This is a genomic window from Mesorhizobium sp. M1217, assembly GCF_040318275.1.
GTDB lineage: Bacteria > Pseudomonadota > Alphaproteobacteria > Rhizobiales > Rhizobiaceae > Mesorhizobium.
Map to the genome: position 1 here is coordinate 1 of NZ_JAMYMA010000023.1, position 114,021 is coordinate 114,021.

The 114,021-nt window shown below is 62.6% G+C and carries 104 protein-coding genes, 4 tRNA genes and 1 riboswitch (1 of these 109 only partly in view); of the genes, 54 read left to right on the top strand and 54 right to left on the bottom strand.

Annotated elements, in window-relative coordinates; all coding sequences use genetic code 11:
• From NKH37_RS29220 to NKH37_RS29230, 3 genes are all read left to right on the top strand, one after another.
• The coding region (locus NKH37_RS29220) for a transposase (RefSeq protein WP_352596339.1) at positions 1-437 on the top strand (437 nt) is incomplete at its 5' end.
• Positions 438-591: 154 nt separating this feature from the next.
• The gene (locus tag NKH37_RS29225; RefSeq protein WP_353042154.1) at positions 592-1,878 is read left to right on the top strand and encodes an NAD(P)/FAD-dependent oxidoreductase; all 1,287 of its coding nucleotides are present in this window, start codon (positions 592-594) and stop codon (positions 1,876-1,878) included.
• 258 nt (positions 1,879-2,136) lie between these two features.
• Positions 2,137-2,937, top strand: coding sequence for an SH3 domain-containing protein (locus NKH37_RS29230; RefSeq protein ID WP_245278604.1), 801 nt, complete (start codon positions 2,137-2,139; stop codon positions 2,935-2,937).
• 67 nt (positions 2,938-3,004) lie between these two features.
• On the opposite strand, the gene NKH37_RS29235 is transcribed toward NKH37_RS29230, so the two are convergent.
• The gene (locus NKH37_RS29235) at positions 3,005-3,751 is read right to left on the bottom strand and encodes an SDR family oxidoreductase (RefSeq protein ID WP_023719410.1); all 747 of its coding nucleotides are present in this window, start codon (positions 3,749-3,751) and stop codon (positions 3,005-3,007) included.
• A 274-nt stretch (positions 3,752-4,025) separates the two neighbouring features.
• Here NKH37_RS29235 and zwf point away from each other — a divergent pair, with 274 nt between their 5' ends.
• The 3 genes from zwf (at position 4,026) to edd (ending at position 8,087) form a co-directional block, all read left to right on the top strand.
• On the top strand, positions 4,026-5,495 hold the full coding sequence (gene zwf / locus NKH37_RS29240) for a glucose-6-phosphate dehydrogenase (RefSeq protein WP_352482393.1): 1,470 nt from the start codon (positions 4,026-4,028) through the stop codon (positions 5,493-5,495).
• A complete protein-coding gene (pgl, locus tag NKH37_RS29245; protein WP_352482394.1) occupies positions 5,477-6,190 on the top strand; it encodes a 6-phosphogluconolactonase in 714 nt (237 codons plus the stop codon). The genes zwf and pgl overlap by 19 nt, the downstream gene beginning before the upstream one ends.
• Before the next feature lie 73 nt (positions 6,191-6,263).
• Entirely contained in the window at positions 6,264-8,087 is a 1,824-nt protein-coding gene (gene edd, locus NKH37_RS29250) for a phosphogluconate dehydratase (protein ID WP_352482395.1), read from the top strand.
• 48 nt (positions 8,088-8,135) lie between these two features.
• Here the strand turns inward: edd and NKH37_RS29255 are convergent, their stop codons facing one another.
• The 4 genes from NKH37_RS29255 to NKH37_RS29270 form a co-directional block, all read right to left on the bottom strand.
• Positions 8,136-9,803 (bottom strand): vWA domain-containing protein, encoded by a 1,668-nt coding sequence (locus NKH37_RS29255; protein ID WP_352962411.1) that lies wholly within the window; start codon positions 9,801-9,803, stop codon positions 8,136-8,138.
• Positions 9,804-9,915: 112 nt separating this feature from the next.
• Positions 9,916-10,914, bottom strand: coding sequence for a GlxA family transcriptional regulator (locus NKH37_RS29260; RefSeq protein ID WP_352962414.1), 999 nt, complete (start codon positions 10,912-10,914; stop codon positions 9,916-9,918).
• A 16-nt stretch (positions 10,915-10,930) separates the two neighbouring features.
• The gene (gene folD / locus NKH37_RS29265) at positions 10,931-11,830 is read right to left on the bottom strand and encodes a bifunctional methylenetetrahydrofolate dehydrogenase/methenyltetrahydrofolate cyclohydrolase FolD (RefSeq protein ID WP_352817603.1); all 900 of its coding nucleotides are present in this window, start codon (positions 11,828-11,830) and stop codon (positions 10,931-10,933) included.
• Between the two features lie 209 nt (positions 11,831-12,039).
• Positions 12,040-12,690, bottom strand: a complete 651-nt coding sequence (locus NKH37_RS29270; protein ID WP_352547856.1) for a hypothetical protein — start codon at positions 12,688-12,690, stop codon at positions 12,040-12,042.
• Positions 12,691-13,432: 742 nt separating this feature from the next.
• Between NKH37_RS29270 and proC the strand changes: the two genes are divergently transcribed.
• Positions 13,433-14,248, top strand: a complete 816-nt coding sequence (gene proC, locus NKH37_RS29275; protein WP_352493824.1) for a pyrroline-5-carboxylate reductase — start codon at positions 13,433-13,435, stop codon at positions 14,246-14,248.
• Positions 14,249-14,509: 261 nt separating this feature from the next.
• Here the strand turns inward: proC and NKH37_RS29280 are convergent, their stop codons facing one another.
• Entirely contained in the window at positions 14,510-15,826 is a 1,317-nt protein-coding gene (locus NKH37_RS29280) for an NAD(P)H-dependent oxidoreductase (RefSeq protein WP_352493823.1), read from the bottom strand.
• A 99-nt stretch (positions 15,827-15,925) separates the two neighbouring features.
• A complete protein-coding gene (locus NKH37_RS29285) occupies positions 15,926-19,630 on the bottom strand; it encodes a caspase family protein (RefSeq protein ID WP_353007133.1) in 3,705 nt (1,234 codons plus the stop codon).
• Between the two features lie 222 nt (positions 19,631-19,852).
• Between NKH37_RS29285 and NKH37_RS29290 the strand changes: the two genes are divergently transcribed.
• Positions 19,853-20,734 carry a YihY/virulence factor BrkB family protein gene (locus NKH37_RS29290; protein WP_352493821.1) on the top strand — a complete coding sequence of 294 codons (882 nt, stop codon included), beginning with the start codon at positions 19,853-19,855 and terminating at the stop codon, positions 20,732-20,734.
• A gap of 114 nt (positions 20,735-20,848) precedes the next feature.
• On the opposite strand, the gene NKH37_RS29295 is transcribed toward NKH37_RS29290, so the two are convergent.
• From NKH37_RS29295 to NKH37_RS29310, 4 genes are all read right to left on the bottom strand, one after another.
• Complete coding sequence (locus NKH37_RS29295) at positions 20,849-21,610, bottom strand: glutamine amidotransferase (RefSeq protein ID WP_352547861.1); 762 nt, start codon at positions 21,608-21,610, stop codon at positions 20,849-20,851.
• 85 nt (positions 21,611-21,695) lie between these two features.
• Positions 21,696-22,697 (bottom strand): rhamnose ABC transporter substrate-binding protein, encoded by a 1,002-nt coding sequence (locus NKH37_RS29300; protein WP_352547863.1) that lies wholly within the window; start codon positions 22,695-22,697, stop codon positions 21,696-21,698.
• 46 nt (positions 22,698-22,743) lie between these two features.
• Positions 22,744-23,733 (bottom strand): ABC transporter permease, encoded by a 990-nt coding sequence (locus NKH37_RS29305; RefSeq protein WP_352716916.1) that lies wholly within the window; start codon positions 23,731-23,733, stop codon positions 22,744-22,746.
• Positions 23,730-26,288 carry an ATP-binding cassette domain-containing protein gene (locus NKH37_RS29310; protein ID WP_502895976.1) on the bottom strand — a complete coding sequence of 853 codons (2,559 nt, stop codon included), beginning with the start codon at positions 26,286-26,288 and terminating at the stop codon, positions 23,730-23,732. The genes NKH37_RS29305 and NKH37_RS29310 overlap by 4 nt, the downstream gene beginning before the upstream one ends.
• A gap of 192 nt (positions 26,289-26,480) precedes the next feature.
• On the opposite strand from NKH37_RS29310, the gene NKH37_RS29315 reads away from it, so the two are divergent.
• From NKH37_RS29315 to NKH37_RS29345, 7 genes are all read left to right on the top strand, one after another.
• Complete coding sequence (locus NKH37_RS29315) at positions 26,481-27,764, top strand: ROK family transcriptional regulator (protein WP_353007139.1); 1,284 nt, start codon at positions 26,481-26,483, stop codon at positions 27,762-27,764.
• Between the two features lie 203 nt (positions 27,765-27,967).
• Positions 27,968-28,168: a CsbD family protein gene (locus NKH37_RS29320; protein WP_352962436.1), complete on the top strand. Its 201-nt coding sequence runs from the start codon at positions 27,968-27,970 to the stop codon at positions 28,166-28,168.
• A gap of 673 nt (positions 28,169-28,841) precedes the next feature.
• On the top strand, positions 28,842-29,225 hold the full coding sequence (locus NKH37_RS29325; protein WP_353007142.1) for a hypothetical protein: 384 nt from the start codon (positions 28,842-28,844) through the stop codon (positions 29,223-29,225).
• 277 nt (positions 29,226-29,502) lie between these two features.
• The gene (locus tag NKH37_RS29330) at positions 29,503-29,760 is read left to right on the top strand and encodes a hypothetical protein (protein WP_023719431.1); all 258 of its coding nucleotides are present in this window, start codon (positions 29,503-29,505) and stop codon (positions 29,758-29,760) included.
• Positions 29,761-29,839: 79 nt separating this feature from the next.
• Positions 29,840-30,433, top strand: a complete 594-nt coding sequence (locus NKH37_RS29335) for an SOS response-associated peptidase (RefSeq protein WP_352852428.1) — start codon at positions 29,840-29,842, stop codon at positions 30,431-30,433.
• Between the two features lie 73 nt (positions 30,434-30,506).
• Positions 30,507-31,388: a transglutaminase family protein gene (locus NKH37_RS29340; RefSeq protein ID WP_352817581.1), complete on the top strand. Its 882-nt coding sequence runs from the start codon at positions 30,507-30,509 to the stop codon at positions 31,386-31,388.
• 88 nt (positions 31,389-31,476) lie between these two features.
• Positions 31,477-32,328 (top strand): transglutaminase-like domain-containing protein, encoded by an 852-nt coding sequence (locus NKH37_RS29345; protein WP_352547875.1) that lies wholly within the window; start codon positions 31,477-31,479, stop codon positions 32,326-32,328.
• A 127-nt stretch (positions 32,329-32,455) separates the two neighbouring features.
• Here the strand turns inward: NKH37_RS29345 and NKH37_RS29350 are convergent, their stop codons facing one another.
• Positions 32,456-33,007 carry a group I truncated hemoglobin gene (locus NKH37_RS29350; RefSeq protein WP_353007144.1) on the bottom strand — a complete coding sequence of 184 codons (552 nt, stop codon included), beginning with the start codon at positions 33,005-33,007 and terminating at the stop codon, positions 32,456-32,458.
• A gap of 134 nt (positions 33,008-33,141) precedes the next feature.
• Between NKH37_RS29350 and NKH37_RS29355 the strand changes: the two genes are divergently transcribed.
• Both NKH37_RS29355 and NKH37_RS29360 read left to right on the top strand, forming a co-directional pair.
• Complete coding sequence (locus tag NKH37_RS29355; protein ID WP_352482421.1) at positions 33,142-33,327, top strand: hypothetical protein; 186 nt, start codon at positions 33,142-33,144, stop codon at positions 33,325-33,327.
• A gap of 1,102 nt (positions 33,328-34,429) precedes the next feature.
• Entirely contained in the window at positions 34,430-35,047 is a 618-nt protein-coding gene (locus NKH37_RS29360) for a cupin domain-containing protein (RefSeq protein WP_353007146.1), read from the top strand.
• Between the two features lie 1,371 nt (positions 35,048-36,418).
• Here NKH37_RS29360 and NKH37_RS29365 read toward each other — a convergent pair.
• Complete coding sequence (locus NKH37_RS29365; RefSeq protein WP_023719439.1) at positions 36,419-36,682, bottom strand: hypothetical protein; 264 nt, start codon at positions 36,680-36,682, stop codon at positions 36,419-36,421.
• A 203-nt stretch (positions 36,683-36,885) separates the two neighbouring features.
• Positions 36,886-36,960, bottom strand: a tRNA-Thr gene (locus tag NKH37_RS29370).
• 160 nt (positions 36,961-37,120) lie between these two features.
• On the opposite strand from NKH37_RS29370, the gene NKH37_RS29375 reads away from it, so the two are divergent.
• From NKH37_RS29375 to NKH37_RS29420, 10 genes are all read left to right on the top strand, one after another.
• A complete protein-coding gene (locus tag NKH37_RS29375) occupies positions 37,121-37,303 on the top strand; it encodes a hypothetical protein (RefSeq protein WP_353006208.1) in 183 nt (60 codons plus the stop codon).
• 159 nt (positions 37,304-37,462) lie between these two features.
• Positions 37,463-38,755 (top strand): UDP-N-acetylglucosamine 1-carboxyvinyltransferase, encoded by a 1,293-nt coding sequence (gene murA / locus NKH37_RS29380; RefSeq protein ID WP_352848025.1) that lies wholly within the window; start codon positions 37,463-37,465, stop codon positions 38,753-38,755.
• 93 nt (positions 38,756-38,848) lie between these two features.
• Positions 38,849-39,283, top strand: coding sequence for a DUF2948 family protein (locus NKH37_RS29385; protein WP_352482425.1), 435 nt, complete (start codon positions 38,849-38,851; stop codon positions 39,281-39,283).
• Positions 39,284-39,287: 4 nt separating this feature from the next.
• Entirely contained in the window at positions 39,288-40,580 is a 1,293-nt protein-coding gene (gene hisD / locus NKH37_RS29390; protein WP_353042157.1) for a histidinol dehydrogenase, read from the top strand.
• 2 nt (positions 40,581-40,582) lie between these two features.
• A complete protein-coding gene (locus NKH37_RS29395) occupies positions 40,583-41,068 on the top strand; it encodes a UPF0262 family protein (RefSeq protein WP_023719444.1) in 486 nt (161 codons plus the stop codon).
• 58 nt (positions 41,069-41,126) lie between these two features.
• Complete coding sequence (locus tag NKH37_RS29400) at positions 41,127-41,537, top strand: arsenate-mycothiol transferase ArsC (protein WP_353006212.1); 411 nt, start codon at positions 41,127-41,129, stop codon at positions 41,535-41,537.
• A gap of 89 nt (positions 41,538-41,626) precedes the next feature.
• Positions 41,627-41,845 (top strand): translation initiation factor IF-1, encoded by a 219-nt coding sequence (gene infA, locus NKH37_RS29405; protein ID WP_006200926.1) that lies wholly within the window; start codon positions 41,627-41,629, stop codon positions 41,843-41,845.
• A 25-nt stretch (positions 41,846-41,870) separates the two neighbouring features.
• The gene (locus NKH37_RS29410; protein WP_353006214.1) at positions 41,871-42,500 is read left to right on the top strand and encodes a Maf-like protein; all 630 of its coding nucleotides are present in this window, start codon (positions 41,871-41,873) and stop codon (positions 42,498-42,500) included.
• Positions 42,497-42,688: a DNA gyrase inhibitor YacG gene (gene yacG, locus NKH37_RS29415; RefSeq protein ID WP_352488273.1), complete on the top strand. Its 192-nt coding sequence runs from the start codon at positions 42,497-42,499 to the stop codon at positions 42,686-42,688. Before NKH37_RS29410 ends, yacG begins: the two co-directional genes overlap by 4 nt.
• Before the next feature lie 319 nt (positions 42,689-43,007).
• Positions 43,008-43,083: transfer RNA gene (locus NKH37_RS29420), tRNA-Phe, on the top strand.
• A 213-nt stretch (positions 43,084-43,296) separates the two neighbouring features.
• Here NKH37_RS29420 and NKH37_RS29425 read toward each other — a convergent pair.
• The 3 genes from NKH37_RS29425 to NKH37_RS29435 all read right to left on the bottom strand — a co-directional run bounded on the left by NKH37_RS29425 (position 43,297) and on the right by NKH37_RS29435 (position 45,336).
• A complete protein-coding gene (locus NKH37_RS29425) occupies positions 43,297-43,908 on the bottom strand; it encodes a class I SAM-dependent DNA methyltransferase (RefSeq protein ID WP_353006215.1) in 612 nt (203 codons plus the stop codon).
• A 220-nt stretch (positions 43,909-44,128) separates the two neighbouring features.
• Positions 44,129-44,884 (bottom strand): AAA family ATPase, encoded by a 756-nt coding sequence (locus NKH37_RS29430; protein ID WP_352482431.1) that lies wholly within the window; start codon positions 44,882-44,884, stop codon positions 44,129-44,131.
• Positions 44,881-45,336 carry a hypothetical protein gene (locus NKH37_RS29435; RefSeq protein ID WP_352791676.1) on the bottom strand — a complete coding sequence of 152 codons (456 nt, stop codon included), beginning with the start codon at positions 45,334-45,336 and terminating at the stop codon, positions 44,881-44,883. The genes NKH37_RS29430 and NKH37_RS29435 overlap by 4 nt, the downstream gene beginning before the upstream one ends.
• Positions 45,337-45,478: 142 nt before the next feature.
• On the opposite strand from NKH37_RS29435, the gene NKH37_RS29440 reads away from it, so the two are divergent.
• Positions 45,479-45,606 (top strand) — tRNA-Ser (locus NKH37_RS29440).
• A gap of 192 nt (positions 45,607-45,798) precedes the next feature.
• Here the strand turns inward: NKH37_RS29440 and ggt (NKH37_RS29445) are convergent.
• From ggt (NKH37_RS29445) to NKH37_RS29480, 8 genes are all read right to left on the bottom strand, one after another.
• Positions 45,799-47,391, bottom strand: a complete 1,593-nt coding sequence (ggt, locus tag NKH37_RS29445; RefSeq protein WP_353042159.1) for a gamma-glutamyltransferase — start codon at positions 47,389-47,391, stop codon at positions 45,799-45,801.
• Positions 47,392-47,412: 21 nt separating this feature from the next.
• A complete protein-coding gene (locus tag NKH37_RS29450; protein WP_352919246.1) occupies positions 47,413-48,132 on the bottom strand; it encodes an ABC transporter permease in 720 nt (239 codons plus the stop codon).
• On the bottom strand, positions 48,129-48,842 hold the full coding sequence (locus NKH37_RS29455) for an ABC transporter permease (protein ID WP_023719453.1): 714 nt from the start codon (positions 48,840-48,842) through the stop codon (positions 48,129-48,131). Before NKH37_RS29455 ends, NKH37_RS29450 begins: the two co-directional genes overlap by 4 nt.
• A gap of 69 nt (positions 48,843-48,911) precedes the next feature.
• A complete protein-coding gene (locus NKH37_RS29460) occupies positions 48,912-49,757 on the bottom strand; it encodes a transporter substrate-binding domain-containing protein (RefSeq protein ID WP_353006219.1) in 846 nt (281 codons plus the stop codon).
• An 86-nt stretch (positions 49,758-49,843) separates the two neighbouring features.
• Complete coding sequence (locus tag NKH37_RS29465; protein WP_352482437.1) at positions 49,844-50,515, bottom strand: GntR family transcriptional regulator; 672 nt, start codon at positions 50,513-50,515, stop codon at positions 49,844-49,846.
• 511 nt (positions 50,516-51,026) lie between these two features.
• The gene (locus NKH37_RS29470) at positions 51,027-51,377 is read right to left on the bottom strand and encodes a VanZ family protein (protein WP_031194161.1); all 351 of its coding nucleotides are present in this window, start codon (positions 51,375-51,377) and stop codon (positions 51,027-51,029) included.
• Between the two features lie 797 nt (positions 51,378-52,174).
• A complete protein-coding gene (locus tag NKH37_RS29475) occupies positions 52,175-52,441 on the bottom strand; it encodes a DUF6894 family protein (protein ID WP_352493800.1) in 267 nt (88 codons plus the stop codon).
• Positions 52,442-52,545: 104 nt separating this feature from the next.
• Positions 52,546-52,737, bottom strand: a complete 192-nt coding sequence (locus tag NKH37_RS29480; RefSeq protein WP_023719459.1) for a DUF3606 domain-containing protein — start codon at positions 52,735-52,737, stop codon at positions 52,546-52,548.
• Positions 52,738-53,161: 424 nt separating this feature from the next.
• Here NKH37_RS29480 and NKH37_RS29485 point away from each other — a divergent pair, with 424 nt between their 5' ends.
• The 3 genes from NKH37_RS29485 to NKH37_RS29495 all read left to right on the top strand — a co-directional run bounded on the left by NKH37_RS29485 (position 53,162) and on the right by NKH37_RS29495 (position 54,564).
• The gene (locus NKH37_RS29485) at positions 53,162-53,461 is read left to right on the top strand and encodes a DUF1236 domain-containing protein (RefSeq protein WP_023719460.1); all 300 of its coding nucleotides are present in this window, start codon (positions 53,162-53,164) and stop codon (positions 53,459-53,461) included.
• A 133-nt stretch (positions 53,462-53,594) separates the two neighbouring features.
• A complete protein-coding gene (locus NKH37_RS29490; protein WP_352493799.1) occupies positions 53,595-54,044 on the top strand; it encodes a hypothetical protein in 450 nt (149 codons plus the stop codon).
• Positions 54,045-54,219: 175 nt separating this feature from the next.
• On the top strand, positions 54,220-54,564 hold the full coding sequence (locus NKH37_RS29495) for a hypothetical protein (RefSeq protein ID WP_198030499.1): 345 nt from the start codon (positions 54,220-54,222) through the stop codon (positions 54,562-54,564).
• A 68-nt stretch (positions 54,565-54,632) separates the two neighbouring features.
• On the opposite strand, the gene ggt (NKH37_RS29500) is transcribed toward NKH37_RS29495, so the two are convergent.
• From ggt (NKH37_RS29500) to NKH37_RS29510, 3 genes are all read right to left on the bottom strand, one after another.
• Positions 54,633-56,363: a gamma-glutamyltransferase gene (gene ggt / locus NKH37_RS29500; protein ID WP_353006223.1), complete on the bottom strand. Its 1,731-nt coding sequence runs from the start codon at positions 56,361-56,363 to the stop codon at positions 54,633-54,635.
• A gap of 360 nt (positions 56,364-56,723) precedes the next feature.
• Positions 56,724-58,016 carry an L-rhamnose catabolism isomerase gene (gene rhaI / locus NKH37_RS29505; protein WP_023719463.1) on the bottom strand — a complete coding sequence of 431 codons (1,293 nt, stop codon included), beginning with the start codon at positions 58,014-58,016 and terminating at the stop codon, positions 56,724-56,726.
• A gap of 121 nt (positions 58,017-58,137) precedes the next feature.
• Positions 58,138-60,240 carry a bifunctional rhamnulose-1-phosphate aldolase/short-chain dehydrogenase gene (locus NKH37_RS29510; protein WP_353006225.1) on the bottom strand — a complete coding sequence of 701 codons (2,103 nt, stop codon included), beginning with the start codon at positions 60,238-60,240 and terminating at the stop codon, positions 58,138-58,140.
• Between the two features lie 188 nt (positions 60,241-60,428).
• Here NKH37_RS29510 and NKH37_RS29515 point away from each other — a divergent pair, with 188 nt between their 5' ends.
• The 7 genes from NKH37_RS29515 (at position 60,429) to NKH37_RS29545 (ending at position 67,569) form a co-directional block, all read left to right on the top strand.
• On the top strand, positions 60,429-61,238 hold the full coding sequence (locus NKH37_RS29515) for a DeoR/GlpR family DNA-binding transcription regulator (protein ID WP_353006227.1): 810 nt from the start codon (positions 60,429-60,431) through the stop codon (positions 61,236-61,238).
• 54 nt (positions 61,239-61,292) lie between these two features.
• On the top strand, positions 61,293-62,288 hold the full coding sequence (gene rhaS, locus NKH37_RS29520) for a rhamnose ABC transporter substrate-binding protein (protein WP_023719466.1): 996 nt from the start codon (positions 61,293-61,295) through the stop codon (positions 62,286-62,288).
• A gap of 83 nt (positions 62,289-62,371) precedes the next feature.
• Positions 62,372-63,913 carry a sugar ABC transporter ATP-binding protein gene (locus NKH37_RS29525; protein ID WP_352716949.1) on the top strand — a complete coding sequence of 514 codons (1,542 nt, stop codon included), beginning with the start codon at positions 62,372-62,374 and terminating at the stop codon, positions 63,911-63,913.
• Entirely contained in the window at positions 63,910-64,887 is a 978-nt protein-coding gene (locus tag NKH37_RS29530) for an ABC transporter permease (protein ID WP_352493795.1), read from the top strand. Before NKH37_RS29525 ends, NKH37_RS29530 begins: the two co-directional genes overlap by 4 nt.
• Positions 64,884-65,885 (top strand): ABC transporter permease, encoded by a 1,002-nt coding sequence (locus NKH37_RS29535; RefSeq protein WP_352482463.1) that lies wholly within the window; start codon positions 64,884-64,886, stop codon positions 65,883-65,885. The genes NKH37_RS29530 and NKH37_RS29535 overlap by 4 nt, the downstream gene beginning before the upstream one ends.
• Positions 65,885-66,202 (top strand): L-rhamnose mutarotase, encoded by a 318-nt coding sequence (gene rhaM, locus NKH37_RS29540; protein WP_352482465.1) that lies wholly within the window; start codon positions 65,885-65,887, stop codon positions 66,200-66,202. Before NKH37_RS29535 ends, rhaM begins: the two co-directional genes overlap by 1 nt.
• Positions 66,199-67,569, top strand: a complete 1,371-nt coding sequence (locus NKH37_RS29545) for an FGGY-family carbohydrate kinase (protein WP_353006229.1) — start codon at positions 66,199-66,201, stop codon at positions 67,567-67,569. Before rhaM ends, NKH37_RS29545 begins: the two co-directional genes overlap by 4 nt.
• A gap of 36 nt (positions 67,570-67,605) precedes the next feature.
• Here NKH37_RS29545 and NKH37_RS29550 read toward each other — a convergent pair whose 3' ends face one another.
• A complete protein-coding gene (locus tag NKH37_RS29550) occupies positions 67,606-68,856 on the bottom strand; it encodes a D-amino acid dehydrogenase (RefSeq protein WP_353006231.1) in 1,251 nt (416 codons plus the stop codon).
• Between the two features lie 104 nt (positions 68,857-68,960).
• Positions 68,961-69,956 carry a UDP-glucose 4-epimerase GalE gene (gene galE, locus NKH37_RS29555; protein WP_353006233.1) on the bottom strand — a complete coding sequence of 332 codons (996 nt, stop codon included), beginning with the start codon at positions 69,954-69,956 and terminating at the stop codon, positions 68,961-68,963.
• A 265-nt stretch (positions 69,957-70,221) separates the two neighbouring features.
• Between galE and hemA the strand changes: the two genes are divergently transcribed.
• Positions 70,222-71,499, top strand: coding sequence for a 5-aminolevulinate synthase (gene hemA / locus NKH37_RS29560; protein ID WP_023719474.1), 1,278 nt, complete (start codon positions 70,222-70,224; stop codon positions 71,497-71,499).
• 92 nt (positions 71,500-71,591) lie between these two features.
• Here hemA and NKH37_RS29565 read toward each other — a convergent pair whose 3' ends face one another.
• Positions 71,592-72,758, bottom strand: coding sequence for a pyridoxal phosphate-dependent aminotransferase (locus tag NKH37_RS29565; RefSeq protein ID WP_352547899.1), 1,167 nt, complete (start codon positions 72,756-72,758; stop codon positions 71,592-71,594).
• A gap of 111 nt (positions 72,759-72,869) precedes the next feature.
• Entirely contained in the window at positions 72,870-73,292 is a 423-nt protein-coding gene (gene mscL, locus NKH37_RS29570; RefSeq protein ID WP_023719476.1) for a large conductance mechanosensitive channel protein MscL, read from the bottom strand.
• 233 nt (positions 73,293-73,525) lie between these two features.
• Between mscL and NKH37_RS29575 the strand changes: the two genes are divergently transcribed.
• The gene (locus tag NKH37_RS29575; RefSeq protein ID WP_352482470.1) at positions 73,526-77,014 is read left to right on the top strand and encodes a PAS domain-containing hybrid sensor histidine kinase/response regulator; all 3,489 of its coding nucleotides are present in this window, start codon (positions 73,526-73,528) and stop codon (positions 77,012-77,014) included.
• Positions 77,015-77,017: 3 nt separating this feature from the next.
• Here NKH37_RS29575 and NKH37_RS29580 read toward each other — a convergent pair whose 3' ends face one another.
• Together NKH37_RS29580 and NKH37_RS29585 are read right to left on the bottom strand one after the other, a co-directional pair.
• Positions 77,018-77,680 (bottom strand): response regulator transcription factor, encoded by a 663-nt coding sequence (locus NKH37_RS29580; RefSeq protein WP_502895951.1) that lies wholly within the window; start codon positions 77,678-77,680, stop codon positions 77,018-77,020.
• A gap of 118 nt (positions 77,681-77,798) precedes the next feature.
• Positions 77,799-78,230 (bottom strand): hypothetical protein, encoded by a 432-nt coding sequence (locus NKH37_RS29585; protein ID WP_352493790.1) that lies wholly within the window; start codon positions 78,228-78,230, stop codon positions 77,799-77,801.
• Between the two features lie 126 nt (positions 78,231-78,356).
• Between NKH37_RS29585 and NKH37_RS29590 the strand changes: the two genes are divergently transcribed.
• Complete coding sequence (locus NKH37_RS29590; protein ID WP_353006254.1) at positions 78,357-78,707, top strand: DUF952 domain-containing protein; 351 nt, start codon at positions 78,357-78,359, stop codon at positions 78,705-78,707.
• The gene (locus NKH37_RS29595) at positions 78,704-79,780 is read left to right on the top strand and encodes a quinone-dependent dihydroorotate dehydrogenase (RefSeq protein WP_352860761.1); all 1,077 of its coding nucleotides are present in this window, start codon (positions 78,704-78,706) and stop codon (positions 79,778-79,780) included. Before NKH37_RS29590 ends, NKH37_RS29595 begins: the two co-directional genes overlap by 4 nt.
• Before the next feature lie 3 nt (positions 79,781-79,783).
• Here NKH37_RS29595 and NKH37_RS29600 read toward each other — a convergent pair whose 3' ends face one another.
• Positions 79,784-81,208: an MATE family efflux transporter gene (locus tag NKH37_RS29600; protein ID WP_352860760.1), complete on the bottom strand. Its 1,425-nt coding sequence runs from the start codon at positions 81,206-81,208 to the stop codon at positions 79,784-79,786.
• A gap of 50 nt (positions 81,209-81,258) precedes the next feature.
• Between NKH37_RS29600 and NKH37_RS29605 the strand changes: the two genes are divergently transcribed.
• Complete coding sequence (locus tag NKH37_RS29605; protein WP_352493789.1) at positions 81,259-82,161, top strand: histone deacetylase family protein; 903 nt, start codon at positions 81,259-81,261, stop codon at positions 82,159-82,161.
• Between the two features lie 62 nt (positions 82,162-82,223).
• Here the strand turns inward: NKH37_RS29605 and NKH37_RS29610 are convergent, their stop codons facing one another.
• Positions 82,224-82,487 carry a DUF6460 domain-containing protein gene (locus NKH37_RS29610; RefSeq protein ID WP_353006237.1) on the bottom strand — a complete coding sequence of 88 codons (264 nt, stop codon included), beginning with the start codon at positions 82,485-82,487 and terminating at the stop codon, positions 82,224-82,226.
• A 132-nt stretch (positions 82,488-82,619) separates the two neighbouring features.
• Between NKH37_RS29610 and NKH37_RS29615 the strand changes: the two genes are divergently transcribed.
• Positions 82,620-82,693: transfer RNA gene (locus tag NKH37_RS29615), tRNA-Gly, on the top strand.
• A 315-nt stretch (positions 82,694-83,008) separates the two neighbouring features.
• On the opposite strand, the gene NKH37_RS29620 is transcribed toward NKH37_RS29615, so the two are convergent.
• A complete protein-coding gene (locus NKH37_RS29620) occupies positions 83,009-83,998 on the bottom strand; it encodes a LysR family transcriptional regulator (RefSeq protein ID WP_352482475.1) in 990 nt (329 codons plus the stop codon).
• A 316-nt stretch (positions 83,999-84,314) separates the two neighbouring features.
• Between NKH37_RS29620 and chvE the strand changes: the two genes are divergently transcribed.
• The 4 genes from chvE (at position 84,315) to araD1 (ending at position 89,476) form a co-directional block, all read left to right on the top strand.
• Complete coding sequence (chvE, locus tag NKH37_RS29625; RefSeq protein WP_023719486.1) at positions 84,315-85,379, top strand: multiple monosaccharide ABC transporter substrate-binding protein; 1,065 nt, start codon at positions 84,315-84,317, stop codon at positions 85,377-85,379.
• Between the two features lie 99 nt (positions 85,380-85,478).
• Entirely contained in the window at positions 85,479-87,011 is a 1,533-nt protein-coding gene (gene mmsA / locus NKH37_RS29630; protein WP_023719487.1) for a multiple monosaccharide ABC transporter ATP-binding protein, read from the top strand.
• Positions 87,008-88,300: a multiple monosaccharide ABC transporter permease gene (mmsB, locus tag NKH37_RS29635; protein ID WP_023719488.1), complete on the top strand. Its 1,293-nt coding sequence runs from the start codon at positions 87,008-87,010 to the stop codon at positions 88,298-88,300. The genes mmsA and mmsB overlap by 4 nt, the downstream gene beginning before the upstream one ends.
• Before the next feature lie 183 nt (positions 88,301-88,483).
• A complete protein-coding gene (gene araD1 / locus NKH37_RS29640) occupies positions 88,484-89,476 on the top strand; it encodes an AraD1 family protein (RefSeq protein WP_352493788.1) in 993 nt (330 codons plus the stop codon).
• A gap of 30 nt (positions 89,477-89,506) precedes the next feature.
• Here the strand turns inward: araD1 and NKH37_RS29645 are convergent, their stop codons facing one another.
• Positions 89,507-90,601, bottom strand: coding sequence for a 2'-deoxycytidine 5'-triphosphate deaminase (locus tag NKH37_RS29645; protein WP_353006240.1), 1,095 nt, complete (start codon positions 90,599-90,601; stop codon positions 89,507-89,509).
• A gap of 135 nt (positions 90,602-90,736) precedes the next feature.
• Positions 90,737-90,814: riboswitch (SAM riboswitch) on the top strand.
• Between the two features lie 70 nt (positions 90,815-90,884).
• Here NKH37_RS29645 and NKH37_RS29650 point away from each other — a divergent pair.
• Complete coding sequence (locus tag NKH37_RS29650; RefSeq protein WP_352790956.1) at positions 90,885-92,075, top strand: O-succinylhomoserine sulfhydrylase; 1,191 nt, start codon at positions 90,885-90,887, stop codon at positions 92,073-92,075.
• Positions 92,076-92,110: 35 nt separating this feature from the next.
• On the opposite strand, the gene NKH37_RS29655 is transcribed toward NKH37_RS29650, so the two are convergent.
• Positions 92,111-93,265, bottom strand: a complete 1,155-nt coding sequence (locus NKH37_RS29655; RefSeq protein WP_353006242.1) for a ceramide glucosyltransferase — start codon at positions 93,263-93,265, stop codon at positions 92,111-92,113.
• Between the two features lie 227 nt (positions 93,266-93,492).
• On the opposite strand from NKH37_RS29655, the gene apaG reads away from it, so the two are divergent.
• Entirely contained in the window at positions 93,493-93,885 is a 393-nt protein-coding gene (apaG, locus tag NKH37_RS29660) for a Co2+/Mg2+ efflux facilitator ApaG/CorD (RefSeq protein WP_254816331.1), read from the top strand.
• A gap of 76 nt (positions 93,886-93,961) precedes the next feature.
• Here the strand turns inward: apaG and NKH37_RS29665 are convergent, their stop codons facing one another.
• From NKH37_RS29665 to NKH37_RS29675, 3 genes are all read right to left on the bottom strand, one after another.
• Positions 93,962-94,972, bottom strand: coding sequence for an Hsp33 family molecular chaperone (locus NKH37_RS29665; protein WP_353006244.1), 1,011 nt, complete (start codon positions 94,970-94,972; stop codon positions 93,962-93,964).
• A gap of 117 nt (positions 94,973-95,089) precedes the next feature.
• The gene (argF, locus tag NKH37_RS29670) at positions 95,090-96,001 is read right to left on the bottom strand and encodes an ornithine carbamoyltransferase (protein ID WP_031194171.1); all 912 of its coding nucleotides are present in this window, start codon (positions 95,999-96,001) and stop codon (positions 95,090-95,092) included.
• Positions 96,002-96,015: 14 nt separating this feature from the next.
• Complete coding sequence (locus NKH37_RS29675; protein ID WP_023719496.1) at positions 96,016-97,215, bottom strand: aspartate aminotransferase family protein; 1,200 nt, start codon at positions 97,213-97,215, stop codon at positions 96,016-96,018.
• Between the two features lie 354 nt (positions 97,216-97,569).
• Between NKH37_RS29675 and NKH37_RS29680 the strand changes: the two genes are divergently transcribed.
• On the top strand, positions 97,570-98,094 hold the full coding sequence (locus tag NKH37_RS29680) for a GcrA family cell cycle regulator (protein ID WP_023719497.1): 525 nt from the start codon (positions 97,570-97,572) through the stop codon (positions 98,092-98,094).
• 69 nt (positions 98,095-98,163) lie between these two features.
• Here NKH37_RS29680 and NKH37_RS29685 read toward each other — a convergent pair whose 3' ends face one another.
• From NKH37_RS29685 to NKH37_RS29695, 3 genes are all read right to left on the bottom strand, one after another.
• Positions 98,164-99,171 carry a magnesium and cobalt transport protein CorA gene (locus NKH37_RS29685; RefSeq protein ID WP_023677347.1) on the bottom strand — a complete coding sequence of 336 codons (1,008 nt, stop codon included), beginning with the start codon at positions 99,169-99,171 and terminating at the stop codon, positions 98,164-98,166.
• 191 nt (positions 99,172-99,362) lie between these two features.
• Positions 99,363-100,088, bottom strand: coding sequence for a phosphate signaling complex protein PhoU (gene phoU / locus NKH37_RS29690; RefSeq protein WP_023719498.1), 726 nt, complete (start codon positions 100,086-100,088; stop codon positions 99,363-99,365).
• Between the two features lie 113 nt (positions 100,089-100,201).
• Entirely contained in the window at positions 100,202-101,467 is a 1,266-nt protein-coding gene (locus NKH37_RS29695; RefSeq protein WP_352493784.1) for an ATP-binding protein, read from the bottom strand.
• Positions 101,468-101,576: 109 nt separating this feature from the next.
• Between NKH37_RS29695 and ppk2 the strand changes: the two genes are divergently transcribed.
• A complete protein-coding gene (ppk2, locus tag NKH37_RS29700) occupies positions 101,577-102,479 on the top strand; it encodes a polyphosphate kinase 2 (protein ID WP_352482484.1) in 903 nt (300 codons plus the stop codon).
• A 24-nt stretch (positions 102,480-102,503) separates the two neighbouring features.
• Here ppk2 and NKH37_RS29705 read toward each other — a convergent pair whose 3' ends face one another.
• From NKH37_RS29705 to NKH37_RS29715, 3 genes are all read right to left on the bottom strand, one after another.
• Positions 102,504-103,253, bottom strand: a complete 750-nt coding sequence (locus NKH37_RS29705; protein ID WP_023719501.1) for an enoyl-CoA hydratase-related protein — start codon at positions 103,251-103,253, stop codon at positions 102,504-102,506.
• A gap of 14 nt (positions 103,254-103,267) precedes the next feature.
• Entirely contained in the window at positions 103,268-103,906 is a 639-nt protein-coding gene (locus tag NKH37_RS29710) for an acyl-homoserine-lactone synthase (RefSeq protein WP_023719502.1), read from the bottom strand.
• A gap of 97 nt (positions 103,907-104,003) precedes the next feature.
• Positions 104,004-104,735 carry a helix-turn-helix transcriptional regulator gene (locus NKH37_RS29715; RefSeq protein ID WP_352482485.1) on the bottom strand — a complete coding sequence of 244 codons (732 nt, stop codon included), beginning with the start codon at positions 104,733-104,735 and terminating at the stop codon, positions 104,004-104,006.
• Positions 104,736-105,042: 307 nt separating this feature from the next.
• Here NKH37_RS29715 and NKH37_RS29720 point away from each other — a divergent pair, with 307 nt between their 5' ends.
• On the top strand, positions 105,043-105,858 hold the full coding sequence (locus tag NKH37_RS29720; protein ID WP_502895952.1) for an ABC transporter substrate-binding protein: 816 nt from the start codon (positions 105,043-105,045) through the stop codon (positions 105,856-105,858).
• Positions 105,859-105,872: 14 nt separating this feature from the next.
• Here NKH37_RS29720 and NKH37_RS29725 read toward each other — a convergent pair whose 3' ends face one another.
• Entirely contained in the window at positions 105,873-106,283 is a 411-nt protein-coding gene (locus NKH37_RS29725) for a tellurite resistance TerB family protein (protein ID WP_023719505.1), read from the bottom strand.
• Positions 106,284-106,530: 247 nt separating this feature from the next.
• Between NKH37_RS29725 and NKH37_RS29730 the strand changes: the two genes are divergently transcribed.
• Complete coding sequence (locus NKH37_RS29730; RefSeq protein WP_352482488.1) at positions 106,531-108,186, top strand: lysine--tRNA ligase; 1,656 nt, start codon at positions 106,531-106,533, stop codon at positions 108,184-108,186.
• On the opposite strand, the gene NKH37_RS29735 is transcribed toward NKH37_RS29730, so the two are convergent.
• The 5 genes from NKH37_RS29735 to NKH37_RS29755 form a co-directional block, all read right to left on the bottom strand.
• Complete coding sequence (locus tag NKH37_RS29735) at positions 108,149-108,985, bottom strand: thermonuclease family protein (RefSeq protein WP_352493783.1); 837 nt, start codon at positions 108,983-108,985, stop codon at positions 108,149-108,151. The genes NKH37_RS29730 and NKH37_RS29735 overlap by 38 nt on opposite strands.
• A gap of 11 nt (positions 108,986-108,996) precedes the next feature.
• Positions 108,997-109,641 carry a S24 family peptidase gene (locus tag NKH37_RS29740; RefSeq protein ID WP_023719508.1) on the bottom strand — a complete coding sequence of 215 codons (645 nt, stop codon included), beginning with the start codon at positions 109,639-109,641 and terminating at the stop codon, positions 108,997-108,999.
• Positions 109,642-109,722: 81 nt separating this feature from the next.
• Positions 109,723-111,942 carry a 3-hydroxyacyl-CoA dehydrogenase NAD-binding domain-containing protein gene (locus tag NKH37_RS29745; protein WP_352640403.1) on the bottom strand — a complete coding sequence of 740 codons (2,220 nt, stop codon included), beginning with the start codon at positions 111,940-111,942 and terminating at the stop codon, positions 109,723-109,725.
• Between the two features lie 12 nt (positions 111,943-111,954).
• Positions 111,955-113,163 carry an acetyl-CoA C-acetyltransferase gene (locus NKH37_RS29750; RefSeq protein WP_352547915.1) on the bottom strand — a complete coding sequence of 403 codons (1,209 nt, stop codon included), beginning with the start codon at positions 113,161-113,163 and terminating at the stop codon, positions 111,955-111,957.
• A 31-nt stretch (positions 113,164-113,194) separates the two neighbouring features.
• Positions 113,195-114,021, bottom strand: the 3' portion of a protein-coding gene (locus NKH37_RS29755) for an acyl-CoA dehydrogenase family protein (protein ID WP_023719511.1). 343 nt of this gene lie beyond the right edge of the window; 827 of the gene's 1,170 nt are visible here — the last part of the coding sequence; its start codon lies beyond the right edge, outside the window; its stop codon occupies positions 113,195-113,197.

Below are 114,021 nucleotides of genomic sequence, written 5' to 3' on the forward strand. Positions count from 1 at the left end.
TCCGTCATTCCCTGGAGTTCGTGTCCTGGAAGGACCGCAAGTCCGTCGTGCCGGCGCTGCGCGCGATCTACCGGGCCAAGGACGCCGAAGCCGGCATGAAGGCCCTTGAGGACTTCGAAGCCAGCTACTGGGGGCAGCGGTATCCGGCGATCACCCAAAGCTGGCGGCGCAATTGGCAGCACGTCGTCCCATTCTTTGCCTATCCCGAAAGCGTGCGGCGGATCATCTACACCACGAACGCCATAGAGGCGCTGAACTCCAAGCTGCGCCGCGCCGTCCGCACCCGGGGACACTTCCCCAGTGACGATGCGGCCATGAAGCTGCTATATTTGGTGCTGAACCACGCGGCCGAGGAATGGAAACGACCGCCGCGCGAATGGTTCGAGGCCAAGACCCAGTTCGCCGTCGTCTTCGGCGAAAGGTTCGTCAGCCAATGACGAAACCGGCCTCGCGCACAGAATTCCTGACAGTTCCTCTCATCCGCAAGCTGTCGGCTGAATAGACACCTACTGCCCTACTGCCCTACTGCCCTACTGCCCTACTGCCCTACTGCCCTACTGCCCTACTGCCCTACTCCCCTAGCCGAGCATCATGACTTACCAATCCCCAATCTCCCCCGGCCGCTCCTGGTACGAGGACACGGCCGGACCAAGGCCCGAATATCCGGCGCTCGACGGCGACCGGACATGCGACGTAGTGATCGTCGGCGGCGGCTTTACCGGCCTGTCGGCTGCGGCTCATCTCGCCAAGTCAGGCGCGGATGTCGTGCTTATCGAAACGCATCGTTTCGGTGACGGCGCATCGGGCCGCAATGGCGGCCAGCTCGGCACCGGACAGCGGGCCTGGGCAGAGGAGCTGGAAGCGGAATACGGCTTTTCCCGCGCCAAGGCGCTGTTCGACCTCGCCGAAGAAGCCAAGGCGCATCTCCTCGACTTCGCCGCGATGCACCAGATCGAGATCGACTATATGCCCGGCCAAATGTCGGTGGCGCACAAAAAGCGCTATGTCGACGACTACAAGGCGCATGCCGAGATCATGGCAAGCCGGTTCGGCTATCCGCACATCTCATTCATGGATGCCGCGGAGACAGCCGAGCGGCTCGGCTCGACGCATTATTTCGGCGGCACCCGCGACACGGGCACCGGCCACATCCATCCGCTGAAGCTGGTGATCGGCACCGCAAAAGTCGCGGCACAGGCCGGCGCAAAGCTTTTCGAGCAGACACCGTCGACCGGCATCACCTCCGGCGGCGGCAAAGTGAGGGTGACGACGCCGAAGGGCACGATCATCGCCGGGAAGTGCTTGATCGGGGTCAACGCCTATGGCGGCACGCTCGAGCCGGTGAGTGCTTCGCATATCATGCCGATCGGCTCATTCATCGGCGCAACGGTACCGCTGGGCGCCGATTCCAAAGTGTTGCCGGGTGGCGAGGCGGTCGACGATTCGCGCTTCGTCGTGCGCTATTTCCGCAAATCGAAGGATGGGCGGCTGATGTTTGGCGGGCGCGAGATCTACGCAGTCAACGATCCCAAGGACATTCACATCCACATCCGCCGGCAGATCGCCGAGATCTATCCGGCACTGAAGGACATTGAGATCACCCATGGCTGGGGCGGCTATGTCGGCATCACCGTACCGAGAAAGCCGTTCGTGCGCGAAGTCATGCCCAATGTGATCTCGGTCGGTGGTTATTCCGGCCACGGCGTCATGCTGGCCAATTTTTTCGGCAAGCTTTATGCCGAGACGGTCGCCGGCAACCGCGACCGGCTGAAGCTGATCGAGGATTTGAAGATTCCGCCTTTCCCCGGCGGCCGGCGTTTCCGCGCGCCACTGCTCTTTCTTGCGCTCAACTGGTACGCGTTGCGGGACAGGATTTAACCAGGCGTTGCAGAATCCTTAACCAGGGCGCAGAATCCCCGCCAAGGGCGCAGTGATGCCACAATCGCGGGCGAAAGATGATGCTCGTGGGCAGCTGAACGGGGAATTTTTGCGGGCCTGCCCGCTTTGGTTTGGGAACGATGCCGATCGAAATGCCGGCTCTCCGGCATCGGTCGTGAGAACATCGGCCCGCAAATGGAGGTGGCAAGTGTGAGAGAGCCCTTCAGTTTCGGTGCGCCGGAACGACGGCGCGTTGCGATGCAATTCGGTTACGATATGCGGCCGACGTTCTGGCACGGGGTCCGGTCGAACGCGCATCTCGTGATCGCTGCGCTTGGCACGGCAGCACTGCTCGGCGTTGCCGCAGTGGCGCTGTGGCTGGCCTTGCCGGCCAATGAACGACAGGCGGCGGCGAGCCCTGAGCAGACCGTTCCGACCATTCCGGTCAAGACGACGAAGATCATGCCTTCCAAGGTCGCTGCTGCGCCGCGGACGACGGGCAAGGCCGACGCGGTTTCCCCGGCGGTGGCCGCGGCGGAAGCCGACATACCGGCGCTGGCTCCCAACGATCCCCGCTGGACGGGACCAAAGACGGCATCGGCCGCCGCCACAGCAGCATCCGACCAACTGGCAAGCCAGACCGATCAGGCGGCCGATAAATCGTCTGCTTCGGTGGCATTCGCCGATCCGGCAGCGAAACCCGACGCTGCGGCATTGTTTGCCAAGGTGGCGGCTCCCGGCAGCTCGACGAAAAACACAGGGCCCGACGGTGCGCAGACCGCTGCCATCCCCACACCCAAGCCGCAACTGCCGACGCAGTCCGCGAGCGAAGACGACAACAGCACCAAGGCAAAATCCGGAAAAACCAATACTGCCGGTACCGGACGCATCCTGAGATCCGTCACCATGCGCACCGGCCCAAAGAAGAATGCGGCCGCCATTCTCACCGTGCCGGCCAAGACCTCGGTGCAAGTGATGAGTTGCAAGCAGTGGTGCCAGATCGTCTACAACGGCAAGCGCGGCTGGGTCTACAAGAGCTACGTCAAAACCGGGGCGTAGGACAGACAGAGCGATCGCGGCTCGGATCGCTCGCCATCAGCCGCCTGTCGCCGGATGGCCTAGGGGTTCAAATGCAACGGCCGCCGTCGACTTCCAGCGCCACGCCGGTGATGAAAGCTGCTTCATCCGATGCGAGCCAAAGCGCGGCATTGGCCACGTCAAGCGGCGTCGAAAGCCGGCCGAGCGGGATCGATGCGCGGAACTTCTCGCGGATCTCGGGTGTGTCGGCGCCCATGAATTTCTCAAGCATGCCGGTCTCGCCGGCGACCGGGCACAGGCAGTTGACACGGATGTTCTTTGGCGCGAGTTCCACCGCCATCGATTTGGTCGCGGTGATCGCCCAGCCCTTCGATGCGTTGTACCAGGTGAGACCAGGCCGCGGCCTGATACCGGCCGTGGAAGCCGTCGTCAGGATGACGCCGCCGCCTTGCCGCTCCATGGCCGGCACCACGGCAAGTGCTGCGTTGTAGATTGCCTTCATGTTGACTGACGTGATCAGGTCGAAGGTCGCTTCGTCGACTTCCAGCATGTCACCGTTGCGATGGGTGTAACCGGCATTGTTGACCATGATGTCGATGCGACCGAAGGCGCTCATTGCAGCATGGACCATGTCGTCGAATTCGGACCGCAGCGAGACGTCGGTCTGGGTCCAGATCGCCTTTTCGCCGATCTCGCCGGCGACGCGCTCTGCGTCCTTGGCGTTCAGATCGGCGACAACGACCCGCGCGCCCTCCTCGGCAAAGCGCCTGGCCATGCCCTCGCCAAAGCCCGAGGCAGCGCCGGTGATGATGGCGACCTTGTTTTGGAGGCGCATGCCTTTCTCACTCATCGTTGAAGACGATCGACGACGCGTTTGGCCATGGCCATCGAAAGATGTGTGTCCATTGCCGATTTCTCCTTTGGCTTTCGCCTTGATCCCGCTCTATGCTGCACCTGCGAACGCTCCCGGAAGCATCGCTTGCCGACAAGCCTCCGGCCAGAGCCGGTGTCAAGAGCACACGCGGATGTGACGCAATGACACTGGCAAGTTTAAATCGATTAGATTATATCAGCCGCGTTATCGCGACCGGCGTCAGAGCGGACAGACCATGACCAGCCAGATCATCCCCGTCGACCCTTTCGACTTTATCATTTTCGGCGGCACCGGCGATCTGTCGGAACGCAAGCTTCTGCCGTCACTGTACCACCGGCAGCGCGACCACCAGTTTTCCGAGCCGACGCGCATAATCGGCACATCACGTTCGAAGATGACCGATGAGGAATTCCAGTCTTTCGCCAGGCAGGCGATTGCCGATCATGTGAAACCGGAAGATATCGACGCCACGGAACTGAAAACGTTCCTCGCACGGCTCTCCTATGTCCCGGCCGACGCAACCACAGGTGCCGGCTTCGACAGGCTGAAGAAGGCGATCGGCGACAGCGAACACATCCGCGCTTTCTATCTGGCGGTGGCGCCGGCGCTGTTCGGCGACATCTCGCACAAGCTGAAGGAGCACGGGCTGATCACGCCGAATTCGCGGATCGTGCTGGAAAAGCCGATCGGCCGCGATCTCGCTTCGGCGCGCGCGCTCAACGACCTGGTCGGCGACGATTTCCATGAAAGCCAGATTTTCCGCATCGATCACTATCTCGGCAAGGAGACGGTGCAGAATTTGATGGCGCTGCGCTTTGCCAATGCGCTCTACGAGCCGCTGTGGAATTCCGCCAATGTCGATCATGTGCAGATCACCGTGGCCGAGACGGTCGGCCTGGAAGACCGCGTCACCTATTACGACAAGGCTGGCGCGTTGCGCGACATGGTACAGAACCACATGCTGCAGCTGCTCTGCCTCGTCGCCATGGAGGCGCCGTCGTCGATGGACGCCGATGCCGTCCGTGACGAAAAACTGAAAGTGCTGCGGGCGCTGAAACGCATCAACGGCAACGAAGCGCCCAAGCACACGGTGCGTGGGCAATACCGTGCCGGCGCCTCGGCCGGCGGGCCGGTGAAGGGCTATGTCGAGGAACTCGGCAAGAACAGCAACACCGAGACCTTCGTTGCGCTCAAGGCCGAGATCGGCAACTGGCGCTGGGCCAGCGTGCCGTTCTACCTCCGCACCGGCAAGCGGCTGGCGACCCGCGTTTCGGAGATCGTTATCGAATTCAAGCCAATCCCGCATTCGATCTTCGGCGAGAGCGCCGGGCCGATCTCCGCCAACCAACTGGTCATCAGGCTGCAGCCCGACGAAGGCGTCAAGCAGTTCATCATGATCAAGGATCCGGGCCCGGGCGGCATGCGGCTGCGCCAGATCCCGCTCGACATGAGTTTTGCGCAATCCTTCGACGGCCGCGCGCCCGATGCCTATGAGCGGCTGATCATGGACGTCATCCGTGGCAACCAGACGCTGTTCATGCGCCGCGACGAGGTCGAGGCTGCGTGGAAATGGATCGACCCGATCCAGGACGCCTGGGAAAGCGGAAGGCAAGAGGCGCAAGGCTACACCGCAGGCACATGGGGCCCCTCGGCCTCGATTGCGCTGATCGAACGCGATGGGCGGACATGGCACGAGAGCAATTAGGCGGCGCCTACAACTGGCACGAATTTGCCGGACGCCAGGAGTTGGCGACAGCGCTTGCCGGCCACGTCGCCGGCCGCCTGTCAAAGGCGATCGCCGAGCGCGGCACGGCACTGCTTGCAGTCTCGGGCGGCACGACGCCGGCGAAATTCTTCGCGGCGCTTTCGACCGTTCCTATCGCCTGGGAAAAGGTGACGATAACATTGGTCGACGAGCGCTTCGTGCCGCCCTCGTCGCCGCGCTCCAATGCCGGTCTGGTTGCCGCCAACCTGCTGCAGAACGCGGCCGCCGCCGCGAATTTCGTGCCGCTCTACCACGCTGCGGCAACTATCGCGGGCGCAGCGGTCTCCGACAGTGAGGCGCTGCAAGTGCTGCCCTGGCCCCTCGATGTTGTTGTGCTCGGCATGGGAACTGATGGCCACACCGCCTCGTTCTTTCCGGATGCCGACAACCTGGCAAGATTGCTCGATCCGTCGTCGCAAAGGATCGTGCTTCCGGTTCACGCGGCAAGCGCCGGCGAGCCGCGGCTGACGCTGTCACTGGCGCGGATCATCAATGCCGGCTTCATCGCGCTGCATATCGAGGGCGCGGAAAAACGCACCGCATTCGAGGCCGCGCTTGGAGTTGGAACACGAAAGCCCATTCGCGCCGTGCTCGATGCAACTCAAAAGCCCGTAGAGGTTTTCTGGGCACCTTGATCTCAACTTGGCTGCAGGTCCCGGCAACAGCCGGAAGGTGTTTGCGGGACCTCGCCTGAAAGGACCGACCGCCATGACCGCAAGACGCGACATCGAAGCCATCACCCAGCGCATCCGTGAGCGCTCCAGGCCCGGTCGCGAGGCTTATCTCGGCCGCATCGCCGAAGCCTCGAACCGCACCGCCAACCGGGCCGTGCTGTCCTGCGGCAACCTGGCCCATGGCTTTGCTGTGTGCAGTCCTTCCGAAAAGGTGGCGCTTGGCGGCGACCGGGTGCCGAACCTCGGCATTATCACCTCCTATAACGACATGCTGTCGGCGCATCAGCCTTTCGAGACGTTTCCGGCACTGATCAAGGACGCGGCCCGCGAGGCCGGCGGCATCGCCCAGGTGGCCGGCGGCGTGCCCGCGATGTGCGACGGCGTAACCCAGGGCCAGCCCGGAATGGAGCTGTCGCTGTTCTCGCGCGACGTGATCGCCATGGCCGCGGCGATCGGCCTGTCGCACAACATGTTCGATGCCGCCGTCTATCTCGGCGTCTGCGACAAGATCGTGCCGGGGCTGGTGATCGCGGCGCTGACCTTCGGTCATCTGCCGGCGGTCTTCATCCCGGCCGGGCCGATGACGACCGGCATTCCGAACGACGAAAAGGCCAAGATCCGCCAGCTCTATGCCGAGGGCAAGGCGGGGCGGGCCGAACTGCTCGAAGCCGAATCCAAATCCTATCACGGGCCGGGAACCTGCACTTTCTACGGCACCGCCAATTCCAACCAGATGCTGATGGAGATCATGGGCCTGCACACGCCTGGCGCCTCGTTCGTCAATCCGGGCACGCCGCTGCGCGACGCGCTGACCAGGGAAGCGACCAAGCGGGCGCTGGCGATCACAGCGCTCGGCAACGCCTACACGCCAGCCGGGCGGATGATCGATGAGCGCTCGATCGTCAACGGTATCGTCGGCCTGCACGCCACCGGCGGTTCGACCAACCACACCATCCATTTGATCGCCATGGCGGCGGCGGCCGGCATCGCCATTACCTGGCAGGATATTTCCGACATCTCGGAAGCCGTGCCGCTGCTGGCGCGGGTCTATCCGAACGGCCTTGCCGACGTGAACCACTTCCACGCCGCCGGCGGGCTCGGCTTCCTGATCCGCGAACTGCTCGACGCAGGCATTTTACATGAGGATGTGCAGACGGTGTGGGGCGAAGGGCTGCGCCCCTACGCGGTCGAGGCCAAGCTCGGCGCCGATGGCGGCGTCGTGCGCGAGGCCTCGCCGCGCCAGAGCGGCGACGAGAAGGTGCTGGCGCCGTTCAAGAAGGCGTTCCAGCCGAGCGGCGGGCTGAAAGTGCTTTCAGGCAATCTCGGCCACGCCGTCATCAAGACATCGGCGGTCAAGCCGGAGCGGCGCATCATCGAGGCACCGGCCAAGGTGTTCGACAGCCAGCAAGGGCTGAACGAGGCGTTCAAGGCGGGGTCGCTGACCGGCGACTTCATCGCCGTCATTCGGTTCCAGGGCCCGAAGGCCAACGGCATGCCGGAATTGCACCGGCTGACCACCGTGCTCGGCATCCTGCAGGACCGCGGCCAGCATGTGGCGCTGGTTACCGACGGGCGCATGTCGGGTGCCTCCGGCAAGGTGCCGGCGGCGATCCACGTGACGCCGGAAGCGGCGGAGGACGGGCCGATCGCCAGGATTCATGACGGCGATATTATCAGGCTCGACGCCGAGGCCGGAACGCTCGAGGTGCTGGTGCCGGCCGGCGATTTCGCACTGCGCCGGCCCGCGGACAGCGACCTCATAGGCAATGAATTCGGCTTCGGCCGGGAGCTCTTCGCCGGGTTCCGGCAGATGGTGGGCCGCGCCGACCATGGCGCGAGCGCCTTCGGCGTGGCGTGACTTTTTCGGCCATGAGGAAGAGCGGCTGGTGGCCGCTCTCCCTTGGATCTATTGAACCGTCAGCTCGGCTCGCGCGCCGGCCCTGACCGTTACCGCGCCTTCCTTCGAGCTGCTGTCCGACTTCTCCGAAACCACCGCGTAGTCGCCAACCGACAAGGTGGCCTGATACTTCTGGTCATAGGCGTAGCCGACCGACTTGCGGGTTCCATCGATGTTCTTCTTGGCCTCGAATATCTCGATCTTCGAGGCCCCTGGCGCGGTGATCGCCAGCACGCCGGCGTTCATGGCGATCTTCAGATCCTGATGTTCGCCAATTTTGACACTGAACGGCTGCTCGGCCACCGCGAGATCGACGGTCGCGACCATTACATAATCGTCGGGCGGCAGATCGAACTTGCTGTCGGGGCCGTAGGCATAGGTCACCTCCTGCCTGGTCCCGCCGATGTCCTTTTTCGCCTGGAACACCTTGAAGCCGACGCCAGAACCCTCGGCCTTGTCGCCACCGGCAGCATAGTAGGCGTTGGCGACGACATGCCCGACGCCGACGATGATATCCTTGTCGATGACCCTGCCGGCGGCAAGCTGGACCGTCTCGGTAACCACGCCCTGGCCGATCGTGACGGTCACCTTCTCGTCGCCGGCCGGCAGCACGACTTTCGTGTCGCCATAGTAGGTCGGCAGGGTGTCGACGCCTGGATAGGCGATCACGACCGCCGCGCCGCCGTCAACGTCCGCCCCTTCGCTTGGCCGCGGGTGGATAACCAGCGTGCCGGCATTCAACGTGAAGAGCGGTTTGGCGACCTGGCCAGGCTCGATCTTGATCTTCTGTTCGGCCTTGGCCTCGCCGGCGCGCGCGACGACGATATAGTCGCCCGCCTCCAGATTGCCCTTGTAGGCGCCGTATTCGGTGGCGACGGGATCGCCGCGCGTGCCGTCGGAATTCGCCTTATAGATCTCCCAGGCATTGCCGTCGGTGACGGGATCGCCACCTTCGGCAAGCACGACGGTGGGCACGAAATTGGACTCCGCCGGCTGGGCAGGCCCCGGCTGGGGAGCAGGCTGCGGGGCGGCAGCCGGTTCAGGAGCGGATGGCGGCGGCGCAACGGTCTCGACGAGGGCGTCCTGCAATGCCTTTTCATCCGATGCTTCGATATATTTGCCGCCGGTGTTATCGGCCAGGCAGGCGACCTGCTTGCCTTCGGCAGCCGTCAGGCCAAAGCCGACGACATCGACGGTGAAGTCGATGCCGGCAGCCTCAAGCTCCTTGCCGAGCGCACAGGGATCGCCGCTGCATGTCTCGATGCCATCGGTGATGAGAACGACCGTCGCCTTGTCCTCGGTGTATTTCAATGCTTCCGCCGCTTGCTTGACAGCGGCGGTCAGCGGCGTCTTGCCCTGAAATTTCAAGCTGTCGGCCGCGGCTGAGATCGCACTTGCCGAGCCTGCCTGCGGCGGCACGATGAGTTCGATGTCGTCGCAACTGGCCTTCTCGCGATGGCCATAGGCCATGAGGCCGATTTCCTCATCGGCCGGGACCGATTGCAGCACGTTCCGCAGCGATTGACGGGCGATTTCGAGCTTGGGCTTGCCGTCGATCTGCGCCCACATCGAGCCGGAGGCATCGAGAATGACGATGACGCGATCGGCGGCGAAACCGAACCCCGTCGTCCAGAGCAACAGGGCCGCCGCAGCGACGCTCCGCACAAATCCCGCCATCAAAAATCTCCCCCGTCAGTCGCCGCCGCTCGGCGCCGGAACGCTATTTGACGCCGCGTCGCGACACAAGCCCGGACGGAGTACGAAGCTGCGTCGCCTCTCTGCCAAACCCTCAATAGGTCGTGCGGCGTTCCTCGGAAGGCGGCCGGCCGAATTGCAGCCGGTAGCTCTGGGCAAAATAGGAATGCGAGGTGAAGCCGGTGGCGATTGCCACGTCGAGGATCGGCATGTTGGTCTGGCGCAGCAATTCGCGCGCCCGCTCGAGCCTGAGCCGCATGTAATAGCGCCCGGGCGTCACACTGAGATGGCGCAGGAACAGGCGCTCGACCTGGCGCACCGACAGGCCCGCCGACTTGGCGAGCTGCACCGCCGACAGCGGCTCGTCGAGATGATCGGCCATCAGCTCGACGATGCGGCGAAGCTTCTCCGACTTGCCGGTCAGGTCGCGTTCCGGGCCGACGCGCTGGCGGTCCCCGGCCGAGCGAATGCGCTCATGCTGGAACTGGTTGGCGACGCCGTTGGCGAGGCTCGAGCCGAAATCACCGCGCACGATCTCCAGCATCAGGTCGATCGAGGTGGTGCCGCCGGCGCAGGTGTAGCGCTTGCGGTCGATCTCGAAGACGTTGCCGGTGCAGTTGATGTCCGGAAAGCGTTCGAGGAACCCGGCGCGGTTTTCCCAATGGATAGTGCAGCGATAGCCATCGAGCTGGCCTGCCTCGGCAAGCAGATAGGAGCCGACCGAAAGCGCGCCGAGCGCATTGCCGCGCCGACCCCAGCTGCGCAGCGCAGCCAGCACCTTGCTCTTGCCGGGAAATTCCGTCGTCAGCCCGACCGAGACGAAAAGGATATCGACCGGCGGCAGATCGACAACGGCGTAGTCGATCTTGAGCGGCAGGCCGTTGGAAGCCATGACGGCATCGCCGTCGGCCGACACCGTCGTCCAGCCATAGAAATCGCGGCCGAGCAGCCGGTTCGCCGACCGGAACGTGTCGATTGCCGCGGCCAGCGAGAACATGGAGAACTTGTCGACCAGCAGAAACCCGAACTGCCGGCCGCCCTGAACGGGATCATTGGTGACCGGCCGTTCTAAGGGAACAATGAGGTTCGGCAAGGACGCTGCTCTCTGGTCAGAAGGAAGGCCGTTTCAACCCGGCTGCGAGGTAGGCGGAAGCTAGCGTGTTGGCCATCAGCATGGCAATGGTCATCGGCCCGACGCCGCCAGGCACCGGCGTGATGGCGCCGGCCGCCTTCGCTGCCTCGGCAAACTCGACATCGCCGACGAGGCGGGCCTTGCCTTCACTCTTTTCAGGTGCGGCGATGCGGTTAATGCCGACGTCGATGACGGTGGCGCCAGGCTTGACCCAGTCGCCGCGGACCATTTCAGGCCGGCCGACGGCTGCGACCAGAATATCGGCGGTGCGGGCAAGCGCCGGCAGGTCCCTGGTGCGGCTGTGTGCGATGGTGACCGTGCAGTTGGCGGCAAGCAGTAGATTCGCCATCGGTTTGCCGACGATGTTCGAGCGCCCGACGACGACCGCATTGAGGCCGGACAGATCCTTGCCGCGCACCCGTTCGATCAGCAGCATCGAGCCGGCCGGCGTGCAAGGCACGAAGGCGGTCTCGAGCTCGCCGGTGCCGAGCTTGCCGACATTGATGAAGTGGAAGCCGTCGACATCCTTCTCCGGCGCGATGGTCTGGATGACTTTGCCGGCATCGATATGGCCGGGAAGCGGAAGCTGCACCAGGATGCCGTTGATGGCCGGATCGGCGTTGAGCTGGCCGATGATCTTCAACAGGTCCGGCTCGGAGGTCTCGGCCGGCAGCGTGTGCTGAACCGAATGGAAGCCGCATTCCTTGGCGGTGCGGGATTTGGAGGCGACATAGACCTGGCTCGCCGGATCCTCGCCGACGATGACCACCGCGAGGCCGGGCTGCCGTCCGCCCTTTTCCGCCAGTTCGGCGACCAGGGCCTTGACCCGCCGCACCACGTCTTCGGCGACGCTTTTTCCGTCAATCAACTCAGCCATGAACCACCCTCGACGCCGATCGCCTAAGCCTGCCGCGTTAAAGCATCCCCGCGGCGTACTCCAGATACCTTTTATGCATGTCGTTGCCCAGAACCATGCGCAGCCGGGCGGACATGCAGCGCGGCATTTTCACGAAAATCGAGCCGGGCAATCCCGTCAATGCGCCGTCCCATGCCGCTAACTCGAAACCGGCATGTTTTATTCGACGCTTAGAAATAGCGGCGCGTGCGGTTTTCGGTGAGCTCGCGAACCGCTTCGCGGAATTCACGCAGGCTGGCACGGATTTCCTCGATCTGGCTTTGCTGATCGGCGGCTTCCGAAACCTGATTTGCCTCCTTCGACCAGGCCTGAGTATAGGCCGAATGCTGCGGCGTGGGTTGCTGCGGATAAGGTGGCTGTCCGGCATAGAGCGGCTGTAGATCGAAGGCAGGCGGCATCGCTGCGCCGGAATTTGTCGCGGCGGAAGTCTCGCCGGACGCCATCTCCTCCGGCGCTCTGCCGGGCATGAGCCTGCGCAGCGCCGACAACACGGTACCGATCGGACGCCGACGCGCTGCCCGGTACGCTTTGTCCTCAGCGGGACCGGCATCGCGGCCGCCAAGGGAGCCAGCGGGGTCGAACAATACATCGGCAGCTGCAGGCTCTTCCGTCAGTATGGTGCCGGCCTCCGGCCCATCAGGACGGAGCTGGCTTGTACCGGCGGCTGCCAACAGGATCGGACTGGCACGCGCCTCGCGGCGCGACCGGGCGAGACGATGGCGTGTGGCGGCATCCTCGCGCCATGACGGGCCTGCACGGTCCTCTAGCGAAACCAGCGATGCTTCGTCCTCGTCGCGCACTGCCTCGACGAGCGACAGCAAAGACCGCTCGTTCCTCCAGTGTTGACGATTATCCCTGTAAGCCATGGTTCCTGGAGCTTTCCCCTAGGGCTGGGACGTAGCGACCGTCCACTGGTTAAGCGATGCTAAACAGGCATAGGAAATAAAAGGTTAATTTGGTCGGCTGAGAGACCTCGTTTCCCGCCTTAAGACAATGCCATCGAGTTCGTCGCCCACGATTGGTCGATCACTCGAAAAATGGCGGGATGTCGGTTAAGGGTTCATGAAGTCGCCCTCTTGAACACCGTCAGAATTCGGGGGAGGCTATCCGTATGATAACGCCAGACACTCCGTTTGCGCTGATGCTGGAGATGCACGCTGTGCTCTTCGGAGTTCCGGTGCTTAGTCTGCTGGCAGGGACCGCAATCCTTGCTTTGATACGCCGATGGCGCTTTTCTTCAGGGGCCGTGGCGGCTTGCAAGATGGCTATGGGAGTCGGCGTCGTGGCCGTGGCAGTTGTGCTTGGTTGGGGAGGATTTCTTGTCGGCTTTGGTGCGCTGTTGGAGAATCCAGGCTATCGCTCCCACCTCGTCTGCAATCCCTGTTTTTAGTCTGGGATGGGCCGAACCTGGCCGTCCAGAGTGATCGGGTCAGGACTGACCGAGCCCGATCAGGCGGCGAAAGCGGCGACATAACCCGGCCCCTGATCAAGGTCCGAGAGGGGCTTCCCCGTCCGTCCACGAACGTCTATGGCAAAGCCAACCATTTCGAATGGAGAGCTTCGATGACGATCAGGCTTGTTCTCGCCGGTTGCGGCAATATGGGCTACGCCATGCTCTCCGGCTGGCTGAAAGCCGGCAAGCTCGCTCCGGCTGCGGTGTTCGTGGTCGAGCCCAATGCCGAGTTGCGCAAGCGTGCCGAAGCACTGGGCTGCGGTGCTGCCGCGGATGTCGGCGCCATACCGGCCAACGCCGTGCCGGCCCTCGTCGTCATGGCGGTCAAGCCGCAGGTGATCCGCGACGTGACGGCTGGCTACATCCGCTTCAACGATGGCCGAACCACTTTCCTCAGCATCGCCGCCGGGACACCGGTCGCCACGTTCGAAGGCATTCTCGGCGACCGCGCGCCGATCGTGCGCTGCATGCCCAACACGCCGGCGGCAATCGGCAAGGGCATGATGGTGGTGTTTTCCAACAGGCTGGTTTCCGAGGACACCAAACACCTTGTCGCCGATCTGCTTTCGGCGAGCGGGCAAGTGGCCGACATTGACGACGAGGGCCTGATGGACGCGGTGACGGCAGTCTCCGGATCCGGTCCAGCTTATATCTTCCATTTCATCGAAGCGCTGACGGTGGCCGCCGAGAAGGCTGGCCTGCCGGCCGGGACTGCCAAGCTCTTGGCAATGCAGACGGTCTACGGCGCCGCATCGCTGGCCGCCGAAAGCGGCGAGGAGCCCGGCGTGCTCAGGCAGCAGGTGACCAGCCCCAACGGCACCACGGCTGCGGCCCTTGCAGTACTGATGGGCGAGGACCGGCTGACACGCCTGCTCACCGAGGCGGTGGAAGCGGCGCGGCTGCGGTCGGTAGAGCTGGGGAAGTAACAGCTGTCGAGGCGTGGGTCGGCCGTGCGTTTCAGGGGCAATAGCAAACGCTCTGTAGCGATCCTTCGCGCCCCCCTCTGTCCTGCCGGACATCTCCCCCACAAGGGGGGAGATTGGCAGTTTGGGCGCTCCGCTCACGAACTGCGATGTTGGAGATTGGCGAAAGCCGGCGTGACGTCCGATCTCCCCCCATGTGGGGGAGATGTCCGGCAGGACAGAGAGGGGCGCTGTCCCGCCGACGTCAAAGTTTCTGCACCGCACCTAACCCGCCCCATACAGCATCTCGTCCTGCAGCCGGCGCAAGGCGAATAGCCTGGTCGTCGGGTCGGGCGCGGCATTGTCGGCGGTGAGCAATTCGCCTTTCCTCACCGGTTTCAGCACCTTGCCGCCTTCGAGCAGGCCGACGGGCACGGCGTGGTGGGCGCGAGCCTCCTCGACGGTCATGGTCCAGGAGCGGTAGCAGGTCTCGCCGATCGCGTCGAACGTCTCGCCTGCCGCCAGATCGCGCTTGGCCACGGCGCAGACCTCGGCCACCGGCCTCGGCAGCGGCACCATGTCGGGCTTGCCGTAAAGCGCGATACGGGCGGCCGTCAGCGGCACTTCCAGCGAGGTCAGATGGTAGGGCCTGAAGAAGCTGTAATAGGGGCCGTGGCCGATATGCAGATCGTCCATGCGCTCGATGATCCGCGGATGAGTCGCCTCGACGATGACGAAGACACCGGGCGCCACGCCCTTGCCGACGGTATAGTCGACAACGCCCTTCTTCGACAGGATGCCGCCCTGCTCGCGCGGGATCAGCACCTTGACCAACTCGTCACGGTCGGCCTTGGGGCCGTGCATGCCGGGAACGTCGGGTACCAGCCCAGTGGCGTTGGCGATGGCGCACATCTCGACCATGGTTTTCGAGCCGTCGACGAACTCGACCAGCATGCGCGGATTCATGTTGCGGCGCAGCGCTTCCTCCCGGTAGTCGTCGGGAACGGCGTCGTGGTTGAGAGGGTTGTTCTTGCCCTTGCCGGCGGAGACGATGGTGTAGCCGAGCGCCGAGGCGAACTCGATCAGCTCCATGCAGCTCGACGGTTCGTCGCCGGCACCGACCGAATAGACGACGCCGAGCCGGTCGGCCTGCTGCTTGAGGTAGCAGCCAATAGTGACGTCGGCCTCGACATTCATCATCACCAGATGCTTGCCGTGCTGCATCGCCATCAGGTCGAAATCGGCGGCGACGCCGGGCTTGCCGGTGGCATCGATGACAACATCGATGAGCGGATTGGTGACCAGCATCTCGTTCGAGGTGATTGCGATCTTGCCGCTCTCGATCGCTTGGCTGACCTTCGAAGCGCTGTCCGCTTCGGCTGCCATTGCCTCGTCGCCATAGGCGATGCGGATGGCGTCACGCGCTGTATGCGGCCGGCGGGTCGAAATCGCGCAAACCGAAATGCCCGGCATCAGCATGCCTTGTGTCACCAGGTCGGTGCCCATCTCGCCCGACCCGATGACACCGATGCGCACCGGGCGGCCTTCCGCCGCGCGCTTGGCAAGATCCCGGGCAAGCCCGGTCAAGGCGACATTGGTCATGCTGGAAACGTCCACTGCTTTTTTGATTTGAAGCGGGAATAGCAGGGAACGGCAACCCTTTGCCAATCGAAACCGGCCGCGGCCACCTTTTCCTGTGCGCTATTGCAATTCGGCCAGCAAGGCTTGTGCCTCGGCAAGGTTCTTTGCGGAGCCGGCGGCAAGGTCGTCCATCTTGCCATCCCGAAAGATGACGAGCGCATGCTGGCAGGCGGCTATCGCTTCCTCGGCCATTGCCTTCTGCTTGCGAGCAGCACCCAGATCGGTAAGCACGTCGCACAGGCTGTCCTCGGTGAAAGCGATGCCCGGCACCGAACCGATCTTCTTCTGCACGGCGATGGCCTCGCGCAGGATCGGCACCGCCTCCTCGAATTTGGCGACGTTGTTTCCGGCGCGGCCGGCGAGCGTCAGCTGATAGCCGATCTCGTTTTGCATGCTCGCCCAGCGCTCGGGGTCGCGGTCGCGCGAGCGCACGCTCTGGATCGAACGATAGATGCCGGCCGAACGCTTCAGCAGGGCAACGTCGTCGCGCCAGTAGCCCAGCGTCGAAAGCGCGCTGGCCAGATTGGTCTGGTTGCGCAGCCATTCGTCGGCATCCCTGTCGCGGCTTATCACCGTCAGTGCCGCCTCATAGGCCTGGACAGACTTGGCCATGGCGTCCGGGTCGGAACTGGCGTTTGCCTGCATCATGCGGGCATTGCCGAGGTCGCCTTCGACCGAAGCCCAGAGCGAGCGGTCGGGCAGCGTGGCATAGACGGCCAGTGCCTTTTCATGCGCGGCCGCCGCCTTCTGGTAGAGCGACGGGTCATTGGCGCTGCCGGCAAGGTAGTAATAGGCGCTGCCGAGTTCGTTCTGCAGCTGGGCGTGATCTTCCGGCACCGTGGCGAGGTCGTAGAAGGGCAGCGCCGCTTCAAGCGCCGTCGCCGACTGGTTGAACGCTTCGCCGTCCTGCGTGCGGTCGCCCAGAACCAGGAGCACATGGCCGAGACCCCATTGCGTTGCCGCCCAAGCGTCGGGGTCGCTGTCACGGCTCTGCACTTCGAGCGCCGCGCGATAGGCCACCGCCGAGCGCTGGAGCGCCTCGTCCGAACCGCCATCGGCCTTGCCGAGCATGGAAAGTGCTGCGCCCAGCCGGTACTGCGTCTTCGCCCAGTCCTTCGGGGCACTCTCCTTGGTTCGCACGGTGAGCGCTGCATCATAGGCGGCGACCGCTTCTTCAAGGATCGCTTTGTCGCGAGCACGGTCGCCCCAGGTCGACAGCGTGTTGCCGAGACTGTGCTCTATTGAGGCGAATTCGAGCGGCGCGGCGGCGACGGTATAGACCTGCGAGGCCTCGCGATAGGCGGACGCCGACTTCCGGAGATAGTCGATGCCGGTGTCCCGATCACCAAGCGTCGCATAGACCGAGCCCAGATTCTGGTTCAACGAAGCCCAGTCGAGCGGCAGCTTTTCGCGCGGATATTCAGAAAGTGCGGCCTCATAGGCAGCGACCGCCTTGAGCAGCGCGTCATTGCCGGCCTGCCTGGCGCCGAGACGCTGCAAGGCATTGCCAAGCGTCAACTGGCCGTTTGCCCAGCTGGCCGGCGCATGGTCGCGCGTCCACACCGTCAGTGCGGCCTCTGCCGCCTCCCGAGCACGCTGAAGCGTAGCAATGTCGCCATTGATCTGGCCGATCGATTCCAGCGCCGAACTCAAATTGTTCTGGATCGTCGCCCATTGCGCCGGCGCGCGCTCGCGCGTCATTTCCTCCGTCGCCGCCTGATAGGCGGCAACGGCCTGCTCAAGCGTCGGTACGTCTTGTTCACGCTCCCCGAGGAGGAACAAGGCCGCGCCGAGATTGACCTGGCTCAACGCCCAGTCGAGCGGCACGCGCTCCCTGCGGTATTCGGTCAGCGCGGCGCGATGCGCTTCGATGGCGGCGCGAAAGCTGTCGCTGGTGGCTTGGCGCTCACCCAGTTCGGAGAGCACGATGCCGAGATTATTCTCAGTCGCCGCCCATTCGAGCGGCAGCTTTTTCGACACTTGCACCTCGAGCGCCGCGCGGAACGAGGCAACGGCATTGTCGAGCAACGTCGTGCCGTTCTCGCGCTGGCCGAGCCGCCAATAGACGGTGCCGAGATTGCCTAGCGTCGAGGCCCAGTCGTCCGGATTGGCGTCGCGCGTGTAGACGCTCAGCGCCTGATCGAAGGCGGCTGCCGCTTTGTCGAGGTCTTCGCGACCGGCCTCGCGCTCGCCCAGCGTCGACAGTGTGGTGGCGAGATTGTTTTGCGTGGCCGCCCATTGCCGCGGGCTGTTTTCGCGCGACACATAGGTCAGCGCCTTTTCATAGGCAGCGACCGCCTGCACCAGAAAGGCGTTGTCGCCCGAGAAAGAACCATGCGCGGAGAGCGCCTGGGCCTCGGCTGCCTTGTAGAACCAGGCTTCATGGTCGTCCCATTTCTCGACCTGCTCATAGGCCTTGGCATAGTCCTGGGCTGCCGCCTGATAGCTGAAGGAGATTTCGTAGGTTTTGGCGCTGTCGCCGAAAACCTCGGCAAACTCGAAACGACGCGCCTTGAGGTCGGCTTCAGCCCGGTCGACGGTCTTCGACAGTTCGCCAACGCGGGCCTTGGCCTGTTCATGGATTTTCTGCGCTGCTTCCAGCGCGCCTTCCTGCACCGCTTGTTCGGCCAGTTTTGAAAGCCGGACGATTTCCGGATCCTGGCTCTTCAGCGTCGCCTGCTCGGCCAGTACCTGTTTCAGCCGCTCGGTCTGGCCGCGCAGCAATGTGTCGAGTTCGGCTGCATCCCTGGGTGTCTCGGTGCCCAGCGTCTTCAGCATGGCGTAGAGCGCGTCCATCGGTACGCCGCCGTCGCGGGCGATCGTCTCGATCTGGCGGCGTTGCGGGTCGGGCAGCGTCGAGATCGTCAGCAGCAGCCGGCGGCGCTCTGTGAGGATCTCGCCCTCCTCGCCTTTCGGCACCTCGGCGGGCGTGCCGAAATAGAGCAGCCGGCGCAGGCTCTCATTGACCCAGGGCCGCTGCCGGCCGCCGGTCTTGAGATAGACCTCCTCGCCGACCATGCGCAGCACAGTGCCGAATTCCTCGCCGCCCATCGTGTCGATGTGACGCAATATGGCTGCCGCGTAGGGGCTGTTGCCGTCGGCGGGACCGTCGAGCGCCACCTTGCCGGGCTCGGCGGCAAAGCCGATGACTTGGCCCAAGCTGTCGTTGCCAGAACCGCTGTCGTCGGCCGAACCCTTGGCCGGCGCGCTGTCTTTTAACGCCACGACGCTGCGGGTTTCGCCGAGGCCGCCGGCGCCGATCGGCTTGCCGGCTTCACCCGGCTTGAGTTTCAAAAGCGTGCCCGGCGGAAACGGGTCGTTGCGGCAGGCATCGAGCAGCACGATGGTGACCGGCACCTTGGCCTTCAGTTCGGCCACGATCGACGACAGCGGGACCAGCTTCTCGCCGGCATCCTCGAGCGCCGCAATGTCGGCATCGACGGGCACCAGGAAATTCTCGCCACCGGCTTCGATGCCATGGCCGGAATAGTAGATAATGGCGACGTCGGCACCCTCGGCATCGTCGACGAAGCCTTCGAGGTCGCGCCGCAATTTGCGTGCGTCGCGATTGGTCGCGACATCGGTTTCGAAGCCGAGCCTGTCGAACATCTCCTCGATGGCGCGGGCGTCGTTTTCCGGATTGGGCAGCTTGCCGACATGCTCATAGTCGGACTGCCCGATGACGAGCGCGACGCCTTTTAGCGCCTTCGGCTCCTCGCCCCGAGCAGGAACCAGCGCGCACAAAAGCAGCGCGGCAAACGCCACGCCTATGCGCCCTGTTGCACCTGGAAACAACATCGCCCACCCCAACCCAGCGTGCAATCTTCCACAGCGCCATGGCATCATGATGGCCGGCGCTTGGCAAGTGTTCGGGCAAGAGGTGTTCTTGTCGTGGCCTGTCGTGCCGCTCCGTTGCGATCTTCGCGCCCCTCCCTCGCCCAGCGCTGCGCCGCCGCTACTTGTTTGTTGACAGCATGCGAGGCCCACATGTGGAATTTGGCAGCAGAGAGCTGGAGGCTCCTCAAGCAGAGCGTCCTCGGCTTCATCGATGACAATGCGCTGAGCCATGGGGCGGCGATAGCTTTTTATGCCACGACCTCGCTTGCGCCGATCCTGCTGATCGTCGTCGCTATCGCCGGCATGGCCTTCGGGCACGAGGCGGCACAACTCGCCCTTTCGGCACAGATCGCCGGCCTGATGGGACCGCAAAGTGCCGAGCTGCTGCAGGCGACGATCGAAAACGCTTCGCAGAAGGAAGCGGGAACCCTTGCCAGCATTCTGGGGCTGGTCACGCTGTTCGTCGCCGCATCCGGCGTGTTCGGCGAAATGCAGTTGGCGCTGAACGAAATCTGGAAAGTCAAACCGAGGGCAGCAACGATCTCACGGCTGGTGCGGGCACGCATTGCAAGCCTGGGCCTGGTCGCCGCTCTCGGTTTCCTGCTCCTGGTGTCCTTGGTTGTAAGCGCCGCGATTTCGGCGCTCGGAGACGTCATCAACGCCTATCTGCCGTTCGGCACCATCATCCTGAGCGCGGTCAACGGGATTGTCTCGTTTGCCCTGATCGCGCTGCTGTTTGCCGCGATCTACAAGGTGCTGCCCGACCGCAGTCTGCAATGGCGCGATGTCGGCCTTGGCGCCGTCGTCACCGGGTTTCTGTTCACCATCGGCAAGTCGCTGATTGGCTGGTATATCGGAACCAGCGCTTTCGCATCGTCGTACGGCGCGGCCGGCGCCCTGCTCGTCGTGCTGTTGTGGGTCTACTATTCGGCCGAGATATTTCTGCTGGGCGCCGAATTCACGCGAGCCTATTCGGTTCGGCACGGCAGCCGGTCCGATTTGAAGAACAAGGTGGAATCGCATGACAAATGAGTTCACGCCGAAATTCGACTTGGCCGGCAAGGTGGTGCCTGTCACCGGCGCCTCGCGCGGCATCGGCCGCGCCGGCAGGCGAACTGCATCGGTCAAACCTGGTGTCCAGCTTTCTCATTCATTGCCGGCGAGCCAACGGACCATGTTCGCCATCAGTTTTCCGTAGAACGGCCATCCGAGGAAATTCTGCGAGAGCCAATGCGGGCCGATATCTGTTGCCCAGGCAATCGTGCGGCCGCGGCCATGGCTACCGACGGCAAGGAGCGGCCAGTCGGTGCCGCGGTGGTGGCAGGTCGCCAGAAGCCGGGACGAACCGTCGTGCCTGAATTCCAGCTTGTTCATGCCGAGGATCGGCGGCAACGGCCCCTCCACCCCGGAAAAAATCGGGTGGGATGACTGCAGGATGGAGGTCTGCAGGCCTTGCGGGACCTCCATGCCGTCGCTGTAGGGTAGGCAACGGACCGGCAGAACGTCCTCGACCGGGGTGTCGTGGAAACGCGCCGTCCCGAACATGCCCTGAAAACCCATATAGCCGCCGGCCAGCATCAGCCCGCCCCCACGTTCCACATAGGCCTTGAGCACATCGAGGCGGTTGACGCCGACACGCCCGGCGCGGGCATCCGGCGTCACCAGCAATGTCAGGGCGCCGACGTCGGAGATCACCACCGCCCGATATTGGGCGAGCGCATCGAGGTCATAGGGAAACTCCGCGCCGCAACGCTCGCCGCCGATCTGCGTGACCGCGATGCGCTCATCGGCCATCGCGGCGTTGAAGGCCGTCGCGCCATTTGTCGAGGTCGCACTTGTAAGCACATCGCTACCGATGGCGACCGACGTCGTCGCCGCAAAGGTTTCGCCTGCAAGCAATATCTTCATTGCCGCCCCCGCACTGTTTTGATTCGAGAGGTTCAGGAAGGGCGCCGGATGGACCGGCGCCCCGCGGAGTTCGAACTCCAAAGGATCAGAACTTGAACTCGGCCAGATTTTCAGGGGTCACGATCTTGGCCGGACCAAGGATCAGTTCGCCGCTGGCGCCAATCGTGTATTCGCCGAGCCTGCCTGCCGTGAACTTCTCACCCTCCTTGCCGGTGATCTTGCACTGCGCAAGCGCCTGGGCTGTCTGATAGGTAAGGTAGCCCAGATCGGTGACGTTCCACCAGATATCCTGAGCCGCTCCGTCCTTGATGTATTTCGAGATCAGAGTAGCCGGCGCGAGGCCGGTCAGCTTGACCTTGCCGATCATGCCTGCCTCCTCGAGTGCACGCGCGGCCGCCGGAAGGCCGATGCCTGCCGGGACGATGATCACCTTGAGATCGGGAAACGCCTGGACCAGCGCCAACGCCTGCTGCTGGTTGATTTGTTCACTTTCTTCGCCATAGGCCACCTGCACCAGCTTCATTTTGGAGAACTTCGGCTCGGCGGCCATCTTCGCCTTCATGAAGTCGATCCAGGCGTTCTGATTGGTCGCCGTCGGGGTCGACGACAGGATCGCGAATTCGCCTTCACCGCCGCTGAGGGCGAATGCACTTTCCAGCATCATCTCGGCGAGACTGTCGCCCTTGACCTGATTGACAAATGCCGCGCGGGCATCGGCGGCCACATCGGAGTCATACGAAATCACCCTGACGCCCTGCTGAACGGCGCGCTTCAGCGCAGGCGCGACGGCATTGGCGTCGTTGCCGGCAATTGCGATGACCCCGACCTTCTGCGACACGAGGCTGTTGATGAATTCGATCTGCGCCTCGGCGGTCGCCTGCGATGGGGCGACCTGGGTAGCGGTGCCGCCAATTTCCTTGGCTGCCTCTTGTGCACCTCCAAAAGCCACTTTGAAGTAGGGGTCTGTGTCGAGCTTGGGCAGGAAACCGACCGTTACGGGTTCCTTGGCGCATTCCTGGCTGAAAGCCAGCGAGGTTGGCGCGAGCAGAACCGCGGATGCGAGCAGGGCTAATCTAAACGCTTTCATTGTGACTCCTCCGTCAAAATTCGGGCTTAAAGGAAGGGGCCCGAGATCACCCCTTTGTCTCGCGCATTGCGCGGGATCTGCTGAGCAGCTCCTGTGTGGAGCGCCAGTAATTGCCGACCAGCAGCGAGCCGATCAGAAGCAGGCCAATGATCATGCCCTGCGCGTCGCCGCCGATCTGGTTCAGCGCCAGCACGTTACGGATGATGGCGATCAGGACCAACGCCAGCATGACGCCGGTCAGGCGGCCCTTGCCGCCAAAGACGCTGACGCCGCCGAGCAGCACGATGGTGATGACGTCGAGCTCCATGCCGAGCGCATTGTTGGCGCGGGCATTGGACAGGCGCGCGGTATAGACGATGCCGGCTATCGCCGCGACGACGCCCGAGACGACGAACAGGTTCAGCACCATCCGGCGCGTGTTTATGCCGGAATAGCGCGCCACCTCGGGGCTGCCGCCGAGCGCGTAGATGCGCTTGCCGGTCGGCGTCTTCTGCAGCACGACCGCAAACACCGGCGCCAGCGCCAGGAAGGGGACGATGGTCCACGGTATCTCGGTGCCCGGCAGATTGTTGATGCCGAAATCCACGACCGCGGGCGGCAGGATGTTGACCGAACCGGTGCCGAGCAGGATGTAGCCAATACCTCGATAGAGCGCCATCGTGCCGAGCGTCACCACCAGCGACTGCAGTCCAAGGCCCGAGACCAGGTAGCCGTTGAAAGCGCCGAGCAGGCCGCCGGCGACGAGCGTCAGCGGGATTGCGGCAAGCGTTGGCACGCCGGCCTGTACCAGCAAGCCAAAGACGACGGACGTCAGCGCCAGCACCGAGGCGATCGACAGGTCGATTTCGCGGGTGATGATGAGCAGCGTCATCGGCAGGATCAGCAGCGCCTTTTCCGAGGCGCTGGCGGCCAGTTGCGAGAGATTGAAGCCGGAGACGAAATTCGGCACGACGATCGCCGCGTAGAGGAAGATGGCCACGCAGGAGGTCGCCAGCAGCAGATCCCAGAAGTCGATCGAACGGAGGAACTTTCTCACCGCGCCCTCGCCTGTCTTGCCTGCTCGGCACGCCGCACGATGAAGGTGTCGATGCCGATGGCGACCAGGATCACCAGGCCGTAGACGCCCTGCAGCCACAGCGGGTCGACGCGCACCAGCGTCAGCCCGTTCTTGATGACGAGCAGCGTGAGCGCGCCGAGGATGATGCCGAGCAGCGTGCCCGAACCACCGCGGATGGCGACGCCGCCGACCACCGCCGACGCGATCACGGTGAGTTCGAAACCGAGCGCGACGCGGGCATCGATGGTCGCATAGCGGGATGCCCACAGCGCACCGCACAGGCCGCCGAGCAGGCCGGCCATGCCAAAGGCCAGCAGAATCCGCCGGTCGACGGGGATGCCGATAAGACGTGCGCCGTCGGGATTGGAGCCGGCGGCAAACAGTTCGCGTCCGATGGCGGTGCGATAGAGCAGCACATAACCCAGGCACAGGATGACGATCGCGATAATGACGATCAGCGGCACGCCGGCGATCTTCAGGCCGGTCATGTCGAGCCAGGCTTGCGTGACTTCGTCGGCGCTGATCTGGTCGCCGGCTGCCCAGATCGAGTTGAAGCCGCGGAAGATCGACATCGAGGCCAGCGTGACGACGATCGCCGGGATCTTTCCCCTGGTAACGACAAGGCCGTTGATCAGGCCAGCGACACCACCGACCGCGCATGCGGTCATCAGGCCGATGCCGATGTCGAGCCCTGGATAGGCCTGGACCATGCTCGCCGCCATGTAAGCCGACAAGCCGATCACCGCGGCGATCGAAAGGTCGATGTTGCGGGTGATCAGCACCAGCATCTGAGCGAGTGCTGCAACTACCAGCAGGGCTGCATCCATCGACACGGCGGTCAGGTTTGCCGCACTCACCATGCGCGGATTGATAATGGTGACCGGGATGGCGACCGCCAGCATCGCGGCGAGCAGGCCGAACTCCCGCCGCTTCAGTATGTCGAGCGGTCCTTTTCTTTTCTCTTCGCTGGCGGCCTGCGCTGCCGGGTCGGCGCGTTTGTCGGCCTTCGTCGCGGCTTCCAGCACCTTTTCCTGGGTGGCTTCGCCCCTGGCAAATTCGGCCGTCCGATGGCCTTCGCGCAGGACGATGATGCGGTCGCACATGCCGATGAGCTCGGGCATTTCCGAGGAGATCAGGATGATAGCCATGCCCTGTGCGGCAAGGTCGGCGATCATCGCATGCACTTCCGCCTTGGTGCCGACATCGATGCCTTGCGTCGGCTCGTCGAGGATGAGGACGCGCGGCTCGGTGCGCAGCCATTTGGCCAACACCACCTTCTGCTGGTTGCCGCCGGACAGTTCCTTTACCGGCTGCCCGTAGCCGGAAAAGCGAAGCTTCATCCGCTTCAGCCAGTCCGAAACCAGATCGATCGCGCGGTCCGTGCCGTAGAAGCCGGAGCGAGCTGCCTTGTCGAGCACGGGCAGCACCGCGTTGTCGAGGATCGAAAAGTCCATCACCAGGCTCTGGCCCATGCGATCTTCCGAGACATAGGCGATGCGCGCATCCATGGCGTCGCGTGCCGATGCAAAGTGCGCGGCCTCGCCGTCGATCAGGATTTCGCCGGCATCCGGCTGGTCGATGCCGAACAGCACGCGCGCGATCTCGGTCCGCCCGCTGCCGACCAGGCCGCCGAGCCCGAGCACCTCTCCGGCGTGGAGCTTGAGGTCGATGTTGGAAAAGCCGCCGGCATGCGAAAGCCCCCTCGCCTCCAGCACCAGCGCGCCGGTGGCGTGGTTTCGTTCCGGATAGAGGTCGGTCACTTCGCGGCCGACCATCATGCCGATGGCGGCGGCGCGACCAAGCTCGGCCTTCGGCTTGATGCCAATGAGGCGGCCGTCGCGCAGCACCGCGATGCGGTCGGCGATGCGGAAGATCTCGTCCATGCGATGGCCGACGAACATCATCGCCACGCCATGCAGCCGCAGGTCGGCGACGACGGTGAACAGCCGCTCGACCTCGCGCTGCGACAGGGCGGCCGTCGGCTCGTCCATGATCAGCACCCGCGCGTCGAGCGACAGGGCGCGGGCGATCTCGACCAGTTGCTGTTCGGAGGTGCGCAACGTTCCGAGCCGGGTTTCGGCCGGCACGTCGAGGCCGACTGTCGCCAGCACCTTGCGCGCGCCGGCAAGCACGGCAGCGTTGTCGATGCCGCCGAAGCGATCGCGCGGCATATGGCCGAGATAGATGTTTTCCGCCACCGAAAGATCCGGGAAAAGACCAGGATGCTGGTGCATGACCGAGATGCCGGCAGCCTGGGCATCGTGCGGCGAATGGAAGACCACAGGCTTGCCGTCGACTTCGATATGGCCGCCGGTAGAGAGGTACACGCCGGCCAGCAGCTTCACGCAGGTGCTCTTGCCGGCACCGTTTTCGCCAAGCAGAGCCAGCACCTCGCCTGAGCGCAATTCGAAGGACGCGTCCTTGAGGGCAATCGTGCCGCCGAAGGCCTTTGTCGCCTGAACCAGGGCAACGGGGACAGCCACGTCGCTCTTCACCACGGCATCGGCTTCGCCTAATGCGCCCAAGTGCAGCACCCTTCCTCCCTGGTCCTGTTTTTTCAATTTGCTATATTAAATGGTTTGACGCCGCAACTGGAAAATTGACTTCCATGACCCCGAAGGGCACTGTCGCGTCGCGCACGGGTGCAGCTGGAGTGCTCGACCCAGCAGCCTAAAAGCTGCAGGCGGCCAGAGTGGCTCCGCGAGATGAATGGGGAGGCGCCGGTTTTGTCCGGAAAAGGCAGCAATTCGGTCAAGGTTCGGCATTACAACGAGCGCTTCGTGCTTGATGCCATCCGCCGTCTGAAGGAGGCATCCAAGTCCGATCTGGCGCGCGCCGCAAATCTGACGCCGGCCGCGGTCGCCACCATTGTCGACGGGCTGGAGTCGTCCGGATTCGTAAAGCAAGTGGGAAAAAGGTTCGGGCAACGCGGATCGCCGTCCACCCTCTACCGGCTTACACCGGAGCGCATCTACAGCGCCGGCATCAAGATCGGCCGGCGCGCGCTGGAAGCCGTGCTCGTCGACTTCGCCGGCGAGGTCCGCTCCCGCGAGTCGCACGAATATCGCTTTCCGGACCCCGATCTGGTGCTCAAGGCCGGCAACATGTCGCTGGCCAATTTCGACAAGCTGGTCGAGGGGCTTGGCGATGCCAGCATCGTCGGTGTCGGCATCGCTTCGCCATATTTCCTCGGCGGCTGGAGCGAGGAACTCGGCTTTCCCGATGACCTCGGTAGCCGCTGGGAAGCAATCGATCTGACGACATTCTTCGCCACAAAACCGAAGACCCCGGTCTTCGTGGAAAACGACGCGTCATCGGCCGCACTCGCCGAACTCATCCAGGGGACCGGCGCGCGGTTCCGCGACTTCATGCATATTTCGATCGACACCTTTGTCGGCGGCGGATTGGTGCAAGGCGGCAAGGTCCATACCGGTCCGCACGGCAACAGCGCCGCGCTCGGTCCTTTGCCGGTTTCGCCTTCAAGCCTCGATTCGGTCGCGGCCAAGCCGGCGCGTTACCAAAGTCTGCTGCATCGCGCCTCGATCTATGTGCTGGTCAATCATCTCAAATCGCGCGGCATCGAGATCAATCGTGTGCGCGAACTGGATCCCTTGCCGCCGGGGGCGCGCGAGCCGCTGTCCGAATGGATCGACGATTGTGCCAATGCGCTGGTCGAGGCGATCATCGCCATCACCTCGGTCATCGACATCGAGGCGATCGTCCTCGACAGCATCCTGCCGCGGCCGATCCATCTCGAGCTGCTGGCAAAGGTGCAGACCCAGTTCAACACGATCAGCGCCATCGGCATCGTGGCGCCGGAAATCGTATCGGGACAATTCGGCCCCGAGGCCTCGCCTATCGGCGCCGCGATGCTGCCGTTCTCGGCACTGTTGGCGCCCGACAGCGGCGTGCTGATGATCGGCAAGGACAGAACAATGCTGCTGGGCAGCCTTTCGAGGCTTGCCAGCCAAGGCCACCCAGCGAGAAGCTCAGCGCCTTCAACGGGATAGGATGGCGCTGCGAGAGAGCATCAAGCTCTGGACATCATCAACATCAGCTCGCAGTCCGGCACGGGCACGGCGGGCTTTTTTGCGCCGGCTCCGGAACTTTTAGCGGCCGCTAATCTTCATTCGTCACCGACATCGAAATGCTCGATCGGTCCGCGCTCCGCTTTAGTGCGGGCCCACAACACGCAGGAAGCAAGGAGGAACATATGAACTGGGATCAAATCAAGGGAAAATGGAAGCAGTTCAAAGGCAAGGCGAAAGAACAGTGGGGTGACCTCACCGACGATGATCTTGATCGGATCGAGGGTAACCGAGACCAGCTCTTGGGACGTATCCAGGAGCGATATGGGATCGCCAAGGAAGAGGCGGAGCGCCAGGTAGATGACTGGTCCAGAAGCATCGGCTGAGCCTTGGACGTAACGCTGTCTGCTGCCCACCACCGGGTTAACCTCTGAATCACCCGCCGTGCCGAATGGTGCGGCGGGCTCTTTCGACAGCGAGGCCCGCGAGGAACCTTTAGCTATATCTAATGTTCTACTTGCGTGGCGGGCTTCGCCTTGGCGTGTGCCCGACCCGGAGGCGAAGGAGCGTAATCATGAACAACATTATCTGGCTGGTCGGCGCCATCGTGATCGTAATACCATTTTGAGCTTTTTGGGTCTGCGGTAGCATCTGGGCCTTCTCTTCGACCCGACAGCGCTCCCCGGTCGGCGTGGCCTCACTGACCGCTGCGCCCAACAGATCAGACTTAGGTCCTAAGCAAGACGCTCCAGGAATGGACCGAAGCCCCGGCTGAGGAACGTAGCCGGCTGGCCCACGTTGTGGTGAGCTTTGGCGCGATGAAGATGCGTCCGGGCGGAAGAGCTCAAAGTCAGGGAGGAGAGGCCCGACGCTCCGAACGAACGGCGGGCTTGGGTGTAAATGCAAACGATTAGCAGACTGTTCGATTCCCATGCCCAGGCAGCACGTGCCGTTGCCAGGCTTCAGGCTGCCGGAATTCGTCGCCGGCAGATCAGTGTCGTCGGATCTTACAATGACAACAATGAGCCGATTAGCATTGTCGGATCTTACAAGGATGAGATGAGCGCTCTCTGGCGGGGTCCGGGGGTCGGTGCCGTCGTTGGCGCGGCGGCCGGTCTGCTAGCCGGCTTTGGCGCTTTTGGAGCTCAGGGCATCGATCCTGCGGGGATGACCGGCATGGCCCTGGTCGGTACGGCGTGGGGCGGCTTTGCCGGCGGGCTTCTCGGAACGCTGGCCAATTTTGCCCAAAAGCCGGGCAAGCCGAAGATTGCACAGGGTGTCGTTCTGGTGATGGCCCGCGTCGATGAAAAGCAGGCCGGCGCCGCGCAGGCAGTGTTCCGGAGTTCCGTGGAGATGCCGCAGCTCATCTGCGCTTCCGGGCAGATGAAGAGGAGCGCTTACACAAATTCAAGCCGGCTCCGCGTCCGATCTGGTGCCAGATGAAGTTTGTTCCGCGAAACAGGAATTCAGGCGGGAGGCGCCCGATGAAACCTTGGCAAACCAACACCTTGGAGGCATGCGGGCTGCTTGCCGTCGTGCTGTCCCTTATCCTTACCGTTCTATTGGCAGGTCTCATCCTTGGCTGAAGCCGTGCCCTGCCGCCGGCGACACGGTGCCAAGCTCCGGCAATCGGCAACTGGCGAAAGGTGCGGCCAGTTCGAAGGATTAAACCATTCGTGCTAAGCGTTCACAGCTTGTCGCCATAGGAGAGGACGCCGAGATGGACAAACGGGCTGAAGGAGACGCGGAGAGATTGGCTCGAGGCGAGTTCGAGCTCAAAGCCGAACGATATGGCGTGAACGCCTTTCTTCTCGTTGTCGAACTTATAAATCTGCTGGAAAAGCGCGGAACAATCAGCAGCGACGACGTCGCGAAAATAGCCGAGGCCGCCGCACTTGCCGTTGCCGCATCCAGCGAACCCGACATGAACAGCATCAATCTGTTGCAGGCCATCGCCGCCGCACGCCGGCCCAAATAGGGCAAGTCCGCCAGCAATCGGCGCGAACCGATAACGCTATATTGAAACTGATCTCGATCGAGCGTCCGGAGCCATATTAATGTGCAATGACTACGAGCAGCACATCGCCTGGGCCGAGTATTGCCGGATGATGGCTTTGCTGGCGCTCAATATTCCCAGCCATCAAACCGAACTGGATCTGCCGCAGGCGGATGACATCCACATCAACGACCCCGCGCCTGTAATGCGGGCTGCCGGCAACACAATCGAACTGGCGTCGATGACGTTCGGCTTTCCTCCGGCCGGACCAAAAGGCGGACCTGTATTCAACTTTCGCTCGGAGGGTCGACAATTCGGCAACAGCAAACGCTGCCTCGTCCCGGCGTCGGCATTCTTCGAATTCACGGGAACGAAATATCCGAAAGCCAAGCACAAGTTCACGCTGAATGGCCATTCGTTCATGGCGATTGCCGGGCTTTGGCGCGAGGGGGTCGGCAACAAGCCGCCGACGTTCACGATGCTGACGACCGATCCGGGGCCGGACGTGGCGCCATATCACAACCGCCAAGTGGTTGTGCTGCGGCCATCGGACTGGGCGGCATGGATCCATCTGACGAAGTCCGAGGCTGAACTCATGCGGCCGCTGCCGGAAGGGTCGCTCAGAGCGGAAACAGTTCGCGCAGGTTCCGAGTAGGAACCATCGAATGAGCGTGGAAAAGATTATATGATTGCGCCAACATCGCAGGTAAACTTGTCGACCAAAACTGATGCCGATCTTCTCAGTCCAGCATACGACGGTCTATCGCTATAGCCGGCCGGTGAGGTTCGGCGAGCATCGGCTGATGTTCAGACCGCGCGACAGCTTCGATCAAAGACTCCTGGACCACGCCTTGTCTGTCGATCCCGAGCCGAAAGAGGTTCGCTGGATCCATGACGTTTTCGGAAACTGCGTGGCGGTGATCGATTTCGAGAATCCCGCGAAAGAACTGCGCTTTGCGACAGACATTCGGCTGGACCACACGCCGCAGCATGCGCCTGATTTCCGTATCGACGAAGCTGCGCTTCACTATCCGTTTTCCTACGATCCCGACGAAGCCGCAGATCTCTCCCAGACGATGGAACGTCAATACGAGGATGACAGTGACGAGGTTGGCAACTGGGCACGACAGTTCCTCAGTGCCGCAGGGCACACCGGGACCGGCAATCTGTTGATGACGCTTTGCTATGCCATCCACGAGAGCTTTGTGTATTCCCGTCGAAGCGAGCCTGGGACGCAGCCGCCGCTGATGACGTTGCACCTGCGTCGCGGCACATGCCGGGACTTTGCGCTGTTCATGATGGAGGCGGTTCGTTCGCTCGGCTTTGCCGCCCGTTTTGTGACTGGTTACGTCTATGTGCCGAGCCGCGACAGCGCGACGGTTCTTGGCGGCGGGTCGACGCATGCCTGGTGCCAGGTCTACCTGCCGGGTGCCGGCTGGGTCGAGTTCGACCCCACCAATGGCATTGTCGGCAATCGGGATTTGATCAGGGTGGCCGTGGCCCGGCATCCTCGTCAAGCCATTCCGCTTTCCGGGAGTTATTCGGGAAGCGCGTCGAGCTTTCTTGCAATGACCGTCGAGGTGAATGTGGCGAAGGAGATCGGTGCGTAGGAAAATTAGCATCCGCTGATGTTTTCCCGGAACTGTTTGGCCGACGCGGAGTTTGCCCGGTTGCTGAATGACAACAATCGGAGCGTCGATGCGGATCCGCGCAGGTTACACCCTCACCTACGAATGTCCGCAGCCAACGCCGATGCTGTTGGCGCTCGAAATCCATCCATCGCGCCGGGTCGATCTGTTGACGGAACAGGTCATCGATTTCGATCGTCCCGTCGAAGCACGCGGCTACGTCGACGGTTTCGGCAACGCCTGCACGAGGATCGAGGCGCCCTCGGGCCTGACGACGATCTCAACCACCTTCGATATCTACGATAGCGGCGAGCCCGATGCGGTCGCCGAGCAGGCTGTGCAGCACAAGATCAAGGACCTGCCGGACGAAGTGCTCGTCTTTCTTCTCGGCAGCCGCTACTGCGATACCGATCGTCTTGGAGATTTTGCCTGGGCGAAATTCGGCAATACCGCGCCTGGATGCGCGCGTGTCCAGGCGATCTGCGATTTCGTTCACAATCACATCGTCTTCGACTACCAGAAAGCCGACCCGCTGCGGACGGCTCACGACAGCTTCACCGACCAGGCCGGCGTTTGTCGTGACTTTACCCATTTGGCGATCGCGCTATGCCGTTGCATGAATATTCCCGCGCGGTACTGCACCGGCTATCTCGGTGACATCGGCGTACCGCCGGCGCCGTATCCGATGGATTTCAGCGCCTGGTTCCAGGCCTATCTCGCCGGCACCTGGTTCACATTCGATCCTCGCCACAACCGCCCGCGCATCGGGCGGATATTGATGGCAACCGGGCGCGACGCGACCGACGTCGCCATCTCAACCAGTTTCGGTTTTTCGCGGCTTACCCGCTTCGAAGTCGTGACGGAGGAGGTCCAGGCCGAACCTTCCCTGGCGTCTGTCGAAAATTCCGCGTTCTCACCTTGAGCTGCAAGGTTCGTAGAGGTGGGTCGACGATGTCCCGAGGCCCCTCTGATCTCGAGGTCAGGGCCGCGCTGCATTCAGGGCGACGCTGGCGCCATGCGAATGCATCCGCCCGCACGATATAAGCGCTTCAGCCCCGCTTGACGTTGCCGGCGGTGACCTCGTCTTTGTGGGCGGCGAAAGCTTCCAAGACTTCGGTTTTCTCAGGCTTCGGAATCTTGAAATGATCCAGGGTCCGCCCGAGTTCCGCTGCGACCTCATCGAATTCCGCAGGGGAAATCCGCAGGTCGCGATGCGCCTCCTCGAGGCCGAGCGGCGTCGTGCCGGGCTTGGTGGCGACGAACTTGAAGGGCCCACCAGAAACGTCGCAGACCCACAGCGTGCGCATGAACTTGAGGCCGGGCAACCTTTCAAGGTTCTTGGTGTGCCACTTGCGCAATTGTGGGTTCCTCGACTTCTTGCCGACGATCGGGTTTTTCACGACGGCGTCGCTAAAATGATCGATCACCGCTGCGATGGCGAACACGCCCCCCAACCGCTCATACAGACTTTTTTCAGCTGTGGTTTTCTTGGCCTGGGCGAGTGCGTTGTCGGCGGGCAATACCGCCGTCGACGCGGCGGCCAGCGCCAGCGCGGCAACAACACTTCGTCTTGTCAAAGAGGTTGAAACAGCCGTTTTCATCCCTGGTTCCCTTCGAGGTTAGGCCAGAGCAAGCCGCAGCCTGTCTGGCGGGCTTCATGAAGTGACATTCGGACACTTTGCTATATTTTAGCATCGTCTAAGGAACAAACGAGCCCTTCGCCCGAATTATTCCGATGGACGGCATTCTCACGGTCAACATGCGTAAAAAGGGCGAAGGCCGCGCGGATGAGGAAGGCTTAAGCACGCGTCGCTGCACGCGGCAGAGGTCGCGAAGCCACTTCGGCCGCATCGGCCCGATCGATGTTGCGGGCACCGTAGTGTTCCTGGCCTCGCTGGCGGCGGTCGCCTGCGGCCAATAGCCTGTGCTTTTCAAAAATCGCTAGCTTCTGCGGATAGGTGATCCGCACCTTTGCGTTGCACCCGTCGCATTTGAAGTGCGCGATTGTTCTGAGTGCAGAGCCCTTTCTTACCGCCGGATGCGAGCAATCCGGACATTCGAATGTGAGCGCGACATCCGATAAGTCTTTGGCTAAGCCCATTTCCATCCCCTTCGCAAGCTCGGTGGCTACACTCTGGCGATTCTCAATGGGCAATTCAGATGCCAAACGGCTGTGCCAAAGCGGGATTAGACCAATTCACCTCGGAACGCCGCAAAGCTAGTGCGCCTTCTCTCTGCCTTTTGAGCGACGAAGAGACCTAACTTCCTCCAGCAGTTCGCGCTCATTGGTAGTCAAGTTTCGGAAGATTGCGACAATCATCACCGCTAAGGCTTCGGCATCCAGGCTTAAAAGGTCAATGTGTTCATCTGCGCAAACCTGATCAAACACGCGTTCACAAATAGCCAAATCGTGAGGGCTGAGGCGAGTGCTATTGAAACGCCGGCGCGACATTTGCGAGCCTTCGACGCCCGCCGCCCTGTTGCAAAAGAAGCGGGCCCTGGCAAGAAACGCGAGTCGTTGAGTGGTTGTTCCCGGCTGCAAGCTTTGCTAAGCCGCCTGCAGCAGGGGCAGACCAGAAGCCTTTCCCCGCACGCATCATGGCGCATGCGAGCGGAGCTGTGCGCCGACCTTGGCACCTCAGACATTTTCGAGCGCCCGCCTGAGCGGCTCTGGCTGCCATGCGCGGGCCGATCTTGGACGGCTGGACCGTTGGACTCACGTCAGACACAGTAGCCTGGGGGCAAGACTGCTTCGAACCCTAAACGGGGCCGTCGGCTACCCATTTGACGACGCGGAGGAGCCACGCGTTCCTCTGCTGGCACTCGTCATCGCAGCCAATGCCACCGCGACGACCTAGTTCCAATACTTGAAAACTCTCCCGAGACGGTTTGGCATCATGAACAGTCTTCTTTGGCGGCAGGCGCACTAGGGTGGCCCGAAATTTGGTCCGCCCCGTAAGGCGGTACATATGCTATAGCTAATATTGGGTCGAGGGGGTGACCATGAAAAGGGAGGACCAATCATGAAGCCGCATTCCCTCAGCGCTCACCGTATTGGCCTGCTTATATTCTCGGTGTGTGCTTTCGGGCTGATGACGTCAGTCTCAATGCCCGCAGACAGCAAATTCGCCGTCGAGCCGGTGGTTGAGAAAAAGGTGACGGAACTGCCCTCCGGACCGTTGTACTGGCGGCTGGATAATCTGCCAACGCTGGCGCAGGCCCAAAGCGCGGCGGGCCCGACCTCGCTTGCGGCGGAGATCGCAGGCAAGGTCTGGCTGTTCACGCTTGGACCGAAGGATGGCTCTACGACCGGCGGAACCAAGGTCGTCGAGATCGGACCGATCCCTCCGATCAGCGCAAGCGAGTATTTGCTGCGCGTCAACCGCGCCGGTGGAGCGCCCGGCGTCAAGACGAAGATCCATACGCATCCGGGACCGGAGGCCTTCTATGTGCTGGCCGGCAAGGTCGGCCAGAGAACGCCCCACGGAGTGACCTATGCTGAAGCTGGCACGGCCATGATCGGACACGGGGCCAACACGCCGATGGAGGTGTTCAACGCCGGCACAACCGATCTCGATGAGCTGGCCATCTTCGTGGTCGACGCCAAGCAGCCGTTCTCGTCGCCGGCCAGCCTCGACTGAGGCGACATTTCCCGGGGTGGCACTTCCGCTCTCCAGCTGTTGCAGACAGTCAGTCAACGAGCTGTGAATGTCTGCCCTGGGTCGAACTCGGGTCGTTCAGGGTGTTGGGTTTTGACCCCAACGCCATCGGATTGGGTTCGCCTGACCTGCATAGCCGTCCATTTCCCGCTCGGGGCTCATATTTCCAGCGAGGCCTGACAACGACTGTCCAAGCCCTCATGGGGCGGGAAGTTTCACGATCTTGTCTCTTCTGTAGTCATAGCCGGTCTTCGGAGTTCCGTTGCGATAGTCGTCATAGGTCCAGCGGCCGGTGGCCCAAGCATTGACAAAGTCGGTGCACCACTTCACGCCTCCGGGAGGAGGTCGTCCTCCAACCCATCTCTTTTTCGATGTTACGCCTTTGAGGCAGTGCTGAATTGCAGCGCGCCTCTGTTCCGGACTCTGCAGTTTCGCTCTGCCTGCTTCAAACTGGGCTCTACCATCGCTTTGACAGCCAGCAATCAGCAGTGCTGTTGCGACGATCAATTTGCCAGCGCACTTCAAATGAGGCTCTCCAATTCGGGCACGTCAGTATACCGCAATTAATTGGCACATGGACCGTCCCGCCACAATCGCTTGGAACGATCAACCGTGCGTCTTCGGGCACGCCTGCATCAATTGTGTCGAGCCCCGGCATCTATACACGCCACCGCGAGGTCATCGCGGATGCGATGATGCGGCATGAACGGAACTTGAAAGGTGAAACGGCGAGAGGCGCTCACTTCGGTGGTGGCATCGGCGGCTTAATGTCGGTCCGGTAGAACCAATATCTTGTCCACTCAAAGGGTCCTTTGCACACCATCTTTAGGGGTCTGTATTTTGGAGTTTCAAGCCAAGTGGTGCAGCGGTACGACTGGTGTTGGTCGTTGATCATTTTATCATATCTGATGACCACGGTATTTATGCCGTCCAACTTCTCTTCACCGACGCGGCTGCAAGTTCGGTTTATCGGCGTCCCGTCCGGATTCAAGTCGCTGCCCGGAGGACGTGCCGTCGCGATCCAGCGCCCAAAAGGCTGGCGTCGTGAGTAAACCATGTCGCCTATGTAGATCTCTTCTTGATGCAGAAACCCAGGTTGGTCACCATACCTAACTAAGTGGTCCGTAACCTGAATGGCGGGCGTCCTTAATACTCTTTCGTTGGCTTTGTTTAGAGGACTGCACGCCTCGGCCTCCTCCACATCGCGGGATGCTGTGGAGCCTGGAGCCGCTTTGGATACGAAAGGCAGACAGATCAAGCAGACTGGAAGGGCGAGGATGAATCGGGCAAAAAGGCTCATCATCCTTGTAAAGCACGTCCCATCGAGCACCGTGAGATAGACCCCGACTGAATTTACTCCATATCCGGCACGTCACCGCTGGTGAATAGCACGGTCGGCGGGCCGTAGTCACCAAGCGCCGGGTTCGCGTCACGGCTCCATGCGATTACGCCAACGTGCTTCCCTGCGAGCGTCTTAGCGGTGCGGATGGCGCGTTCCTCGCTTTGCTGATCGGCCGGACCAAAGGTGGGAAACAGTTCGCCGTCCTCGCCACGATCGAACGCCACGACGACGATCAGCTTGGGCTGCTTCTGGCCAGGCAAAATATGATCCGACATGGCGGTAGGCTATCACATCACAGAGGATTGAGTCGCGTTCGAGACTCGGGAGGTGAGCGTGCAAGACCATCATTTTTGACAAGCCTGCGCGCGTGGCACTCGGCAGGTCGCGGGGCGCCTATTTTTCGGCAACCTCGCCAACCGTGCACAATCATTATCGAGCAGGTCAAGCGGCCTTGGAAGATGCGCTAGCGAAAACGATCTGGTGCTGCGAGAGAGGATTGAACTCTCGACCTCTCCCTTACCAAGGGAGTGCTCTACCACTGAGCTACCGCAGCCGCCGATGGCGGGGCTTCTGCCATATCGAACCGGCAAGCGCAAGGCCAAGACAAAGACGGGTTGAAAGGCCGCACCAGGCGATTGTTCCGGACATGGCCATGCCACAATGTTGGCTATCCCTTGATCCGCACCGGCGGGTCGCCGGCCGGGGACGGGACGATGAACGACAAGACAATTTCTCCGAACAAGGATGGTCCACCAAAAAAGGCTGGCCGGAAGGACCGGCTGGCCGAGCAGTTGCGTGCCAATCTGCAGAAGCGCAAGGCGCAATCGCGCTCACGGCGAACCGGCGGGGCCGACCAGCGGCCGGACGGGCTGCAGGCGGCAAAGCAGAAGGATTAACGCGAATCGGCTATGTTGGTCGCCGGTATTTTGGCCAAGGTATCGTGGGCCAACGCGGGGAAATAGCCTGTTTCTTGAACCAAGCCGGCCAATGGTCTAGATGGGCCGCAACTGACTCAACCGATTTAAACCGGCTTTTCGGCCGAGGGGACGCTCTTCATGGATCGCATCAGAATTGTCGGCGGCAACAAGCTTGCCGGAAGCATCCCGATCTCGGGCGCGAAAAACGCCGCGCTGCCGCTGATGATCGCCGCGCTTTTGACCGACGACACGCTGACGCTGGAAAACGTGCCGCATCTGGCCGACGTCGAGCAGCTCATCCGCATCCTCGGCAATCACGGCGTCGACTATTCGGTCAATGGCCGCCGCGAAAAGCAGCATGAGGGCTATTCGCGCACCATCAATTTCTCCGCCCGCAATATCGTCGACACGACGGCGCCTTACGAGCTGGTGTCGAAGATGCGGGCGTCGTTCTGGGTGATCGGGCCGCTGCTGGCCCGCATGGGCGAGGCCAAGGTGTCGCTGCCCGGCGGCTGCGCCATCGGCACGCGCCCGGTCGACCTCTTCCTCGAAGGCCTGCAGGCATTGGGCGCCGATATCGACGTCGACACCGGCTATGTCATCGCCAAGACCAGGAACGGCCGGCTGGTCGGCAACCGCTATGTGTTCCCGAAAGTCTCGGTCGGCGCCACTCATGTGCTGATGATGGCGGCCTCGCTGGCCAAGGGCGAGACGGTGCTCGAAAACGCTGCCCGCGAGCCCGAGATCGTCAATCTCGCCGAGTGCCTCAACGCCATGGGCGCGAAGATTTCCGGCGCTGGCACCGCGACCATCACCATCGACGGCGTCGAGGCGCTGTCGGGCGCCCGCGTCAGGGTGATCCCCGACCGTATCGAGACCGGCACCTATGCGATGGCGGTGGCGATGACCGGCGGCGACGTCGTGCTGGAAGGCGCGCGGCCCGACTTGTTGCAGACGGCGCTGGACATCATTTCGCAGACCGGTGCTGAGATCACGCAGACCAATTCCGGCATCCGCGTCAGGCGCAACGGCGCCGGCATTTCGCCGGTCGACGTGACGACGGCGCCGTTCCCGGCGTTCCCGACCGATCTGCAGGCGCAGTTCATGGGCCTGATGACGATGGCCAAGGGTAAGTCGCGCATCACCGAGACGATCTTCGAAAACCGCTTCATGCACGTCCAGGAGCTCGCCCGGCTCGGCGCCCACATCACGCTGTCCGGCCAGACGGCGATCGTCGACGGCGTGGCGAAGCTGAAGGGCGCGCCGGTCATGGCAACTGACCTTCGGGCCTCGGTGTCGCTGGTCATCGCCGGTCTCGCGGCCGAAGGCGAAACCACGGTCAACCGCGTCTACCATCTCGACCGCGGCTTCGAGCGGCTGGAAGAAAAGCTGTCCGGCTGCGGCGCGGAGATCGAGCGCATTTCGGGCTAAAGCCTTTCCGCAAGGCTTGCGGTCCGGTTGCGCGGATCGCCAAGACCGCCTAACAGAAGGCCAAATGTAAACCTTCGCAGGTGCGAATTCCGCATGAATGGCCTTAAGCTTGTCGCGCTCGACGATCAGGATCTGAGCATCATCTCGGCGCATGTCCAGGATGCCGTCATGAAGGTCAGCGATCTCGAATACCTGCCTTCGGTAAAGCGCTTCGTGCTGACCATGAACCGCTTCGTCTGGGAGGCGAAATCCGGCTTCTTGCGCCAGCACAATGAGCGGCGGCAAGCCGTACTGCATTTCGACCGGGTGCTCGCCGCCAAGACCAGCGGTATTGCCCGCGACAAGCCGGACGAGGTGCTGTCGCTGCTGGCGATCAGCTTTCTCGCGCTAGACAAGCCGGCCGGCATCGTCGAGCTGATCTTTGCGGGAGGCGGCGCCATCATGCTCGATGTCGAATGCATCGAGGCGCGGCTTGCCGATGTCGGCGGTGCCTGGGAAGCGACGTCGCGCCCGGTCCACAGGGTCTGAGCCGATGGCCATCACGCTTCGCCAGTCCGACGCCGATTTCGAGCAGCGCTTTGCCGCGTTCCTGCTGACCAAGCGGGAAGTCTCGGCCGACGTCGACGCCGTGGTGCGCGAGATCATCGCCAAGGTGCGCGCCGACGGCGACGCGGCGCTCGTCGCCTACACGCAGAAATTCGGCGGCGGCGACCTGACAAGGCTCGGCATTGCGGTGTCCAAGGATGACATTGCCAAGGCTTACGATGCAGCCGATCCGCAGACGGTCGAGGCGCTGAAATTCGCCCGCGAGCGCATCCGCTCCCATCACCAGCGGCAGCTGCCTAAAGACGATCGCTATACCGACGCCGCCGGCGTCGAGCTCGGCTCGCGCTGGACGGCGATCGAGGCCGTCGGGCTCTATGTGCCGGGCGGCACGGCGAGCTATCCGAGCTCGGTGCTGATGAACGCCGTGCCGGCCAAGGTCGCCGGCGTCGAGCGCATTGCCATGGTGGTGCCAGCCTCCGGCGGCGACGTGCCGCCGCTGGTGCTGGTCGCGGCCGACCTTGCCGGCGTTTCCGAAATCTACCGCGTCGGCGGCGCCCAGGCGATCGCAGCCCTTGCCTATGGCACCGAGACGATAAAGCCCGTCGCCAAGATCGTCGGCCCCGGCAATGCCTATGTCGCGGCGGCCAAACGCCAGGTGTTCGGCACGGTCGGCATCGACATGATCGCCGGGCCTTCGGAAGTGCTGGTCGTCGCCGACGGCAGCAACGACCCCGACTGGATCGCAGCCGACCTGCTGGCCCAGGCCGAGCACGACGTGTCGTCGCAATCGATCCTGATCACCAACGACCCTGCCTTCGGCGACGCGGTCGAACAGGCGGTTGAACGCCAATTGCAGAACCTGCCGCGCCGAGAAACGGTGGCGGCGAGCTGGCGCGATTTCGGCGCCGTGATCCTGGTGCCGACGATCGAGGCGGCACTGCCGCTGGTCGACCGCATCGCCGCCGAACATGTCGAGCTTGCCATCGATGACCCCGAGGCCTTCCTGGCTCGGATGCGCAATGCCGGCGCGGTGTTTCTCGGCCGTCATACGCCGGAGGCCATCGGCGACTATGTCGCCGGCTCCAACCACGTGCTGCCGACGGCGCGCTCGGCGCGCTTTTCGTCCGGGCTTTCGGTGCTCGATTTCGTCAAGCGCACCTCGATCCTGAAGCTCGGGCCGGAACAGTTGCGGGCGCTGGCGCCGGCGGCGATCACGCTGGCCAAGGCGGAAGGACTCGATGCGCATGGACGCTCCGTCGCCATCCGGCTGAACATGTAGAAATGTCCGACTACGACGAAACCCGCGCCAGGCTGATCGATGTCGAGCTCGACGAGACGATCGGCCGCTCGACGCCCGATGTCGAGCATGAGCGGGCGGTGGCGATCTTCGACCTGATCGAGGAGAACCGTTTCCAGCCGGTCAATGACGACGGTGCCGGGCCATACCGACTGAAACTGTCGCTGGCCGAATCCCGGCTGGTGTTCGCGGTGGCGCGCGAGGACGGCGCAGCCGTTGTCACCCATATCCTGTCGCTGACGCCGCTTAGGCGCATCGTCAAGGATTACTACATGATCTGTGAAAGCTATTACGACGCCATCCGCACCGCGACGCCCAGCCATATCGAGGCGATCGACATGGGCCGGCGCGGCCTGCACAATGAAGGCTCGCAGACGCTGATGGACCGGCTTGCCGGCAAGATCGACATCGATTTCGACACGGCGCGCCGGCTGTTCACGCTGGTTTGCGTGCTGCACTGGCGAGGTTAAACTGGCCGCCCCGCTGCCCCGCTCGATCCTGCCCCGCTCGATCCTGTTTGTTTGCGGCATGAACGCCGTGCGCTCGCCGATGGCCGAATTGCTGGCGCGCAAGGTGCTCCCGCCTACCACTTTCGTCGCCTCGGCCGGGGTGCGCGGCGGCGAACGCGATCCGTTCGTCGATGCCGTGCTGGCCGAAGAGGGCCTTTCACTGGGCGAACGGCACCCGAGAACGATGGACGACCTCGAGGACGATTATTTCGACCTGATCGTGACGCTGGCGCCGGAAGCCCACCACACCGCGCTCGAGCTCACCCGTTCGCTGGCCGTCGAAGTCGAATATTGGCCGATGCCCGACCCGACCGGCGTCAGCGGCACGCGCGAGCAGATCATGGCTGCCTATCGCGACGTGCGCGAGCGGCTGAAGGCGCGGATCGGCCGCCGTTTTCTCGGCAACGGGGCTGAAAACGCCGCGGATTAAGCATGTTCACAAGCGGACGTTTATCATATAGGTTCCGCGCAACTTTCCGGCCGGGGCGCTGGAAGTACCCATCCAAGCAAAGGTATCGAATGCCGAAGGAAGAAGTCCTCGAGTTTCCGGGTGTCGTGACGGAACTGCTGCCCAACGCGATGTTCAGGGTCAAGCTCGAAAACGAACATGAAATCATCGCCCATACGGCCGGCCGCATGCGCAAGAACCGCATCCGCGTTCTGACCGGCGACAAGGTCCTGGTCGAGATGACGCCCTACGACCTGACCAAGGGCCGCATCACCTACCGCTTCAAGTAAGTTCAAGGACCCGGCCGGGATTGCGATGGGCATTTTGCAGAAGCTCGTGCTTGCCTCGGGTTCGCCACGCCGGATAGAGCTGCTGCAGCAGGCCGGCATCGAGCCGGACCGCGTGCTGCCGGCCGATGTCGACGAGACACCGCTGCGTGCCGAGCATCCGCGCTCGCTGGCCAAGCGGCTGGCGACGCAGAAGGCCGAGAAGGCGCTGGCCTCGCTGAAAACCGAGACGGACTACCTGCCGAGCTTCGTGCTGGCCGCGGACACGGTGGTCGCCGTCGGGCGGCGCATCCTGCCCAAGGCCGAGACGCTCGACGACGCCGCCAACTGCCTCGGGCTGCTGTCCGGCCGTTCGCACCGGGTCTATTCCGGCATCTGCCTGATCACGCCGGGCGGCAAGCAGCGCTTGCGACTGGTCGAGACCAGGGTGCGCTTCAAGCGGCTGCCGCGCGAGGAGATCGACGCCTATATCGCGTCCGGAGAATGGCGCGGCAAGGCCGGCGGCTATGCCGTCCAGGGGCTTGCCGGCGCCTTCGTCGTCAAGCTTGTCGGCTCCTACACCAACGTCGTCGGCCTGCCGCTGTACGAGACGGTGGCGCTGCTGAGCGGCGAAGGCTTCAAGGTGCACGTCAACTGGCTGGCGGGTGCCCGGATATGAGCCCGGACGACAAGGTCACGCCGCTGCGGCCCAAGCGGCCCTGCCCCGAATGCGGCAAGCCATCGGCGCGCGAAACCTACCCGTTCTGCTCGAAGCGCTGCAAGGACATCGACCTCAACCGCTGGCTGAAGGGCGTCTACGTCATCCCGGGCCGCGACGACGAGGACGACAACGACGACCAGAAATAGCGCCGTCCGCCTGCGGTTTTCCACAGGCTTGGGACGGTTTCGCAGCCGTGATCGTGACCGATGATCGGCCTTGCGGACTGCCTGTCGTTTCCCGCCTGAAATCAATGTCCAGAACTTGTTCCATCCGGGCACTGTCGGACGGAACAGGTTCTGGCGTTTTGTCTGAGCATGATGTTTTCCGAAAACCGGATTCCACTTTTCGGGATCATGCTCTAAGCGCTGGACAGGCCGGATTCCCGTGCTATAACCCACGCGCTTTCAAGGGGTGCCGACGGCGCTTTCATGAACCCGGTGTGCAGATTGCCGCCCGCCGGAGCAGGCCCAGATAGCTCAGTTGGTAGAGCAGCGGACTGAAAATCCGCGTGTCGGTGGTTCGAATCCGCCTCTGGGCACCACTACTTCCTCATATAAAGTCAATGGCTTGCGGTGTCGCCAGCTTGGCGACTTACGGCATTTCATGTCGCGCCGTGTTGCGAACTGTTACCGTTGAGTTTCAAGGGTTTCCTGCGACTGTCGGCAACTCCACGCGACATGAACGCGACATGAGCTTCAACAAAGACCAGCCTCATGGCAAATGCTCGGTTTCAAATTTCATGTGCCCGCCGGCTTTACCGCTTTCTGGCAACCACCAGGAAATTCTGCGCAAGCTCCGCCGGAATCCTGGCACTTGCGCAGATCCTTTCAAACGGCACCATCAATATTTCGCACAGTCTTGGCAGCAATTTCCCGGGTCGCGGCAAAAAACCGTACCCAACTATCCGCTCGACAATAAAGCCATTTGCAATGAGCGTCTGCTCGTATCCTTTAATGCTCAAAGTGTGGCGGACTGTCCCTCCTGCATAACGGTTCAGAATGCGGCAGACCAGCCCTATTGGGGAGGTCGCATTCATGTGGATATTCGAGATTAGCAATCCACCTTCGTTCAAATGCGCGCTGATGGCCGACAGTGCATCCTTCCTGAGCTCATCTTCAGCATTGAGGAAGAATCTGAATGCCGTGACCACGTCGAACCTTTCGGCAAGCGGAGAGAACGTAAGATCAGCGCGGACCAATTTCACGTTCTTCGGAACCCGTGCGCTAGCCAGCATAGATTGGGAGATGTCAACGCCGACGACTTCACCAAAAAATGGAGCTGCGATATTTGCTATGCGGCCTGTGCCGCATGCGAAGTCCAGGCATTTCCGGTTCGGCCCGCCGACAGGCAGGAGAATACGTTCCACCAAAGGCTTTTCGATACCCGACCACAGAGCTGCATAGTAGCCGGACCGGTACGTGTCGGAGTAATGGGCACCGTACCCAGCCGTCTGGTGGCTTGCTCGGTAATCCCGACGAGCGGGTGCAGGGTTCTCATGGACGCTCCCGAACGGTCGCCGCTGCGCCCGCAGAAATCTGCGAATGCCAACGAACGATCTCACCGTGAACACCATGCAACTCGCGCCTCTAGTCTGGCCCGACGCATGCCGTCGCGGGCAATCCGTGCCCCACGATGCGCGCGACGACCTGTTCGAAATTGCGTGGGTCGAGGCCGTCGACACGCATCAGCGGCCATTTGTCTTGCAGGCATTGGCCGATCTCCCTCGCGATATCCGCTTGCTTCAGGCCCCTGACCACTCCGACTTCGAGAAGGCGCTCGAGGTACGGCTGCCGCGCATACCGCTCAATGAGGCGGTGGCGCAGCGTTTCCCCAGGCGCGTCGACTTGAATGAGGAGATCCGGTCGCGGCAGGAACGTCAGGCAATTACGAACCATGTCGATACTTTGATTTCGTCCCAACAGGACGAGCGCGCACAACGCCTGAACAATGCCCTCTTCGAAAATGAAGTACCCTTCTGAGGCCTGCGCCGTATTCCAGGCTTCGAAAAGCAAAACGACGTCGATCTTCAGACGCAACGCCCATATTCGACTTTTTGGAGGGATCGATGCCAAAAGCCGCGCAGCGGCCCCCTCGCTCGGCGGGGTCGAGAACAAGACCGGACTCGCGGTGGCGAGCTTGTGCACCAGACGCTGGATACCATGGCGTGTCTCCGGGCTTTCATCCTCGACCGAATCGACTTCGCTGCCGACAGACACAAAATCAATCCGGCGATAGCCATTGACTGTCTTCACACGGATGTCGTGTTTCGCCAGCTCACGGCAAAGGGCGCGGAGAAGGGTCGTCTTGCCTGCACCAGGCGGACCGAACAACTCGATAATCATGTAGGGATCTCCCGAACAGGAAGCAGAAAGATCGGATGAAGCGAGCTCGCCCGCTCCGGCGGTGTGGCGAGCGTAAACACTCTGGCATCCGCCTGGCCGAGTTGACCCCGCTCGCTGGCATCCTGCTGACGCCGCAAAAAGCTTTGGAGGAGATGCGATGCGGTGGAAGACTGCCTTTCCATGGCGTGCAGTCCCGCCTGTTGAGCCGCGACAGCGTTGCCGGTTGACTTGAGAACTTGCAATTGCTTCTCGATCGCCTGCGCTTGCGGCTGGTTGACACGCCTGTCGCTGTCGAACTGGCTCGTCGCCCGTGCCATCTCCTGATCGATCGAGCGCCCCACGGTTGCCCGTTGGTCGACGTCGGTCGTCGTGGCTTCCAGGCGTGCGAGCCTCGACGACGCCGACCCCGCCGCCTGCGCCAACACCTCCGTCGTCGCGCCGCTTGCGCCCATAGGGAACATGGACCTCAGAAAGTCTCTAAATTGCCTGGGGATCAGTGCTTACTATGAGTGCCGAACCATACCATCATCCATCTGAATGACTGTCGGCACCACGGCACGCGCGTTTGGGCGCTGAACAGGGCAACGAGTTCAGGCCGAGGGGGCGGTTTTGGCTTGACGCGACACAAACGCGACATTCGGCCTAAAATCTGAACAATATCAATCACCGACAGCGGACTGAAAATCCGCGTGTCGGTGGTTCGAATCCGCCTCTGGGCACCATTTTTTCCCTGTACGGCCCGGAGACATAGGTAACAGTTTATACCTAGACATGGGTGACAATCTCGCGCCGAGCGGATTGTCGATGGCGTGCAAGAATTATCTGGACCATGGCGCCAGAGGCTCCTGCTCGCCGGCCAAATGGCGATGAAGAACGCCTTCAGCATCTTGGATTCCGCTCCGGCCACAACCGCTCTAAAGACCGAGGGCGCAGCCGTCCTTGCGCGGTTCAGAACCGCCCAGCAGGGTCCCGTTTGCCCAATCGATGCGAATAGCCTGCGCACCGCCGATCGGGTCCGTGGCAGGAATGATTTCGAAACCGCGCCGGCTAAGTTCAGCTACGGTTTCGCGAGCGAGCCCGTGTTCGGCCTGGACCTTCATCGTGCCGCTGACAGGGGCGACCCGCGGCAGATCGATCGCCTCCTGCAGATCCATCCCGAAGTCGAGCACCTTCGTCAGCAGGTGCGCGTGGCCCATTGCCTGGTAGTAGCCACCCATAACGCCGAAAGGCATCTCTGCCCGGCCGCCTCTCGCAAGCATCCCGGGTATGATGGTATGCAGAGGTCGCTTGTTCGGTGCCACTGCATTGGGGTGCCTGGGGTCAAGCGAAAAGCTTTGCCCGCGATTGTGCAAGACGACACCGGAGCGTGGCGAGACCAGGCCCGAGCCAAAGCTATCGAAGACCGAGTTGATGAAACTGACCGCATTGCGATCCTTGTCGACAACGGAAATATAGACCGTGTCGCTGTGCAGCGGCATATCGAACGCCGGCAGGTCCGCGCGGGCGCGCTTTAGGTCAATCATGCCGGCCAGACGATCGGCCCAAGCATTCGACAACATATCGGCCACCGGGACCTCGGACGCATCAGGATCGGCGACGAGCAGGTCACGCGCGGCGTAAGCGAGGCGTGTCGCTTCGATTTCCAGGTGAAGCCGGTCCGCTGATTGCGGGTCGCCGTTGGCTTCGAAGCGCGAGAGGATGTTTAGAATCAGCAACGCGATCACACCCTGGCCATTCGGCGGACATTCGAACACATCGCAGCCTCGAAACGCCGTGCTGATCGGGGTCACGTACTCGCCTGTTGCCGAGGCGAAATCTTCGAGTGTGTGCAATCCGCCGAGCCCACGAAGATAGGCGACCATGTCTTCGGCCACAGGGCCAGCGTAGAAAGCCTCTCGTCCTTTTCTTGCGATCAGCCGCAGCGTTGCAGCCAACTCAGGCTGGCGATGCACTTGGCCAACGCCTGGCGCGCGACCGTTTGGCAGGAAAATCCGTTTCGCAGTAACATCGGAGGCCAGAAGTTCTTCCTCCAACGCCCAGTCACGATGGACCCGCGGTGAAATGGCGTAGCCTTCCTCGGCGAAGCGTATAGCAGGGGCCACAATTTGATCGAAGGGCATGTGCCCGTGATCAGCGTGCAATCTGGTCCAGGCATCGATCGCTCCCGGGATGGTGACGGAGCCAGGAGAATTGCGAGCTACCTCCGCCATGCCACGTTCGAGGAACCAGTCAATTGTGAGGGCGGCGGGTGTCCTGCCCGATCCGTTGTAGGCGATGACCTCGCCGGATCCGTTTCGCGACAGAAGAGCGAAGCAATCGCCTCCAATGCCTGTCGAGGCTGGTTCGACGACACATTGCACCGCGCAGGCTGCGATGGCGGCATCCATGGCGTTGCCGCCGGTCGCCATGATCTCCACCGCCGTCAGGGTCGCCGACGGATGAGAGGTGGCGGCCATGGCCTCGCGTGAAACGACGACCGAGCGCGTTGGTTTCTCAAAATTTGGCATGCTATGCCCTTCTGATCGTGCTCAAGAGGCGGCGTCCCTCATCGTCGAGGGACGGTGCCGCAGATGCCGCGACATCCAGTATTCGAGTGCCGCCAAGGCACGGATGATCGCGAAATTCAAAGTGAGATAAATGGCGCCCGCGCAGATGAAGACTTCAAAGGCGCGGTAAGTCTGGGAGATCAATCCCTGGGCAATTCCAGTCACCTCCATCAAGGTCACGATGGAGGCCAGAGACGTGCCCTTGATCATCAGGACGATTTCATTGCCGTAACTCGGCAGGGCCTGGCGAAAGGCCAGCGGCAGGATAACATGCCGATAGGTCAGATAGGTGGACAGGCCGACAGACCGGGCCGCCTCGACAAGGCCGCGTGGCACCGACTGAACCGCGCCGCGGAGGATTTCGCTGCCGTAGGCGGTGGTGTTGAGTGTCAGCGCGATGATTGCGCACCAGTAAGGTTCGCGGAAAACGGCCCATAATCCAATTGCCGACAGTTGGTGCCGGAACTGACCGAGGCCATAATAGGTCAGAAAAATCTGCACCAGCAGGGGCGTGCCCCTGAAGACGGCAACGAAGCCACGGATCGGCAAAACGACGAAGGGCGATTCCGATTGCTGGGCAAGCGCCAATGTTACGGCAAGAACGAAGCCGGCAACAATGGAAGTCAGGGCCAGTTCTATCGTAAGCGGCAGGCCGGCGAGGAGCTTCGGCAGGATTTCGAGGAAAAAACTGAAATCTATCATGCCGACCGGACGCGCCACGGCGCCTTTCGTTCCAGACGGTAAAAGGCATGGCCGGTGACGGAAGCGATAGCCAGATAGAGCAAGGCTGCAGCAATGTAGAAGATGAATGGTTCACGGGTCGAACCTGCAGCGATCTGTGCCTGGCGCATCAGTTCAACGAGGCCGATTACCGATATCAGCGACGAGTCCTTCAGAACCAACTGCCACACATTGCCGAGACCTGGCAGCGCGTAGCTCAGGAGCTGGGGGAAAATAACCTGTCGCAGCCGCTGCAGCCGGTTGAGACCAAGCGCGCAAGCGGCATCGTGCTGTCCCTGGTCGATGGCGAGGTAAGCCCCTCGATAGACCTCGGCTTGATAGGCGCCCGAGATGATGGCGATGGCCAGGGTTCCAGTGGCAAAGGCCGGAACGCCGACGAATCCGGATCCGCCCAGGCTATGACCAAGCGAGGTCAGGGCGACACTTCCTCCATAGTAAAGCAGATAAATGGTCAGAAGGTCGGGCACGCCTCGGAAAACCGTGCAATAGCCAAGGGCCAAGAACCTCAACACCTTGGAGTTGCGGAGACGGCCGGCCGCTGCCAGCCCACCGAATACAGCGCCAAGCGCAAAGCCCAGCACAGACAGAAGCACTGTAACCGAGGCCGCCATGAGAAGAGCAGCCCCCCAACCTCCGTGCTGGAAACCAAGTAGCCGGAATGCGTCAACCATCGATACCCCCGGCAGGGCGAACGGCTCAGCTCCGGAACGGGTCAGGAATGGCCGTTCGCCGACAAGCGCCTACTTGACTGGAGTGACGTCGCTCTTGAGCCATTTAAGCGACAGGGTTTTGATCGTGCCATCGGCGATCGCGGCGTCGATGGCCCCGTTGAGCATATCTTTCAGCTTGATGTCCTCTTTGCGGATACCGGCACCGGAGCCAAGACCGAAGAGCCCCCCGACAAATCCCGGCCCGGCAAGCGTATAGTCGCTGAACTCCGGTTTGCCCAGCGTGGCGGCCAGCGCTGTCTGCTGTGCGAAGAGCGCGTCGATGCGACCCGCGGCAAGATCGAGATCGTGTTGCTCGGTGGTCTTGTATTCGCGAATCTCAGCGACGTCCGAGAAGTATTTTTTCACAAATTCCAGGTTCGCCGTTGCGGCCTGAACTCCAATGATCTTTCCCTTCAGCAATGGCTTGAGCTTGTCGATTGCCGCCTGCGCAGAGGCTTCATTCTCCAGCTTGAACCGCTCGTTGGAAATGCCGACCTTGCCCAGTTCGCTATCCTTTGCGACCGCGAAACCTGAGGGATCCACCGCATATGGCTGGGTAAAGTCAATGATCTTCAGACGTTTTTCAGTGATGAACATGCTCGCCATGATCACGTCGAACTTGCCAACGGTCAGCGCGGGGATCACGCCGTCCCAGCCCTGTGCGACGATCTTGCACTCGATCTTCATTCGCCCGCACAGATCATTGGCGAGATCGACTTCGAAGCCGTCCAATTTGCCGTCGGCTGTTGTGAAATTCCAGGGCGCGTAGGCTCCTTCGGTGGCAATGGTAATTGCCTTTGGTGTTTCTTGTGCGGCGGCGGCCTGGACCAGGCCGAACAAGACCGACGCAATGGCTGCGATGCGGCTAATTTTCATGTCATTCTCCTCTTTTTTGCCGGTATGGCAGTTCCCTTTCGTCGTGCCGGATTATCTTCCGGCTTCAACGAGTTAGATGGCGTTTTCTAGCGGCGGCCGGGACTTGCGAAGTTGGCCAGAAGGGGCGCTGTCTCGACGATATGATCCCGCATGACGATCTCTGCCTTGCCGGCATCACCTGACCGCAACACCTCAATCAGGATCTCGTGCTCGGCGCGCGCGCTGGCGGGCTTGTCGACATAGTCGAACCAGATGCGCAGGTAGGGTTCGATCACGACGTGCAGGCTGGCAATCTGCCGGACCAGCTTGGGTCGGTTGCTCAATTGGCAAATCTGCAAATGGAAGGCCTGATGGCGCACGACCCAGTCGCTGCTGCCGGTCTGGCTGGCGCGCTCCATGCGGTCGAGCTGGCGTTCCAGTTCTTCAAGCACTTCGATATCGATGTGCGGCATGGCAAGCCTCACCGCCAGCCCTTCGAGCACCGAGCGCATTTCAAACGTTTCGTATATCTCATCGAGGGTAAGGCCGGCGACGATGCAGCCACGGTTCGGGCGAATGACCACAAGACCTTCCGCGGCCAGCTGGCGGAATGCTTCGCGAACCGGCATGCGGCTCATGCCGATTTCCGTCGCGATCTCTTCCGGGATAAGCCGGTCCCCGGCGCGGTAGCGCCCCATCCTCAAGGCACGCTGAATGTGGCGATAAGCCTCCTCCTCGGCGGTCGTGATGCCCAGCGGCTCGATTGCGTCTGCTGCCATGTCCTTGGTCCAATCAGAGCGTATCTGTGTATCCACTTATCCAGTTGTCGCGACCTGTGTCAAGCACCGAAGCTTGTGCGCGTTAGAATTTCTCTTGTGAGAATAAACACTTGGGGGGAAAATGGGGCAAGCACACCGTCATCAGCTAAGCCGCTGATCGGCCGCTTTCAACGTCCGGCAAAAAGGCCCGCCGCTCCATTTGCGAAGCGGCGAGGCCCCATATTCGGGGACGATCGCCGGAGTGTTCCCCGGCATTGCTTACAGCGCAATTCAGGTGCCAGAATTATTGACCCAAAACGGGTCACCGCATCGGAGGCGAGAAGGCGGACCTTCCGCGATCACGCTACTGCCGCGCTTTGCCATTGCTGCTACATTACTTTGCGGCGGACCTGATTTTTCCGCCTGGCCGGCGTCCGTCAGGCAACTTACCCCAACGCGCCCCCCCAAGTGACGCCGGCCATTTTCCCCATATTGCAGCACGGGCGCGCCGATTCCGTTATGCGCTTTCGAGCTATGGCAATCCGCCGGCGAGCCGCTTTGTCCAGCCTGCAATTGTCAGCCCGAAGGCCATTCCGGCGCAGTCGGCCACCCAGTCGAATAGATCCGGGTGGCGCCCTATCAGCTGCACGGCCTGAAGGCCCTCGATCGCCGCGCCCGTGAGCACGAGGAGGACGATCAGCTTCGCCTTGTGTTCCGGCCAGCCGAGACTTCCGAGAGCCGCCAGCACGACGAAGGCGGCGGCGTGATTGAGCTTGTCGTGACCAAACGTGAAAGCCAGGCCAAGACCCTGCAGGAGCTGCTCCGGCAAAAGGGCAAACAGCAGAACGCCGGCAAACGCGGCGGGAAAAGCAATCCTTGCCACGATCTGATAAGAATCCAGGCGCAACAAGGGTGAAATGGCCTTTCGTCCGAAATCTGCAGGGAACACCGCTGGCCGCTGAATCGAGAGCGAACGCGGCGTCCAATTTCCGCCGTCCGGGCGTCCGGTGCATCGTCAGAATGAATGAATGCTTCGGGTCAGCCGCTGCACAGGCCGGGCTCGTGGCAAGTGGCCTGCAATGGTGTGGCTTCCGCGATCACGCAATTACCCGCCGCGCCAACGCAGCTACTATCTGGCTGCGGCGGACCTGATTTCCGCTTGGCCGGCGCTGCATCAGGCACCTTACCCCACGCCTCACGAAGCAGCGCCGGCCATCTCTCCCAGCTAAAGCGCGTCGCGTTCGACCGGCCTCATGCGACGCGCTTAAGGTTCTTGTCTTGATGCATGTCGTTATCGCAAAACCGCTTCACACTTTTGCGCGACATGCATTGGATTTCCACCGGTTGCGCGATAACCCGGCCCGTATCAAAAAGCCCGCCGCCCTGTCGGACGACGGGCTCCGTTGCCTGGGCGCCAGGGCGCCGCGGTAGCGACTTCTGCTACTTATGCTCCCGCAGGTTTCCAATATGCTGCCACCGCATGGCGTTGCGCATCGGCTAAACAAACGAAGCCCGCGCCTCTGGCGGAGGGCGCGGGCCGACCGGGTTGCACCCCGATCTGCAGCAGAAACCCGGGAGGTTCCCGCTGCTTAAGATAACAATTAGAGACTTCTAATGTTCCCTTGGGGAAGATGCCGGCTGCTCCAGAATCTCATGGTCGGCACGACAACGATCGGGCCGTCAACTCATGCGCATGTTGATCTGGAAAATCCGTTCGTCGAAATGCCGCGTTTCGACGGCAAAGGTCAAAGCCACTTCAAGCACCAGACCGTCATGGTCGTTCCGGACCTTGACTGTGATCCTACGGTGAGGAAGGCCATCCCTGGCCATCTCGCCCAATGTGCGAAGGGCTTCTTTCCTGACCAGCGGGAAATCGTCACATGACGTTCCCTGATCGTCGGAATAGACGATTCCGTCTTCATCGGAATCGAAGAAATAAAGGGGCATTGGCTTGGCCGAAGCAGCGGCATCCGGGCACGTTGTCGATAGCTGACCGGAATTCTCGGCAGATCGTGATCAGTGCCTTTCCAACCGCCGGCTCCGCCGCCGTCTCACTTGCGCTCGCGCAATGCTTTCACCGCTTGCGAGAGGATCATCCGGTCGCCACCGGTCCTTTTGATCAGCTTGCTCACCTGGCTGGGCGAGACACCATTTTCCCGCGCGAAATATTCGACCTCATAATACTCATCCGCCGACACGCGGTTGCGGTCGCTGAAGTCTCGCTTGCTCTTGTCATCGGCCATTTCTCTTCTCCTCGTCTCTTCTCCTCGCCTCAGGGTCAACTTTGGTCAGAAGCACGCTGCAATTGAGGGTTCGCCCGCCACAAAAGTGACGCGCGAACCCTATCGGCGCAGGAAGGGACAGGGCTGCGCAGATGCCAGGTTCGATCGGAATGGAAACAGCCAAGATCGGTGCGAGCAACCGTCGACATTTTCCAAAGAATCCTCCCGGAACGTGCAGCCAGCAACGAGTTTGAGCGGCGGCGGTTCCGGGCTTCGCGACAAACCTACCCTTTGCCCGCGAGGATCAGACTTAGGTCCTGCGGCAACACGTCGATTGGTCCCCGCCGGGTGGGACCGAAGCCCCGTCGACGGAACGTTTTCAGCTGGCTTCCGTTCGAATGAGCCTTGGCGCGAAGAGCGGACCGAGTTCGCAAAGGAGACGACCATGAGAATGCATCTTTCCACCGCGGCGGCGGGACTTTTGCTGCTGGCAGGCGTCGGCGCCGCTGCGGCGCAAGACGTTGTCATCGAACCGCAGCAGGAAACCGTCATCAGGGAGTATGTGAAAAAGCAGCCGCTGGCCTCGGTGAAAATCCCTGGGGTGGAGCTCAACATCGGCTCGACGCTCCCCGACACCGTCGAGCTTCATGAGGTCCCGAACGTCAAATATCGTTATGTCGTCATTGACAACCGCACCGTTGTCGTCGACCCAGGCACGCGCAAGGTCATCAAGGTCATCGAGTGACGTGAAAACTCGGGCAGCCGTCGCCCGTCGCTCGGAAATGAGCGGCGGGTGACGTTTGCGTCAGGCGGTTCCTCGGCGCTCAGCTGGGACCCGCCTTACCGTCGAGGGCCGGGGGGCCTCACAGGCAGTTTCAATGCGAACAATCAGCAGACTTTTCGATTCCCATGACCAGGCGGCGCGTGCCGTCGAAACGCTTCAGGCAGCAGGAATTGCTCGCCAGGAGATCAGCGTCATCGGACCCTACGATGATGAAATCGGCGCCGTCTTGCGCGATCCAGGTACGGGTACCGTCCTTGGTGCGGCAGCCGGTTTGTTGGCCGGCCTCGGCGCCTTTGATATGCCCGGCATCGATCCCCTCGGCGCGGGATGGCTGGCATCGGCCCTCGTCGGTGCAGTCTTGGGCGGCGTTGCCGGCAGACTTTTCGCGACATTGTCCCGTATCGGCAAGCAGCCGGGCCAGCCGGATGCCGCACAAGGTGTGATCCTGGTGCTGGCGCATGTCGATGAAAGACAGGCCGACACCGCACAGGCGGTGCTTGGAGCTTCCGTTCAGGCGACGCAGTCTTTGGCCAGGGCGGCTTGAAGATTAAGCTCGGGCAAAACACTTGACCCGACCGAGCAGCGGGGCGATCAAAGCACGAACCCAAAAATCTCTGGCAAGCCGCCGCCAGAAAGTGTTGAACACCGTGCCGATCACATTCGGCGAGCGGTTGCGCTCGGCGAGGCTTGATGATTTGCTGTCGGTTTGCGGAGAACGAATGATGCATGAGCCTGTCGGTCAAGACGAATATGGGTCGACCAGCCCGTTCGATCCGGACGATCTGTCGAGGTTGAACGCGATCGGCCCGAGCGCCGGCAGCAACGATTTCGAAAAATACGCGGTAGCCGTGATCATCGTATTCGGCGCCCTGATCATCGGCGGCCTGATGGCCGCCGGCTTGAGCTTCGGGCGCCGCAGCACCTTCTTTTTCGCGCTTGGCGGCGCCACCGCGGCATGGATATCCGGCAACGCGCTCCTGCTCGATCGGCCGCGCATCTACGCCCTGTTCGTCGGCGTCGCGGCGTTGATGCTGATTGCGTCGACCATCGCGCTGGTCACCTGAAGCAAGGCGAATCTTCCTATTGACCGTGACCTTATCCGAAAACCGGTTCCGCCTTTTGAGACCATGGTCTAATACCCGATAGCCTCACCGGATGCGGCGCGACTGTCGATGGCGCCGTTGTAGCGGGCGCCGCCGCCCTTCTCGATTTCCGCCAGGCTCTTGCCGCCGACCAGGATGCCGGCCGCCTGGCCCCAATTCGCCTCGGCGAGATCGAGATGGTAGCCCATGCCGGTAAGCAGCTTTTCGGTATCCGGCGACAGGCCGAAGGGTTCGATATAGACCGTGTCGGGTAACCATTGGTGGTGGGTGCGCGGCGCGTCGATCGCTTCCTGGATGTTCATGCCGTGATCGATGACGTTGACGATCGCCTCCAGCGTGATGGTGATGATGCGTGAACCGCCAGGGCTGCCGATGACCATGAACGGCTTGCCGTCTTTGGCGATGATGGTCGGGCTCATCGACGACAGCGGCGTCTTTTTCGGCGCGATCGCATTCGCCTCGCCCTGGACGAGGCCGTAGAGATTGGGCACGCCGGGTTTCTGGGTGAAGTCGTCCATCTCGTTGTTGAGCAGGATGCCCGTGCCGTCGGCGACGACGCCGGCGCCGAAAGAGCCGTTCAGCGTGTAGGTTACCGCGACGGCGTTGCCGTCATTGTCGATGATCGAATAATGCGTCGTCTCGTTGCTCTCGCCAAAGCCCTTCGGCATCAATTCCTGCGACACGCCGGCCCGGAACGGATCGATCTTTTCGCGGATTTCCCTGGCGTAATTCTTGTCGAGCAGTTTTGCGACCGGGTTGTCGACGAAGCCGGGATCGCCGAGCGCCGAATTCCGGTCGACATAGGCGTGGCGCATCGCCTCGACCATGACGTGAACGGTCTCGGCCGAACCGGCGCCGAGATAGGACAGCGGATAGAACTCAAGCACGTTGAGGATCTCGCAGATGATGACGCCGCCGGAGCTCGGCGGCGGCGAGGACGTGATCTCGTAGCCGCGATAATTGCAGGTCGCCGGCTTGAGCTCGCGCACCGCGTAGTTTTCGAAATCCGCCTTGGCCAGAATGCCGCCCTTCTCGCCGCTCGCCTTGACGATGGCGTCGGCGATCGCGCCTTTGTAGAAGGCATCCGCACCGCGTTCGGAAATGGCGGCAAGCGAAGCCGCGAGATCGGGCTGAACGAGGCGCTCGCCGACGGTGTAAGGCTTGCCGTCCGGCTTGAGGAAAACGACCGCCGCCGCTCGGTCCCTCGCCAACCGCTCCGCACCGCCCTGGAGCGAGGCCGCATCGCCCTGCTCCAGTACGAAGCCTTCCCTGGCAAAGCGGATGGCCGGCGCCAGCAAGTCCTGCCGCGTCAGCGTGCCGTATTTCTCCCGCGCCATCTCGAAGCCGGCGACCGAACCCGGCACGCCGACGGCCAGATAGCCGTCGAGACTGGCGCCCTTTACCGGCTTGCCGTCCTTGTCGAGATACATGGTTTTGGTTGCGGCGAGCGGCGCGCGCTCGCGGAAATCGAGGAAGGTCGAGCGGCCGTCCTTGAAGCGGATGGTCATGAAGCCGCCACCGCCGATATTGCCGGCGGTCGGATAGACCACGGCCAGCGCATAGCCGACGGCGACCGCGGCATCGACGGCATTGCCGCCCTTCTTCAGCACCTCGACGCCGACTTCAGACGCAAGATGCTGGGCGGTCACCACCATGCCGTGCTCGCCCTTCGCCGGCTGCGGCGAAGCGGCGAAGGCGAGGAACGGCACGAAGGTCAGGGTGAGGGAAAGGCTGACGGCGATTAGGGTTCGGCGGTGCATGGCCGTTCTCCGTGGCTTGGGGTGAGCCTAGGAAACGCGCTTGGAGCGGTTGAGTCTACTGACAATAATGGGATCGGCGAGGCTTGCACCTTCTATCAACACCTGAGGTTCCTCGCCGCGAAGCGGCCGGAGAGGGGGCCTTCGTAGAGCGCGGCTCCCCCTCTCCGTCTCGGCTTCGCCGAGCCACCTCTCCCCCACTTTCGTGGGGGCGAGGAATCCAAGCTGAAATGAAGGCGCGATTCAACGCTGGCGAGCAACTTTGTTCTTGCTTTGTGCCGGCAGCTATGCTACTAATCTGGGTGTGGTGCTAATTGGCTCCAACGACCCGCCTCTGGCGGGTTTTTCATTTTCACCCCGACATCAAACAATCCCGCCGCCGACGCTCGCCACCGCCGGCCGTTCGGCTGCGACCTTCGCCCGGTAGCCGGCGGCGCGGTAGGCTGCGACCGGATCGATGGCGCCGCCGGTCTTTAGTCGTGCCATGGCGAGGATCGGCTCGACATCGGTGCGATAGGCTATCTTCAGCGTCTGCGTTGCCATCAGCGCATCATTGGCGTCCTGGAAGCCTTCGAGCGCCTTGCGATCGACCAGCAGCGCCTGGGCATAGGCGCGCTGCACTTCAACCGCCGACAGCATCAGGCTTTCGATCGGATCGGTGACGTTGTGGCTCTGGTCGAGCATGTGGGCCGGATCGAACCCTTCGGCACCGGAAAGCTCGGCATCGACCAGTTCGTTGAAGACCAGGAACAGCCGGTAGGGATCGATCGAGCCGGCGTCGAGGTCGTCGTCGCCATATTTCGAATCGTTGAAATGGAAGCCGCCGAGCTTCTTGAACTGGATCAGCCGCGACACGATCATCTCGATGTTGACGTTGGGGGCGTGATGGCCGAGGTCGACCAGGCAGAACGCCTTGTCGCCAAGCTCTTTGGCGATGATGTAGTTGGTGCCCCAATCCTGCACGACGGTCGAATAAAAGGCCGGCTCGTACATCTTGTGCTCGGTGAACAGCTTCCAGTCGTCCGGCAGTCCGGCATAAATCTCCTTCATCGCGTCGAGATAACGCTCGAACGCCTTGGCGAAATTAACCTGGCCGGGAAAATTCGAGCCGTCGCCGATCCACACCGTCAGCGCTTTCGAGCCCAGCGTCCTGCCGATCTCGATGCATTCGAGATTATGCTCGACCGCCTGCCGGCGTGTTGCGGCATCGGCATGCGACAACGAGCCGAACTTATACGAAAGTTTTTGGTCTCTGGCGTCGGAGAAGGTATTGGAGTTGATGGCGTCGAAGCCGAGGCCGAAGCGGGATGCCGCCTGCTTCAGCCGGTTCGGATCGGCCTTGTCCCACGGAATATGCAGCGAGACGGTCGGCGTCGCCTGCGTCAGCTGGCGGATGACGGCGCAGTCCTCGATCTTGTCGAAAATGTCGCGCGGCTCGCCAGCGCCGGGAAAGCGGGCAAAGCGGGTGCCGCCGGTGCCGACGCCCCAGGACGGGATGGCGACGGCGAATTTCTCGACCTTGTCGCGGATGGCATCGATGGCGATGCCGCGGCGGTCGAGGCGCTCGCCGAGGGACTCGTAGTCGCGCTTGAGGTCGGCATTGCGCGCGGCATTGTGCCTGTCGACGAGGTCGGCGGAGATGATGGTTTCGGACATGGTTCCTCCCAAATGCGTTCGGTTGGCGCTGCCCCTCATCCGCCTGCCGGCACCTTCTCCCCGTATAGTGACGGGGAGAAGGGTAAAGCTCCGACGTCGGCGCCAACCCTCAAACGACTGCTTATCGCGTAAAACTCTGCGCGTTGCCGGCGTCGACATTGATGATGTTGCCGGTCGATTTTGCCGACATGTCGGAGGCGAAGAAATAGATCGCTTCGGCGATGTCCTCGGGGAACACCGACCGCTTCAGCATCGAGCGCGAGCGGTAATGCTCTTCGAGATCGTCGGTCGACATCTTGTAAGCGGCGGCGCGCTGTTCCTTCCATTCGCCGGTCCAGATCTTCGAGCCGCGCAGCACGGCGTCGGGATTGACGACATTGACCCTGATCTGCGCTTCCGCGCCTTCCAGCGCCAGGCAGCGCGCCAGATGGATCTCGGCAGCCTTGGCCGTGCAGTAGGCGGCGGCGTTTGGCGATGCGGCAAGGCCGTTCTTAGAGGCGACGAAGACGACGTTGCCGCCGATCTTTTGCGTCCGAAACAGCCGGAACGCCTCCCGCGAAACCAGGAAATATCCCGTCGACAAGATGTCCATGTTCTTGTTCCACAGCGCCAGCGTGGTGTCCTCGATCGGCGCCGAGGAGGCCAGGCCAGCGTTGGACACGAGGATGTCGATGCCGCCGAACTCGACCGCCGTCTCGGCAAAGCCGGAGATCACCTGATCCTCGGACGTGACGTTGATGACGACGGGCCGCACGAAATCCTTGCCGTAGGCCTTGGCAAGCTCGTCATTGGCGCTGGCAAGGGCTGCCTCGTCGATATCGGCCAGCACGACGCAGGCGCCTTCGCGCAGCAGCCGGTTGGCGGTGGCGCGGCCGATGCCGCCGGCGCCGCCGGTGACCAGCGCGATTTGGCCGGCAAGAGCTTTCGGTTTCGGCAGGCGCTGCAGCTTTGCCTCTTCGAGCAGCCAGTATTCGATATCGAAGGCTTCCTGGTCGGGCAGGCCGACATAGGTGGAGACCGTCGAGGCACCGCGCATGACGTTGATGGCGTTGACGTAGAATTCGCCCGATATACGCGCCGTCGCCTTGTCGCCGGCGAAGGTGAACATGCCGATGCCGGGCATCAGATAGACGACGGCGTTCGGATCGCGCACCGGTGGCGAATCCGCGTGCTTGCAGCGGTCATAATAGGCCTGATAGCCGACGCGATACTCCGCCACATCGTCGACAAGACGGGCAATGACGGCATCGACATCGGGATTGTTGGGATCGAACTCGATGACCAGCGGCCGGATCTTGGTGCGCAGGAAGTGGTCCGGGCAGGATGTGCCGAGTGCCGCCAACGGCCGCAAATCCCTGGAATTGACGAATTCGAGCACCGCAGGAGAATCGTCGAAATGCCCGAGCTTGTGGCTTTTCTCCGAGATCAGGCCGCGGATCCTCGGCATCAGTTTTGCAGCCACAGCGCGACGCGCCGGTGCATCGAGCGATTTGACGATTTCGCCGCCGAAGATCGGCTTGCCCTGGCTCTTGCGCTCGAACCAGTCGATCGCCTGGTTGATCACCGAAATCGTCGTCTCGTAGCATTCCTTCGGCGTGTCGCCCCAGCTGAACAGGCCATGGCTTGCCAGCACGACACCCTTGGCCTCGGGGTTCTCGAGGCAGAATTTCTCCAGCCACAGGCCGAGTTCGAAGCCCGGGCGCTTCCATGGCAGCCAGCCGATCGTGTCGCCGAATATCTCCTTGGTCAGCGCCTGCGAATCCTTGGCGGCGGCAATAGCGATGATGGCGTCGGGGTGCATGTGGTCGACATAAGGCTTCGGCACGAAGGCATGCAGCGGTGTGTCGATCGAGGCCGCGCGCGGGTTGAGGTTGAAAGTGCAGTGGGGCAAATAGCCGACCATCTCGTCTTCATGTTCGAGGCCACGATAGAGACCTTTCAGCGCGCGCAATTTGTCCATGTAGAGCGTGGCGAAGCCGTCGAGTTTGATCGAGGCGCTGTCGCCGCCCGAGCCCTTGACCCACAGCACTTCCACGCTCTGCCCAGTGAGCGGATCGTTTTGCCAGATCTTGGAGGAGGTGTTGCCGCCGCCATAATTGGTGACGCGCTTGTCGGAGCCAAGAACATTCGAGCGGTAGACCAGACGTTCGGGCTCGCTCATCGCTTGCGCTTTTGCGTCATCCCAAAGATTGGCGAGGCGCGTGCCGGAGCGCTTGTCGAGCATAGGTAATCCTCCCTTTGGGACACGCAAACGGCGCGGGTCCCTTTTGTGCGAATTTCTACGCAAGTGGCTGTCTTGTCAATCACAAACGATCAATATCAATCATATTGCACTGCACAATGAAATTATCTGATCGGAAATGATTGACACTGCGCGCTTTGGGTGCCTAGATGCTCAAGCAGGGAGGAACCATGCACGAGAAAGAGCGCCACAGGATCATTCTGTCCGCCGTCCAGGAAAAGCCTGTGGTGACGGTGCAGGAGATGGTCGACCTGACGGAGTCGTCGGAGGCGACGATCCGGCGCGACATCGCGGCATTGCATGTGCAAAAGCGCCTGCGCCGGGTGCGCGGCGGCGCCGAGGCGCTCTCGCCTCCGCAGTTCATCGGCCTTGCCGGCCGGCCGTTTTCCGTCAACGAGACGATCAACGCTTCGCAGAAGCGGGCGATCGCACGAGAGGCCGTGGAACTCTGCAAGGACGGCGAGCCGATCATCATCAATGGCGGCACCACCACGTTCCAGATGGTGCATTTCCTGAGCGGCCGCCGCATGCCGATCTTCACCAATTCCTTTCCGATCGCCGAGCACCTGCTCAGGCATTCCAAGAACACGGTGATGCTGTCGGGCGGCACCATCTACCGCGAGCAGAACATCATCCTGTCGCCCTTCGACAATGACGTGACGCGCAATTTCTACGCGCGCCGCATGTTCATGGGCGCGCAGGGAATGGGGCCGCTGGGTCTTATGGAAGGCGACCCGCTGCTGATCCAGGCCGAGCAGAAGCTTATCGACCAGGCGGACGAATTGGTGGTGCTGGTCGACTCCTCGAAATTCCGCAAGCGCTCGAGCCTGATCCTGTGCGGCCTGTCGCGCATCGCCACGGTGATCACCGACGACGGCATCGAGGATCGCGAAGCCAAGATGCTGGAGACCGCCGGCGTGACGCTGATCGTCGCCCGCACAACGGCAAGCAACAAGGAAGAATCTTCGCTGCAGGCCTGAGAAAACTCACGCCCGCAGCGGCGATGGAATGCAACGCTCAAGGGAGGATATTCGATGAGCTTTCTGAAGAAACTGATGGTTACGGCGGCGTTTTCCGCCGCCATGTTCGTGAATGCCGCCTATGCCGAAAACGTCAAGATCGCGCTGGTGGTGAAGTCGCTCGGCAACGGCTTCTTCGACGCCGCCAACAAGGGCGCCGAAGAGGCGGCCAAGGAACTCGGCGACGTCGAGATCATCTACACCGGCCCGACCAAGGCGACCGCCGAAGCGCAGATCGAAGTGGTCAATTCGCTGATCGCCCAGAAGGTCAACGCCATCGCCATTTCGGCCAATGACGCCGACGCGCTGGTTCCGGCGCTGAAGAAGGCGATGGAACGCGGCATCACCGTCATCTCGTGGGATTCAGGCGTCGCGCCGGAAGGCCGCCAGCTTCACCTCAACCCTTCCGACACCAACCTGATCGGCGAGACCATCATCAAGCTTGCCGCCGACTACCTGCCGGAAGGCGGCGATGTCGCCATCCTGTCGGCTTCGTCCACCGCGACCAACCAGAACGCCTGGATCGACGCGGCCAAGAAGGTGCTGCCGGAGAAGTTCCCCAAGATCAAGCTCGTCGCCACCGTCTATGGCGACGACGACTCGGCCAAGAGCACGGACGAGGCCAAGGGCTTGCTGAAGTCCTACCCGAACCTCAAGGCGATCATCGCACCGACCACGGTCGGCGTCGTTGCCGCCGCGCAGGTGGTGACCGATGAAGGCCTGATCGGCAAGGTCAACGTCACCGGCCTGGCGCTGCCGTCGGAGTTCAAGAAGTTCATCGACAACGGCGCCAGCCAAGCGGTTGCGCTGTGGAACCCGATCGACCTCGGCTATTCGGCCGTCTACCTCGCCCACGACCTGGCGGTGAAGAAGGAAGAGGCGAAGCCCGGTGCTACGCTGTCGATCGGCCGCGTCGGCAAGGTCACGCTCGACGACACCAACTCGGCTGCGATGGCTCCGCCCTTCCAGTTCGACAAGTCGAACATCGAAAAGTTCTCCAAGATCTATTGATCCTGGAGCCTTCGAACTGGTGCGGCGGGACCTTGGCCCCGCCGCGGCCTCAACCGGACCTAGTTTCAGGGCTTGATACGATTATGGACACGACAGCCCAACACGAAGTGGCGAAGGAAGCGCCTTTGTCTCCCGGGCCGCGGCTGACGCTGTCCGGCATCTCGAAAAGCTTTCCCGGCGTGCGCGCGCTGCACGATGTCAGCCTGTCGCTCTATCCCGGCCAGGTGACCGCGCTGATCGGCGAGAACGGCGCCGGCAAGTCGACGCTGGTCAAGATCATGACCGGCATCTATCAGCCCGATTCAGGCACAATCAACATCGACGGCCAGCCCGTCGCTTTGCCCAGCGCCCATGCCGCCTTCGGGCATGGCATCACCGCCATCCATCAGGAAACCGTGCTGTTCGACGATCTGACGGTGGCCGAAAACATCTTCCTCGGCCATGCGCCGCGCACCCGCTTCAAGACCATCGACTGGCGCACCATGCGCAAGAATGCCCGCGAGGTGCTGGACACGATGGGCGCCGGCCATATCGACGCCGATGCCAGGCTGAAGGATCTCGGCATCGCCAACAAGCATCTCGTCGCCGTTGCCCGCGCCATGTCGATCGACGCGCGGATCGTCATCATGGACGAGCCGACGGCAGCACTTTCGATGAAGGAGATCGAAGAGCTTTTCCTGCTGATCGAATTCCTCAAGAGCGACGGCAAGGCGATCCTGTTCATCAGCCACAAATTCGATGAGATCTACCGCATCGCCGACCGCTATACCGTGTTCCGTGACGGCGAGATGGTTGGCGAAGGCCTGATCAAGGATGCCGGCCAGAGCCAGATCGTGCGCATGATGGTCGGCCGCGCGGTCGACCATATCTTTCCGCAGCGCAAGGCCGAGATCGGCGCTCCGGTGCTGGCCGTCTCCGGCCTGTCGCATCCGACCGAGTTCGATGATATCGGCTTCGAGCTGCACAGGGGCGAGATCCTCGGCTTCTACGGTCTTGTCGGCGCCGGGCGCAGCGAGGTGATGCAGGCGATATCAGGCATCACCCGCACCAGCGGCGGCACGATCACGCTGGAAGGCAAAGCGATCGCGCCGAAATCGGCGGCGGATTCGATCGATGCCGGCATCGTCTATGTGCCGGAGGAACGCGGCAAGCAAGGCGTGGTGATCGGCCTGCCTATCTTCCAGAATGTCTCGCTGCCTTCGCTCAAGCGAACCTCCAAATCCGGCGTATTGCGGCTGGCGGAAGAGTTTGCGCTAGCCCGCTCCTACACAGAGCGGCTCGACCTGCGCGCCTCCTCGCTCAGCCAGGACGTCGGCACGCTGTCGGGCGGCAACCAGCAGAAGATCGTCATCGCCAAATGGCTGGCGACCGCGCCCAAGGTGATCATACTGGACGAGCCGACCAAGGGCATCGACATCGGCTCGAAGGCCGCCGTGCACGGCTTCATGGCCGAGCTCGTCGCGCAAGGCCTGTCGGTTATCATGGTGTCGTCCGAACTGCCGGAAATTCTCGGCATGTCCGACCGTGTCGTCGTTATGCGCGAGGGCCGCATTGCCGCGGTCTACGACAATAAGGGGCTCGACGCCGAAACGCTGGTCAGGACGGCAGCGGGGATCGCGGCATGAAGGCTCTTCTCAAATACCGCGAAGTCTGGCTGCTGGCGGCAATCGCCGTGCTGATCGGGCTGATCTCGATGCGTTTTCCGGGCTTTGCCGCTCCCGGCAATGTGCGCCAGGTGTTCAACGACACGTCGATCCTGATGATCCTGGCGCTCGGCCAGATGGTGGTTATCCTGACCCGCTCGATCGACCTGTCGATGGCAGCCAATCTCTGCTTCACCGGCATGGTGGTGGCGATGCTGAACGCCGCGCATCCGGCAATCCCGATCCCGCTGCTGATCGTCATCGCACTTCTGGTCGGCCTGGTGCTCGGCGCCATCAATGGCCTGTTGGTGTGGCGGCTGAACATTCCCTCGATCGTGGTAACGCTCGGCACTCTCACCATCTACCGCGGCGCCACCTTCGTTATTTCAGGCGGCGCCTGGGTCAACGCCGACCAGATGAGCCCCGATTTCATCGGCCTGCAGCGCGCGACGTTCCTCGGCATACCGGTGCTGTCATGGATTGCCCTGCTGGTCATCGCCTTGTTCTTCCTTGTGATGACGCGCACGGCGCTCGGCCGCTCGATCTACGCCATCGGTGTCAACCCGACCGCATCGGTCTATGCCGGCATCGACGTCGGCCGGACGAAATTCATCGTCTTCTGCATTTCGGGGATGATCGGCGGCCTCTGCGGCTATCTCTGGATCTCGCGCTACGTCATCGCCTCGGTCGAGGTCGCCAACGGCTATGAGCTCAACATCATCGCCGCCTGCGTCATCGGCGGCATCTCCATCGCCGGCGGCATCGGCTCGGTCGGCGGCGCGGTGCTCGGCGCGCTGTTCCTCGGTATCATCTCCAACGCGCTGCCGGTGATCAATATCTCGCCCTTCTGGCAAATGGCGATTTCGGGCAGCGCCATCATCCTGGCCGTGGTGCTCAACGCGCGCGGCGAACGCCGGCAAGGCCGCATCATCCTCAAAAAGGCGGAAGTGGCATGACCGATACCCCTGCCCCGCGCCATGTTCCGAACCGACTCGACAAGCCGTTCACTGCGGCGATCTTCTCATGGGAGGCGCTGCTGGTCGTCGTGGCGGTCGCCATCTTTGCCGTCAACAGTTTTGCCTCGCCCTATTTCCTCGACGCGTGGTCGCTGTCGGACCTGACTTTCAACTTCACCGAAAAGGCGCTGATCGCGCTGGCCATGGCACTGCTGATCATCTCCGGCGAAATCGACCTGTCGGTCGCCGCTATCATCGCACTCGCCTCGACGATGATGGGCATGGCGGTGCAGGCCGGCGCCGGCACGCCTGTCCTGGTGGCAATCGGCATCGTCGTCGGGCTCGGCTGCGGCGCCTTCAACGGGCTGCTCGTCACCAGGCTGGGGCTGCCGTCGATCGTCGTCACCATCGGCACGATGAGCCTGTTTCGCGGCGTTGCCTTCATCATCCTCGGCGACCAGGCCTACAAGGGCTATCCCGCGAGCTTCGCCTTCTTCGGCCAAGGTTATGTCTGGTGGGTGGTGTCGTTCGAACTGACGCTTTTCCTGGTCGCGGCCGTCGTCTACTGGTTCCTTCTGCATCGGACGAGCTTCGGCCGCCGGGTCTTTGCCATCGGCAACAACCCGGTTGCGGCGCAGTTTTCCGGCGTGCGTGTCGGCCGCATCAAGTTCATCCTGTTTTGCCTGACCGGCCTGATGGCGGGCATCGCCTCGGTGCTGATTACGTCACGGCTCGGCTCGACCCGGCCGTCGATCGCGCAGGGCTACGAACTCGAAGTCATCACCATGGTGGTGCTCGGCGGCGTCAGCATTCTCGGCGGCGCCGGCAGCATTCTGGGCGTCGTGCTGGCGGCCTTCATCATGGGGCTGGTGACCTTCGGTCTTGGCCTGCTCAACGTGCCGGGGATCGTCATGTCGATCTTCATCGGCCTGCTGCTGATCATCGTCATCGCGCTGCCGATCCTGTGGCAGCGCGTGCGGCGGGAGCGCTTTGCCTGATGCCCGAAAAATATGCGTTCAAGATGAAGCTCAATCCCGGCATGAAGGCCGAATACAAGAGGCGCCACGACGACATCTGGCCGTCACTCGTCGCGTTGCTAAAACAGGCTGGTATCTCCGATTACTCGATCCATCTCGACGAGGAGACCAACACCTTGTTCGGCGTGCTGTGGCGCCGTGACGACCATGGCATGGACGAATTGCCTAAGCATCCGGCGATGCAGCGCTGGTGGGCCGAGATGGCAGACATCATGGAAACCAAGCCGAACAACGAGCCGGTGGCGGTGCCGCTGGAAACAATGTTCCATATGGAATGACCCGCCACGTCGCCGTCATCGATATCGGCAAGACCAACGCCAAGGTGGCGCTGGTCGATCTCGCCGCAGCAAGCGAAGTGGCGCTGCGCAGGATGGTCAACGAGCCGGTTCGGCAACGCCCGTATCCGCACCACGACGTCGAGCGGTTATGGGCGTTCATCCTCGGCAGCCTGGCCGAGATCGATCGCGAGCAGCGCATCGACGCGATATCGATCACCACCCATGGCGCAACGGCGGTGCTGGCCGACGCATCAGGCGAACTGGCGCTGCCGGTGCTCGATTACGAGTTCGACGGTCCGGATGCCTTCGCCAAGGACTACGACGCGATCCGCCCGCCTTTCACCGAGACCGGCACGCCGCGCCTGCCGGCCGGCCTCAATCTCGGCGCGCAGTTGTTCTGGCAGCAGAAGCGCTTTCCAGCGGATTTCGCCAGGGCCGCCGCGATGCTGATGTATCCGCAATACTGGGCCTTGCGCCTGACCGGCGTCGCCGCCAGCGAGGTGACTTCGCTCGGCTGCCACACCGATCTGTGGAACCCGTGGAAAGCGGATTTTTCCTCACTGGTCGACCGGCTGGAATGGCGCCGGCTAATGGCGCCGGTGCGGCAGGCCAAGGACCGCTTGGGCCCGATCCTGCCCGCTCTGGCGCGGCAAACCGGCCTCGATCCGCAAACGCCGGTGTATTGCGGCCTGCACGATTCCAACGCCTCGCTGCTGCCGCATCTCCTGTCCGACAAGCCGCCTTTCTCCGTCGTCTCGACCGGCACCTGGGTGGTGTCGATGGCGGTTGGCGGCAGCAAGGTCACGCTCGATCCGGCGCGCGACACGCTGGTCAATGTCAACGCGTTCGGCGATGCCGTGCCCTCGGCGCGCTTCATGGGTGGCCGCGAGTTCTCCGTGCTGACGGAAGGCCAATCGGAAGACTGGACCGAAGACGATGTCGCCGCGGTGCTCGCGCGCAAGACGTCCCTATTGCCTTCGATCCAACGGGGTTCGGGGCCGTTTCCGCACTGCGCCGCGGCATGGCTTAACGCGGACGGCATCAACAATGGCCAGCGCTTTGTCGCCATCTCGTTCTACCTGGCGCTGATGACCGCGACCTGCCTCGATCTGATCGGCGGCGGGGGGTCAACCATCGTCGAAGGACCCTTCGCCCGCAACCGGCTGTTCACCCGCATGCTGGCTGCGGCGACGGCGCGCGCCGTCATTGCCTCCGCGACTGCGACAGGCACCAGCATCGGCGCCGCCTTGCTGGCGTCGGACCAGGGGACACCGCAAGGCAGAGGCGAAAGGACCGAACCGTCGGCCGATCCACTCTGGACAAGTTACGTGCGCTCCTGGCGTTCGGCAGTCGACGAACGAGCCTGACCGCCGAGCTCATGGCGCCCTGCGGTCAGGCCGTTGCTAGCCCGCGTAGAGCAATCCTTGTGGATCGATCTCCGGCTTGCGGCCGGCGACCACGTCGGCAAGGAATTTTCCCGAGCCGCAGGCCATGGTCCAGCCGAGATGGCCGTGGCCGGTGTCGAGGTAGAGATTGTCGTAACGCGCCCGGCCGATGACCGGCACGGAGTTCGGCATCATCGGGCGCAAGCCGGCCCAGAGCACGGCCTTGCTCTCGTCGAAGGCGCCGGGGAACAGGTCCTTGCCGGTGTTCAGGATCGAGTTGAAATCGCGCGGCTTGAACGTGCGGTCGAAACCGGTGAACTCCGCCGTCGAGGACATCCGCAGCCGATTTCCCAGCCTGGAATAGCCGATCAGCCGGTCCTCGTCGGCGCCGCCCATGATCGGCCCCTTGCTTTCATCTTCCAGCGGAACGGTCACGGTATAGCCCTTCACGGGATAGACGGGCAGGTCGATGCCGTAGCGGCGGCCGAGCAGACCGCTCTCCGGCCCCATGGAAATGACCACGGCGTCGCCGGCCACCGGGCCGGCCGAGGTCATCACCGCGCGCACCCGGTCGCCGTCGATGTCGAGGCCTTCGACCGTCGTGCCGTAGAGGAATTGGACACCGAGTTTTTCGGCGGCATAGGCAGCGAGGCGCTGCGTGAATTGACTGGAATCGCCGGTCTGGTCGATCGGCGAATAGACGCCGCCGGCAATTTTGTCCTTGGCTCCGGCAAGGCCGGGCTCGAGCTCGACCAGCCGGTCGCGGCCGACGATCTCGATCGGCAGGCCATGTTCGGCGAGATAGCGGTAATTGTCGGTGCCGGTATCAAAGCTCTGCTGCGAGCGGAAGAAATACAGAATGCCTTTCTTGCGCTCGTCATAGTGAATGCCGGTGTCAGCGGAGATGGCGTTGATGCAGTCGCGTGAATAAAGCGCCAGGCGCAGCTTGATCTCGGTGTTGGCGCGCATGCGCTTATGCGTGCACTGGCGCAGGAAGCGCAGGCTCCAGGCGACAAAATACGGATCGAAGCGCAGCCGCACCTTGATGCCGAGATCGTGGTTGTAGAGGGCTCGCAGGAACGTTTTAAGCGCGGCGGGCGAAGCCCAGGCGGTGGCATCGCCGGGAGATACCAGGCCGGCATTCGACTGGCTGGTGCCGCGCGCCGCCGCCGGATGGCGCTCGATCACCGTGACTTCATGGCCGTCGCTTGCCAGACAATAGGCCGCCGCCGTGCCAACGACGCCGGCTCCAAGCACCGATATTTTCATGCCGCCCCCAAGTCGAACGCAGCCGAACGCCTGCACGCTCAGCCGTGAGGCCCTTCAATAGCGCCTCTGCCTCCTGCCGACGAGCCCTTGCGGAGAGCCCGCGCTTAGCCCAGAGCCGAATTCTTGCTGGTCAGGATGCGCTCCCAGGCAAGCGCATCGGAGACGATCTGGTCGAGGTTGTCACGCTGCGGGGTCCAGCCGAGTTCGCCGCGGGCCAGCTCCGAATTGGCGACAACCGCGGCGGCGTCACCGGGGCGGCGCTCGCCCATCCGCACCTCGAAATCATGGCCGAAGACGCGGCGTACGCTGTCGATGACCTCGAGCACCGAATAGCCGTGGCTGTAGCCGCAATTGGCGACCAGGCTCGGTCCGCCGGCACGCAGCCGCTGCAGGGCCAGCCGATGCGCCGCCGCCAGGTCGCTGACATGGATATAGTCGCGCATGCAGGTGCCGTCCGGCGTCGGATAGTCGGTGCCGAACACCTGCATGAAGGGGCGCTTGCCGAGCGCCGTCTCGCAGGCGACCTTGATCAGATGCGTGGCGCCGGGCGTCGACTGGCCGGTGCGGCCCTTCGGGTCGGCGCCGGCGACGTTGAAATAGCGCAGCGCCGTATAGCGCAGCCCATAGGCAATAGCCGCGTCGCGGAGCATCCATTCGCTCATCAGCTTGGACAGGCCGTAGGGCGATTCCGGCGCAAGCCTGGCGTCCTCGCGTACCGGCTCCAGGCCGGCGCCGCCATAGACGGCGGCGGTCGAGGAAAAGATGAAATTGGGCACGCCTTCGCGCACCGCGGTCTCGATCAGGGTGCGTGTCTTGCAGGTGTTATTCTCGTAATAGGCAAGCGGGTCGGCCACCGATTCGGGCACGACAATCGAGCCGGCGAAATGGATGATCGCGTCGACCTTGTTGTCGCGGATGATCGAGGCGACCAATTCCTTGTCGGCGACATCGCCGACGACGAGCTTTGCTTCCGGAGCCACCGCCCATTCAAAGCCGGTCGAAAGCCGGTCGAGGACGACGACGCTGTCGCCCGTGTCCAGCAACTCCCAGACCATATGGCTGCCGATATAGCCGGCACCGCCTGTCACCAAAACCGTCATCCGCATCCTCGCTATTCATGATTTATCGGAACTGTCTCAATCGTCGCCGTACTGGAAAACCTGCCGCCAGGCCATTACAATCTGCGGTAACCAGTCTCATCGGCGGGTGGCATTGTCCTGAAACAAGATTGATCCACATCAAGGGAATAGGCCACGTTCCGTGGTCGTTAGGAACAGGCCTGGGGCGTGGCATTTTGACCAAAACGGTGCGGTGGACGGCGAATAGGCCAATGACTATGATCCCGCGCAAAATTGGGAAGGCGACATGAATTACCAGCGGTTTTTCGAGGAAGCGATCGACCAGCTCCATGCAGAGCGTCGCTATCGCGTCTTCGCCGACCTTGAGCGTATCGTGGGAAAATTCCCGCGCGCCATCTGGCGTGCCAATGGCCGCGCCGAGGAAATCACCGTCTGGTGCTCCAACGATTATCTCGGCATGGGCCAGCATCCCGACGTCATCGCCGCGTTCCAGAAGGCGGCAGGCAAAATGGGATCGGGGGCTGGCGGCACCCGCAACATTTCGGGCACCAGCAACCCGCTGGTCGAGCTCGAACTGGAGCTTGCCGACCTGCACGACAAGGAAGCGGCACTGGTTTTCACCTCCGGCTTCGTTTCAAACGAAGCGTCGATCTCGACCATTGCAAAGCTGCTTCCCAATTGCCTGATCATCTCGGACGAGCTTAACCACGCTTCGATGATCGAGGGTGTGCGGCGCTCGGGCGCCGAGAAGAAGATCTTCCGCCATAACGACGTCGCGCATCTCGAAAGCCTACTGCAGGCGGCCGGCCGCGAGCGTGCCAAGCTGATCGTCTTCGAGAGCGTCTATTCGATGGATGGCGACATCGCGCCGATCAAGCAGATCGTCGACCTCGCCGAGCGTTACAATGCGATGACTTATATAGACGAGGTCCATGCCGTCGGCATGTACGGGCCGCGCGGCGGCGGCATCACCGAGCGCGAAGGGCTGGCCGACCGCATCGACATCATCGAGGGCACACTGGCCAAGGCGTTCGGCACGCTTGGCGGCTACATCACCGGCACCAGCGCCGTGATCGACGCCGTGCGCTCCTATGCGCCGGGCTTCATCTTCACCACGGCGCTGCCGCCGGCGATCGCTGCCGCGGCAACCACCTCGATCCGCCATCTCAAGCGCTCGCAGGCCGAGCGCGACGCGCAGCTGCGTCAGGCGACGCGGACCAAGGAAGTGCTTGCCGCGGCCGGCCTGCCGGTAATGGAGTCACCTACCCACATCGTGCCGCTGCTGGTCGGCGATCCCGAGCTCTGCAAGATGGCCAGCGACCGCCTGCTCGGCGTGCACGGCATCTATATCCAGCCGATCAATTACCCGACAGTGCCGCGCGGCACCGAACGGCTGCGCATCACGCCGACACCGTTCCATTCTGACGCGCTGATTGCCTCCTTACAGGACGCGCTAGTCGAGACATGGGATGCGTTGGGGATTCCCTACGGTTCGGCCGGCCGGCCTTCAGTGGCAAAGAGCGACCGCGTCATTCCGTTGCTGGTGCCGAAGTCGGGCGGGTAACCTCCGCCGCTACGGGCACCATTGCGGAAGCCGCCTATCGGTGCCGCCTCATTTTTCAGTGCTGCGATGCCTGGCGCGAAGCTCAACACACCTCACACAGTCTTCATCCATTTCGCCAGCCGGTGCGCGGCTTCTTCGAGCTGGTCGAGGCGGCGGTGGAAGCATAGCCTGAGGAAAGCTTCGCCGCCGGGGCCGAAGGCGGTGCCGGGGGCCAGGCCGACATTGGCGCGGTCGACCATGTCGAAAGCGGCAGCGCGGGAATCGGTGATGCCGTCGACGGCGAAGAACAGATAGAACGCGCCCTGCGGCACGGTGAACCGCGCCCTGCCGGTTTCGGCGAGAATGCCGCAGACGAGGTCGCGCGCCGCCCTCGCCCGCTCCACCTGTTCGACGATGAAGGCATCGCCCTCGTCGAGGGCGACGACGGCGCCGCGCTGCATGAACTGCGCAACGCCGGAAGTCGAATACTGGACCAGGTTCTCGAACACCTGCTGCAAGGCGGGATGGATCTTGATCCAGCCGATGCGCCAGCCGGTCATCGCCCAGTTCTTGGAAAAGGAATTGACGAACAGGATGCGGTCCTCATCGGCCATGATGTCGATGAACGACGCCGCGCGGCCATGGCCGTAGTGGAACAGCGAATAGATCTCGTCGGCAATGATCCACAGGCCCCTTTCGCGGGCGAGATCGAGGATTGCCTGCAGCGTCTCCTTGTCGGCGGTCCAGCCGGTCGGGTTGGACGGCGTGTTGACGAACAGCGCCTTGGTCCGTGGCGTGATCGCCGCTGCGATCTTGTCGACATCGCAGGACCAGCCATTGCCGGACTGATCAAGGGTGACTGCAACCGGAACGGCGCCGGCCACGCCGGCGGCGGCGGCGAAATTCGGCCATGCCGGCGACAGGTAGACAAGTTCGTCGCCCTTGCCGGCCACCGCGTCGATGGCCATCTGGATGGCATGCATGCCGGAGCCGGTGACGATGAATTCTTCGTTGGCGAAAGTCTTGCCGAAATGCCTGGTGTAGTAGCGGGCGAGCGCCTGCCTGAGTTCGGGAATGCCCCGCTGCCAGGTGTAGAAGGTCTCGCCGGCGGCCAGCGCCTTGGCGGCGGCATCGGTGATGAAGGCAGGCGTCGGCAGGTCGCCCTCGCCGGCCCAAAGCGGGATCATACCGTCGCGGCCGCGGCCACGATTCATGACGGCGACAATGCCGCTTTCGGGCGCCGCCCGCGCTTCGGCGCGCAGAGTATCGATCAGGGTCATGGATGGGTCCGTTTTCGTTTGCTCGACTGCTAGCGTGTTTCAGGGCGGACGAAAACAGAAAACCCCGGCCGCAAGCGACCGGGGTTTTGGTCCAGAAAGTTGCCGCAGGCGCTACTTTCTGGCGAGAAGATCGCGAATTTCGGTGAGCAGCGCGACGTCGGCTGGTGGCGGAGCGGCCGGGGTAGCCGGTTTCTCGCGCTCCAGCCGCTGGCGCAGATTGTTCACCGCCTTGACCATCAGGAAGATAATGAAGGCGAGGATAAGGAAGTTCAACGCCACGGTGATGAAGCTGCCATAGGCGAAGACCGCGCCCTGTTTCTTGGCATCCGCCAGCGATGTGGCGTTAACGGCCGAGGACAAGGGCAGAAAGTAGTTGTTGAAGTCTAATCCGCCCAAAATCGCCCCGATGACCGGCATGATGATGTCGTCGACCAGCGAGGTGACGATCTTGCCGAAGGCAGCGCCGATGATGACGGCGACGGCCAGGTCCATCACATTGCCCCTGGAAATGAATTCCTGAAACTCTTTCAGCATTCGACCCTCCTTTTCCTGACCGGCCGTGCTGCCGTCCACGCCCTCGGCATCGACCGGCAGGCAGAATAGCAAAAACCTGCGGTTGCGACAGGAGCAAAGACGTGTTTCCCCGGCCTGGATTGCGCGAAGCCGCGGCCATAATGCGCCGAAAGCCGCGATGGACTCGGTGGCCAAGCTGTGATTGCGTCTGCAAGGCCGGATGAAAAAGCCGGCGCAGGGAGGAAGTTCGAGGCGTGCAGGGCTGGTTCATCGTCATCATCGCGATCGCCTATGTGACGTTGCTGTTTGCTATCGCCAGCCTGGGCGACCGGCGCTCGACTTCATCCGGGCCTGGCCGCGCCCGGCCCTTTATCTATGCGCTCAGCCTCGCCATCTACTGCACCTCCTGGACCTTCTTCGGCTCGGTCGGGCTCTCCTCCGAGCGCGGCCTCGAATTCCTCGGCATCTATATCGGACCGGTTCTGGTGTTCGTGTTCGGCTTTCCGCTGCTGCAGCGCATCGTCAGGCTGGCAAAGACCGAGAAGATCACCTCGATCGCCGACTTTCTCGGCGCCCGCTACGGCAAGAGCTTCGCTGTCGCGGCGATCGCCACGCTGATCGCAACCATAGGCGCGGTGCCTTACATGGCGCTGCAATTGAAGGCGATCTCCGGCTCGGTCAGCCTGATGGTCGAGCACTATACCGGCTCGCCGCCGTCGTTCGATCCGTTCGTCAGCGACATCTCGCTTGTCGTTGCCATGCTGCTGGCGCTGTTTGCCGTGCTGTTCGGCACGCGCCATGCCGACGCCACCGAACACCAGGACGGTCTGGTGCTGGCGGTGGCGGTCGAGACCGTGGTCAAGCTCGCCGCCTTCCTGGCGATAGGCCTGATGGTCACGTTTCTGATCTTCGGCGGGCCAGGCGATATGTTCGACCGGCTCGCCGAAAACACGCAGGTGCGCCAGGCGATGGGCTACAACACCTCGCTCGCGACCTGGCTGGTACTGACATGCCTGAGCGGCTTTGCCATCCTCATGCTGCCGCGCCAGTTCTACGTCACCATCGTCGAGAACCGCAGCGAGGCTGAGCTGCGCACGGCGACATGGGTGTTTCCGCTCTATCTCGTGGCAATCAATCTGTTCGTGCTGCCGATCGCGCTGGCCGGCCTGGAACTGGTCGGCCCCAGGACCAGCAGCGACCTCTATGTGCTGTCACTGCCGCTGTTCAGCGGCCACGACGTTCTGGCCATGGCCGCCTTTATCGGCGGCCTGTCGGCGGCGACGGCAATGGTGATCGTCGAAAGCGTCGCGCTGTCGATCATGATCTCCAACGACCTGATCATTCCGCTGTTCGTGCGCCGGCTGCTGCGGACCACGACCTCAGAGAGCGAGGACTGGTCGACGCTCATCCTCAATGTGCGGCGGGCGGCGATCTTCATCATGCTGTTCATCGCCTTCCTCTACTACCGCGAGAGCACAAACAGCGCGCGGCTATCCTCGATCGGCCTGATGTCGTTCGCCGCGATCGCGCAGTTCGCGCCGGCAATGATCGGCGGCCTGGTCTGGCGCGGCGCCAACGGAAGGGGTGCGGCACTCGGCATGGTGGCTGGCATCGTCGTCTGGAGCTACACGCTACTGCTTCCCTCGCTCGCCGCGCCCGAGACCGGCATCCTCGTCCACGGCCTGTTCGGCTTCGATGCATTGCGGCCGCAAGCCCTGTTCGGCACCGTCGCCGAGCCGCTGAACCATGGCGTGCTGTGGAGCCTGTCGATCAACACGTTGTTTTTTGTGTTCGGCTCACTGTCGCGCGCGTCGGTGCCGCTGGAACGCATCCAGGCGTCGATCTTCGTGCCGCGCGAGGCGGGGCCGCTGCCGAGCCTGCGCCGCTTCCGCACCACGATCACCGTCAACGACCTCAAGGACACGATCGCGCGCTATCTCGGTGTCGAACGCACCGAGCGCTCCTTCCAGTCATTCGAGAAGAGCAGCGGCACTTCACTGCACGGCAACGAACAGGCCAGCATGGATGTCATCCGCTTCTCCGAGCAGCTTCTGGCCAGTGCCGTCGGCTCCTCCTCGGCGCGGCTGATCCTGTCGCTGCTGCTGCGCCGCAACGACCGCGAATCCAAGGACGCCTTCCGCCTGCTCGACGACGCCACCGAGGCGCTACAGCACAATCGCGACCTGCTGCAGATCGCACTCGACCAGATGGAACAGGGCATCACCGTCTTCGACCGCGATTTCCGGTTGATCTGCTGGAACCGCCAGTACCGGGCGCTGTTCGACCTGCCCGACGAAATGGGCCAGGTCGGCGTCTCGCTCGATCGTATCCTGCGCCACCTTGCCGAGCGCGGCGATATACCGCCAGACCAGCGCGTCACCATGCTGAACCGCCTGACCAGCTTCGTCAGCCCATGGCAGATGGAGCTGAAGACCAGCGGGCGTATCCTGGAATTGCGCTCCAATCCGATGCCGGACGGCGGCATCGTCGCCACCTATGCCGACATCTCAGGGCGCGTCGAGCAGGATCTGGCGCTGAAGCGCGCCAATGAATCGCTGGAACAGCGCGTGAAGAGCCGCACCGCCGAGCTCACCCGCGTCAACGAGGAGCTGGCGCAGGCGCAGATGCTGGCCGAAGAGGCCAATCTCGGCAAGACGCGCTTCCTCGCTGCCGCCGGCCACGACATCCTGCAGCCGCTGAACGCCGCCCGCCTCTATTGCTCGTCGCTGATCGAGAAGACCGGCAAGGGGCCTGCCGGCAAGGCGGCGATGAATATCGAATCGTCACTGGAATCGGTCGAGACCATCCTCGGCGCGGTGCTCGACATTTCGCGCCTCGATGCCGGCGCGATGAAGCCGGACGATACGAGCTTCGGCCTCGACGGGCTGCTGCGCCAGATCGGCAACGACTTCCGGCCGCTTGCCGCCGAAAAGAAGCTCGAACTCTCGATCATGCCGTCGTCGCTCAGCGTCATGACGGATCGAAATCTGCTGCGCCGGCTGATCCAGAACCTGGTCTCCAACGCCATCAAATATACGCGCCATGGCCGCATCCTGGTCGGCGTGCGGCGGCGCGGCGAACTGGCCGAGATCCAGGTTATCGACACCGGCATCGGCATTGCCGGCGACAAGCTCAACACCGTGTTCCGCGAATTCACCCGGCTCGACGAGGGCATGCGCGAGGCGGAAGGCCTCGGCTTGGGGCTCTCCATCGTCGACCGCATCGCCCGCGTCCTGCGCCTTGAAATCCGGATCTTCTCCAATCCCGGCAAGGGCACGCGCTTTTCCGTGCTGCTGCCGGTGGCGGCCGTGCAGGCACCGCGGCGCGAGGCCGAGGCGAAGCCGCCTGCCCGCGCTACGACCTCGCTTGCCGGGCTGCATGTGCTCTGCATCGACAATGACGGCCGCATCCTCGACGGCATGCGGCTGCTGCTCGAGGGCTGGGGCTGCAGCGTCGATACGCTTTCCGGCGCGGAGGATCTCGACAGGTCCGCCATGCATCGGCCGGACATTGTGCTTGCCGACTATCATCTCGACGACAAGACCGGCCTCGAATTGATCGCCCAGTTGCGTGCGATCCATGGCGAGGACCTGCCGGCCGTGCTGGTCACCGCCGACCGCTCCAGCGAGGTTCGCGCCGCCGCCGGCAGGCTCGACGTGCCTGTGATCAGCAAGCCGTTGAAACCGGCGATGCTGCGCTCGATGATGGCCAGGGTCAGGCCGCTGGCGCCGGCGGCCGAATAAGAATCAGCCGGCGGCCTGCACCGGGTCGCTGCCGATCTTGGACAAAAGGATGACCGCCTGGGTGCGGCTGTCGACGCCGAGCTTCTGCAGGATGGCCGAGACATGCGCCTTGATCGTCGCTTCGGAGACGCCGAGCTCATAGGCTATCTGCTTGTTGAGCAGTCCCTCCGCCAGCATGCCGAGCACGCGCGTCTGCTGTGGCGTCAGCGCCTGCAGCCGCTTGATCAGGTCGGAAATCTCGGGATCGCGCTCGACGCCGAGATCGACCCCGGCGGGTGCCGCGATATCACCTGCGAGCACCGACTGCACCGCATTGCGGATCTCTTCCATGCTGGCCGATTTGGAGATGAACCCCGAGGCGCCCAGGTCGAGCGCGCGCCGGATCGTCACCGGATCGTCATGCGCCGAGACCACCATCATCGGCATCGCCGGATGGATGCCGCGCAACGAGATCAGGCCGGAAAGGCCGCTTGCGCCCGGCATCGAGAGGTCGAGCAGGACCAGATCGACATCCTCATTGGCCAGGACCAGCGCCTTGGCGCTTTCGAAATCGCCGGCCTCGTGAATGGCGGCAACATCTCCGATGCCGGCGAGTGCCTCCCTCAATGCACCGCGAAAAAGCGGATGATCGTCGGCGATGACGAATGTGTAGCCCAACGGTGATATCCCTCCCCGAATCCCGTTGGCGATTTTCCGCCTTGCAGGATCTGAACGATCATAACGCTACGCCGCTGTTCGGCGTGGCCGGCTTGCTATTCCCGCCCTAGGTCTTTTTGCGAATTGCCTAGGTCTTTTGCGAATTGGGCTTGGCGCCGTCTTCGTCCTTGTCCATGTCCTTGACGATATCCATGAAGCTGCGCAGGAAGCGCTCCATGTAGCCCATCGTCTTGTTGAAATCCTCCTCGCTGGGCAAAGTCGATTCGAAACGCGCGGCAAGCGAATTTTCGAGCTTGGCGACGCGTTCGTCGAGCGCCTTCACCGAATTTTGCAGCCGGTCGATCTGATCCTGGAAGGCGGCACGTTCGTCGGCCGCTGTCTTGCAGACGAGCTGACCGGAACGCTCCTCGCAGAGCGACATGGCGCCGGTCTGCGTATCCATGCGCACATAGCCATTGGCCGATTTTTCCAGCCGGTAGCGATCGGCTTCCTCGGAAAAGGCCGAAGCTGCGACAAGCGAGACCAGTGCTGCGGGGATCAAGACGTGTTTCAGACGCATGTTTTCCTCCATGAGCCAGTCGGCGCAATCTATCACAGTTTGCGCCGGAATTGGGGAAGAACCTGAAATGGGGAAGAACGCGGGCCTGCCCTTCCCCGCATGATCTGTTCGGACTATAGCGCAATGATGTCCGAGATCATCTACAAGATAATTCCCGAGGCGCTGTGGCGCGAGGCTGAAAGAGAAGGCCGCTTCACCGGCGCGCCGATCGACGTCGCCGACGGCTTCATCCATTTTTCCACCGCCGGGCAGGTTCGGGAAACGGCGGCCAGACATTTCACCGGCCAAAGCGGGTTGCTGCTGGTCGCCGTCGACAGCGCGCGCCTCGGCGACGCGCTGAAATATGAGGTCTCGCGCGGCGGCGCCTTGTTCCCTCATCTCTACGGCGGGCTCGGCCTCAATGCGGTCGTTTCTGTGCAGGCATTGCCGCTCGGCGCCCACGGCCGGCATGAATTCCCGGCGCTGGAGGCCGAATGAGCGCGTTCGACCGGATCGGCCAAAAACTGCTGTTCACGCTCGATCCGGAAACCGCGCATGGGCTGTCGATTGCCGCGCTGAGATGCGGCCTGCCGGTCGCCGGGCGCCCTTTGCGAGACGACAGGTTGAAGACACGCATCTGCGGGCTCGATTTTCCGAACCCGCTCGGCATGGCCGCGGGTTACGACAAGAATGCCGAAGTGCCGGACGCGCTGCTCGGCCTCGGCTTCGGCTTCGCCGAGGTCGGCACGATCACGCCGCTGCCGCAGACGGGCAATCCGAAGCCGCGCATCTTCCGGCTGCCTTCGGACGGGGCAGTGATCAACCGGCTGGGCTTCAACAATGAAGGCCACGCCGCCGCGGAAAAGCGTCTTGCTGCCCGCAAGGGCCGCGCCGGCGTCGTCGGCGTCAACATCGGCGCCAACAAGGACAGCGCCGACCGCGTCGGCGACTATGAGCGCGGCGTGATCAGGTTTGCGCGATACGCCGGCTATCTGACGATCAACATCTCCTCGCCAAACACGCCGGGCCTGCGCAACATGCAGGCGCGCGAACAGCTTGGTGAACTCCTGTCGCGGGTCATGGCCGCGCGTGCGGCGGCACCGGCAAAGCCGCCCGTCTTTCTCAAGATCGCGCCGGACCTGGTCGAGGCCGAACTGGAGGACATCGCCGCCGAGATCACCGACAAGCAAATGGACGGCGTCATCGTCTCCAACACCACGATCGCGCGAGCCGGCCTGCGCAGCGCCGGCCTTGCCGGCGAGACCGGCGGGCTTTCGGGAAAACCCTTGTTCGAGCGCTCGACCATCGTGCTGGCAAGGATGCGAAAACTACTTGGCCCGGATCCCGCCATCATCGGCGTCGGCGGCGTCGATTCCGCCGAGACGGCGCTGGAAAAGATCCGTGCCGGCGCCGATCTCGTCCAGCTCTATACCGGCATGATCTATGCCGGGCCTGCGCTGCCGGGGCGTATTCTTTCCGGCATGGTCCGTTTCATGGACAGTCAAGGGCTGAAGTCGCTGCGCGAGCTTCGCGACAGCCGCCTCGATCACTGGGCGACGAAACCGCTTTAGCGATCAGTTAAAGGCCGTGCGCACCCGCAGCCGCAATATAGTGAGCAGGCTGAAGCCGCGTACCAGCAGGAACACGTGCAGCGCCGCCCACAGGCCGTGATTGCCGAACGCCGGCGCCAGGATCAGCAACGCGGCGCTGAACGCCAGGAACGACACCAGCATCATGTTGCGCATGTCGCGCGACCATGTCGCGCCGATGAAAACACCGTCCATCTCGAAAGCCAGCACGCCGCTGAGTGCGGTGAATGCCGCCCATGGCAAGTAGATGTCGGCGACGGCGCGGACGTCTGTCGAGGTCGTGATCAGGGCGACCAGACCGGTGCCTTCCAGCAGGAGCACGAGCGTCGCCACGCCTGCCAGGCCGAGCCCCCAAAGCAGCGTCAGCCGCACCGCCTGGTCAAACGCCGTGGCGGCACGGGCGCCGATGGCGCGCCCGGCCAGCTGTTCGGCGGCGGTGGCGAAACCGTCGAGGAAATAGCCGGCAACCAGGAAGAGGTTCATCAGCACGGCGTTGGCGGCCAGCGTCAGCGTGCCGAATTGCGCGCCTTGGCGCGTGAACAGCGCGAAGGCGGCGAGCAGTGAGAAGGAGCGGATCATGATATCGCGATTGAGCGACATCATGCGCAGGAATGCCGGCAAATCGAGGACGCGATGGCGCGGCAGCCTGGGTGCGGCCCAGAAGCGCCGGCCGACGATGGCGAGACCAAGCAGCATGGCGACGAACTCGCCGGTGAGCGTCGCCCAGGCGACGCCGGCAACGCCCCAGCCAAGCTCCAGGGCGAGCAGGAAGCAGAGCGCGATATTGATGCCGTTCAGCACCAGCTGCAGCATCAGCCCGAGCCCGCCCTCGCCGCGCCCCAGCACATAACCAAGGATGGCGTAATTGATAAGCGAGAACGGTGCTGCGAGCATCCTGATGCGGATATAGACGTCCATCGCCGCGCCGACGCGCGGCTCGGCGCCGATGAACCATTGCCCGGCAGCCGAAACCAGGGGCGCAAGTGCGGCAAACACGATGCCGGCGACGACCGCGATCAGCACGGCGCGCCAGAACACCGCCTGCTCCTCCAGTGCATCGCCGCGCCCGAAGGCCTGGGCGACGAGGCCGGTGGTGCCGGAGCGCAGGAAGTTGAAGGTGGTGAAAACGACGTCGAAGATCAGGGCGCCGGCCGCCAGGCCGCCGAGAAGGGCGGCGTCGCCGAACTGTCCGACCACCGCCGTGTCGACAATTCCGAGCAACGGCGTCGTCAGATAGGCAAGCGTCATCGGCACGGCGATGGCGAGCACCGAACGGTTGGTGACGACGAAAGCCCTGGCTTCGGTGACGTGGGCTTCGGTGGGTAAAGCCTGCTCCAAACGTGTGTTGCTTCCTGTTGCGGCTTGATCGGCTAGCCGATGTGCCCCAGTTTGCGGACCTCGCGCAACCATCCATCCCGGCATGGTCAACCGAAACCCGCCTCTGGCGCACCGGCCGTCCCATGTCCTTGCAGATCGTTCATCATCCCGATTACGACGCCGGTTTCGCCGTCAACCACCGCTTCCCGATGAGCAAATATCCGCTGCTGATGGACGCCTTGCGGGCACGCGGCCTGGCGCGGCCCGAAGCGCTCAACACACCAGCGGTGGCACGGCCATCATGGCTGAAGCTTGCCCACGCGGCAGACTATGTCGACCAGGTGCTTGCCTGCGACGTGCCGGTGAGGATCGAGCGCGAGATCGGCTTTCCCGTGGGACCGCGGGTTTCGCTGAGGGCGCAGCTCGCAACGGCCGGCACGGTGATGGCGGCGCGGCTGGCTTTGCTGAACGGAATCGCTTGCAACACGGCCGGCGGCAGTCATCACGCGCGGCGCGCGCAAGGCGCCGGCTTCTGCACCTTCAACGACGTGGCCGTTGCCGCGCTGGTGCTGCTCGCCGAAGGTGCCGCCCAAAACATCCTGGTCGTCGACCTCGACGTGCATCAGGGCGACGGCACGGCGGATATCCTGAACGACGAGCCGCGCGTGTTTACCTTCTCCATGCATGGCGACCGCAACTACCCCGCGCGCAAGATCGCCTCCAACCTCGACGTCGCCCTGCCCGACGGCACCGGCGATGCAGCCTATCTGGAGCGGCTGGGCGCCATCCTGCCGGAGCTGTCGGCGCGAAAGCGCTGGGATCTCGTCTTCTACAATGCCGGCGTCGATGTCCATGCCGAGGACCGGCTCGGCAGGCTGGCGCTGTCGAATGACGGGCTGCGCGCCCGCGACGATATGGTGATCCGCCATTTCCGCACGCTAGGCGTCCCGATGTGCGGCGTTATCGGCGGCGGCTATTCGACGGATGTCGCAGCACTTGCCGCACGCCACGCCATCCTGTTCGAGGTGGCTGCGGGCTACGCGTGAAAGGCTGTTTGTTTGAGCATGATCTTTTCCGAAAGCCGGTTCCCACTTTTTGGGATCATGCTCTACTTCCTGAAATTGGCGATCCTGAGCAGGATGAAGGCCGGCACGACGATCGCGGCACCGAGCAGGATGTAGCCGAGGAAGCGGTCGATGGCGTGGAAGCCCAAATTCCACAGGTCGATGAAGAATTTGCGGATGCCGTAGAGCACGTCCATCGGCGACCAGCCGAAGGCGTTCATGACCAGGCCGACGAGGAACGACACCACAAGCAGCTTCAAGATCGCCCGGAGCGGCGTATCGCCGAGAAAGCGGTTCAGTGCGGACAAGGCCTGTCTCCACAGTCGGGTGCCGCGATTCGGGCACATGCCCAGAAATACGCAGTTGACCGCCCGGCATCAAGCCGAGCCCTCAAACCGGATTGCGCATCGGCGCCGGGCCATGATATCGGAGGAACCAGCGCGGGTATGATGTAATGGTAGCTTGTCAGCTTCCCAAGCTGAACGCGCGGGTTCGATTCCCGCTACCCGCTCCAGCTTTTGCCACACGGGTTGCGCCTGAGTTGGCGATGTTGAAAACTTGCGGCTTTACAGGCAGTTTTACAGCTCGGCTGGCCGTCCTTCATCTGTTTGGCCGATGTGCCAGTTCGTCGAATATCTCACATTGAGGGTCGGCGGGGCCTCGAATGACCCCAACCGGAATGTCTACCCTTGGCCCGCTGGCTTCTGCTGGCGGGCTTTTTTTGAGCATCACGCAGCAGTTGTGGCCGACGTGCATCGGCGCCGCTGCTGGTGGGCCTGTCTGGTCGTCTGGCCGGCCACGGGATGCGCCCCGCTACCCGCTCCAATCCTCAGCCCACCTCCCGCAAAATAAAATCGTGCAGCATCTTGGCCGCCGGCGACAGCGCGCGGTTCTTTACCGTGATCAGGCTGTAGGGCCTGACCTCGATGTCGAACTCGGTCTGGACGACGTCGATGGCGCCGTCGAGCCCTTCGGGGTTCTGAATGAACTTCGCGACCTGGATCGACACCGGCGCGATCGCGTCGGATTGCGCGACCATGACCAGAGTCAGTAACAGCGAGCTGGTGTTGAGGATGCGATCCGGCAGCGCGATGTTGCGGTTCAAAAAGTTGCTTTCCATGGCTTGCCGCAGCGGCGAGCCGCCCGACTGGAAAACCCAGTCATAGGCGGCGGTGTCTTCCAACCGCACTGCCTTGCCCTTGGTCAGCGGGTGGCCGCGGCGCACGATCAGGCAGGCCTTCTCGACGCCGATGACGCGGGCCTCGAACAGCCGCGGATTGAGGTCGTCGGGGATGCGGGCGATGATGAAATCGTGCCGAGAGGCGATCAGCTCGCGCGCCAGCACGTTCGAGGTCTCGACCTGCATGGTGATTTCGATGCGCGGATAGAGGCGCCGGATCTCGCGGATCGCCGGCACCGCCAGCTCGATCGCCGGTGCCGTGACCGCGCCCAGGAACACCGAGCCGCCCTTGCCCGCCTTGAGCTCGAAGATCTCGCGGTCGACCTCGCGCATCTCGAGCAGGATCGACCGCGCGCGCCGTGCCAACGCCTTGCCATAGGGCGTCAGCGTGATGCCACGCGGCAGCCTTTCGCAGAGCTTGACGTCGAGCACCGCCTCCATCTCGGCGATCATGCGCGAAGCCGCCGGCTGCGAGATGTTCATGACCTGGGCCGCGGCACTCACCCGGCCGTGCTCGTCGAGGGCTGCGATCATACGCATGTGACGCAGGCTCAAGCCGCTGCGCAGCAGGGTTCCGCCATCGCGCGGAATCTCATCGTAACCGGCTGATATTCCACCAGGATTTCGCAGCGCCGCCATGATTTTTCCCTACTCCTACGCCCGGCGCCCCAGCTGGATCCGGCAGCGTCGTCACTAGCCTAAGCCATATCAGTCTCGATATAGCAACCATCAAAGATCGCATTTGACAGTTATGGCAAAGCGACACACCCTTCGCGCGTCCTGAGACTTGACGGTCGGTGACGAGGGAAAACTCGTATCGATTGAACCAGAGTTTCGGGGCCGATTGGGAGGATACCGGAGATCGATTGACGGCAGCGGCGCGTTTGGCGCTCCTGCACGATTGCGCGGCCCACGAAACCCAAGGGTACGCGTCCATCAACCAGGGAGAGTTAATGTGAAGATTATCAAGACACTGGCCGCCGTCGCGGCCCTAGGCATCGCGGCTATGACGCTGCCGGCGCAAGCGGGCGAAGGCCTGGTCGGCGTGCTGATGCCCACCAAGACCTCGCAGCGCTGGATCAACGACGGCGACGCCGTCAAGTCCCAGCTCGAGGCTCTGGGCTACACTGTCGACCTGCAATACGCGCAGGACGACATTCCGAACCAGCTCAGCCAGCTGGAAAACGAAATCACCAAAGGCCCGAAGGCGCTGATCATCGCTTCGATCGACGGCACCACGATGGGCGACGCGCTGCAGAAGGCGAATGACGCCGGCGTCGTCGTCGTCGCCTACGACCGCCTGATCAAGAAGACGCCAAATGTCGATTACTACACCACCTTCGACAATTTCGGCGTCGGCGTCATTCAGGCCAAATCGCTGCTCAAGGGCCTCGGCTATCCCGAGAAGAAGGGTCCGTTCAACATCGAGCTGTTCGGCGGTTCGCCGGACGACAACAATGCGTTCTTCTTCTATAACGGCGCCATGTCGGTTCTTCAGCCGCTGATCGACGACAAGACCCTCGTCGTGAAGTCCGGCCAGATGGGCATGGACAAGGTCGGCACGCTGCGCTGGCTGGCGGCCACCGCCCAGGCCCGCATGGACAATCTGCTCTCCGCCAACTACTCGGACGGCAGCCGCGTCGATGGCGTGCTCTCGCCCTATGACGGCCTGTCGCGCGGCATCATCGCTTCGCTGCGCGCCGTAGGCTACGGCACTGCCGATCAGCCATGGCCGATCGTCACCGGACAGGACGCCGAGACCGCTTCGGTCAAGGCGATCATCGCCGGCGAGCAGTATTCGACCGTGTTCAAGGACACCCGCGAACTCGCCAAGGCGACGGTCGAACTCGTCGACAAGGTGCTCTCGGGCGGCAAGCCGGAAGGCCTCGACACCACGACCTACAACAACGACGTCAAGGTCGTTCCCTCGATCCTGTTGACGCCGCATGACGTCGACAAGTCGAACTACCAGGCGCTGGTGGTCGACTCCGGCTACATCAAGGCCGAAGAACTGAAGTAATCGCGGTTACAAAGCCTGGGGTCCTGCGCAGGCAGGGCCCCTTTTCGTTGGCGAGCCAGCCCGGTATTGTTTGCGGACCTCGCAGGAGTGGTATTCTCAATGGCATCGACGATTTTGGAGATGCGCGACATCACCAAGACGTTTCCCGGCGTCAAGGCGCTGTCGAACGTCAAGCTCATGGTCGAGGAAGGCGAGATCCATGCCGTGGTCGGCGAGAACGGCGCCGGCAAGTCGACGCTGATGAAGGTGCTGTCGGGTGTGTATCCGTCCGGCACCTATGACGGCCAGATCATCTATCGCGGCGATGAGTGCCATTTCAAAGGCATCCATGACAGCGAGCGCAAGGGCATCGTCATCATCCACCAGGAGCTTGCGCTGGTGCCGATGCTGTCTATCGCCGAAAACATATTTCTCGGCAACGAGCAGGCCAAATACGGCGTCATCGACTGGAATGCCAACGAGACGCGCACCAGCGCCCTGCTCAAGAAGGTCGGCCTCAAGGAAGACCCCAACACGCTGATCACCAATATCGGCGTCGGCAAGCAGCAGCTGGTCGAGATCGCCAAGGCGCTCAGCAAGGAAGTGAAGCTGCTCATTCTGGACGAGCCGACGGCGAGCCTGTCCGAAAAGGACAGCCAGGCGCTGCTCGATCTGCTGCTCGAATTCAAGCGGCAGGGCATCACTTCGATCCTGATCTCCCACAAGCTCAACGAGGTGAACCGGGTCGCCGACAAGGTCACGATCATCCGTGACGGCCGGACCATCGAGACGTTGGCCAAGAAGGACATCTCGGAGGACCGCATCATCACCTCGATGGTCGGCCGTTCGCTCGACGACCGCTACCCGCCGCGAGAGCCGAAGATCGGCGAGACCGTTCTCGAAGTGAAAAACTGGTCGGTCTACCATCCCATCCATGCCGAGCGGCAGGTCATCAAGGGCATCAACCTCAACGCCCGCAAGGGCGAGGTGGTCGGCATTGCCGGGCTGATGGGCGCCGGCCGGACCGAGTTTGCCATGAGCCTGTTCGGCCGGTCCTATGGCCGTCGCATCACGGGCGAGGTGTTCCTTAACGGCAAGCCGATCGATGTCTCTTCGGTGAGCAAGGCGGTGGAACACGGCATCGCCTATGTTACGGAGGACCGCAAGACCTACGGTCTCAACTTGATCGACCATATCAAGCATAACATCACGCTGGCCAACCTGCCCGGCGTCTCGCGCCATGGCGTGATCGACGATTTGCGCGAGCTTTCCGTCGCCAACGATTATCGCGGCAGGACCAATATCCGCGCCTCGAGCGTCTACCAGATGACCGGCAACCTTTCTGGCGGCAATCAGCAGAAGGTGGTGCTGTCGAAATGGCTGTTCGCCAATCCGGAAGTGCTGATCCTCGACGAGCCGACACGCGGTATCGATGTCGGCGCCAAATATGAAATCTATACGATCATCGCGCGTCTCGCCTCCGAGGGTAAGGCAATCATCGTCATCTCGTCGGAAATGCCCGAACTGCTCGGCATCACCGACCGCATCTACGTCATGAACGAAGGACGCATCGTCGGCGAAATGGCGGCGAGCGACGCCAGCCAGGAAAAGATCATGCGCGCCATCGTCCGTGGAGAAGGGAAAGCATCATGAGCACCGAAAGCGCTCCCGGGCCGCAAACCGGCGTCGCCCAGGATATACAACAGGCACCTCGCATTGCCGTCTCGGCGCTGGTCACCAATCTGCGCGAATACGGGTTGGTGCTGGCGTTGATCGCAATCATGGTGTTCTTCCAGTTCACCACGTCCGGAACGCTGTTCAAGCCGGTGAACCTCAGCAATCTCGTGCAGCAGAACAGCTTCATCATCGTGATGGCGCTGGGCATGCTTCTGGTGATCGTTTCGGGCCATATCGATCTCAGCGTCGGCTCAGTCGCCGGCTTCATCGGCGCACTGGCGGCGATGATGATGGTTATCTGGCCGCTTGGCCCATTGAGCAATCCGCTGGTGGTGTCGATCATCTGCCTGATCGTGGGTGGCGCGATCGGCGCGGCACAAGGCTACTGGATTGCCTATCACCGAATACCGAGCTTTATCGTCACGTTGGCGGGCATGCTGATCTTCCGCGGCATCTGTCAGGCGCTGCTGGGTGGCGGGTCTTCCGTGGGGCCGCTTCCAGTCGGCTTCAAGGCGCTGAGTTCCGGCTTCATTCCGGACCTGATCGGCCCATTGACGCTGATACCACCGACCGTGAACGCCGCCGGCAAAACCATTGTCGGCAGCGGCCTGACGCTGCACCTGACGACTATCGTGATCGGCCTCGCCGCCGTGCTCGCCTATGCCTATTTCGGGCTCAGGGCGCGGCGCACCCGCGAGCGGCATGGCTACGAAGCCGAGCCTTTCTCGCTGTTCGTCGTCAAGACCCTGGTGATCAGCGGGCTGGCGCTGTTTCTGGTCTACCAATTCGCCACCTATAGGGGCCTGCCCATCGTTCTCATGGTGATGGGCGTGCTGATCGCGTTGTTCGTCTTCGTTACCAAACGCATGACGATCGGCCGCCGCATCTATGCGATGGGCGGCAATGCCAAGGCAGCCCAGCTATCGGGCATCAAGACCGAACGGCTGACGTTGATGGTGTTCATCAACATGGGCGTGCTGTCGGCACTCGGCGGCCTGATTATCGCGGCGCGCCTGGGGCAGGCGGTGCCGGCGGCGGGCCTCGGCAGCGAACTCGACGTCATCGCCGCGGTGTTCATTGGTGGCGCTTCGGCGATGGGCGGCGTCGGCCAGGTCATCGGCGCGGTAGTCGGCGGTTTCATTATGGGCGTCATGAACAACGGCATGTCGATCATGGGCGTCAATGTCGACTGGCAGCAGGTGGTCAAAGGCCTGGTGCTGCTCGGCGCCGTCGTCTTCGACGTCTACAACAAGAACAAGGCTTGAGAGGCAACCAGGAGGCATACGGGTCACATCGCGGCGCTGCCGGGCGGCGCGAAGAAGTCCCCCGAGGGGCCTGACCCGCGAGCGCAATCCGGACGAAGAATTTCAACCGCGGCGTGGACAGGGTCCGAGCCGCGCCGGGCAGGGTTTGCCAAGAAGGCAGGCCGCAATTCAGAGAGGGTTACCATGCTGATCTCACAGATCCTCGACGACGCCGAGACGATCCGCGTCGTTGCCCGCAACGGCGGCAAGACCCGCGTCATCAACGGGGCCCGCAGCGTCTATTCGCTGGCGATGGAAGCCGCGCGCACCGGCACCGGGCTTGTCGCCCTGATCGAGCGCAAGGGCTTCGGCGAAACCGTCGATCTCGACGCAGCCTACAAGAAGGGACGGCTGCTGTCGCCGATCAACCATCCCGATCCGGCGCATCTCCATCTCACCGGCACCGGGCTGACGCATCTCGGCTCCGCCGCGACCCGCGATTCCATGCACAAGAAGCTCAGCGATGGCGGCGAGGAACAGCTGACCGATTCCATGAAGATGTTCCGCATGGGGCTGGAGGGCGGCAAGCCGGCGAAGGGCCAGATCGGCGTGCAGCCCGAATGGTTCTACAAGGGCAACGGTACCATGGCAGTGGCGCCCGGCGCGGCGCTCATGTCGCCCGCCTTCGCCCAGGATGCCGGCGAGGAGCCGGAAATCGCCGGAATCTATGTGATCGGCGACGACGGCGCCCCGTTCCGCGTCGGCTTCACGCTGTCGAACGAGTTTTCCGACCACGTCACCGAGCGCGTGAATTATCTCTTCCTCGCCCATTCGAAACTGCGCAACGCCTCGTTCGGGCCGGAGATCCTGATCGGCGACCTGCCGTCCGACATTCGCGGCGCTTCACGCATCCTGCGCCACGGCAAGCTGCTTTGGGAAAAGCCGTTCCTGTCGGGTGAAGCGAACATGTCGCACACCATTGGCAATCTCGAGCATCACCACTTCAAATACTCGGCCTTCCGCCAGCCGGGCGACGTACATGTGCACATGTTCGGCACGGCGACGCTGTCCTTCGCCGACGGCATCAGGACCGAGCCCGGCGACGTATTCGAGATCGAGGCGAAGGATTTCGGCCTGCCTCTGCGCAACCCGCTCGAAATCGAGCAGCCGGTGAAGGTGGCGGTGAAGGCGCTTTGAGCCAGCATAGGCCGCAAAGTAAGGGGAAGCTCAGCGCGCGGCGCGGAAATGCTTGGACAGTTTTAGGCCTTGCGCCTGATAGTTCGAACCGAGATCGGTGCCGTAGAGCGCTTGCGGCCGTTTCAGCATGTGCTCGTAGACCAACCGTCCGACGATCTGGCCATGATCGAGAATGAACGGCACTTCGTGGCTGCGCACCTCGAGCACCGCCCGGCTGCCGGTGCCGCCCGACGCCGAATGGCCGAAACCGGGGTCGAAGAAACCGGCATAATGGACGCGGAACTCGCCGACCAACGGATCGAAGGGCGTCATTTCGGCGGCGTAGAGCGGCGGCACATGCACCGCCTCGCGCGACACCAGGATGTAGAATTCGTCCGGATCGAGCACCAGCTCGCCGGCACCGCTCTTGTAGAGCGGCTCCCAGAAATCGACGACATCCTGCGCGGCGCGCTTGTCGACGTCGACCAGGCCGGTGTGGTGCTTGCCGCGATAGCCGACCAGCCCATCCTTGTCGCCGTCGAGGTCGATCGACAGCGCGATGCCGCCGCCTGAGATGTTGGGTGGTTCGGTGGCGACCAGCATCTCGGCGCGGTGCAACTCGTGCAGCTCGCTTTCCGACAACAGCGCATTGCCGGTGCGGAACCTGATCTGCGACAGCCGCGAACCGGTGCGCACGACGATCGGGAAGGTGCGCGGGCTGACCTCCAGATAGAGCGGGCCTTCATAGCCGGCGGCGATCTTGTCGAACTCGTGGCCGCGGTCGGTCATTACCCGAGTGAAGATGTCGAGCCGCCCGGTCGAGCTCTTCGGGTTGGCCGAGGCGGAAATATGCGCGGGCAGCGCCAGGCTTTCGAGCAGTGGCACGATGTAGACGCAGCCGGTTTCCAGCACGGCACCTTCGGCGAGGTTGATCTCGTGCAGCTTCAGCCGGTCGAGCTTGTCGACAACCCTGTGGTCCGGGCCGGGCAAGAAAGAAGCACGCACCCGCCAGGCCTTGTCGCCGAGCCTGAGGTCAAGGCTGGCCGGCTGGATCTGATCGGCATCGAGCGTGCGCGGCGATTTCAGCGCGCCCGTCTGGAACAGCGCGGAAATATCCTGATCGGGAAGAATGCCTGTCTGCCGCAAGGGTCTGGCTCCGTTCGAACGCCGGGCGAGGTCTTGTTCTGCCGCAGGTCCGACACTGGACGCCTTTGGCACCTGCTTGGTACAACCCTCTTAATCATGCCGGCAATTGACGCAAGCGTGGCGCGGGTCTAAAGCTCGTTATCCCGTGGTGATTTGGCCGGTCGGCTTGCAGCCACGTTAAACAAGTCGCTAAAGGACCGTCGGGCCGCAAGGCCATATGGACCGGTTGCGACTTTCGCGACCGGTTTTTTGTTGTTTGGACCATTTTTGGTGTTTGGATAGAATGATGACCAAGAAGCGCGACTGGAAGCCTCAGACCGCACTCGTGCATGCCGGGACGCTGCGTTCCGGCTTCGGCGAGACCTCTGAGGCGATGTATCTCACCCAAGGCTATGTCTACGAGACGGCGCAAGCAGCGGAAGCGCGCTTCAAGGGTGAGGAGCCGGGCTTCATCTATTCGCGCTATGCCAATCCGACGGTCGACATGTTCGAAAAGCGTATGTGCGCGCTGGAAGGCGCCGAGGACGCGCGCGCCACGGCGTCCGGCATGGCGGCGGTGACGGCAGCATTGCTGTGCAGCGCCAAGGCGGGCGACCATATCGTGGCGGCGCGCGCATTGTTCGGCTCCTGCCGCTGGGTGGTCGAGACGCTGGCGCCGAAATACGGCATCGAGGCAACGCTGGTCGATGGCACTGACATCGCCAATTGGGAACAGGCGGTCAAGCCGAACACCAAACTGTTCTTCCTGGAAAGCCCGACCAACCCAACGCTGGAGGTGGTCGACATCGCCGCCGTCGCGGCACTTGCCAACTCGATCGGCGCCAGGCTGATCGTCGACAATGTCTTCGCCACGCCCTTGCAGCAGAAACCCTTGCAGCTCGGCGCCCATATCGTCGTCTATTCGGCCACCAAGCATATTGACGGCCAAGGGCGCTGCCTTGGAGGCGTTATCTTGTCGGACAAAAAATGGATCGACGAGAACCTGCATGACTATTTCCGCCACACCGGCCCCAGCCTCTCGCCCTTCAATGCCTGGACCCTGCTGAAAGGCCTGGAGACGCTGCCGCTGCGCGTACGCCAGCAGACGGAAAGTGCCGGCCGCATCGCGGATTTCCTCGCCGAGCGCCCGCAAATCGCCCGCGTCATCTATCCCGGCCGTGCCGACCATCCGCAAGCGGCCGTGGTCAAGAAGCAGATGTCGGGTGGTTCGACGCTGATCTGCCTGGATGTGAAGGGCGGCAAGCAGGCGGCCTTTGCTTTCCAGAACGCGCTCGACATCGTGCTGATTTCCAACAATCTCGGCGACGCCAAGAGCTTGATCACCCATCCGGCGACGACCACGCACAAGAACTTGACCGATGAGGCCCGCGCCGAGCTCGGTATCGGGCCGGGCACGCTCAGGCTTTCCGTCGGCCTGGAAGATACCGACGATCTGCTCGAAGACATCGAGCAAGCGCTGAGAGCCGCCGGATAGGGCTGACCGAACAGAGGTGAGCGGGGACGCGCCGGTCAGGCGCCGGACGGGGTCTCTTCCAGCTCCGCGACGGCCTTGGTCTGGATGGTCATAACGTTGCCGCGCCAGTCGACGGCGCCGCTCAGCCAGCCGCGCGCCCATATCGCCGGCAGCATGCAGTCGCGAACCATCATCGCCAGGATGGTGCGCAGCGACAGGTGCCATCCTTTGACCCAGGCCAGGGCACATTCCGGCAGGTAGGCCGCGACCAGCACGGCGATGGCGGTTGCCGGCAGGCTGACGCCGGCGTCAGCCGCCGCGATCAGCGCAAGCACCAGCGGCGGCGCCGCTCCGATCAGGATCTCGGGGGCGAAGAACAGCGCGAAGGTGACGCGGCGCAGCCGCGCCCAACGCGCCTGCCGAGACCAGATCTCGCCAAGCGTGCGCCGGCCGAGCGGCTGTTCGAAGGGCGAAGCGACAAGATTGACGCGCAGTCCGAGCCGGTTGACCAGCTTGGTCGCGGCAGCGTCCTCGGCGATCTCGGCGGCCAGCGCGCGGATGCCGCCATTGGCATCGAGCATCGGCTTGTTCCACAACATGCTCTTGCCCTGGGCGAAGCCGAGACCGAGCGCCTCTCCAGCGTACTGCCAGCGTGCCTGCAGCGTGTTGAGAAAGGCGCATTCGACCTCCCCCCAAAACCCTTCAGGCCGCGAGCCGATTGGCGTCGAGCAGACGAGGCCGGTGTCGGGCCGCCATGCCGCCATCAGCTGCTGGACATAATCGCTCGGCATAAGCACGTTGGAATCGGCAAGGATGACCCAGCGATAAAGCGCCGCTTCCCAACCCTTCACGCAATTGTTGAGTTTCGGATTGCCGCTGATGCGGTCGTCGCCGACGAGCAGCCGGGCGCGTATAGCCGGAAAACGCGCCATTGCAGCGGTGATCGACTTGACCACGGGGTCGTCGGCATGGGCGACACAGAAGATGAGTTCGTAGCGCGGCCAGTCGAGTGAGAAGGCGCGCTCCAGCGTCTCCTCGGTAAACGGCTCGACGCCGCGCGCCGGGACGACGATCGATACCGGTGGCACGGTGGCGGCGGGCGGTGCGATCCTGGCTGGTCGCTTCAGCTTCAGCGAAGCTAACAGGATGCTGGCGAGATTTGAAAGAAGGAGAGCTATGGAAAAGAGGGCGGCTGCGAATGTCGGTTCCATCGAGATCTGGTCACTCCAGAAATGCCGGCCGCATGACGGCCGTTTTCAACAATTCGACAGAACACTGAGTCGCCCGGCACAAGCCTGCACACCATCATTGTCATGTGTCACTTAAATGACATTGTTTTTCGGCACCTGCGCTTGAGTCGGGCAAGGAGATGACGCGCATCGTTGATCAAACTGCGCTGAGCGTCGAAAGTTCCATCTACATTGCTTTGGAGCAGTTTATGTACAGCGCCGTCACCCGCAACATCGAAGTGCAGGTCAGGCCGTTCTATCTGGAGGATCACTCCGACCCGCCGCAAAACCGCTATGTCTGGGGCTACCAGGTGACCATTGACAATCAGTCGGACGAGTTCGTGCAGCTTCTGTCGCGCTACTGGCACATTACCGACGGCACCGGCAAGGTCGAGGAAGTGCGCGGCCCCGGGGTCGTCGGCGAGCAACCCGGACTCAACCCCGGCGACAGCTATCAGTATACGTCCGGATGCCCGCTCTCGACCCCGTCCGGCATCATGGTCGGGCACTACACAATGCGCAACAAGCGGGGCGAGACCTTCGACGTCGCCATCCCCGCCTTCTCGCTCGATTTGCCGGGCACGCGGCGCACCGTCAATTGACGTTCACTTGGATTCCTCTTCCCGCCTTGCGGGGCGAGGAACCCAAGTTCTGCGAAGGCAGCCGCACTGATGCTCGTTATCGAGCCGCTGCAAATTCCGCCGGGTCGAAGTCATATTGCTTCGAGCAGAATTCGCAGGCGACGTGAATGCTGCCATCCTCGGTGCTGTCCCTGATCTCCTCGGCGGAAAAGCCTTCGAGGATGCCGCGGATCTTCTCCCTCGAGCATGAGCACTGGTCGGCGACCGGCACGCCGCCGAAGACGCGGACGCCATGCTCGTGGAACAATCGGTAAAGCAGCCGCTCGGCGCCGATCGTCGGATCGATCAGTTCGGTCGGTTCAATGGTACCAAGCAGCGCCAGCAGTTCCTGCCAGGAATTGTCGGCCGGGTCGTGGATTTCCTCACCCGGATCGCCGTCGCCCCCGGGAAGGTCGGGTACGCGCATGCGTTCCGGCGACTGCGGCAGGAATTGTGCCAGCAGGCCACCGGCGCGCCATTGCTCGCGGGCACCGCCGACGCCGGGCGTCAGAAGCTTGGCCACCGAAAGCCGTAGGTCGGTCGGAATCTGCTCCGATTGGCGGAAATAGGTGCGTGCGGCTTCTTCCAGCGTGACGCCGTCGAGCTGGACGATGCCCTGGTAGCGTTGCGTGTGGGCGCCCTGGTCGATTGTCAGCGCCAGGACGCCGCTGCCGAGCAGCGTCTGCGGCGACGTCTCGCCGGCAGCCGTCAAAGCCTCCAGCCGGTCGGCATCGAAGCGGGCATAGGCGCGCAGCGCGTGCGGCGTGGAGAAATCCGCGACCAGCATATCGACCGGCCCGTCGGTGCGGGTCTGCAGAATGAACTTGCCCTCGAACTTCAACGAAGTTCCGAGCAGGACGGTCAGCACACAGGCTTCGGCCAGTAGTCGTGCCACCGGCTCGGGATACTCGTGGCGGCTGAGAATAGCGTCGAGCATCGGCCCGAGCTGGACGGTACGGCCGCGCACGTCGAGCGGGCCGACCTCAAACGGCACGACATGGTCGTCGCCGGCGTAGCCGAACTCGCCGAGCTTGGGTTGATGTTCAGCCAATTGACGAGTTTCCAACATGACAAAGCTCCGGGGCGCGGCGATGCCGCCCTCCGGGGCGCATGCGACGAGACGCGCTCGATTTGCGTGATGCGCCTGAGATAGGCACCACGAACTCCCGGATCAAGGCGGCCCGGATCAAGCGCCCAGGCACCAGGCCAAAACCGCCTTCTGGGCGTGGAGCCGGTTCTCGGCCTCGTCGAACACCACCGAATGCGGCCCATCGATGACCTCGTCGGTAACCTCCTCACCGCGATGCGCCGGCAGACAGTGCATGAACAGCGCGTCCGGCTTGGCTTTCGCCATCAGGGCCGCGTTGACCTGATAGGGCAAGAAGACATTGTGGCCGCGCGCACGGTGCTCCTGACCCATCGAGACCCAGCAGTCGGTGACGATGCAGTCGGCCTCGTGAACGGCCTCCTCGGGCGAACGAGTGAATTTCAGCTTGCCGCCATTGGCCTTCGACCAGTCGACATGCCTCTGAGCCGGTTCGCTGCCTTCGGGCACGGCGACGTTCAGCTTGAAGCGGAACCGCGCAGAGGCCTCCAGTAAAGAATGCAGGACATTATTGCCGTCGCCGGTCCAGGCGATCGTCTTGCCGGCCACCGGACCGCGGTGCTCTTCGAAGGTCATGATGTCGGCCATCAACTGGCAGGGATGGGTTTCGTCGGTCAGCCCGTTGATGACGGGCACCGTAGCGTTTTCCGTCAGTTCCAGCAGCCGGTCATGCGAGGTGGTGCGGATCATGATGGCATCGACATAGCGCGACAGCACCTTGGCCGTGTCTGCAATAGTCTCGGAACGGCCAAGTTGCATCTCGGTGCCAGTCAGCATGATCGTCTCGCCACCCAACTGCCGCATGCCGACGTCGAACGACACGCGCGTGCGCGTCGAGGGCTTGTCGAAGATCATCGCCAGCACCTTGCCTTCGAGCGGCTTGGTGCGTTCGCCGGCCTTGAGCCTCGCCTTTCGCACAGCTGCGTCGTCGAGCATGAAGCGCAGATCGCCTTCGGAAACGGCGGAAAGATCGGTGAAGTGGCGAAGGGACATCAGGAATTCCAGGATTACTTCGCGGCGGCAGCGACGATGGCATCCGCCAGGCTCTTGGCGCCGGCACGAATGCGCTCGAGCCCCTCGTGGATCTCGGCATCGGTGACGGTGAGAGGCGGCAGCAGACGGATAACGTTGTCGCCGGCCGGAACCGTCAAGAGATGCTGGTCGCGCAGTGCCACCGTAACCTTGGTGTTGGGCATCGCGCATTTAAGGCCGAGCATCAGGCCGGTGCCCCTGATGCTTTCGATAACGTCCGGAAATTCGTCGGCGACACCGGCCAGCCCCTGTTTCAAGAGCAGCGCCTTGCGCCGGACGTCATCGAGAAAGCCGTCTTCCAGCACCACGTCGAGCACGGCGTTGCCGACCGCCATGGCCAGCGGATTGCCGCCGAAGGTGGTGCCGTGCACGCCGGCGGTCATGCCGGCCGCTGCCTCGTCGGTGGCGAGGCAGGCGCCCATCGGGAAGCCGCCGCCGATGCCCTTGGCCACCGCCATGAGGTCGGGTGTGACACCCGCCCACTCATGCGCGAACAGCTTTCCGGTGCGGCCGACGCCGCATTGGACCTCGTCGAAAATCAAGAGCAGTCCGTGCTGATCGCAGAGCTGCCTGAGCCGCTTCAGCGATTGCGACGGCACTTGCCTGATGCCGCCCTCACCTTGCACCGGCTCGATCAGGATCGCCGCGGTTTCAGGCGTGATCGCCTTTTCGGCGGCGTCGATGTCGTCGAAGCCGACTTGGTCGAAGCCGTCGACCTTGGGGCCGAAACCTTCCAGATATTTGTACTGGCCGCCGGCGGCGATGGTCGCCAGGGTGCGGCCATGGAAGGCGCCTTCGAAGCTGATAGTGCGGAAGCGCTCGGGATGGCCCTTGACGAAGTGATAGCGCCGCGCCGTCTTGATGGCGCATTCAAGCGCCTCTGCGCCGGAATTGGTGAAGAACACCTTGTCGGCGAAGCTGGCGTCGGCCAGCCGCTCGCCGAGCCGGCTCTGTCCCGGAATCTCGTACAGATTGGAGACGTGCCAGAGCTTGGCGGCCTGTTCAGTGAGGGCCGCGACCAGATGCGGATGGCTGTAGCCCAATGAATTCACGGCGATGCCGCCTGCGAAATCGAGATATCGCTCGCCCTTGTCGGTGACCAGCCAGGTGCCTTCACCGTGGTCGAAAGCCAGGGGTGCGCGAACAAAGGTCTCGAAAAGCGCCGAACCGCTCATTATATGCGTCTCCGGAACCGGAAAATCAAAAAGCCGCCAAAGCGGCGGCCCTTGTGGCTTATCGTGTTTTTCGGCCGTGAAGTCAACGAAAAGGTCGCGCAAGGACGTGCGGCAAGCCCCCCAGCACAATGCCGGCTCATAAGCGACCGGGCAAGTTGGGGAAAACCGAAAAAACCGATTCGTGTTGGCCTTGGGACTCTTGTCACCGAGTCAGCGCATAAGGTAATTGTAGTAGAGAAATAACTAGATTTCGTGCGGCGGACCTAATCACCCGATATATGTGGTGTCTGCCCGGCAGAAGCCGGGTCGGGAATGGATTCCGATTGCCGCACTTTTCAGCAGGAGCGCGGTCTCATGAACTGGACTGACGAGCGAGTCGAACTTCTCAGAAAATTGTGGTCGGAGGGTCTCAGCGCCAGCCAGATCGCCGCACAGCTTGGTGGGGTCAGCCGCAATGCGGTCATCGGCAAAGTGCACCGGCTGAAACTGTCCGGCCGCGGACGCACAACCGCATCACCGGCACGCCAGAAGAAGACGGTACAGGGATCGACGATCCAGAAATCGGTGTCGCGGGCAGCAAGCGCCACGCGCCATGCCACCACGTCGATGTCGATCGGTGCGACCGCGCTCAAGGCGCAGTTCGATGCCGAACCGGTGTCGCGCCACTATATCCGCCCGGTCGAAAACGTCGTCGTGCCGATCTCCCGGCATCTGCAACTCGTCGAGCTGAACGAGCGCACCTGCAAGTGGCCGAATGGCGATCCGCTTTCGGAAGACTTCCATTTCTGCGGCAACGACGCCGCCGAAACCGGACCCTACTGCAAGTACCACGCCCGGGTGGCGTTCCAGCCGGCGTCGGAGCGGCGGCGGAGCAGGTGAATGGTGGCGGCTTGAGCCTGGCGTAAGAAGCAAAGCTCCCATTTAGCCCTATTCACTATTCACCTTTCTTCAAAGCCACCCATTCTTGCGAAACCGCCAGTAAAGAAACGTGCAGATCAGGGCGATTGCTGCCAGTACGGCCGGGTAGCCATATTCCATCCTCAGTTCCGGCATGTCGCTGAAATTCATGCCGTAGATGCCGGCGAATGCTGTCGGCACGGCCAAGATGGCGGCCCATGAGGCAAGCTTCTTGGAGATCGCCGTCTCCTGACTCTGGCCGACCAGAAGGCTCGCCTCGAAGGCGAAGGCGAGAACCTCACGCAGGCTGTCGATCTTTTCCTGGACCGTGCGGATGTGGTCGGTGACGTCGCGAAACAGCGGGTGCATGGCTGTATGGATTTGCGGCAGATCGGCGCTGGTCAGCCGCCGGCAGACCTCCACCAGCGGCAGGGCCGCATTACGCAGGCGCAAGAGATCGCGGCGCAGCATGTAAAGCCGCTCGATGTCGGAGCCGGTCATCGGCTTCAGCAGAACCTTGTCCTCGATCGCCTCGACCTCGTTTTCGATCTGCTCGAGCACCGGCATGTAGTTGTCGACGATGAAATCGAGAATGGCGTAGAGGACGAAATCCTCGCCCTTGGCGAGGGAATGCGGACAGCTTTCCCAGTGCTGGCGAACGGCGGCGTAGGAGGTCGACGGGCCATGCCTGACGCTGACAATGTAGCCAGCGCCGACGAACAGATGCGTCTCGCCGAAGGTGACACGGCTGTCGATCAGCTGCGCCGTGCGGGCAACGATGAACAGGGCATCACCATATTGCTCGATCTTCGGCCGTTGGTGCGGATGCTCGGCATCCTCGATCGCCAACTCGTGCAGATGGAATTGCGCCTGGACGCGCAGCAATAAATTGCGGTCGGGCTCCAGCAGTCCGATCCAGACGACATGGCCCGGCTTCCCGGCCCATTCGCCGGCTTCCTCGATCGGTATGTCGGCGATGCGCCGCCCAGCCGTATAGACGCCGCAAGCGATTATGCCCGACATCGGCGGCGCGGGAGCAAACTCGCGGACATATTCCATCCCAGCCTCCTGAAGGCAGGCTTTCATCGCGGAACTGAGAAGTCGGCGCGTCGAAAGCTTAGCGCAATTTGCTCTCAGGTGGCGAATCCGAAATTCGCATTAGTGTCGAGCAGCAGGGGAGCTGCTTTTCGGATTTGAGAGCCACTCCACCAAGTCGCAAATCTAGCGGCACCACGTTTTGTTTCGAGAACTCACTTCGCAGGCAGCGTTGCGGGAAGAATTATCTTATCCGTCTTGTCGCCCTTCGGGCGATCGGCCGGCATCTGATCGCCGGTGACGATATAGTAGATCGTCTCGGCGATGTTGGTGGCGTGGTCGCCGATGCGCTCGATGTTCTTGGCGCAAAACAGGAGATGCGTGCAGGGCGTGATGTTGCGTGGGTCTTCCATCATGTAGGTCAACAACTCGCGAAACAGCGAGGTGTACATGGCATCGATCTGGTCGTCGCGGTCGCGCACGAAACCGATTTTCTCCACCGACCGCGACGCGTAGACGTCGAGCACTTCCTTGAGCTGGGTCAGTGCCAGATTGGCCAAAGCCTCGAGGCCGCGGAACAGGCTGTTCGGCTGGCGCCCGTCGGCGACGGCAACCACCCGCTTGGCGATGTTCTTGCCGAGGTCGCCCACCCGTTCGAGGTCCGCCGAGATGCGGATCGCGCCGACGATCTCGCGCAGATCCGTCGCCATCGGCTGGCGCTTGGCGATGATGATGATCGCCTTGTCGTCGATCTCACGCTGCCCCTCATCCAGAACCAGGTCGTCTCGAATGACTTTCTGGGCGAGCCCCGGATTCGCATTGACCAGCGCCGCTACTGCCTGCTCGACCATGCGCTCGGCATGCCCGCCCATCGCCGCGATGCGCTTCGACAGATATTTCAGCTCCTCGTCATAGGCGCTGACGATGTGCACGGACTGCATGGACGAATGCCTTCCCGGATCTTCTGGTTGAGTCGTTCGCTCGAATCCCCGCTGATACGCTAGCCGGATGACAGAAAAAAGAAACGGCCCATCATGTGGTAGATAGTACGGCGTCAGCGAGCCGGCAAATGGACCGTGAACGCCGCGCCCTTGCCGACCTCCGACCTGATGGAGAGTCTGGCGTTGTGGCGGGTTAGGATATGCTTGACGATGGACAGGCCAAGGCCGGTGCCCTTTTGGGTCCGGCTGTTCTCGACATCGACGCGGTAGAAGCGCTCGGTGATGCGCGGGATATGTTCTTCGGGGATGCCGGGGCCGAAATCCCTGATGGTGACGTCGATGCCCGGCTCGGGATCGCTGTCGCCGCGCGTGATCGACACCACGACGCGTCCACCGGACTGACCGTATTTGCAGGCGTTTTCTAGCAGGTTTTCAAAAACCTGGAAAAGCTCGTCGCGATCGCCGGGCACGTCGAGCGGCCCTTGCGCGAAATCCCGCTCGATGACGACGCCGCTTTCCTTGGCCAGCGGCCCAAGCGAATCGATGACGCTGTCGATGGCCTGGCGCAGATCGACCTCGGTTCCCGGCTTGAGATAGGGCTTCATCTCCAGGCGTGACAGCGACAGAAGGTCGTCGATGAGGCGCGCCATGCGGCTGGTCTGGTTCTGCATGATCTGCAGGAACTGCTCGCGTGCCGCGGGGTCGTTGCGGGCCGGCCCGCGCAGCGTCTCGATGAAGCCAGCGATCGAGGCGAGAGGCGTGCGCAACTCGTGGCTGGCATTGGCAATGAAGTCGGCGCGCATTCTGTCGATCCGGCGCGCCTCGCTCTGGTCCTTGAACACCAGCACGTAGAGATCCGTGGCGTGGCCGACAGAAGACGCGCTCACCCGATAAGCTCGTTCGACCGGCAGCTTCTCGATGTAGTCGACGCTGTCCGAAGCGACGTTGCCCGACAAGATATTATCCAGCAAGGCCTGCATTTCCGGCGCGCGGAATTTCAGCGACAGCGATACGCCGGGGGCAATCCCACCAAAGGCTGCAAAGGCGGCGGCGTTGGCATGGACGATGGCGGCGGAGCGATCGAAAATGACCAGCGGATCGGCAACCGCCGCCGCGAGATATTCGCCGGAAAGCCGTTGCAGGCCGCTCGCCTCGATGGCCGCGGCATTTTCGGTCGATTGATGCGCGACGCCGGCCGGCAGCATCGCAGCGGCAACCAGCACGGCGCCTGCCAGCAGCACCACATAGCCGGATATGCCGGCAAAACCATAGACCATCAGAACTGCAACGAAGCCGGCCGCCAGCAGCCAGCGGCTGTTCCACAGCCGCATGGCGACGGCTTGCGCCCTGCCTTTCCGCTCTGTGCCGATGTCGGCCATTTGCGCTCCGTCGCCTGCGCTCCGTCTGCGGCCACCTCAAGAACTTCCTGCTGGACCGGCATGGAGGCTCCCAATAGCATGAGTCCGGAAGCTGGAAAGGTTCGTCTCGATGAAAAACGCCAAGGAAGGCCCCGCTACAGGTTCGTCGGGGCCGTTGAAGATCATGATCGACGGCAAGGAGCGGGAGTTCGACATCGAGGCCCCCACTCTTCCGGACTGGGTCGAGGACCGCAAGCTGACCGCCGGCGGCTATCCCTACGACAAGAAGATGAAGAGCGAGGGGTATGACGAGAGGCTCGAGCAGCTGCAGATCGAGCTGGTCAAGGCGCAGGCGTGGCTACAGTCGACGGGCAAGCGGGTGATGTCGCTGTTCGAGGGACGCGACGCCGCCGGCAAGGGCGGCACGATCTTCGTTTTGCGCCAGTATCTGAACCCTCGGACGGCGCGCAACGTGGCGCTGACCAAGCCAACACCCACTGAGCTTGGACAATGGTACTTCCAGCGCTACGTCGACCACTTCCCGACGTCGGGCGAATTCGTCACCTTTGACCGCTCCTGGTACAACCGCGCCGGCGTTGAACCGGTGATGGGATTCTGCACGCCCGCGCAGCACGAGCAATTTCTGGACGAGGTTCCGCATTTCGAGCGGATGATCCGCAACGAGGGCATCTATTTCTTCAAATTCTGGCTGAACATCGGCAGGGAAACGCAGCTTGAGCGATTCCATGACCGTCGCTGGAGCCCGCTGAAGAGCTGGAAGTTTTCGCCGATCGACATCGCCGGCATCACCAAATGGGACGACTACACCAAGGCGCGCGACCTGATGGTCGAACGCACGCACAAGGAGTTCGCGCCCTGGATCATTGTGCGGGCGAACGACAAACGGCGCGCACGGCTGGCGGTCATGCAGCGCATTCTCCTGTCACTTCCCTATGACGGCCGTGACCTCGACGTCATCGGCAAGGAGGACAAGAAGATCATCGGCGAAGGGCCGACTTTCCTCGAAAAATAAGCTCACCTCATCGATTCACGGCTCTCATGCCGCCATCCGGGCAATCCGCTGCAGCCGCTTCAGCGTGGTGTCGTCCTGCAGCGCCTGCTGGAAAAGCGAGATCTCCTGATCGATGCGGTCGCAGAGCGCGCCGGTGTCCCCCCTAAGCAGGTCGCGCGTCTGCAGCAGTGCCGCGACTGGCTTCTTGGCGAGCTGCCTGGCTCTGGCCAACGTGGCTTCCTCGACACTGACGTCCGTCACGATCTCGCCGACAAGGCCGAGCTGCCTGGCATCTTCGGCGGCGAGCGTGTCGCCGAGGCAGAAGAAGCGGAACGCACCGGCATAGCCGAGCTTCTGCGGCGCCAGGATGCTGGTCGCCGCGTCCGGCACCAGGCCGAAATCGACGAACGGCACCCGGAACGTGCTCTTGCTCGAGGCGATCACCATGTCGCAGTGGAACAGGATGGTGCAGCCGACGCCGACGGCGTCGCCGTCGACACAGGCAAGCACCGGTTTCGGGAACGTCGCCAGCGTGCGGAACATATCGGTGACGGCGGCGATCAATCGCCGATGTTTGGTGGCATCGAGAAATTCGGAGAAATCAGCACCGAGGCAAAAGCACCCGGCCAGGCCGCGCAGGACCACGACGCGGACGTCGTCATCGACAGCGGCTTCATGGAATGTCCTGGCCAGGCTTTCGTAGGCCCGCCTGTCCAGCACCGGGCGGCCGTCACCCGACGATACGGTGACGATCAGCGTGTGATTGCGGAATTCTGTTTTTGAGTGAACGTTCATGGCCCTCTCCAATCTTACGAGGCGCGTCTCTGTCCGAGCATGTCCGGGTACCCTCTGGCCAGCACCGGCGCAAAGTGATTGCGGCGCGATCGCACCACGTCGAGCGTGTGCTCGTTGAAGGTGAGCAGTGTGGCAACGACCTGCTGGTTGCCATAGGTCCGCTGATAGCCGAGCGGCGTTGCCAGGAAATGCAGTTGCAGCGCGCGAAGCACCCACATCGGCTCGAATTCGATGATCACCTGGTTGACGTTGCGCTTCAGACCCCACTCGACGAAGCCGGCGATCAGTTCGGTGCCCACCGTCGACACGCCGCGCCGGCCGTCGCGGAATCCCGGCGCAACCGCATAGCGGGTCAGTTCATAGACATTCGGCCCCGACGGTGGGGTTCCCTCATAAAGGTCCGCCAGCACATCGGTTAGAAGATGTGCCCGGGTCGTCGGCAACATACGCTGGTAACCGGCGAGCTCGCCATTGCGGATGACGATCTGGTGCACTGCCTCGTCGTGGTCGAATTGATCGATCTCGAGGCCATCGGGGCGCTGCAGATCGGTCCATCCCATCTCCTCGACGAAAATCTTGTAACGCAACCGATGAACTGCCTCCCAAAGGCCTGGGCGTTCCATCAATTCCTGGGTGGTGAGGGAAAAAAGCATTTGCCGTCTCCTAGGTTCAATAGGAAAATACGGCCGTGCTCCCCCGAGAAAATTACGCGATCACGTAGGCAAGAATTTCTAGGCCGGCGCGGCCGACCTAGTTAATATAGCCGCGCCTTATCGCTTCCGCGACGGCTTGGACCCGGTTGACGGCACCGAGTTTGCTTTTGGCGTTAAGAAGGTGTTTCTCTGACGTGTGTTCCGAAATGCCGAGAATTTGGGAAATCTCCCATTCGGACTTGCCAACGGCGGCCCATTGCAGGCATTCGCGCTCACGCGGCGTCAATTCGACATGGTCGATGGTTTTGCCCGCCATGGTGTGGAGCTGCATGGCGCGGCCAATCGCATAAGTCGAGACCAACGAGACCAACCCGAACTCGGCGCCCGACAATTCGACAGCCTCGCCGCCCAGCGACACCATGACGATCTGGCCATCGAGCGTGATCAGCGGGAAGGCCAACCCGTCGCGCAGCTTGAATTCACCGGCGTCGCCCATCACCTCGCCGCCGCTCTTGCCGATGCGGATGCCCTGAGACGCTTCCCGCCACTGGAACGGCGCCTGAAGCTGCTTCATGTGGCTGACGACGGGATCGTGATCGACGTAGTTGCGTGCGACGTAGCGCTCAAGCCATTCAGCCGGCCAGTCGCAAAGCAGCACATGGTTCTTTTGCTGATTTTTCGGCGTTCCAGGTTGCGGAACCGTCCCGGCCATCAGCGCCGTCAGCCCGAACCCGCTTGTTACCCCCAGCAGCTTTTCGCAGACGGCGGCCGCTGTGCCGGCGTGCTGCAACTGATCTATCAACTCCAGGGTACGATCGAAATGACCCATCGCAACATCTACCCCATGTTGCCTTCCGCACTTGAGACCAATGGCAGTGATCAACCCGCACTACGCCATCAACCCCGGACTGCAAAGCTGCTCCCTCTGTACGCCCCACCGCTCCTCTTGAGCCGGCATCATACAGTCACTTGCAAACTCACTAAACAATATCCCTAAATTGCCATGATGAAACCAAAAACCGTTGTGCCTGAGTTATTTTCGTACAAGAACCTGTGTTATTTCGTACGAAAGCCGGGGCAAGACTGGACGGAGTCGTCGCGTGGCGTTTCGGTGCATATCCATTTCATTGATCTCGATGCTGATCGGAGTGCAATCGCTTGCGGGTGCTGCGCGCGCTGCGGAGCCGCAGGTGCCGGTGTTTTGGGACGCCAAGGTGCGGCTGCCAAAGCCGGACCTTTCGATGCTGCCGCGGCTGCGATTCCTGACCACCACCGATTTCCCGCCCTTCAACTTTCTCGACGGGGCAGGCCGACTGTCCGGCTTCCATGTGGACCTGGCGCGCGCCATCTGCGCCGAGCTCGGCATTGCCGAAAAATGCCAGATCCAGGCGCTGCCCTGGGCCGAGCTCGAAGGCGCGCTGCGGAAAGGCGAAGGCGAAGCGATCATTGCCGGAATCGCCGCCACGCCGGAATCGCGGTCGAAATACGCGTTTTCACGCTCCTACCTGCAATTTCCGGCACGCTTCGTCGTGCCGAAGACACAGGCGCTGACGGAACCAATGTTCGACAAGCTGCGCAGCAAGCGTGTCGGCGTGATCGCCGGCTCCGCGCATGAGCGGATGCTGCGCGATTATTTCGGCGACGTCCAAATCGTCCCCTTCGCAAAGCCGGAGGAGCTTTATGGCGAGCTGAAAGCCGGCAAGATCGACGCCGCCTTCGGCGATGGCATGCGTTTTGCGTTCTGGCTCGGCGGTTCGGATGCGGCGGGCTGCTGCCGCTTTGCCGGCGGCCCCTATCTGGCGCCCGAATATCTCGGCTCGGGCATGGCGATCGCCACCAGGGCCGACGATCCGGCCCTGGCCGCCGCTTTCGACTATGCGCTGCAGGAAATTTCGGTGAAAGGCACGTTCGCCGAGTTCTATCTGCGCTATTTTCCGGTCAGCTTTTTCTGAGCTTGGCTGCTGGCTCAGGTCAGCGTGCGAAGGCGGGCCTTGGCGGCTCGCGCGATGGCGGCGACCGTCAGCGCATCGAGGTCGAGTTCCCGGCGGACGAGCTGCAGCACGCGCACCTCCTCCAGTCGCATTTCGAGATCGACGGCCGCGACCTCGAAGGCAGCGGCATAGGCGGTGTCACGCAGGCGGTCGGGCAGCGCCTCGGCGACGCGCGCCAGGACGCCCTCCAGCCCGTCCTTTTCTTGCAGCATTTTCTGGCAGGCCTGGGCGACCTCGACCAGCCGCTCCTGATTGAAATCCTCAAACACCGGCCAGGATCGAACGACGTCGCCGATCCGCGCCAGTTCGACATCGGTCATGTCGCGGTCTGACGCCGAGGTGATGACCATCAGGTAGATCATGGCTTCGTGTGGCGACAATGGCATTTACAACTCCTTGAGACGGGTCCCGAAGTTAGGAACGAGGGACCGGCGCCGCAAGGAAAAAGAGCCGCGATCGTTGACGCTCCGGTCAGGCCCTGAAGCCTGATCCATACCGATTAAATGGGACGGGGCTCATATCTTCTTGCCTGATCACGGTCCTGCCCGGAAACCGGGTTCCACTTTTCGGGATCATAGTCTAGAGCATGCGGCTGCCGGCACGGATGCCGGCAAAGCTGCAGGAAATAGCATCATGGCCGGACAACAGCCGATCGATCTCAGCCCGGAAGTCCTCACCGCGGCCGCCGAAAGCAAGGCGTGGCCGTTCGAGGAAGCGAAAAAGATCGTCGCCCGCTACGCGAGCAGCGGCTACCCGGAAACGGTGCTGTTCGAGACCGGCTACGGCCCGTCGGGGCTGCCGCATATCGGCACTTTCGGCGAGGTGGCGCGCACATCTATGGTGTGCCACGCCTTCCGCGTGCTGACCGAAGACAAGGTCAAGACGCGGCTGCTGTGCTTCTCCGATGACATGGACGGATTGCGCAAGGTGCCGGACAATGTGCCTAACAAGGACATGCTGCGCGCGTATCTCGGCAAGCCGCTGACCAGGATACCGGACCCTTTCTCCAATGAGTATCCGTCCTTCGGCGCCGCCAATAACGCACGGTTGCGCGCCTTCCTCGACCGTTTCGGCTTCGATTACGAATTCGCTTCCTCGACCGACTATTATACTTCCGGCCGCTTCGACGCGACGCTGCTCAAGATGCTCGAGCGCTTCGATAAGGTGATGGCAATTATGCTGCCGTCGCTGCGTGAAGAGCGGGCGCAGAGCTATTCGCCCTTCCTGCCGATCCATCCCAAGACCGGCATCGTCATGCAAGTCGCGATCGATGAGCGCAAGCTCGACGCCGGCACCATCGTGTGGCGCGACCCGGACACCGGCGAGCGCTTCGAGACGCCGGTGACCGGCGGTCATGCCAAGCTGCAATGGAAGCCAGACTGGGCGATGCGCTGGGCAGCACTCGGCGTCGATTACGAGATGTCCGGCAAGGATCTGATCGATTCCGTCAAGCTCGCCGGGCAGATTTGCCGTGCGCTCGATGCTCCAGCGCCGGAGGGCTTCAATTATGAGCTGTTCCTCGACGAGCACGGCCAGAAGATCTCGAAGTCGAAGGGCAATGGGCTAACCATCGACGAGTGGCTGACTTATGCGCCGACCGAGAGCCTTAGCCTTTATATGTTCCAGCGCCCGCGAACCGCGAAGAAGCTTTATTTCGACGTCATCCCGAAGGCGGTAGACGAATATTACACGTTCCTCTCTGCTTATCAGAAGCAGGATTGGAAAGAACGGCTGGGCAATCCGGTCTGGCACATGCATGACGGCAATCCGCCTATCATCGACCTGCCGGTGTCGTTCGCGCTGCTGCTCAACCTGGTCAGCGCCTCGAATGCGCAGAACAGGGACGTGCTGTGGGGCTTCATTTCGCGCCACGCACCGGGTGTGACGCCGGCAACTCACCCCGAACTCGACCGGCTGACCGAATATGCGATCCGCTATTTCGACGATTTCGTGAAGCCGGCTAAGGTGTACCGTGCCGCCGACGCGGTCGAGCGCGAGGCGCTGACCAAACTTTCGGAAGCGCTCGCCGCGCTGCCCGCTGACGCCGCCGGCGAGGCGATCCAGAACGCCGCCCTCAATGTCGCGCGCAAGATCGAGCGCTACCAGGATCGTTCCAAGCAGAGCCCTGAGGGTGGACCCGGCGTCTCCGTCGCCTTCTTCCAGATGATTTATCAGGTGCTGATAGGTCAGGAACGCGGGCCGCGCTTCGGTTCCTTCGCCGCACTCTACGGCATTGCCGAAACGCGTGAGCTCATTCGACGGGCGCTTGCTGGTCAGCTGGCGGCTTGAGGACGCCGTCCTGCTCCTCCAGGATCGAGCCCGGCGCCACAGGCGCGGATCGCGACGCAGCCGGGAGCGGCGGCAGGCCTGAGACGCTCGGCGCCGGCCCGAAGACGCCCTTTTTCGCTGCACGCGCCTTCTCGCCGGCTTCTATGTAAGCGCCGCCCTTGGCGGCGCGCGCCCAGCCGTTTTCGACCAACCATTGGCCGATATCCTGATTGCCGATCCGGCACTCGGCGGCGATCAGATCACGGCCGCCTTCGGGCGGCACGGCACAGACCACCGCACGACCGCGCAGAAAAGCGCGGAAGGCAGTTCGCGCCCGGATGCCGCAACTCCAAGACTTGCCGCCGTCGGTGCAAGTCTCGTCCTGCTTGACGATGTCGATGCCGGAAACCGCAATCGAATAGCCCTTTGCCTCGATGACCCCGGCGGCCGGCGCGACCGGCTGGAACAGTTTCGTGCCTTTCCAGTCGTCAGGCATTTTCGTTTTTGGCGGCCTGGGCAGTCCGGCCAATGCCAGATCGCTCAACGGTGCGCGCGGCTCAATCCGTTCAAGCTCGTCGGAACCGAGCTGCGGCGGCACCACGATTTCCGGATCGATTGCCCTTGAATGCGTAGCCTGCTTGGCCGCCTCTGGTTTCGAGATGGCCGACGTAGCCGGCGCGGCGGGCTGGGGTTCAGCGCTGACCTGAATTTGCTCGCCAGGGCCGCCGCTTTGGTTCTGGACGGCGCGGCCGCCAGCGACAATTGCCGTGGCCATCGCCGGAATCGCCAGAACGGCCAAGGCAAGGTGAGGCAGACGCACCGGCCCCGCGCCTACTGGCTTGCCCAGACAATCCGCGCCACCCATTCGACATCACGCATGGGGATGTCGCGGTCCGGATGATCGGGATTGAGGGAGACCAGCGCGATCGACTTCGGTGTCTGGCGGTCGAGCACCTTGGCCATCACCTCGCCGGCATTGGTCTTGACGACGACGCGATCGCCCTTTCGTATGATAGCCCCCGGCTCGACGATCAGGACATCGCCATTGCGGTAAAGCGGCAGCATGGAATCGCCCTGGACCTTCAACGCATAGGAGGTTTCGGTTGCCCGTGCCGGCAGCTCGATCAGGTCCCATCCCTGCCCCGCCGGAAACCCGGCGTCGTCGAAGAAGCCACCGGCGCCCGCCTGGGCGAAGCCGAGCAGCGGCACCGACGATTTCTGCACGGGCAGTGCGCCGGAATTACCCCGGCCTTCGACCAGCCCCGCAAATTCATCCAGCGAGGCGCCGGTCGCCTCGATGATCTTGGCCAGCGATTCGGTCGACGGCCAGCGCGGCCGCCCATCCGAGGACAGCCGCTTCGATTTGTTGAAGGCCGTCGAGTCGAGGCCAGCGCGCCTGGCCAGCCCGGAGGCCGAAAGCGAATAACGCTCGGCGAGAGCGTCGATGGCGGCCCAAACGCGGTCATGCGAGAGCACCTTGCTCTCCTTCGAAACAGGAAAAAATACCTTCCCTGTTCTACCTCTTGGCCGCCATCTTGTCCACCGCCGAAGACGGCGTCACGCTGCCTCCTTGGCCTCGTTCCTGTCATAGGGATCGAAACGCTCATAGAAGGTCTCGCCCTTCTCGGCCATGTCGAGCAGCAGCTTCGGCGCCCTGAACTCGGCGCCGTATTTCTTCTGCAGGCGCTTGGCGATCTTGACGAATTTCTTCGCGCCGATGCCGTCGATGTAGGACAGTGCACCGCCTGTGTAGGGCGCGAAGCCGAAGGCCAGGATCGAGCCGACATCGGCCTCGCGTGGATCGGTAACGATGCCCTCCTCCATCACCCGTGCCGCCTCAAGCGCGATGGTGACCAGCAGCCGCTGCTTCAGCTCCTCATAATCGACCCTCTCCGGCGCCAGTTGCGGGTAGAGGTCCCTGAGGCCTGGCCACAGCTTCTTCTTGGCAGGTTTTGCCGGATAGTCGTAGAAGCCCTTGCTGTTCTTGCGACCCAAGCGACCGTGTGTGTCGACCATCGTGCTGATCAGCGCCATCTGCTTCGGGTCGACCGCCTTGTCGCCGAGATCGCGCATCGTCTGCTTCATGATCTTCTGGGCAAGGTCGATCGCGGTCTCGTCGGTCAACGCCAGAGGACCGACCGGCATGCCGGCGGCTTTCGCCGCATTCTCGATCATCGGCGCCGGAACACCTTCGATCAGCATCTTGTAGGCTTCCGACATGTAGCGCAGTACGCAGCGATTGACATAGAAACCGCGCGTATCGTTGACGACAATCGGGGTTTTCTTGATGGCGCGGACAAAGTCGATCGCGGTGGCCAGCGCTTTGTCGCCGGTCTTCTTGCCGAGGATGATCTCGACCAGCATCATCTTGTCGACCGGCGAGAAGAAGTGGATGCCGATGAAATTCTTTGGCCGCGCCGAATTCCTGGCCAGCGATGTAATCGGTATGGTGGACGTATTCGAGGCGAAGGTCGCCGAAGGCTTGAGCACAGCCTCGGCCTGTTCGGTGGCGCCCTTCTTTACGGCCGAATCCTCGAATACCGCCTCGACGACAAGATCGCAGCCGGCGAGATCGGCGTAATCGGCCGTCGGCGTGATCAGCGTCAGCAACTGGTCCTTGTCCTGTGGCTTGGCACGGCCCTTCTTCACCTGATCCGAGATAAGGTTGTCGGAATGCGCCTTGCCCTTGGCGGCAGACTCCATGTCACGGTCGAGCAGCACCACCGGAATGCCCGCCTTGGCCGTCACGTAGGCAATGCCGGCGCCCATGAAGCCGGCGCCGAGCACGCCGATCTTCTTAAACCTCGTTTCCGGCACACCGGCCGGGCGGCGCGCGCCCTTGTTCAGTTCCTGGAGCGACACGAACAACGAGCGGATCATCGCTGCCGCTTCCCTGGTCTGCATGATCTCGGTGAAGTAGCGCTGCTCGATCCGCAAGGCGGTGTCGAACGGCACCAGCAAGCCCTCGTAAACGCATTTCAGGATGGCGGCAGCGGCGGGATAGTTGCCATAGGTCTCGCGGCGCAGGATGGCGATGGCCGGCGGCCACAGATTGGCACCGGCCACCGAATAGATCGGAGCGCCGGGCAGCTTGAAGCCTTTTTCGTCCCAGGGCGCCACCGGTTTCAAGCCGTTCCTGATCATCGCCTTGGCGGTTTCGACCAGCTTGTCCGGCTCGGCAATCTCATGGATCAGGCCCATCGACTTGGCCTTCTGCGGCGACAGCGTCTGGCCGGAGGTCAGCATTTGCAGCGCCTGCTGCTGGTCGGTCAGCCGCGGCACGCGCTGGGTTCCGCCGGCGCCGGGGAAAATGCCGATCTTCACTTCGGGAAGTGCCATCCTCACTTTGTCGGAATCGGCCGCGACACGGCCATGGCAGGCGAGCGACAATTCGAACGCGCCGCCCATGCAGGTGCCGTTGATCGCCGAAACCCACGGCTTACCCGAGGTTTCCAGCTTACGGAACAGGCCGTTCATATAGCCCGCATTGTCGAACAGCGCCTTGGTCGCCTTCTCTGGGTCCTTTGCCTTGTCGGCGGCGAAGGTCGCCAGCATCTTCTGCAGCATGGTGATGTCGGCGCCGCCCGAGAACGTATCCTTGCCGGAGGTAATGACCGCCGCCTTGATCGCTGCATCGGTCGCCACCTTGTCGACGATGACGTTCAGCTCGAGCATCACCTCTTGGGTGAAGACGTTCATCGAACGGTCCGGCATGTCCCAGGTGACCAAAGCAATGCCGTCGGCGTCGGTGTCGAGGGTGAAATTGGTATAGCTCATCATCTCTCTCCGTCAGACGCGTTCGATGATCGTTGCGGTGCCCATGCCGGCGCCGATGCAAAGCGTCACCAGCGCGGTGTTCAGGTCGCGGCGTTCCAATTCGTCCAGCACCGTACCGAAGATCATCGCACCGGTGGCGCCCAGCGGATGGCCCATGGCGATGGCGCCGCCATTGACGTTGATCCGGTCATGAGGAATGTCGAAAGCCTGCATGTAGCGCAGCACCACCGAAGCGAAGGCCTCGTTAAGCTCGAACAGGTCGATGTCCGACAGCTTCATCTTCGCCCGCCTCAACAGCTTTTCGGTGACGTCGACCGGACCGGTCAGCATCAGCACCGGTTCGGAGCCGATGTTGGCAAAGGCGCGGATACGCGCGCGCGGCTTGAGGTCGAGCGTCTTTCCCGCCTTTTTCGAGCCGAGCAGCACGGCCGCCGCGCCATCGACGATGCCGGACGAATTTCCGGCATGGTGGACGTGGTTGACCTCTTCCACCTCGGGATGCTTCTGCACCGCGACGGCGTCGAAGCCGCCCATTTCGCCGGGCATGACGAAGGACGGGTTGAGCGCGGCCAGCGACTGCATGTCGGTCGAAGGCCGCATGTGCTCGTCGTGATCGAGAATGGTCAGGCCGTTCTGGTCCTTGACCGAGATCACCGAATTCTTGAAGCGGCCCTCGCCCCACGCCTTGGCGGCACGCTTCTGGCTTTCGACCGCGTAGGCATCGACGTCGTCGCGCGAAAACCCGTATTTGGTGGCGATCAGGTCGGCCGATATGCCTTGCGGCACGAACCAGCCGGGCAGGCCGACTGAAGGATCCATGAACCAGGCGCCGCCGGAGGCGCCCATGCCGACCCGCGACATCGATTCGACGCCACCGGCAATCACGATCTCGTCGGCGCCTTGCGCGATCTTGGCGGCGCCGAAATTGATGGCGTCGAGGCCCGAGGCGCAGAAGCGCGATATCTGCATGCCAGGCGCCTTGGTGTCGTAGCCGGCCTCGAAAGCAGCGGCACGTGGAATGACTGCACCCGCCTCGCCAACCGGATCGACACAGCCGAAGATGATGTCGTCGACGGTGCCGGTGTCCAGCCCGTTGCGGTCGCGGATCGCCTCGAGCACCTTGGCGCCGAGCCGCACCGCCGGCACTTCGTGCAGCGAGCCATCCTTCTTGCCCCTGCCGCGCGGCGTGCGCACGGCATCATAGACGTAAGCTTCGGCCATTTTCCTGCTCCTTGGGTTTGCTGAAAGTCGCTCAGAGAGAGCGCCCGATCAGCAATTTCATGATCTCGTTGGTTCCGCCGTAGATGCGCTGGACGCGGGCGTCGCGGAACATGCGCGCAATCGGATATTCATTCATGTAGCCATAGCCGCCATGCAATTGAAGGCATTCGTCGACGACTTTTCCCTGCAGGTCTGACAGCCAGTATTTGGCCATCGAGGCCGTCACCGGGTCGAGGCCGCCGTTAATGTGGCGGGCAACGCAGTCATTATAGAAAACGCGCCCAATGGTCGCCTCGGTCTTCAATTCGGCCAGCTTGAACTGGGTGTTCTGGAATTCGATGATGGCCTTGCCGAAGGCCTTGCGCTCCTTGACGTAGTCGATGGTAAGAGCCAGCGCCCGCTCGACCATGGCGATAGCAGTGGTGCCGATCTGCAGCCGCTCCTGCGGCAATTGCTGCATCAGCTGGACGAAGCCCTGGCCTTCCTCGTTGCCAAGCAGGTTCGAGGTCGGCACACGCACGTCGTTGAAGAACAGTTCCGACGTGTCGTTGGCCTTGAGGCCGATCTTGTCGAGGTTGCGGCCGCGCTCGAAGCCCTCCACCTCGTCGGTCTCGACGACGATCAGCGAGATGCCCTTGGCACCCTTCTGCGGATCGGTCTTGGTGACGACGATGATGAAGTTAGCGAGCTGGCCGTTGGTGATAAAGGTCTTCGAGCCGTTGAGCTTGTACTGGTTGCCGTCCTTTTCGGCGCGCGTCTTGACGCCCTGCAGGTCGGAGCCCGCACCCGGCTCGGTCATGGCGATGGCGCCGATCAGTTCGCCGGTCGCCAGCCTCGGCAGCCATTTCTTCTTCTGCT

Coding starts and splice junctions, on each gene's coding strand:
- zwf (WP_352482393.1), top strand. CDS start 4,026: ATGACCAGCCAGATCATCCCCGTCGACCCTTTCGACTTTATCATTTTC.
- NKH37_RS29650 (WP_352790956.1), top strand. CDS start 90,885: ATGATGACCAAGAAGCGCGACTGGAAGCCTCAGACCGCACTCGTGCAT.
- NKH37_RS29590 (WP_353006254.1), top strand. CDS start 78,357: ATGTCCGAGATCATCTACAAGATAATTCCCGAGGCGCTGTGGCGCGAG.
- ppk2 (WP_352482484.1), top strand. CDS start 101,577: ATGAAAAACGCCAAGGAAGGCCCCGCTACAGGTTCGTCGGGGCCGTTG.
- argF (WP_031194171.1), bottom strand. CDS start 96,001: ATGTCCCTTCGCCACTTCACCGATCTTTCCGCCGTTTCCGAAGGCGAT.
- NKH37_RS29495 (WP_198030499.1), top strand. CDS start 54,220: ATGATGCATGAGCCTGTCGGTCAAGACGAATATGGGTCGACCAGCCCG.
- rhaI (WP_023719463.1), bottom strand. CDS start 58,016: ATGTCCGAAACCATCATCTCCGCCGACCTCGTCGACAGGCACAATGCC.
- NKH37_RS29475 (WP_352493800.1), bottom strand. CDS start 52,441: ATGCCCCTTTATTTCTTCGATTCCGATGAAGACGGAATCGTCTATTCC.
- NKH37_RS29325 (WP_353007142.1), top strand. CDS start 28,842: ATGAGCGCTCTCTGGCGGGGTCCGGGGGTCGGTGCCGTCGTTGGCGCG.
- NKH37_RS29485 (WP_023719460.1), top strand. CDS start 53,162: ATGAGAATGCATCTTTCCACCGCGGCGGCGGGACTTTTGCTGCTGGCA.
- ggt (WP_353006223.1), bottom strand. CDS start 56,363: ATGCACCGCCGAACCCTAATCGCCGTCAGCCTTTCCCTCACCCTGACC.
- NKH37_RS29715 (WP_352482485.1), bottom strand. CDS start 104,735: ATGGGTCATTTCGATCGTACCCTGGAGTTGATAGATCAGTTGCAGCAC.
- NKH37_RS29330 (WP_023719431.1), top strand. CDS start 29,503: ATGGACAAACGGGCTGAAGGAGACGCGGAGAGATTGGCTCGAGGCGAG.
- NKH37_RS29255 (WP_352962411.1), bottom strand. CDS start 9,803: ATGGCGGGATTTGTGCGGAGCGTCGCTGCGGCGGCCCTGTTGCTCTGG.
- NKH37_RS29730 (WP_352482488.1), top strand. CDS start 106,531: ATGGCCGGACAACAGCCGATCGATCTCAGCCCGGAAGTCCTCACCGCG.
- NKH37_RS29385 (WP_352482425.1), top strand. CDS start 38,849: ATGAATGGCCTTAAGCTTGTCGCGCTCGACGATCAGGATCTGAGCATC.
- NKH37_RS29350 (WP_353007144.1), bottom strand. CDS start 33,007: ATGAAAACGGCTGTTTCAACCTCTTTGACAAGACGAAGTGTTGTTGCC.
- NKH37_RS29695 (WP_352493784.1), bottom strand. CDS start 101,467: ATGGCCGACATCGGCACAGAGCGGAAAGGCAGGGCGCAAGCCGTCGCC.
- infA (WP_006200926.1), top strand. CDS start 41,627: ATGCCGAAGGAAGAAGTCCTCGAGTTTCCGGGTGTCGTGACGGAACTG.
- mmsA (WP_023719487.1), top strand. CDS start 85,479: ATGGCATCGACGATTTTGGAGATGCGCGACATCACCAAGACGTTTCCC.
- NKH37_RS29545 (WP_353006229.1), top strand. CDS start 66,199: ATGACCCGCCACGTCGCCGTCATCGATATCGGCAAGACCAACGCCAAG.
- NKH37_RS29665 (WP_353006244.1), bottom strand. CDS start 94,972: ATGTTGGAAACTCGTCAATTGGCTGAACATCAACCCAAGCTCGGCGAG.
- mmsB (WP_023719488.1), top strand. CDS start 87,008: ATGAGCACCGAAAGCGCTCCCGGGCCGCAAACCGGCGTCGCCCAGGAT.
- mscL (WP_023719476.1), bottom strand. CDS start 73,292: ATGCTGAAAGAGTTTCAGGAATTCATTTCCAGGGGCAATGTGATGGAC.
- galE (WP_353006233.1), bottom strand. CDS start 69,956: ATGACGGTTTTGGTGACAGGCGGTGCCGGCTATATCGGCAGCCATATG.
- NKH37_RS29515 (WP_353006227.1), top strand. CDS start 60,429: ATGCACGAGAAAGAGCGCCACAGGATCATTCTGTCCGCCGTCCAGGAA.
- proC (WP_352493824.1), top strand. CDS start 13,433: ATGACGATCAGGCTTGTTCTCGCCGGTTGCGGCAATATGGGCTACGCC.
- NKH37_RS29365 (WP_023719439.1), bottom strand. CDS start 36,682: ATGTCGGATCATATTTTGCCTGGCCAGAAGCAGCCCAAGCTGATCGTC.
- NKH37_RS29455 (WP_023719453.1), bottom strand. CDS start 48,842: ATGGTTGACGCATTCCGGCTACTTGGTTTCCAGCACGGAGGTTGGGGG.
- yacG (WP_352488273.1), top strand. CDS start 42,497: ATGAGCCCGGACGACAAGGTCACGCCGCTGCGGCCCAAGCGGCCCTGC.
- NKH37_RS29375 (WP_353006208.1), top strand. CDS start 37,121: ATGAACGACAAGACAATTTCTCCGAACAAGGATGGTCCACCAAAAAAG.
- NKH37_RS29345 (WP_352547875.1), top strand. CDS start 31,477: ATGCGGATCCGCGCAGGTTACACCCTCACCTACGAATGTCCGCAGCCA.
- NKH37_RS29225 (WP_353042154.1), top strand. CDS start 592: ATGACTTACCAATCCCCAATCTCCCCCGGCCGCTCCTGGTACGAGGAC.
- araD1 (WP_352493788.1), top strand. CDS start 88,484: ATGCTGATCTCACAGATCCTCGACGACGCCGAGACGATCCGCGTCGTT.
- NKH37_RS29600 (WP_352860760.1), bottom strand. CDS start 81,208: ATGGTTGCGCGAGGTCCGCAAACTGGGGCACATCGGCTAGCCGATCAA.
- NKH37_RS29550 (WP_353006231.1), bottom strand. CDS start 68,856: ATGAAAATATCGGTGCTTGGAGCCGGCGTCGTTGGCACGGCGGCGGCC.
- NKH37_RS29400 (WP_353006212.1), top strand. CDS start 41,127: ATGAACGCCGTGCGCTCGCCGATGGCCGAATTGCTGGCGCGCAAGGTG.
- NKH37_RS29530 (WP_352493795.1), top strand. CDS start 63,910: ATGAAGGCTCTTCTCAAATACCGCGAAGTCTGGCTGCTGGCGGCAATC.
- NKH37_RS29465 (WP_352482437.1), bottom strand. CDS start 50,515: ATGGCAGCAGACGCAATCGAGCCGCTGGGCATCACGACCGCCGAGGAG.
- apaG (WP_254816331.1), top strand. CDS start 93,493: ATGTACAGCGCCGTCACCCGCAACATCGAAGTGCAGGTCAGGCCGTTC.
- NKH37_RS29290 (WP_352493821.1), top strand. CDS start 19,853: ATGTGGAATTTGGCAGCAGAGAGCTGGAGGCTCCTCAAGCAGAGCGTC.
- NKH37_RS29535 (WP_352482463.1), top strand. CDS start 64,884: ATGACCGATACCCCTGCCCCGCGCCATGTTCCGAACCGACTCGACAAG.
- NKH37_RS29745 (WP_352640403.1), bottom strand. CDS start 111,942: ATGAGCTATACCAATTTCACCCTCGACACCGACGCCGACGGCATTGCT.
- NKH37_RS29685 (WP_023677347.1), bottom strand. CDS start 99,171: ATGGAATATGTCCGCGAGTTTGCTCCCGCGCCGCCGATGTCGGGCATA.
- phoU (WP_023719498.1), bottom strand. CDS start 100,088: ATGCAGTCCGTGCACATCGTCAGCGCCTATGACGAGGAGCTGAAATAT.
- NKH37_RS29280 (WP_352493823.1), bottom strand. CDS start 15,826: ATGACCAATGTCGCCTTGACCGGGCTTGCCCGGGATCTTGCCAAGCGC.
- NKH37_RS29395 (WP_023719444.1), top strand. CDS start 40,583: ATGTCCGACTACGACGAAACCCGCGCCAGGCTGATCGATGTCGAGCTC.
- NKH37_RS29335 (WP_352852428.1), top strand. CDS start 29,840: ATGTGCAATGACTACGAGCAGCACATCGCCTGGGCCGAGTATTGCCGG.
- edd (WP_352482395.1), top strand. CDS start 6,264: ATGACCGCAAGACGCGACATCGAAGCCATCACCCAGCGCATCCGTGAG.
- NKH37_RS29680 (WP_023719497.1), top strand. CDS start 97,570: ATGAACTGGACTGACGAGCGAGTCGAACTTCTCAGAAAATTGTGGTCG.
- NKH37_RS29655 (WP_353006242.1), bottom strand. CDS start 93,265: ATGGAACCGACATTCGCAGCCGCCCTCTTTTCCATAGCTCTCCTTCTT.
- murA (WP_352848025.1), top strand. CDS start 37,463: ATGGATCGCATCAGAATTGTCGGCGGCAACAAGCTTGCCGGAAGCATC.
- NKH37_RS29705 (WP_023719501.1), bottom strand. CDS start 103,253: ATGAACGTTCACTCAAAAACAGAATTCCGCAATCACACGCTGATCGTC.
- NKH37_RS29490 (WP_352493799.1), top strand. CDS start 53,595: ATGCGAACAATCAGCAGACTTTTCGATTCCCATGACCAGGCGGCGCGT.
- folD (WP_352817603.1), bottom strand. CDS start 11,830: ATGGCTGAGTTGATTGACGGAAAAAGCGTCGCCGAAGACGTGGTGCGG.
- NKH37_RS29295 (WP_352547861.1), bottom strand. CDS start 21,610: ATGAAGATATTGCTTGCAGGCGAAACCTTTGCGGCGACGACGTCGGTC.
- NKH37_RS29710 (WP_023719502.1), bottom strand. CDS start 103,906: ATGCTTTTTTCCCTCACCACCCAGGAATTGATGGAACGCCCAGGCCTT.
- NKH37_RS29605 (WP_352493789.1), top strand. CDS start 81,259: ATGTCCTTGCAGATCGTTCATCATCCCGATTACGACGCCGGTTTCGCC.
- NKH37_RS29300 (WP_352547863.1), bottom strand. CDS start 22,697: ATGAAAGCGTTTAGATTAGCCCTGCTCGCATCCGCGGTTCTGCTCGCG.
- NKH37_RS29230 (WP_245278604.1), top strand. CDS start 2,137: ATGCAATTCGGTTACGATATGCGGCCGACGTTCTGGCACGGGGTCCGG.
- NKH37_RS29525 (WP_352716949.1), top strand. CDS start 62,372: ATGGACACGACAGCCCAACACGAAGTGGCGAAGGAAGCGCCTTTGTCT.
- rhaM (WP_352482465.1), top strand. CDS start 65,885: ATGCCCGAAAAATATGCGTTCAAGATGAAGCTCAATCCCGGCATGAAG.
- NKH37_RS29460 (WP_353006219.1), bottom strand. CDS start 49,757: ATGAAAATTAGCCGCATCGCAGCCATTGCGTCGGTCTTGTTCGGCCTG.
- NKH37_RS29510 (WP_353006225.1), bottom strand. CDS start 60,240: ATGCTCGACAAGCGCTCCGGCACGCGCCTCGCCAATCTTTGGGATGAC.
- NKH37_RS29620 (WP_352482475.1), bottom strand. CDS start 83,998: ATGGCGGCGCTGCGAAATCCTGGTGGAATATCAGCCGGTTACGATGAG.
- NKH37_RS29410 (WP_353006214.1), top strand. CDS start 41,871: ATGGGCATTTTGCAGAAGCTCGTGCTTGCCTCGGGTTCGCCACGCCGG.
- NKH37_RS29675 (WP_023719496.1), bottom strand. CDS start 97,215: ATGAGCGGTTCGGCGCTTTTCGAGACCTTTGTTCGCGCACCCCTGGCT.
- NKH37_RS29750 (WP_352547915.1), bottom strand. CDS start 113,163: ATGGCCGAAGCTTACGTCTATGATGCCGTGCGCACGCCGCGCGGCAGG.
- NKH37_RS29585 (WP_352493790.1), bottom strand. CDS start 78,230: ATGCGTCTGAAACACGTCTTGATCCCCGCAGCACTGGTCTCGCTTGTC.
- NKH37_RS29430 (WP_352482431.1), bottom strand. CDS start 44,884: ATGATTATCGAGTTGTTCGGTCCGCCTGGTGCAGGCAAGACGACCCTT.
- NKH37_RS29450 (WP_352919246.1), bottom strand. CDS start 48,132: ATGATAGATTTCAGTTTTTTCCTCGAAATCCTGCCGAAGCTCCTCGCC.
- NKH37_RS29235 (WP_023719410.1), bottom strand. CDS start 3,751: ATGCGCCTCCAAAACAAGGTCGCCATCATCACCGGCGCTGCCTCGGGC.
- ggt (WP_353042159.1), bottom strand. CDS start 47,391: ATGCCAAATTTTGAGAAACCAACGCGCTCGGTCGTCGTTTCACGCGAG.
- NKH37_RS29565 (WP_352547899.1), bottom strand. CDS start 72,758: ATGACCCTGATCGATACTCTGCGCGCCGAAGCGCGGGCGGCGCCCGAA.
- pgl (WP_352482394.1), top strand. CDS start 5,477: ATGGCACGAGAGCAATTAGGCGGCGCCTACAACTGGCACGAATTTGCC.
- rhaS (WP_023719466.1), top strand. CDS start 61,293: ATGAGCTTTCTGAAGAAACTGATGGTTACGGCGGCGTTTTCCGCCGCC.
- NKH37_RS29320 (WP_352962436.1), top strand. CDS start 27,968: ATGAACTGGGATCAAATCAAGGGAAAATGGAAGCAGTTCAAAGGCAAG.
- NKH37_RS29480 (WP_023719459.1), bottom strand. CDS start 52,737: ATGGCCGATGACAAGAGCAAGCGAGACTTCAGCGACCGCAACCGCGTG.
- NKH37_RS29360 (WP_353007146.1), top strand. CDS start 34,430: ATGAAGCCGCATTCCCTCAGCGCTCACCGTATTGGCCTGCTTATATTC.
- hemA (WP_023719474.1), top strand. CDS start 70,222: ATGAATTACCAGCGGTTTTTCGAGGAAGCGATCGACCAGCTCCATGCA.
- NKH37_RS29720 (WP_502895952.1), top strand. CDS start 105,043: ATGCTGATCGGAGTGCAATCGCTTGCGGGTGCTGCGCGCGCTGCGGAG.
- hisD (WP_353042157.1), top strand. CDS start 39,288: ATGGCCATCACGCTTCGCCAGTCCGACGCCGATTTCGAGCAGCGCTTT.
- NKH37_RS29355 (WP_352482421.1), top strand. CDS start 33,142: ATGGACGGCATTCTCACGGTCAACATGCGTAAAAAGGGCGAAGGCCGC.
- NKH37_RS29725 (WP_023719505.1), bottom strand. CDS start 106,283: ATGCCATTGTCGCCACACGAAGCCATGATCTACCTGATGGTCATCACC.
- NKH37_RS29595 (WP_352860761.1), top strand. CDS start 78,704: ATGAGCGCGTTCGACCGGATCGGCCAAAAACTGCTGTTCACGCTCGAT.
- NKH37_RS29340 (WP_352817581.1), top strand. CDS start 30,507: ATGCCGATCTTCTCAGTCCAGCATACGACGGTCTATCGCTATAGCCGG.
- NKH37_RS29435 (WP_352791676.1), bottom strand. CDS start 45,336: ATGGGCGCAAGCGGCGCGACGACGGAGGTGTTGGCGCAGGCGGCGGGG.